This is a genomic window from Marinobacter iranensis, from assembly GCF_029207565.1.
GTDB lineage: Bacteria > Pseudomonadota > Gammaproteobacteria > Pseudomonadales > Oleiphilaceae > Marinobacter > Marinobacter iranensis.
This window is the reverse complement of the sequence record NZ_JANCMW010000001.1, coordinates 1-112,988: the sequence shown is the minus strand read 5'-3', so window position 1 is coordinate 112,988 and position 112,988 is coordinate 1. Positions and strand designations below refer to the sequence as shown.

The window sequence follows — 112,988 nt, the reverse complement described above, 5'->3', positions numbered from 1 at the left end:
ACCGAACCTCATCCGCCATTTCATAGCAACCCAAACCTTACGTTAATGATATTAAAAGACTTTTTAAAAGACAGAAAATTCAGGCACGGGTATTGCGTTAAAACAGGTGACATTGACCAGTGACTGTTGGGTCATCACAGGCCCCACACATTGAACACTACCCGGACAACGGCGTCCCCACAAACCTGACAATCAGGTTTTCGTGTGGGCGCCGTTTTTTTGTGCCCCGGAATAATTCCCCTGTTGAATGAGGTAATAAAGAATGTCCTATCTAGTTCCATCAGAGTTCGTCACCAAGATGGTGGACGCCGGAGAATCCAAGGTTCACATGTCCACCCGCGACACCTTGATCCGTGCCTTCATGGCTGGCGCCATTCTGGCCCTGGCGGCCGTGTTCGCCGTCACTGTTGCGGTACAAACGGGAAGTTTTCTGCTGGGGGCCGTACTCTTCCCTGTCGGCTTTTGCATGCTGTACCTGATGGGCTTTGACCTACTCACCGGTGTGTTCATGCTCACACCGCTTGCCCTCCTGGACAAACGCCCTGGCGTCTCCACAAACACTATCCTCAGAAACTGGGGGCTTGTTTTCGCTGGCAACTTCGCCGGCGCACTGACGGTCGCCTTCATGATGGCCTTTATTTTCACTTACGGGTTCAATACAGAACCAGGCGCGGTCGCCGAGAAAATTGCTGGTGTCGGTGAAGCCCGAACCCTGGGCTATGCCGAGTATGGTGCAGCCGGCTGGTTCACTATCTTCATCCGCGGCATGCTGTGCAACTGGATGGTTTCCCTGGGAGTGGTTGGCGCGATGATTTCCACCACCGTCGGCGGTAAGGTACTGGCCATGTGGATGCCCATCATGCTGTTCTTCTTCATGGGCTTCGAGCACTCCGTTGTGAACATGTTCCTGTTCCCGTTCGGCATAATTGTTGGCGGTGGCTTCTCGGTGATGGATTACCTGGTCTGGAACGAAATCCCCACCGTTCTGGGTAACCTGGTTGGTGGCATCGCCTTCACCGGCCTGACTCTCTACACCACCCACATCCGCACCGGTGCCAAGCGCAATTTCTCCAAGAGCGCCAGTACTGACCGTGTGCCTGCGTAACTGACCAGGATGAAAGCCCGGCACTGTTGCCGTCCCTGGCAGTGCCGGGCCTTCGTATTTCACCATGAGCAAGCGCCTGAAGGTTTCCACCGGACAGTACTCCGACAAGGGCCGAAAACCCTCTAACCAGGACTTCCACGGCTGTGCCATGCCCGCCGAGCCGCGCCTCAGCATGAAGGGCATGGCCTTTGCCATGGCTGACGGAATCAGCAGCAGCAATGTCAGCCAGATTGCCAGTGAAACAGCAGTAAAGAGCTTCCTGGATGACTATTTCTGTACCTCGGAAGCCTGGTCCGTTCGCAAATCCGCCGAGCGGGTACTGACCGCCACCAACTCCTGGCTCCATGCCCAGACACGAAACGGGCCGTACCAGTACGAGAAAGACAAGGGTTATGTCTGTACCCTGAGCGCACTGGTGATCAAGGCCTCAACGGCGTACCTGTTCCACGTGGGCGATACCCGGATTTACCGGCTGCGGGATAACGCCCTGGAACAACTCACCAACGACCATCGGCTATGGGTTTCCCGAGAAGAAAACTACCTCAGCCGCGCCCTGGGGGTGGATTCCCTGTTGGAAATTGATCACCAGTCCCTGCCGCTGCAGGAGGGGGACATTTTCATCCTGGCCACGGACGGCGTTTACGAATACGCCGAGACCCAACAACTGATCAGCACCATCAACCAGTACTCATCGAATCTGGACGAAGCGGCCCAAACCGTGGTCGAAGCCGCTTACAAGAACGGCAGTGACGACAACCTCAGTGTCCAGATCGTCCGCGTTGATCAACTGCCAGAACACAAACCCGCCGAACTTCATCGGCAGGCGGAAGCGTTACCCTTCCTCCCCATCCTGGAAGCACGGCAAGCCTTCGACGGTTACACCATACTCCGGGAGATACACGCCACCAGCCGCAGCCATGTGTACCTGGCCGTGGACATGGAAACCAACACTCAGGTTATCCTGAAAACTCCCTCCATTGATCTGAGGGGCGACCCCGGCTACCTGGAGCGGTTCCTGATGGAGGAGTGGATTGCACGGCGTGTGAACAGCGCCCACGTGCTCAAGGCCGGCCTGCAAAAGCGACAGCGTAACTACCTCTATACGGTGACCGAATACATTGAGGGGCAGACCCTGAAGCAATGGTTGATCGACAACCCGAAGCCGGACCTGGAAACGGTACGCGGCGTCGTTGCCCAGGTTGCCCGGGGGCTCTACGCGCTACACCGGATGGAGATCCTGCACCAGGACATCCGCCCCGACAACATCATGATAGACACCAACGGTACGGTGAAAATCATCGATTTCGGATCAGCACGGGTGGCCGGAATCGCGGAGGCCACCATGCTGGAGCCAAACGAAATCCCCGGAACCGCACTCTACATGGCCCCGGAATACTTCATGGGGGAAACCGGTACCACCTGCTCGGACCTCTATTCATTGGGAGTGCTCACATACCACATGCTGTCCGGAAGGTTTCCCTATGGAACTCAAGTGGCCAAAGCCCGCACCGCTTCCGCCATGCGCAGGCTCAACTATGCTTCGGTGCTGGACGACGACCGGGAAATCCCCGCGTGGATCGATGAAACCATCAGGAAAGCTGTGCATCCGAACCCGGACAAACGTTACCAGGAGTTGTCCGAGTTCACGTTCGATCTGCGGCACCCCAACCAGAATTACCTCAACAAAACCCGCCCGCCACTGCTGGAGCGTAATCCGGTTGCGTTCTGGCAGGGTGTGTCTGTCCTGCTCGCCGGCGTTGTCCTCTATCTTCTTGGCCAATGACGTAACGCTTTCAATACGACCAGATCGGCCCCAAACTGTCTGGAACCGGCCCCCGACCTTGCCAACAGTGTCACGCTTCTAATAGGGTTCAACCATGGAACAGAACATTGCTGCCGCCCGTATAGCGTTTCTTTACCCCGGTCACGCGGCCGAGGACGATTACCCGCGACTGGCACAAATGGTCTCGCCAGCGGCAGAGGTAACGGTCGTGCATACGGCATTCCACGAAGATGCCCACACTGTCAAAGCCCTTACGGAAATGGGAAGCCCGCAACGCCTGACCGAGGGCGCCGGACATCTTGAGGAAGCGAACCTGGAAGCGGTTCTCTGGACCTCTACCAGCGCCAGCTTCGTTCGGGGCATTGACGGTATCGGGGAACAGATTGAAACGCTGGAAAACGCGCTCCATATTCCAGCCTCCACCACCGCCATGGCCTTTGCACGGGCCATTGCAGCGATCAATGCCAAACGCGTTGCCATCGCGGCCACGTATCCTCAGGACATTGCCCTGTTGTTCAAGGCGTTTCTGGAACACTTTGATATCGAGGTGGTGCAGATTGCCAGCCATGGCATTATTACCGCGGCAGAGGTGGGCACGCTGGATAAAGCGGCCGTACTGAGGTTTGCAACGGACAACAACCACCCGGATGCAGATGCACTGCTGGTGCCCGATACGGCCCTGCATTCCGCAGCGTGGCTGGAAGATCTGGAGGTAGCCGCAGGGAAGCCAGTGCTGACCGCCAACCAGGTCAGCTTCTGGGAAGGGTTGCGGTTATGCGGCAAGCTCATCCCGCAACCAGGCCTGGGCACCCTGTTCCGGATGAACCCCTGGAACTAGTGCCCTGCCTGCTTGCGCTGGGTCACCACCAGTGCAACCCCGGTGATGGAGATGGCACCCCCGATCATCGCAAGCACGCCCAGTCTTTCATCGAAGAGCCAGTAGGCTTCCAACGCTGTGACCGGAGGCACCAGGTAGAAAAGACTGGCCACCTGTGAGGCCGCGCCACGGCGAATCAGCCACATCAACAACAGGATGGCGCCGATCGAAACGCCGAAAACCAGCCAGATCATCGATCCTATCAGCGGCATTGCCCATTCCACCTCACGGGTTTCGAAGGCAAATGCGCCAACCGCAAAAAACGTGGCCGCAGCGCTGTACTGAATAAAAGTGCCCGCCACAAGATCTGCCTGGGTGCCATTGCGCTTCTGATATACGGTACCCAGAGATATACCGCCGAGAGAAAGCGCCGCCCATAGGAGCGTCCACAGAGGAAAGCCAGAGGTGGCTGTTCCGGCACCGAACTTCTCCATCAGCACCAGGCTTACCCCTACCAGTCCAAAAGCAAGGCCCAACCATTGGCGAGCCGAAACACTTTCTTTCAGCACCAGGATCGCAACCGCTGAGGTCACCAGCGGCTGCAAACCAACGATAAGCGACACAATCCCCGACGGCATTCCGCCCTGGATGGCGTAGTAAACCCCACCAAGATAACAACCGTGCACCAGCAAACCGGTCACCGCCAGATGCCCGGCACCACGCCATCCAGGCCAACGGGTTTTCATTAACCAGGCGAGCACGCTAAGCAACACGAGTGTGAACAGCATGCGTATCAGCAAGAGTGTAAAAGGCTCGGCAAACGGCAATCCGTACTTGGCGCCGATGAAACCGGTGCTCCACAACCAGACGAACAGGGCGGGCACGAAGAACGAATAGAAGATCTGAGGCATACGGTTAACCGCGAGGCAAACGTGTGTGAGTCTGCCTACTGTAAACAGTGACTGGCAAACAAAACAGATACAGTAAACCGGATTAACGACCAGTACAGTTGGTCATAACCGATTTTTACTGTCCCTGGCAGAGCAGGTCAGATGCTATCCTTCTCTTTGTCGGACTCATCTGTCAGTTTGCGTTCAGTCTCGCTCCACTGCTCGGAGAGTGCCTCATAGGCATTCGAGAAGCCCTGCTTGGCTCGCTCCCAGGCGGAGGATGAACTTGTCTGGAGTTCCTCATACCAGTTCTGCACCCGTTCCCGCTGTTCCCGCAGGGACTCCAGGCTCTTTCTTGAACGTTCGCGGGCCTTGTCACTCATGTCGTCCCAGTTCTGGTCCAATTCCTGCTGAAGCGTATCAATGCGCTTGTCCAGGGCCGAAAGTGTATTTTCAATGGCCGCTTCCGCCTCGGCTTTCTGGTCCGCGCCAAACTCTTCCAGGGCCTGGCCGAGCTCCCGGGTTTCCTTTTTCAAAGACTCAACCGACGAGTCTTCAGACGACTCCGCATACAGGGAACCGGGCATACCAAGGGCCAGAATGAGCGTCAGCGAATAACCAAGCTGTTTGAAAACCATCGGAGTTCTCCCGAGTGTATTTGATGAACGATAGCAATTCTCGCTGACGGGCTTCAACGTGCTTCCCGGGCTCGTGCCAGTGCTGCCAGAACCGCATCGCAAACGCCCTCCTGATTTCTGCCAACACAATCAATGGCTATATCCGCAACATGGGAATAGAGCTCGAAACGTTCGGCAAACAGCTCTTCCAGCGACTGATCCGGACGCCGTGAAATACCCCGCCCGCTGTAATCACCAATGCGCTCAAGCACGACCTCCAGCGGAATATCCAGAAATACCACAACACCACCGGTTTTCAGATGGGCCATCGCAGGCTCGCTGTAGACAGCGCTGCCCCCAGTGGATATCACCTGGCGCTGCACATCCAGCTTGAGCAATACCTGCTCTTCGATTCGTCTCAGCGCCTGGTAGCCATCACCATCAACAATTTCCTGTAAGGTACGGCCGGCTTCCTCCTGGATCAACAGGTCGGTATCAATAAACCCCAGCCCCAGGCGCTTCGCAAGTAACACTCCAACCGTGCTTTTACCACTGCCTGGCATACCGATGAGCACAACGTTGCTCGACATTTTATTTGTACGCACCTTATCTCCAAAACCTGCAAATAGTGAGAACTAGCCAGCTATACTGAGAAAAGTAACACTTTTCCGACAAACCTTGCGCTTTTTTCACCGGCGCAACCCCGTATAATCGCGTGTGTGGCGGCTTGATGACAGGCAGCCGATCCTTGGTTACCCGTTCAAAGAGTGAACAATGACAAGCGGCAAAACCCTTTTCGCTTCATTACTGACAATTCTGCTTCTGGCCTTCTCCGTGCCAGTGATGTCGGATAGCGTCAAACGCATTGTGCACCCGGATGGCACGGTGGAATACACCAATGTTAAGGGGAGCAGCAAAAAACGCGCGTCGACAAAGGATGAGGTGGTTTACCGTTACACCGACGACAACGGCGTGGTTGCCTACAGCGGTATCCAGCCCGCCAGTGCGGATTTCGATGTCATCCGCTTTCACTGCTACGCCTGCGACCCGGACTCCAACGTGAACTGGCGCACCACCCCCCTGTTCCTGAAACCCTACCACGACGAAATCAAGACCGCTGCCAGCGAATTCAATGTCGACCCGGCACTGGTGCGGGCCGTCATCCACGCCGAGTCCGCGTTCAATGACAAGGCCCTGTCACCCAAGGGCGCCCAGGGTCTGATGCAGCTTATGCCCGGCACTGCAAAAGAGCTGGGCGTTCGTGATGCCATGGTCGCCCCGGAAAACATCCGTGGCGGGGTCAATTACCTGGCCCGCATGCTCAAGCGCTTTGACGGTGATATCAAACTGGCCACCGCCGCCTATAATGCCGGCCCGGGCGCCATTGGACGCCATGGCGGCATCCCCCCCTACGCCGAAACCCGTGCCTATGTAGAGCGCGTGGGCATCCTTCACGAGCGATATGCCAGTAACTGACAGGCCTAACCAAACGCCAACCAGGCGCCAACCAGCACCATCAAACTACCCGCTACGCGGTTGACGGTACGGACGCCACCCCCCTGCTTAAGAGCTTTGCGCAAAGTCTTGCCTCCATGGGCATAGAGCTGCAGGCAAAGGAATTCCAGGCCCAGGATAATCAGGATAAGGGCGGTCAGTTGCGGTGCCATCGGCAGTTTGCTGTCGATAAACGGCGGCAGCAGCGCGATGAAAAAGGCCCAGCCTTTGGGGTTGGCAATGGCGGTGACAAAACCCTGGAGTGCCAGTTGCAAGCGTGAGCTTTCAACGGGCCCCGTATCCTCTTCCGGCATTGCCATTTTGCCCCGTGACCGCCACATCTGGATGCCCAGCCAGGCAAGATAGGCACCGCCCGCATACTTGAACATGGCGAACGCTGTCGGGTATTTCAACATAAAGGTCGCCACGCCCACCGCTGCGGCGGTAGCCACCAGGGCCACACCAACCAGCTCCCCTGCCATCATCCACAGCGCCCGTCTTACGCCAATGGTGATACCCAGTGACAATGCCAGGGTCATACACATACCCGGCGTAATGGACACCACGAAGAACGTTGGGATGAAAGCGGACAACAAAGCCAGGTTCAGTGACAACACAGATAAACTCTTACGTTGAAAGGGATCCGTTGTAAGGAAGCAAAGCCCTTAATTATACAATCCGTGAAGATAACGCAATCCGGAAAGTTGCGCCATCTGCCCGCGAATCCACGCAACCCTCTCCCACACATAGGCAGAGGGGTTCGCAGCGCTGAGCACTTTCGGGTTGGGAAGAACGGCCGCAAGCCTTGCAGACTGGCTTTGGGACAACCGGCTGGCTGGAATGCCGAAATAGATCCGGCTGGCGGCCCCAACGCCATAAACCCCGGGACCAAACTCGGCAATATTCAGGTACACCTCGATGATCCGTCGCTTGGGCCAGAACGCATCAATACCCAGTGCCAACCCCGCCTCCAGGGCCTTTCGCACAAAACTGCGCCCGTTCCACAGGAACAGGTTCTTTGCGGTCTGCTGCGTGATGGTGCTGGCGCCCCTTAATCCCTGGCCCGCCTGGTACTCCGCCAATGCCTTGCGAATGGCGCCAAAATCCACCCCCTGGTGGTGAGGAAAGCGCTGGTCCTCGCTGGCCACCACTGCCAGCGGCATCCAAGGTGATATATCATCCAGCCTTACCCACTCCTGCCTCAGCTCGTAGGGTGAGCCCGATAGCAGATGCCCAAGCATAAAGGCGGACGTGGGTGGATTCACGAACCGGAACAGTACAATCAGAGCAATAACGAGCAGCAAAATCCCGGCCAGGGCCCAGGCAAGTGTGCGCATGAATTTTCGGATCAGGGAACGTCTGGCCACAGTGCTATTATCAACCGGTTGTGGGTTTGTCATTGGAACGGAGGAAGTCCGAAGAGACTATAACATTGCCCTTATGAAGCTTTCCCGAATTCTCAGTAATCAAAACGGTGTCAGCCGCAAACAGGCCAACGCACTGATCGCCGCCTGCATGGTGACGGTGGATGGCGTTGTTTGCCAGGAGGCATCGCGGGAAATAGACCGTTTTGCCACTGTGGTCAGCCGCGGAAGGGTCATCCAGCAAGGTGAGCAGGCCCATTATCTGATGCTACATAAACCGGCCGGATACCTCAGCGCCACGGTGGATGATGTTCACAAAACCGTAATGGAACTGATCGATCCCGGCCTGCAAAAAGACCTGCATATCGCCGGGCGGCTTGACCGGGCGAGTACCGGTTTGTTGATACTGACCAATGACGGCGTCTGGTCACGCCAGCTCACGGAACCCAGGGTTAAGATTCCCAAGGTGTATCGGGTCACCACCATGAACGCGATTACAGCCGATACCATTGAACGCTTTGCGGCAGGCATCTGGTTTGAATACGAACAACTGACGACCTCTCCCGCCCACCTCGAACCAATGGGGGCCAACGAGTCCAGAGTGACCATCTATGAGGGCCGCTATCACCAGATCAAGCGGATGTTTCATGCGACGGGAAACCGGGTAACCTCACTGCACCGGGAACGCGTGGGCGAAATCAGCCTGGACAGCCAACTTGCGCCCGGAGAATACCGGACGCTGACCCGGGAAGAGACACTTTCCCTGTATGCCTGATATTCTGATACCAGCCATGCCACCCTTCACGGAGCAACCATGACCACATTAACCATCGACATCGTTTCCGACATCGCCTGCCCTTGGTGTGCCATTGGTTACGCCCGCCTGGAAAAGGCCATGGAGGCGCTGAAAAGCGACCTGGAATTCACCGTTGAGTGGCACGCCTTTGAGCTGAACCCGGACCCGTCCGGCGACGGCGAGCCTATCCTGCCTGCGCTGAGCCGCAAATACGGCCGCAGCGAGGATGAGATGAGAGCCAATCAGGCGCAGATGATGGAAGTTGCCAAGGGACTGGGGCTGAACTTCGAGAAACTCCAGGAACGCCATACCCGCAACACCTTCGATGCACACAGGCTGGTGAAATGGGCCGGTGAACAGGGTAAGCAGACCGAGATGAAAATGGCGTTTTTCGAGGCCTATTTCGGCCGCGCCGAGAATATCTCAAACCCGGATGCGCTGATCCATTGCATCGAAGCCATTGGTCTGGATGGGGACAAAGCACGTGAGGTGCTGGCATCGGACCGATATGCAGATGCCGTGCGGGAGGATGAGGCAAAGTATCAGCAGGCTGGCGTGTCAGCAGTTCCCGCGTACATCGTCAACCAGCAATACCTGATCTCTGGCGCGCAGGAACCGGAGACACTGGTCAAAGCCTTTCGGGAAATAGCCGAATCCGCCTAGGTGGGGGCCGAGACAACCCCCTTGCCTGGGGGTTGCACGGCGGACGGACTTTACTCGGAAGCCGCGATCAGGCTGGCGTTACCGCCTGCGGCGGTGGTGTCCACACACAGGTGGCGCTCAATCACGAACCGCTGGTCGAGCTTGTGCTCGGTAATCAGCGGAAGCAGTGCGCCCTCTCGCTTGGCCAGGGCCAGGCGATATTCCTTCAGCAAGGGTTGCTCGGCGCAGCTCACCACCGCATGGAAACCACGCGCCTGTGCCAGCGCCTCCGGCTCCAACAGCCCTTCAATACCCACGATCGGCAGGCCAGCCTTGGCGGCAAGGTCTACCGTGTCCTGAATACCCGGCGCAACAACGACTACCTTGTTGCCCTGCGCCAACGCCATTGAGGCCTGCTCCAGCGCCGTCTCCCTGTCCGGACCGAGGCAAAGCACCACGCCACGGGCGTGATTGCTCAGGCGGTTCAACTCGCCGGTCGGGCCCGGCAACTCTTCAACATGGGCATCAAGCGGTGCCGGCACTTCGCCAAAGATCGGCTTCATCGCCTCAACCCTCGGCTCCGGCGCAGGCGCTTTCACACCAGCCACTTTGCCGATGAGCCCTTCGAGTTTTTTGATGTCCACCGCTTTGGCACCGGAATCCGCTGGCCGTTGAACGGTTTCACCCTTCAGGAAGCGGCGCACGTACTGGGGACCACCGGCTTTGGGACCGGTACCGGAAAGACCTTCGCCCCCAAACGGCTGTGAACCGACAATGGCGCCGATCTGGTTCCGGTTTACATAAATGTTGCCTACCTTGATGCGGTTGGAAATCCGATCAACCCGGCGGTCGACACGGCTATGGACACCGAAGGTCAGGCCATAGCCCTTGGCGTTGATGTTATCAACCACCTTGTCGATGTCCTTCGCCGCAAACGTGGCCACGTGCAACACCGGGCCGAAGATTTCCTCTTCCAGCTCTTCAATGCCAGTGACACTGATAACGGCCGGGGAGACAAAATTGCCTTTCTCGGGAACCGGCACTTTTTTCATCAGCCGGCCCTTGGCTTCGTACTTGTCACAGTGGTCGGCAATTTTCTTCCTGGCCGTTTCATCAATAACCGGGCCAACATCCGTTGACAGCAACCACGGATCGCCCACGCCCAACTCGTCCATCGCGCCATAAAGCATTTCCAGCAGATTATCGGCGATGTCTTTCTGCACATACAACATGCGTAGCGCAGAACAGCGCTGGCCGGCGCTCTGGAAGGAGGACGCCAGAACATCACGGACCACCTGCTCCGGCAGCGCGGTGGAATCCACGATCATGGCATTCAGGCCGCCGGTTTCCGCCACCAGGGTGGCGTCAGGCACCATGTTCTCGCTCATGTTCTTATCGATGCGCTGTGCCGTTGCGGTAGAACCGGTGAAGCAAACCCCGGCAACCCGCGAATCGGACGTCAGCGCCCCGCCCACGGTGGCACCGGTACCCGGCAGCAACTGGATTACGTCCTTGGGAATGCCTGCCTCGTGCATCAGCTCTACCGCCCGGGCCGCCAGCAGCGAACTTTGTTCAGCGGGCTTGGCCAGTACCGTGTTGCCAGCCACCAGGTTGGCCAGTATCTGGCCGGTGAAGATCGCCAGCGGGAAGTTCCAGGGTGAAATACACACCACGGCCCCGCGCGCCTCGCCACTGTCCTTGTAGCGAATGCCTTCGTTGGCATAAAACTGGGCAAAATCCACCGCTTCGCGGATCTCGGCAACGCCATCGAGCAGCGATTTCCCGGCTTCCCGGGTGGCCAATGCAAACAGTTCGTAGGCGTTTTCCTCGTACAGGTCAGCAACCTTGCGAAGATATTCCGCCCGCTCGTCGACGGACCGGGCCGACCAGGCCTTGAAGCCTTCCTGAGCGGCCGTGATTGCTGTGTTCACATCCTCCTCGGAGGCCTGGGTAACGTGACCCACGGTGTCTTCCGGATCAGCCGGGTTGCGAACCATCTGGACTTCCGCACCGGCCACTTCACCGGCGATGATCGGCCCGCCTTTCCAGCGATAATCACGATAGGCGTCACGGCCCTTGTCGATTTCCGCGATCGTAACCGGATCGGTAATATCCCAACCCTTGGAGTTGCGACGCTGGTCACCGAAGATTTTGTAGGGATGCACGATCGCTTTGCTGGAAATGTTATCACCCATCTCCTCGACCGAGTCTATCGGGTCCCTGGCAATCTCTTCCGGCGTAATTCGCTTGTCCACAATCTGGTTCACGAAGGAGCTGTTGGCGCCGTTCTCCAGCAGGCGGCGAACCAGGTACGCCAGCAAATCCTTATGGGGGCCAACCGGCGCGTATATCCGGCAGGGCACACCACTGGATTTCAGAACTTCGTTATGGAGCGATTCGCCCATGCCATGCAGTCGCTGGAACTCGTAGTTATCCACGCCTTTTGACTTGGCCAACTCAAGCACTGCCGATACCGAATGGGCATTGTGGGTAGCGAACTGCGGGTAGATCCTGTCTGTCATGTTCAGTAGCTTGGTGGCACAGGACAGGAACGAAACGTCGCTGCAGGCCTTACGGGTAAACACCGGGAATCCACTCAGCCCCATAACCTGGGCGCGCTTGATCTCGGCATCCCAATAGGCACCCTTGACCAGGCGAACCATAAAGCGGCGGTCGTATTTTTCGGCCAGGCCGTACAGCCAGTCCAGAGTAAACGACGAACGCTTGCCGTAGGCCTGCACCACCACACCAAAGCCGTCCCAGTTCGCCAGTTCCGGATCAGCCACCAGGGCCTCAATCACGTCCAGGGAGAGGTCGAGCCGGTCCTGCTCCTCGGCATCAATGTTGAAGCCCATGTTGGCGGCAGCGGCTTTCTTCACCAGCTCCCTGGCACGGGGGAGCAGTTCGTTCATCACCCGCTCCTTGTTGCCGTACTCATAGCGGGCCAACAGGGCGGACAACTTGACGGAAATACCCGGATTCTTGCGCACATCGCCCTTGCAGGCCTTGGCAATGCTGTCGATGGCGTTGGAATAGGAGTCGTAGTAACGCTTGGCGTCATCGTCGGTGCGGGCGGCCTCGCCCAGCATGTCGTAGGAGTAGGTGTAGCCCTTGGCCATGTACTCTTTGGCTTCGTCCTGGGCTTCGTCGATATCACGGCCCAGCACAAACTGGCGGCCCATTTCCTTCATGGCCTGACCGGCAACCGTGCGAATCACCGGCTCGCCAAACCGTTTGAGCAGCTTGCGCAGCGTATCGCCCACACTGTGGCGCTCTGAATCCTTGAGCAGGTTGCTGGTCATCAGCAACGCCACGGTCGCCGTATTGATCAGCGGTGACGATGCCCGGCCTACGTGGGTGCCCCAGGCACCAGAGGTGATCTTGTCTTCGATCAGTTCATGGATGGTCATATTGTCCGGCACGCGCAAAAGCGCTTCTGCCAGGCACATCAATGCCACGCCCTCTTTGGTGGTGAGGCCGTATTCCGCCAGGAATTTTTCCATGATGGTGGACTTGGCGTTCTTGCGGACGCTGCGCACCAGGTCAGCGGCGCGGGCGGAGATGGCATCGCGCTCGGCCCGGGTCAACTGGGCGCCAGCAATCATCTCACTAATCACCTTGTGTTCGTCCGCCAGGTAATAGCTGCGGATGGCCTGCCGGCTGTCGACAAGTGTAGGAGTCTCTGACTGCTGCGGTCTCATGGTTGAACCCTCTCAGTTGTTTGTCTTTCCCGCATTCTACCGGGAACGACAAAGACTATTTGACTGTAAAAACCATACAGGCGCGACTTTCAGGCTTTTTTAGTGAACAGAAATTTATATTTTTCCTGACTTGATGTTAATTTTCAGGAAACTTTCCCTCCCCAACTTATTAACCCGCCTTCGCGGCCAGCTCCCGAAGTACGCCGTGAGCCACTGAGAACACGGCACAATCCACTTCATTGGCGGCCTGCATGTCACCCAGCATCCGCTGCCAACGGCCCAGGAGTGCCTGTTTGTCGTCACGCCAGGCTTCCAGCATTTGCTCCGGCGATGCCGTGGCGCGTTCCTCATCCGGCGCTGCGGAGAACACACTTGAAGTGAGATTCCGCAACTGATGGTCGAGCTCATCGCGGTAGTGGAGTGTCGCCAGCACCTGCCAATGGCCACGAGCCTTGAAGCCGCGCATCTGTCTGTCCAGCCAGGTCAGGTTCAGACCCTCACCCAGGCTGAAATACACCCAAGCCACCGACTCCAGGTCCCGCCCCAACTGACGGCCGATCTCGATGATGTCCATCAGCCAGTAACGGCTTTCCGCGGACGCTCCATACGCAGCCAGCCCCGCCGGAACGGTTTGCTCACAGTATTTATCATAGCGTTCCTGCCACCGACTTGCAGGAATCACTGCCTCCAGGCTCTCGGTTGAGGCCAGCACCTCGGCCAGGGGCCGCTGATAGTGGGCAACGCAGGATTCAGGGTCCAGGCCGCTCCGGCGGTTGTAAAGCAACCAACTGGTACTGCGTGTTACCAGGCGAATCACGTCACTGAACAACTCTGCCTGCACGTCGGCGCTGATCTTTCCGTCCAGCGCTTCAATGGCTTCCCACTGAGTCTCTACGTCGTGTATCCGGAGGGAGATCAGGTAGCCTGCGGCAATCCGGCCATAGTCAGCGCCGGTGGCGTTACGAAGTTTGTCCGCCCAGCTGATGCCCATACGATTCACAATATCGTTGGCAATCTGGGTGGCTGAAATTTCAGCGCGCAAAGGATGTGCGTCGATCGCCTCTGGAAAGCGTTTGAGCAACGAGGCCGGGAATGCCGAATAGAGCGACTCGACAAAACGATCATCGTGAACAATGGGCGTAGTGAGCAATGCCTGCTTGAGTTCGATCTTGGCGTAGGAAATCAGCACGGAAAGCTCCGGCCGGGTCAGGCCAGAGGAACGCTCGCGCCGATCCCTGAGCTCCTCATCATCGGGCAGGAATTCGAGGGCCCGGTCAAGTTTGCCTTCCGCCTCCAGGCGCCGCATCAGTCGCTCATATTCATCCATGGTGGCAACCGCACCTCCATGGGCAAGGCTCAACGCCATGGCTTGGCGGTAGTTATTGCGGAGCACCAGCCGGGCCACTTCGGGCGTCATCGCCCTGAGCATATTGTTCCGCTGCCGGAGCGTCATCTGCCCACGCCGCACCTGCTCGTTGAGCAGAATCTTGATGTTCACTTCATGGTCCGAACAATCAACCCCACCGGCGTTATCAATAAAGTCGGTATTGGCAGCACCGCCGGCGCGGGCAAAGCCTATGCGGCCAAGCTGGGTAAAGCCCAGGTTACCGCCTTCACCGAGCACCCGGCACTGAAGCTCGTGGCTGTCGATTCTCACCGCGTCATTGGATTTGTCGCCAACGTCCTCGTGGGATTCGCCGGCCGCTTTTACGTAGGTGCCAATGCCGCCGTTCCAGAGCATGTCCACCGGCGCTTTCAACAGCGCCCTGATCAACTCGTTGGGCGGCAGGCGATCCGCGTCAACGCCCAGGCAGGCCTGCATTTGTGGTGATACCGGAATCCACTTGGCGCTCCGGGAAAAGACACCGCCGCCTTTGCTGATCCTTCTCTCGTCATAGTCCGCCCAGCTCGACCCCGGCAACTCAAACAGACGCTTGCGCTCGGCAAATGAAGCCGCCGCGTCGGGTTCCGGGTCAACGAAGATATGCAGGTGGTTGAACGCGCCGACCAGGCGAATACGGTCCGACAACAGCATGCCGTTGCCGAACACATCACCACCCATATCACCAACGCCCACCACCGTAAATTCATCGGCCTGGGTATCAACGCCTTTCTCCAGAAAATGACGCTTGACCGATTCCCAGGCGCCTCTTGCGGTAATCCCCATTTTCTTGTGGTCGTACCCTTCGCTGCCGCCAGAGGCGAACGCATCGCCGAGCCAGAATCCATACTCCTGGGCCAGCCGGTTGGCGATATCAGAAAAGGTAGCGGTACCTTTGTCGGCAGCAACAACCAGGTAGGGATCATCGCTATCATGGCGAACCACATTCTCTGGCGGCACCACCACTCCTTCATCCAGGTTGTCCGTCAGGTCCAGCAGCCCGCGGATGAACATCTGGTAGCAGGCGACACCTTCCGCCTGCAATGCCTCACGGGAGCCATCTTGCGGTGGCCGTTTAACGATAAAGCCGCCCTTGGCACCCACCGGTACAATCACTGAGTTCTTCACCTGTTGGGCCTTTACCAGCCCCAGTATCTCAGTACGGTAGTCCTCGCTACGGTCAGACCAACGCAACCCACCACGGGCAACCGGGCCCGCCCGGAGGTGAACCCCTTCCACGCGGGGGGAACACACAAACACCTCGAAACGCGGGCAGGGTTTGGGAATATCGGGGATGGAAGATGGATCAAGCTTGAGTGAGAGGTACCCCTTGAACCCACCGGTATCCTGATGCTGAAAATAGTTGGTTCTCAAGGTTGCCTTGATCAGCACATAAAACCGCCTGAGGATGCGGTCATCGTCCAGGCTTTTGACGGCTTCGAGGGCATTGAGAATATCCGCCTCAATCTGTTCAGCCGCAGATTCCCGACTTTCCGCCATGGCGGCATCCGGATTGAATCTGGCATTAAAGAAAGCGACCAGCAGCGCGGCAATATTCAGGTGCCGGGCCAGGGTGTCGGCGATAAACGGCTGACTGAAGCCGAAACGCAGTTGCTTGATGTAGCGGGAGTAAGCCCGCAACACGCTGACTTCACGCCAGCCCAGGCTGGCGGCCATCATCAGTTGGTTTAAGTCATCGTTCTCCGCGAAGCCATTCCAGATTTCGCGGAACCCTTCCTGCAATAGCGGCTTGGCCTTTTCAATATCGGCGCCACGGCAACGGGAATGAAACTCCACGGTAAAATCGCTGACCCCGAACTGCTCGCCATCGCGCCGCTGAATGCGATACGGATGCTCTCCCAATACCCTCATGCCAAGGTTTTCCAGGATAGGAATCACGTCTGAGAGGATCACCGGTTTGCCCTGGCTATAGAGCTTGAAGTTCAGTTCCTGCTCCCCCTGCTCAGACGGCTGGTAGAAGCGCATGGGTACATCGGAACTCAGGGCAATGGATTGAATTTGCAGAAGATCACCAACGGCCTCATCCACAGGGAATTTCGACCGGTAACTCGAAGGGAACCCGCCCCTGAACATGTTTGCGCATTGAGTGCCGGGGCCGTCCCCCAGAACCTCCACCAACCGTCGCAACAACGCATCGTCCCAGGAACGGGACTCCTCCATCATCGTTGCTACGATGTCCCGCAGATGCTTCGAATCGTCGGGGTCGTAATCCTCCCCCTCCAGAGCCTCTGAAAGCTGCTCCAGGAGGGTTTGTGTTTGCGGGGAGTCGGAATGGGTCATCGGAAGTCTCCGGGAGTATCAACTGGCGCATGTATGACTGAACATCCCCAGTATAGCCAACTCATGGAAGACTCTTTGCCCATATAGTTTTAATGTACAGGTATTTTGATTATATTCACGGCCATAAATAGCCGTTAATCCAGCCTGGAAACGAAATTATGGTCGAACTGGACAGAATCGATCACTCCATCATCCGTGAACTCCAGAAGCATGCACGGATTACAGTGACAGAACTTGCCTCGAGGGTGGGGTTGTCAAAAACACCCTGTCAGGTCCGTATGCGGCGCCTTGAAGAGCAAGGCTACATCACCGGCTACACGGCTCTGGTCAACCAGACCAAACTCGGGCAAAGCCACATCGCATTCGCACAGGTCACCCTGAACGACACCAGCAGCAGCGCCCTGGCAGCGTTCAATAATGCGGTAAAGCAGATCTCGGCGGTGGAGCAATGCCACATGATCGCTGGTAACTTCGATTACTTGCTGAAGGTTCGCACGGGCAATATGGCGGAGTATCGGCAGGTACTGGGAGAACAGATATCCGCCCTGCCCCATGTGTTGCAGACCAGTACCTTTGTGGTGATGGAAAATGTCAGGGATGCGGGACTGTAATGAATATCCGAACCCTGGAAACGTTTGTCTGGATAGCCAGGCTGGGTAGTTTCCGAGCCGCCGCCAGTCGGGTCTATGCGTCACAACCCTCGGTGTCAGCTCGCATTGCAGGCCTTGAAGATCAACTTGGCGTCGATCTGTTTGACCGTTCCGGCAAGAAGATCACCTTGACAGCCAAAGGCCGGGAATTTCTTGTCTATGCCGAAAAAATGCTGAGCTTGCACGGCGAGATGCTGCAAGCTGTTGCCAAGCCATCCTCCATCCAGGGCACCATTCGCCTTGCGGTCTCGGAAACCATCGCTCACACGTGGCTACCTCAGCTACTGGAACGGGTCAGCGAAGCCTATCCAGCCATCAACCTTGAACTGGACGTGGACATCTCCGTCAACCTTGCTGAGAAGCTCAAGAATCACGAGATCGATATCGCCTTCCTCATGGGCGGCGTCAACCAGCCCGGCATTATTAACCGGGATCTTTGCCGCTACTCACTGATCTGGGTTGCAAGCCCCCAGCTCAATATTCCCGACCAAGCCATGTCACTTGCCGAGCTCGCCACATGGCCCATCGTTACCTACCCACGACAGAGTGAACCTTATATTGCTATTCGCTCGCTGGTAGACCCCATGAATCATTCCACGCGCGTTCATTCCTGCTCTTCACTTTCAACCATCATTCATATGACCGTGGACGGCCTGGGCGTCAGTGCTCTCCCCCGGGAAATTCTTCAGCGCGAACTGGACACCGGCGTTCTGCGGCAATTCAGGGTTGACGCCACTGTGCCGGACCTTGCATTTATCGCAGCCTACCGGGCCGCACCAAGCAGCAGTGTCGTGCATGCCATAGCAGAACTCGCACTGATAACCGCAAAAGAACGCGCTGGATTGGTCAACCAGTCCATGCAGAGCGTTGAAAAACCTGAGTGATCCATTTTTTCTATCAAAACTGATCCCAAATTTCGATTTGTGTTAATCAGCACTTCTGCCTTAAATGCAAGAAACTCATCTATTAGGCAGAAACATGACAAGCATCGCTCAGCTGGACGCGCATTCAACACCTTCGGCTGTTCGTAGAGCCGCGAGAGAAGGCAACCTGACCGGCCCCACATCCGGGCTTGCCAGCGGTTACGTCCAGGTCAACCTTGTCATCCTGCCAGAATCCCAGGCAGCGGGCTTTCTGCGCTTCTGCCAGGCCAACCCTAAGCCCTGTCCTCTGTTGGCAGTCAGTGAGCCCGGTGCCCGCACCTGCACCCTTTTAGGCCGTGATCTGGACATTGCCCGCGATGTGCCGGCTTACCGCATTTACCGCCATGGCCAGGTCAGTGACACCCGTACTGATGTGGCGGAAGACTGGCGGGAGGACCTGGTGACCTTTGCCCTTGGCTGCTCCTTTACCTTCGAGCACGCTCTGATCACCGCCGGCCTTCAGGTACGCCACATAAACGAAGCCAGAAACGTGCCTATGTATAACACCTCGGTACCACTGACCTCTGCCGGAGGTTTTGGCGGCAAGCTGGTTGTCTCCATGCGGCCATTCATAGCTGCTGACGCTATCCGCGCCATCCAGATCACCACCCGGTACCCACAGGTTCATGGTTCCCCCGTGCACCTCGGCAATCCATCACTGATCGGCATTTCCAACCTGAGCGCGCCGGATTATGGCGACTCCGTTTCCGTGGGTGAGAATGAAATTCCGGTCTTCTGGGCCTGTGGCGTTACACCGCAGCAGGTCCTGATCGATTCCGGTATCGAATTCGCAATCACCCACAGCCCGGGGCACATGCTGGTCACGGATATTCCTGACAACAGCCTGGCCCTGTTTTAATCAGAACCGACCAAAACCATGAGGTAACTACCATGAATACAAGAAAGACCCTCGTTGCCGCCTCCCTGATGGGCCTGGCATTTGCCAGCTCGCCTGCGTTGGCGCAGGACCTGGACAAGACCAGCTTTAACTATGTGGGAAGCTGGAGCAGTTTGTCCCTTTACCAGAATTTCGAACGTCCGTTCTGGGAGAAACACGTTCCCGAAGCCTCCGATGGCCAGATTTCTACCAAGGTCACCACCTTTGACCAGATGGGCCTGGGTGGTGGTGAAGTCTTTCGTTTGATGGACCGTAACGTCATTGAGGTCACTTCCACAGTAGCCGATTATGCAGTTGAGGATGCCCCGGAACTGGAAGCCCTGGACATGCCCATGATCGCTCCCGACGTGGACACCGCCCGCAAAGTGGCGGAAGCCTATCGTCCGGTTCTCGCCGATGCATTCAAACAACGGTACGACGGCGCTCAACTGCTGGCCGTTGTGCCTTATCCTTCGCAAATGGTGTTCTGCAACGCGGAGATTGACGGACTGAGTGATCTCAAGGGTATGAAAGTTCGCGCCAGCGGTCGTACCACTGCCGAATTCCTTCAGGCCCTGGGCGCCGAAGGCATCACTTTGAACTTCAGCGAAGTACCCGGCGCGTTGCAGCGAGGCGTTATCGACTGCGCAGTAACTGGCTCCCTGTCCGGTTACAGCTCTGGCTGGCACGAAGTGTCCACGCATCTGTACCCCCTGCCAGTAGGTGGCTGGGACCACGTCGTTACCGCTATGAATGGCAAAAAATGGAAGTCGCTTTCCCAGGAAACCCAGGAATGGCTGACCGCTGAAATCAAGGAAAATTATGAAGACCCGGTCTGGGCCGCTGCGACAGGGGAAACGAAAGAGGGCATTGCTTGCCTGACCGGCAACGGTAAATGCTCGCGCGGTGACGCAGGAGACATGGTCCTGGTGGAGGCCACCGATAATGACTTCACCGAGGCTAGTCGCCACCTGGAAGAAACCCTGCTGCCTAACTGGGCAAAGCGCGTAGACCAGGAATGGGTTGAGCGCTGGAATGACACGGTTGGTGAAGTAACCGGATTAAGCGCGACCAAGTAACACGCCGCTCGCCCACAACGGCGACCGGGGCGGTCAAACTGCCCCGGTCGGTCTGGAGAACAATATGTTGCAACAGGTGAACTCGTTTCTCGACCGCGTGCTCGCTGGCGTTAAAGTCGGCTCGCTCTGGTTTGCCCGGGCAGGCGGCGTGATGATCCTCCTCACCGTCGCCCTGGTCACCATCGAAGTGGCCTCACGGGTTTTTGTGGGTCGTTCAGCGGTCCATGCCACCGAACTGACCGGTTACATCATGGCAATCAGCGCCAGCTGGTCCTTCGCCTACACCCTGATGTGCAAGGCCCATATTCGCATTGATGCTCTGTACCTGACCTTTCCCATGAAAGTTCGAGGCGTGCTTGACCTGGTCGCGCTACTGGCATTGGCCATGTTCTCCATCCTGGTAGTCGACGCGGTTTTCTCAGTCCTCAGCCACTCGTACAGCGGCGGCTCCACCGCCAACACGCCACTGGGCACCCCTTTGTGGATACCACAGGCGCTGTGGTTTGTGGGATTGATCTGGTTTGGTTTTGCCGTGTGTGTGGTTTCCCTGAGAGCCTTTTTCGGCTTGCTCAGCGGCGACACCGAAGGTGTGCAGATACTGGCGGGAAGTCCGACGCTGGGCGAACAGATTAGCGATGAAGACAGGGAAGCACGCTCATGATCATTACCGCACTGGTTATTCTGATGGTTCTGCTTCTCCTGAGCGTTCCTGTCGCGGCCACGCTGATTGCACTGGCCCTTGTGCTGTCGGAGCTGTTCTCGCCCTTTCCTCTGCTCAACGCAATGGGGGATGTGCTCTGGTCGGCGTCTGACAAATACCTGCTGATCGCCATTCCGTTGTTTATCCTGCTGGGCGAGATTCTGGTGCGCACCGGCATTGCCCGTGGCACCTACCGTTCCCTGGAGAGCTGGATGTCCTGGCTGCCAGGGGGGCTGCTGCACGCCAACATCGGCACCGCCACCCTGTTTTCGGCCACCTCCGGTTCCAGTGTCGCCACGGCTGCCACCATCGGCACGGTCGCATTGCCGCAGGGGAAGGAAATGGGTTATGACCCCAAACTTTTCACCGGTTCGATTGCCGCAGGCGGCACCCTGGGCATCATGATTCCGCCGTCGATCAACCTGATTGTTTATGGATTCCTTACCGAAACCTCGATTCCGCAGCTGTTTGCCGCCGGTCTGATACCGGGCCTGCTGCTTGCTCTCATGTTCATTGTTGGCACAGCCCTGATCTGTATCTGGAAGCCGAGCCTGGGCGGACCCAGCGTGTCCCACAGCTGGGGAGACCGATTTTCCGGCCTCAAACACCTGGTACCGGTATTGACGCTGTTCGGGATCGTGGTTGGATCCATCTACGCTGGTGTGGCAACACCTACCGAAGCGGCCTCCCTGGGCGTTCTGGGCGCCATGATAATCGCCCTATCCATGGGCAAACTGTCCGTGAACGTGATTGTCCAGGCCCTGGACGGCACCATGAAGACCACCGGCATGATCATGTTGATCATCATCGCCTCCTATTTTCTCAATTTCGTGCTTGCCTCCGCCGGCGTAACACGGGAACTGACCGGATTTCTCGAAACCGCCGGTCTTGGCCCCTACTCAACGCTGGTTCTGGTCATCCTGCTTTACATCGTTCTCGGTTTCTTCATCGAGACACTGTCGCTGATGGTCATCACCATTCCCCTCGTCGCCCCCATCATCATCGCCCTGGGATTCGATCCGGTGTGGCTGGGCATCCTGATCATTCTGCTTATTGAGATGGCGCTGATCACTCCGCCCGTGGGACTCAACCTCTACGTAGTTCAGGGTGTGCGTGAAAGCGGACCCTTTAGCGACGTGATGAAAGGTGCCATGCCCTACGTCGGCATCATGTTCCTGATGGCGATTGTGCTGGTGCTGTTCCCTCAGGTGGCCACGTTCCTCCCCGACCTGATGAAGTAACTATCCATGAACCCAAATTATCGGAGCGACTCAATGACAAACTTCCAACTTCCAGACAGCCAGGAAACCATTCATGTTGATGTCCGCCAGCTCATCATCGCCGGCTGGGCCGGACGGGTGCAGTCTGCCATCGACGAACACATCGAAGAACTGAAGGAGATTGGCGTAACACCACCGTCCGATACCCCGCTTTTCTATCGCGTTGCAGCCAACCAGCTCTCCACTGCTCCGGACATCCAGGTACTGGGAGAGGCCTCCAGCGGCGAGGTGGAAGTGGTCCTGATTGGCAGCGACCAGGGCACCCTGGTAGGTATTGGTTCAGATCATACCGACCGCGAAGCCGAAGCCTGGTCTGTGGCCCATTCCAAACAGGTCTGTGCCAAGCCTGTAAGCTCTCAGGTGTGGCGGCTGGACAGCGTGATCGACCACTGGGACGAACTGCAGATGGCGTCCTACGTGACCATCGATGGCAAGGAAGAGTTGTACCAGGATGGGCCGGTTACTGGCCTGCTGCATCCCGCGGAGCTGTTGCACCGTTTCGGGCTGGACAAAGCCGAGCTGGCTCCGGGCCAGGCCATGCTATGCGGCACGCTACCGGTGATCGGTGAGCTGCGCCCGGGACAGGCTTTTCGAATGGTGCTGAAAGACCCGGTCTCTGGCCGCGAACTTCAGCACCGGTATAACATTCACACCCTGCAGGTGGTCGCATGAACCAGTCAGCCTCACTCGCCCAACTGCTCGACGACATGAATAGCGGCCAGAAGCGGGCCACGGAGCTACTGGACAGTTGCCTGGCCCAAATCAACGCCTACGACGATGCCAAAGCCCAGGTTTACACCAAGCGCTTTGACAAAGCCGCGCGCTCCGAGGCCGACGCCACTGACCGCCTTCGTCATGCCAGCGTGTCCGCGGGACAACTTGCAGGACTACCTATTGCCCTCAAAGCGCTGTTCGATGTGGCCGGCGAAATCACAAACGCGGGGTCCCAAGGCTGGCAAGCGCCGGCACAATCCGATGCGGTTATTGTTTCCCGCCTACGGCGTGAAGGCGCGGTGATTACCGGCCACACCAACATGACCGAGTTTGCGTACTCCGGCGTGGGACTGAACCCCCACTACGGCACACCGGATAACCCTCTGGCGCCCGGTCGCATTCCGGGCGGCTCGTCGTGCGGCGCTGCCGTGGCGGTAGCAAGAGGAATGGCAACGGCGGCCATTGGCACCGATACCGGTGGCTCCGTTCGCATTCCGGCGGCGTTCTGTGGTCTGACGGGATTCAAGCCGTCTCAGGCCAGGGTACCCCGTGACGGCACCTACCCGCTGTCAGACAGCCTCGACTCCATCGGCCCCATTGCCCACACAGTGGATTGCTGTGCCCGGCTGGATGCGGTTCTATCAGGCCACCGATACCGGCCGCTTACACCTTTCTCGCCGAAAGGTCTGCGTTTTGTCGTCCCGACCGATTACATGCTGAGCGACCTGGACGACACCGTTGCACGAGCGTTTACCCGCAGCCTGAAGACTCTGCGCGAGGCTGGAGCCAGTATTGTGGAGGCACCCGCTCCAGTACTCGCCGCTCTCCCCGAGCTCATGGAGGGCGGTGGCTTCACCGCTGCGGAGAGCTACTTTGTGCACCGTCAGTCGCTGGCGGAACACGGTGATCTCTATGACCCCCGTGTAAGCAGCCGGATCGAACGTGGCGCGGCCATCTCCGCCGCCGATTATCTGGAGCTGTGCCGCCGCCGGAAGCATCGCAAACAGCAGGCGGACCAGTGGCTGAGGGATTACGATGGTCTGCTCGCACCCACCGTGCCGGTGGTTCCGCCGCGCTTCGACGAACTGGAGAACGATGATGACTACGCCCGCCTCAACCTGCTGATCCTGCGGAACCCGACGGTGGCCAACTTGCTGGACCTGTGCGCCATCAGCCTTCCCAACCACAAACCTGACGACCTGCCAAGCGGGCTAATGCTGATCGGCCGCAACGGCACGGATGACACGCTGTTACGGTTGGCTCAGGCCATCGAACGGGTATTGTAACGGCCATGCTGACCATTCTGCTGACCAAACTCGTTGCCACTGCACTGGTGGTTATCGGTGTTTCAGTGTCGGTGGCCAAACTGGGGCCAAGGCTGGGCGGCATCCTTGCCGGAACGCCCATTATTCTTGGCCCGGGATATTTCTTCATGCTGCAGGAGCGGCCTACGGAATTTATCGAGGCGGCGGCGTTGGCCACTCTCCACGCACTGATTGCCACCCTGCTGTTCAGTATCAGCTTCGTATTAACCGCCGAGCGGCTGGGCGCGCTGGCAACGCTGGGCGTGGCAACCCTGGCCTGGATCCCGGGGGCCTACCTGTTTTCGTTCATGCCCGGTGGCGTAGCCGTTGCCGTGTTGGTCTATGGGGTGGTACTACTGGCGGCAGAGTTCATCAAACGCACGCGCGCCCTGAAACAGCCAGAGATTGTCGCGGTATCTGGCTGGTTTGACGTGGTGCTGCGGGGGCTTCTTGCCGGTGTGCTAGTGGCCGTTGCGACCACTCTGGCCGCAAGGTCCAGCCCCATGCTATCAGGCATACTGGTCGGCTTTCCCGTGGGTCTGTTTACCATCGGCTGGACACTCCACGACCGATATGGAGCCGGCGTGGCCCGGGCCACGGTCGCCGCCGCGCAGCAAGGCATGCTCAGCCTGGTCGCCTTTGCGGTAGTGACGGCGGTAATGGTTAGCCATACGTCACCCATGGTGACTTTTCTGTTTTCCTTGCTGGCGTCCATTGCCGTCAGCGTCACCCTGTTCCTGGTAAGTCAGTGGCGGGTTCGCCGAGCTTACGGTCACCTGCTGGCCTCTCAATCTACAATAAAAGAACATCGCGCCCATGAGTGACAGATTTTCTGAGCCAACAGGCTGTTTCAAACCAAAGACAGAGAGGACACCATGAAACCTTTACTGCTGAACGCCGACATGGGTGAGAGTTTTGGCCCCTGGGTAATGGGCCTGGATCATGAGGTGATGCCTCACGTGGATCTGGCCAACATCGCCTGCGGCTTTCACGCCTCCGATCCGGACGTCATGAGGAGCACGGTGCGTATGGCAACAGAACACTCCGTCGGCATCGGTGCCCACCCGGCCTACCCGGATCTGGTCGGTTTTGGCCGCCGATCCATGGCCTGCTCACCGGCGGAAATCGAAAACCTGGTGCTTTACCAAGTGGGCGCCCTGACAGCTATGTGTCGTGCCGAGGGCACCGAAATCCGCTACGTGAAGCCCCACGGCGCGCTCTACAATGACATGGCCCGCAAGCCGGAAATTTTCAGTGCCGTTGCCCGGGCGACCAAGGCATACGATCCAGGGCTGCCACTGCTGACCCTGGCAACCCGCGACACCAGCGCGATTCGAGAGCTGGCTGAGGAACAGGGCATTACCCTGTGGTTTGAAGCCTTTGCAGATCGCGCCTACGACGCCGATGGCCGGCTGGTGTCGAGGGCGCAGCCCGGTGCGGTACATCACAATCCGGATGTCATTATCGATCAGGCCCGTCGCATTGCCAACGGCCACCCCCTGATCGCCAGCGATGGCAGCGAGCTCACCCTGAGCGCGGATACCCTGTGTGTGCACGGCGACAACGAGGAATCGGTGGCCTCAGTGCGCGCGATCCGCCAAATGCTCAACGCGCTGCAAACAAGCCCATGAAACCGGCACGCTTACCCTGCCTGGAGCGGGCCGGCCTGGATGGCTGGATGGTGAGGCTGTTCGACGACATTGAGGAACATAACCTGTTGTGGCTGACTGCCCTGGCCGAGGCATGCGAAGCGGTCTTCGGCGACGATCTGTTGGATCTGGTGCCCTCTTACACCACGCTGCTGGTGGTGTTTGATCCGTTTCGAATCAGTCCCTGCGAAGCCAGACAACAACTGATCGAGATACTGGATCACCTAAAGCCGGCCGACGCCGCTGCCAGCGGGGCACTGCACGAACTACCCACCTGGTACGATCCACAAACAGGCCCGGATCTACAACGGGTAGCTGAGCTGTCAGGCTTGTCGGTGGCGTCGGTCATCGAAGCCCACAGCAGCCGTGAATACCGGGTGTTTGCTTTGGGTTTTGCCCCCGGTTTTGCGTTTATGGGTCTGCTTGACCCGGCACTGAACTGCCCACGCCTGGACACCCCACGCCAGAAAGTACCCGCCGGCAGTGTCGCCATCGCCGGCCAGCAAACCGCTGCCTACCCGATGGTCACCCCCGGCGGCTGGAACCTGATCGGTCGCACACCTGCGCGGCTGTTTGACCGTAATCGCGACGGCTTCAGCCTGCTTCGTGTTGGCGACCGGGTAAGCTTCGTGCCCGTGGACCGGGCCACCTTTGAAGCGCAGGGCGGCAACACCACACCTGCAACCGGTGAGGTGACCAAATGAGAGCAACCAACCTGATCGGATTTCGTGTGTCCCGCGCCGGCCCCTTGGCGCTTTTGCAGGACGCGGGGCGTTTTGGCGTCCGGCATTTGGGGGTCACCCAGGGAGGCCCTGCCGACCTGCACGCCTGGGCCTGGGCCAACCGTCTGGCGGGTAACCCCTGGGGTACAGCGGTGCTGGAGGTTACCTTCGGCGGCCTGGAACTGGTGGCCGAACGGGATATGACCATTGCGCTGACCGGCGCGGACCTGGGCATCCACCACAACCTGCAAACTGCGCCCCGGTGGCGCACGCTGGCCATCAGCGCCGGTGACACCCTGAGCTTTGGCACACCAGTTAATGGCTTGCGCGCTTATCTGGCCGTTGCTGGAGGATTCCGTGGCGATTCGGTGCTGGGTAGCGTGGCCTGCGTGGTGCGGGAACAGCTCGGGGGATTCGATGGGCAGGGAAACACTCTGCGGGAAGGAGAGATGCTAACTGTAAACCAGCCCGAGGCGACTCCGGCGAATCAGACTGCGCCGGAATCGGAACAGCGGGATTATCGCCATCCAACCACACTGGACCTGCTTCCGGGTGCCCAGATAGCAGCCTTCAATGGTAGGAGCCTGTTCGAAGCGTTCAATGCCGAATGGCGGGTTGACCAGCGCGCGGACCGCATGGGAGTGCGCCTTACCGGCCCCAGGCTCCAATGCGCCATTAGCACGCTGGTATCGGAAGGGATTTCACTGGGTGCGGTGCAGGTGCCGCCGGACGGCCAGCCCATTGCGCTGCTGAACGACCGGCAGACCATTGGCGGCTACCCGCGCCTGGGCAACCTGACACCCCTGGCCGCCAGTCGCCTGGCCCAATGCCTGCCGGGGCAGACGCTACGGTTCAGAGCCGTTGGCATTGATCGCGCACTGAGACATCACCGGCGATTTCTGCAAATTTTCCGTTGAACCATACCTTCAGGCTCGCCCCAGAAACCGCCGTTCTTCCACATTGATTTTTATCCGGTCACCGGTGGAAATGTGCTCGGGCACCTGCACCACCAGGCCGGTGGTGAGTCTGGCCGGCTTGGTCCGGGCGGTTGCAGAACCGCCTTTTACAGAAGGGTCTGTTTCTTCAATCAACAGGTCCACCGTCGGAGGCAGATCCAGCGCCACCGGTGCGTCGCTGACGAGAACCACCATCAACCCCTGGGTATCTTCGTTGATGAACAACAGTTCCTCGGCAATCGCCTCACCGTTCAGGCTGTACTGCGTATAATCCTCGCTATCCATGAAGACGTACTCTTCGCCATCTGAATAGGAAAACGTCGCCGGCCGGCGAACCAGGTCGGCGAGGTTTAACATATCGGAGTCTTTGAAGGTCTGGTCAATCTTGTAGCCTGTCACTACGTCGTACAGGCGCATGCGATACAGACTGCCACCGGCTCGCCCCTGCGGGACCGAACGCTCGATATCCTTGACAAAGTACACACCGCCTTCGTACTCAATCGCCGAGTTCTTCTTGATTTCACCTGCTTTTGGCATTGCTCGAAATTCCATAACTGAAGTGGACCAACAGGCCTGACGATATACCACGAAGAGGCTCTACAAGCGATATAGCAACCGTAATTTTTAGGGTGTCGGTGAACAACTGGCTTCCGGCAGGCGATTGATCCAGGTTTCAATCAGTGCAGCACCTTCCTGATGGACAACGGCGCGACCCAGCTCTGGCATCCGGTGTCGATTGTCGTTGGTAGACATCCGGAACAACAGGTAGGAATCGCCGGCATCCTGCGGAACAACGTCCGCCGAGTAATCGGGGTGCCCGCCTGCAACGGCCGTTTTACAGGTACCAAACTTACTTGGATCATCAACGTAAGGGCGATTGTATTCGAGTTGCAGGCCACTACCACCGGCCGGTCCCGCGTAGTCATCCGGAAGCGTCAACCGGGAACGATGGCAATGGGCGCAGTTAACATCCAGATAGCCCTTGGCTGTCGCCATCAGCTCATTGTCATCCAGGGCATCGGGGGTAGTGAGTTCATCGAACAATGGTGCTTTTTCGACGGCCGCCATGTCCGCGGGAAGACCTTGCAGGATTTCGCCTTCAGCCCAGTAGAGAAGCTGGTTATACACCGTTCCGTTTGCGTACTGGTGGTCCTTGTTAAGGAAACGGGCCTTCGGTCCGATCGGCAGGAAAATGGGTTCGCGTTTATCGTTCGGCCCCTGAAGCAGCGGCACAATTGAATGACAGGATGTGCAATCAGACGCCTTCGGCACCGAATAGGTGAACGTGAGGTCCATACCGTTATGATTCGTCGTCATATCCGGAAGGCTTTTGCCCGTAATCGCAAGGGTTGCATCCTCGGCACTTGCCCAATAGTAGGGAATGGCCACCCAGCCATGCTCCCGGTGAATTAACAGCCGGGTTTCAATAACCTGCTCGTTGCCGTCCCGGAATGCTGTGTTCTCCGGGAGCGCAAAGGTTTTGGTAATCACGGTTCCAAGCGGAAAACTGAGTGCTTCCGAAGCTCGATAAACCGCCTTTTCCCCCTCAGGGATGAATACGAAGCGGTACTTGGTGGTGTAGTCCGAGAACAGGGCTACAGAGAGATCATAGGCCACGCCACCCTTGGCAGGGTTGGCTGTCGGATCTGTCGGGTCCTGAAACAAACCGTAATCCGACAGGTTACGGCAGGTTTTCGTCATCAATGCGTCCCAATTCACGCCCCCAGCATCCGCGGCGCAGTCACCAACAGCCCCCGTCGGGCCACCTGCGCCGGCATTCAACGCAGAACCGGAGCTCACCGGGCCGCCGTCATCATCGCTACCGGAACCGCTTCCACCACAGGCCGTTAACAGCAGGGATGCAAAGGTAACCATTACAATTACCGAGTATTTGTGATTGTTTTTATGAGATTTCATCGGTCGCTCTCGCTCATCAGTATTTCTCCGGGGGCCGAATCATCAAACCCCCGGTTATCTCAAGTATCAGTCTTTGCTAACGGCGCTCCTCGCCTACAGTGAACAGGCTGGCTCAGCCAGATCGTCGCCCGCACATCCGTATAGATTGTTCTTGAAGTTCACGACGGCAGGCGGGAGTCGGTTCTGGACACAGTTGAGGTAAGTGTTGTTGACCATCTGGTCGATAAGCAGGCTTGGAACCGGATTGCCGTCGCCATCAAAACTGGCGGTTGCCATTGTTGTGCCATAAACCAGTCCGGTATTGACGTTGGCGTAGTCTGGAGCGGGGTTGCCATTGATATTGCTGTTGGCACAGATCTGGTCGCCAGCATCATAGGCATCGTAATCAACGCCGTCGTTGGCAGCGTCGGCGCCTACCAGCGCATTGAATCCCGAGAGCTGATCGAGATTGGACAGCAGTTCGCCAATACCTCCATAGAGGATGGCAGGCATTGTCTGAGGCATACCACTGGCGTTGCCCGCAGAGGTATAGCCGGCAACGATATCTGTGATCAATGCACCTCGCGGGTCACCGCCGTTGCGTGAGATAACATTGTCATGCAGGTAGATATTTTTAACCAGCGGGCTCCAGCCCTGGTTCATCGAGGCGCCATAGTTTGCAGGGTAGTTGGCGACGTCATTGTCGCTCAGGAAGTAACTGGCAATGGAGATGGCTGTGGTTTCATTTTCGGTAATGTCGTTGTTGTAAACTTCAACATCGCTGGCTGCAAAAACCAGCACACCGGTGCCCGGTGGAATAATACCAACCGCGCCGCTGCCAACGTTCTCGGCATTGTTGGCATAGACATCGTTGTTGAAGATGCGAACATTCCCGCCATACGCCTGTTCCAGCCCTGGCAGATCAAATGCCAGAATGCCGCCGGTATTGCCAACCACAAGGTTGTTGTAGACGTCCGCCATGGTGGAGTTTTCAATTTCGATGCCGGCGACGTTATTTTTCGCGATGTTGTTGCGCACCACGATGTTGTTGGACTGCCCAACGTAGATACCGGCATCCGCCGAACCATAGGCATAATTGTTTTCCACCAGAATGTTCTGACTTTGCAGCGGATAAAGGCCGTAGGCACCGTTGTCGGATTCCAGCTCACCTTCCCAAACGGTGGCGGTATAGGCCATATGAACACCGTTCGCGCTTACAGTCTTGATACCGTTTTTCTTCGCTTCGTAGACACCCAGGTCGCGAATGGTGACGTCGATGCCACCTTCAAAGCGAATAGCGTCATCGCCATCGGCCGTTGAAAAGTCCAGTAACGTTTCGTTGATGCCGTAACCAGTCAGCGTAAGCCCGTTTGCACTGTTAACGGTGATGGTCTCACTGACGGTAAAGCGCCCTTTTGGAAGCACAACCACTGAATCGTCGGGTACGTCAAACAGCGCAAGCAACATCTCTTCGGTAATGTCGTCACCACTGACTGCGTCCGGTGCCACAAAGACGGCATCACCCGGAATTGCAAACCCCGAGGTTGTTGTCACGCTCTGTTCGAGTGCAGCGGTGCCCGCAGGACCCCGGGCGCCATCATCGCCATCCTCACCACAGCCGGATATCAGGATGCCGACGGACACGGCTATCACTGCAGGCCAACGCCTCCAACTCGATTCGCGAACCATATTGAACTCCTGTTTATTGTTGTATTGGTATCCCTTTAACCGCAGTACAGCGGTTCGCTTCTGAAGATAGGAGGTTTGGAAGAGGGGAACGAGAAAATACGACTGTCAGAATCTGACAATCGCTGTGCAATTTCTTTAATCGGTTATTAAATCAGAGGGGTGGGTGCCTGACCGAGGCTATTCAGGAATGCTGGTCGATTCGTTCATTTTCACGTTTTGGTCAATGGCCGATTCGCCAGATGGCCAGCTCTGTTGTCGAAACCGGGTGGGCGTTGTATCCATGATTTCCCTGAACGCCCGGTTAAACGAACTGAGCGAACGGTAGCCAATATCCAGCGCAATATTCTGGATCGGGGTGTCCGGCTCCCGGATGAGGCGCTCGGTCGCTTCAACAATCCGCAGGTGATTAATGTAATCGTTGAAATTACGATACCCCAGGCCATGATTGATGACCGCACGGGTTTTATACTCAGGCAAACCAATCCGCCCTGCCAGGCGTTTTAGAGTCAGATTTTCAGTACGGTAATAGCCTTCTGACATCACCCCGGTCAGCTTCGCAATGCCGTGATGTAACTGCCTGGCCTGTTCCGTATTCAGCGGCGGTTCGGCATCGGGTCGCTGGCAGGATTCCGCTGGCGAAAGCGCCACCACATTGTCATGCCCCTTAAGTAGAAAATAGGCGGTTATCAGCGAAGGGATAACCACTAGTAACGGACGGGTGTAATCTCCTGCCAAGCCAAAATTCAGGGATACTGCGGCCCAGGAAACAGAGACGCCAACCACCAGTAAAACAACGCCACGTAAATGACGTCGCGAGGAAACCAGGTCATCAGACCAGTTGGAAAGTACAGTCCACAGACCGTGCCCAATAACCAGATATTCGAAATACGCCCCCAGGGTCCAGCCAAAAAAATGGGCCGACGCCGTAGCCGACGCTGGATCCAGAACAATACGCGCCAGATTTGGCGCAAGAACAGCATACAGCGCCAAGACCGACCATACGGAGACCAACCTCGGCCTGTAAGCAAACGCCAACTGACACAACAGCCAAAACAACGACGGAACCAGGCTCTGGAGGCAGTAAGTCAACCATCTCCACTCTGGCCCCACTAGCGGATGCAACAAGAAAGCGCAGGATGCCGCTATCAACATCAGAAATACGCGGGCAACCCAAAGGTTGCCATACTCACGGGCAACCATCATAAACAGAATGGTTAAACAGCCCGTGCCCACGCCGGTCAGAAATAACACATCACGCTCCTCATTCTGTCAGGCATTTACCCTGACACCAGGGACCTGACATCCGCCAGAAACCGGTCCACCTGCTCCGGTGTGGTCGACCAGGAGCACATCAGGCGGGCACTACCACCGATGAAGTTGTAGAACTTCCAACCCTTGTCCCGTAGCGCAGCCTGCACTGGGTCAGGCATCTCCACAAACACACCGTTAACCTGCCTCGGATATCGAAGCCCGATACCCGGCAGCCCTTCCAGTCCCTTTGCAAGTTGCTCTGCGCAGGCATTGGCGTGCCGGGCATTCTCCAGCCACACATCCCCTTCAAGCAGACCGCACCAGGGCGCGGAAATGTAGCGCATCTTCGAGGCCAGTTGCCCGGCCTGCTTGCAGCGCCATTCGAAATCTTCCGCCAACTCGTGATTAAAGAACACCACCGCCTCACCCAGCGCAAGACCATTCTTGGTGCCCGAGAAACACAGCACGTCCACGCCCACTTTCCAGGTGATCTCGGACGGATGCACCTCAAGTGCCGCCACTGCATTGGCAAAGCGTGCCCCATCCATATGAACGTTCAGCTTGTAGTGATTGGCCGTTTCCCGGATAGCGCGCAGCTCGTCGGGTGTGTAGACCGTGCCCACTTCCGTCGCCTGGGTAAGGCTCAGGGCCTTGGGTTTGGGGTAGTGAATATCACTACGCTTGGTGACCAGATGTTCGATACTGTCTGGCGTCAGCTTGCCGTCGGGGCCCTGCCCCAACAGTAACTTGGCGCCGTTGGAAGCATACTCCGGCCCACCACACTCGTCCGTTTCGATATGCGCCAACTCATGGCAAATAACGCTGTGAAATGACTGACCAATGGAGGCCAATGCAAGCGAGTTGGCGGCGGTGCCATTGAACACAAAGTAGACGTCGCAATCCGTATCAAAAAGCGCCCGAAGGCCATCCGCCGCTCGCTGTGTCCAGCTGTCCTCACCGTAGGCCGGCTCATCGGAACCATTCGCCTCGGCCATCGCCTTCCAGGCTTGTGGGCAAATACCGCTGTAGTTGTCACTGGCGAATTGTTCGGACTCTGACACAGGCATGCTCCTGAAGGAGATATCAATGGTATTGGTAAGACCCTAACTCTATTTGTATATAGGGTAATTTGCTACTCCGACACCGCCTTTATCAACGCGTGGACAGCGGCCCGACAAAACATAATACCAATGAGATTCATTTGCATTATATTGCGCGACTGATATTATTGCGGCCACCCAATATGAACATTCGTTCACTCCTCGCCCCTATGCATTCCCCGGAGGTTTTCGATGGCCCAGTCTCATAAGCCGCATCAGCTCGCGCTGGCGATTAAGCGTTCATTCACCGCCCTGGCCCTATGCCTGCCTGCAGTCTCGATGGCTCAAGGCGACTCTTCAGAGCCGACGAACCTGGGGGAACTGGTTGTTTCTGCCACCGCACTTAAAGTAGAGGCCCCTCTGGTGGAGACACCCAGGCCCGGCTCAGTGGTAGAACGGGAAGAGCTGGAAGAACGCAACGTGCAGGCCCTGGATGAAACCTTCCGCTATCGCGCCGGGGTACTGTCGGGACAGTATGGCGAGGACAACGACACCGATTGGTTGAAGGTTCGTGGTTTCGACCAGTCCACCTACCAGGACGGTCTACGAATCTATCGCGAGGGGTTTTACCAGTGGCTGCCGGAACCCTTTGGCCTTGAGCGTGTGGAACTGCTCAAGGGACCGGCATCCATTCTTTACGGTGAAGCGCCTCCGGGGGGTGTGATCAATGCCATCAGTAAGCGCCCAACTGATACGGCACAGGGCGAGGTCAACATTCAGGCTGGTACCGATGAACACCGCCAAGTCGGGGTGGACACTTCAGGACCTGTCGCAGGTAGGAGCGATGTAAGTTATCGCCTTGTAGGCCTGCATCGTTACGGTGAAGGGGACCAGGATTTTACCGAAAACGAGCGTTACTATCTGGCCCCAAGCCTGAGCTGGGATATTTCCGACAACACAGAACTGACCGTCCTGGCAAGCATACAGAAGGACGACGCATTCCCCTACAACGGCTTTAAGTTGGCCTATGGGACCGTTGAGGACACGCCATTCGGAAAAGTGGACCCATCCGTCAACTACGGCGAACCAGGCTACGACACCAACGAACGTACCCAGACAGCTATAGGCTATGCACTGAGTCATCGTTTTAATGAAACCTGGCGTTTCGAGCAGGACTTCCGCTACAGCAATGTCGACCTGTTGCTGCGTAGTACTTATATTTCGTTCCAGACCGGTCCGCGTGAGGGCCAGCGCCAAATCATCTACCGCGATGGAGACATCAGCAGTTGGACGGTGGATAACCGGGTGGTGGGCAACTGGTTCACCGACCGTGCCGAACACACCTTTTTGGCGGGCATTGACTATCAGGACCTTAATAACCGCGGCAAACAAAACGGCAGTCTGGGCTTCACCGACATCGGAGGCCCCATTGATCTGTTTGATCCACAGTACGGCAGTTTTACACCGATTACACCGACCGACCTGATCGTACAGGAGATTGAGAAGCAACAGACCGGCCTTTACCTCCAGCACCAGTTGCGTCTGGATAATCGCTGGGTTTTTCTTGCCGGCGCGCGCTATGACCAAGCCGACCTGGACAACATCAACAGGACAGCCAGCACTCGTCAGGAAGCCGATGCTGACGAGATCTCCTTGTCCGGTGGCGTGATGTATCTAGCTGAAAACGGCTTCTCGCCCTACCTGTCTTATAGCGAATCATTTCAGCCCATCGCTGGCACTGATGGCACCGGTGACCTGTATGACCCCAGGAAAGGCAAGCAACTGGAAGCAGGCGTCAAGATTGCGCCGGACAATCTGGACGGTTACGTCACCGCCGCGGTGTATCGGATCGAAGAGGAAAATTCACTGGGCACCAGCCAAAGCGGTTTCCAGATACAGGACCAGGAGCGTACTACCGCCGGTTTCGAAGTTGAGAGTGTCAGCTACCTGACGGACCAGCTTGAGTTGACAGCGGCGTACACCTACAGCGATGCAACCATCAAGGAAACCGAAACCGACAACAGCGAACGTGCGGCCCCACTGATCCCAAGGCACATGGCATCGGCCTGGCTTGATTACAGCTTTGCTAACCTCGTGCCCGGCCTCAAAATTGGCGGCGGCGCCCGTTACGTAGGTTCCACCACCGACAATAGTGTCGATGTTCCCTCCTACACCGTCCTGGACCTGATGGCACAGTACAACGTAACCCAAAACTGGCAAGCCCAGGTGAACGTCACCAACCTTGCAGACAGGGAATACGTCGCCAGCTGTGACTACTGGTGCTACTACGGCGAAGCCCGCAGCGTAGTTGCCAGCGTCCGCTACCGCTGGTGAGGTATGCGGAAGGGGCAAACGCCTTAACGTAACGAATCCGATCGCGGCGACCTGCGTATACAAGAGTAGTATTTCCCGATAACCGCGTTGGCGCCCCCTGCATGCCTGAACCATTCAGTTCATCTACCACGCACCGGGCCGGTTCAGGCCCGGATTTGCCTCCCCTGCCTGCCTCGGCAACTGAACTCGGCCACCTGCTGCAACGCGTTGCCACCGGGGATCGTTCCGCATTTGCCAAGGTCTATGAAGCAACGGTCCCGAAACTTCTTGGTACCGTACTCCGTATCTTGAACAATAGAGGTTGGGCCGAAGAGGTTGTCCACGACGTCTACATCAAGATCTGGCAGAAAGCGGGGCAGTTCGATGCCGGCAAAGCCTCTCCCATTACCTGGATGGTGACCATTGCCCGCAACAGTGCCATCGACGAGTTGCGAAAGCAGCCCGCACGCGGCAGGGCTCCCGAGGAGGAACTGGAGCAGGTTCTCAGCACCGAACCCAATGCCCAGTCTCGACTGGAAGACCAGCAAACCGTGAATCGGCTAAACCTCTGCCTGGAGGAACTGGAGAAAGACCGCCGCGACATGGTAAGGATGGCTTACCTCAATGGCTGGTCCAGGGTGGACCTGGCAACCCATTTTGACCAACCGGTGAATACCATCAAAACCTGGCTTCATCGTGCACTGAAACAGCTGAAAGGGTGCCTGTCACCATGACCGACCGCGATGATCTCGACATGCTGGCTGCAGAGTTCGTCCTGGGCACACTGGATGCCCGGGAGCGGGCGTCGGTGGCCATGCGTCGGCATAGTGAGCCGGACCTGGAAGCGTTGATTGTTGCGTGGGAACAACGCCTTGGACCACTGGCTGAGGAGGTAGTTCCGGTAGCACCCACCCCCGGTCTGTACAAACGGATTGAGCAAAAGATCAATGCCCTGGAGGAGAAACAGGCACGCAGTACTCACGACGATAACGACAGAGTAATATCCCTGCACAAGCGACTCAGGCGTTGGCAGTGGAGCACCGCACTGGCATCGGCATCCGCCATGATGCTGATGGCGGTACTGATATTCCAGCCTACGCAGGAGCAAGGCCCGCAATCATTTGTGGCCGTATTCCAGGAAAACGACCAGCAACCGGCCTTCATGCTTTCCGTCGACCTGACCAACCGCCAGATGCACATTCGCCCGGTCACCGCGGAGCCGATGCAGGGAAAATCCTATCAGTTGTGGATCAAGGCCGACTCTCTCGGCCCCAATCCCCGTTCCGTAGGTGTGTTGAACGAAAACCTGAAACTCGACCGCACCGCCCTTCGTTCCTACGACCCGGAACTCCTGAAGGAAGCCACCTTCGGCATCAGCGTGGAACCTGAAGGCGGCTCACCCACCGGCCAGCCCACTGGCCCGGCCATACATGGCTACCTCTACCCCACCCTTGACGGGGAGTCAGGGCAACAACTTTAAGATTCTTCCGCCTTGCTGAAACTTTCCGAAACCACCCCCGTAGCTGTGGTTACACCCATCGACAATCCATCTTGATGGGCTTAAACCGAAAGCAAGGAGAACACAATGAAGAAGCACCTGATGACAAGCGCATTTCTGGCCGCAACTCTGGCTTCTGGCACTGCATTGGCTATGGACGACATGAAGGTTGGGGTTTGGGGTAACGATCAGTCAGTTATGGGCGGCACCGTGACGGCCAAAAAAGTGGTCGCCGAGAGCAACGGCTGGCTTGTGGTACACCGTACCAATGAGGGCGGCAAACCCGGCCCTGTCGTCGCACACGCACCACTTCGCAAGGGTGAGAACACCGACGTCGCCGCAATCCTCACCGAAGAGGTCAAATCCGGCGACATGTTGATGCTGATGCTTCACAGTGAAAGTGGCGGCATGAAAGCCGGCATCTTCGAATACACCCTGGGCGCAAAGGAAGACGGTCCGATCAAGAAAGATGGCAAACTGGTGATGAAAACCATTACCGCGAAGTAACCGAATAGGCGGGGCCGCCCTACGCAGCCCCGCCTGCATCACTCCGCGTCTTCCGGTACATCCACGCAAGCCCCAGTAACGCCAGCCCAAGCCCCATAAACGCAGCCACCCGCCAGAGGCCCTGAAGGCCGGCCATATCAATGAGGAATATCTTGCCAATCACGATACCCAGCAACGCCATGCCCGCTTTGTGAAGCACCGCATTGTCACGGCTGGTGGAATAGAGGATGGCGGCAATGGCATAGAGCATACCCACCACCGAGTAGCTGTACAGCTCTCCCTCGGCAACACCGAACGACAACGCCATATCACTACCCTGCCATAGCTGCCGGATTTCCAGTGCGGTGAACAGCAGAAAACTTCCAGCCGCCACGCACAGTGACCAGAATCTTGGCGCAAGCATCGGGAACCGGCTGACAGCGACAGCCAGCAAGACAGGACCGCCAAAGGCGGGCAGCAGCATGTTGAATATCGCCGTCTCGCCGATGGCGCTTCCTCCCCACCAGGGATTGTGTACGGTAACGAGGGTGAGATAACTCAGGGCAGACAGTCCAAGCAGAATCCACGAGAACAGGCGATACAGCCAGGCCAGTGACTGGCTTGCCCTTGAGCGCACCATGTAGGTCAGGCTCAACCCGCCCCAGAGCAGTGTATTAATGGTTGCCTCGGTAAGACTGTACTCATGGGCGAAAATGTCGCCATCATAGAGCCAGTAACGCATCTCTGCCCCCAGGAACAGCACCAGCAGATGCAGCGTCGCCCCCTCAAGCCAGGGGCGAATGGCATGGTCACGACCTGCCAGCCGGGTAGCAATACCCGCGAACAGGACAGCCCCACCGTACGTCCACAGAGACCAATGCAGGGTGGCATCATACCCCTGCAACCATGGGTTGAACGTCAGCCGTGCAACCACCAGCGCCAGTGCCAGTTTCAGCAACAGATACAGTTCTGGCATTTCATAGCGGCGCGCCAGCCAGGTCAGACTGACGAACTGAACGGAAAGCGCCAGGGTCAGCGATGCTTCGCGGAACACCATCACGACTGCCAGGGAATAACTGATGTGCGCCGCCAAAACGGCCCAGACAACGCCACTGCGATAGCGCGCCAGCCCTTCCATTTTCCAGGCCAACACCCCATACAGACCACCGATCACCAACATTGCAACCAACCAGAGGGCGGCGGGCTCAAACCCGTGAATCAGCAACCAGCCAAGGACAATCCACACCAGCGGCGACAGCAGCGTCAAGGATGCCCAACGCCTGCGGTCACTCTGGCGCACCCAGTGCCACAACCCCAAACCGAGGGTGAGTATGGCGGCGGCAAACAGGTAGGAAAGAAAACCGCCCTGTTGCTCAAGGGGCATCTGCGTGAGGTAAAGCCGGTCCACGCCATCGCGGACACTGTAACCCAACCAGCCTGCGGCACTGACCAGCACCGCGCCCCAGGGAAGGAACCACAGCGCTCCCCGACTCTGGGGCACCAGCGCCGCCACCGGCAGGATCACCAGCCAACTCCAGAAAACAGGGCCAGCTGCGGGCTGGTCAACCATCGACAGTCCCAGGACGATCAGCAGCGATAGCAACGTTTCCCGAAGGTACGGTGCCGCTGCTCGTGTTTTTCCGGGAATGATCGCAAAGATCAAAAACAACCCGGCAATATACCAGGCCGTGACTGCGACGATATCGTCCGACATTACAGTAGCCATCCACCACAACAGCGCACCGGCTACCGTGGCGTACCATAGCCAGTCGCGATACACATAGCGCATTAACATCAAGGAACTGAGGGTGATCAGGAAACTGTACGACAGCACAAATGCCACACTGCCGTCGTCACCACCGATCAGCAGGGGCACCAGGTAGGCGCCACTCAGCCCCATGATGGCCAGCAACGGGCCGTGAACCAGCGCCAGCACCATCGTGCCCAGAGACACAGCCGCCAGCCCGACAAGGCCCATCGTCGGGCTGATCAACCCATAGTGATGAACGCCTGCCAGCAACGCCGCATAGAGGGTAATACTGCCGCCACCCGCCAATGCGGCAAATACCTGGTCGGCACCCCGGTTCCGGCGACGCAGGTATTCCGCGCCGGCATGCAGTGCGAGTCCGCTAAGGAGGGCAAACAACAACTGCTGTGCAGGGCCTATCAGCCCCGCATTTATGGAGTGACTGACCATGAAAATACCGGCCAGGCCAACACTCAGCCCGCCAAGCCAGACCATCCAGTTGTCTTTCAGGGCCCGGGTTATGCGTGACGCCTTATTGGGTTCCGGCCGACCACTGGCCGGCGCCTGGCTCTGCGCCGTCCAATCGTCCGTTGATGAAGCAGCAGGCCTGGCACTTTGATCAAGCGGAGCCTGAGCAGTTACAACGGGCTCATCAGATTCATCCGGGTCCAGCGTCAGCGGTTGGTCACCCCGTACCACCCGGCGTTCAAGATCGGCCATTTCATCACGCAACACCGATAATTCTCGCCTCAGCGACTCAATACGCTCCGACTGATCACCACGTCGAAAGGCGAGAAAGCCAAGGAAGGAGCCAACAGGAATGAGCAGTGCAACGCCGACAATCAGGATAATGACTAATGCTTCCATGCTCTTCTCTCCTGTTTCAGAAACTCGACATCTCGTCCTGGAGGTCGCGCTTCAACTCCTCAGGGTCCGTTATCCACAGAGTGTCATCCCGGCCCGGAAACACACCCACTTCCAGACCATCTTTGGTCAGGCCGGGCACCCACTTACGGAAAAAATCAGGTAGCGAAATACTTTTCGGAGAGAGATCACCGGAGCCCTCTGCGTACTTGGCGGCAAATGCCGAAGTGGGCCACACGGGTACGTGGGCAAAATCACCGTCTTCCGACTCGATTTTCAGGAAACGGTTCTCCGCATTCACCAGAATCCAGATCTCCCGCTCTTCGCCAACCAGGCTCAGGAAGTAGTCGTATCGCTCCTCGCCGTCCAATTCCAGGATCTGGCCTAATTCGTCATTGTTCATCGTATTCATCAAACGTCATGCTCCGGTAAGGTCACTCGCCCTTTTCACCTGCTACACTCGCCTGTTAAAGGCTACTCTGGGTCTTGAAACAGGGTTCCACAAGCACACTATAAGGAAATTGGAATGGGAAGCACGAAACTCGTTGATATCGTTCTGCAGCGGCAGTTGGTGCGTTTCTCACGTTCTTCAAAAAATAATCAGCCCGGGAGGCTATTCTCATGACACTTCACCTCGAACTGGCACCCCTGATCAGCCTTGGTGCAGGTATTGGCATATTGGTATTCCCCAGGCTGCTTAACTACATCGTGGCGGGCTACCTGATTATTCTGGGGGTCCTGGGATTGCTGGGGCATTCCCTGTAGATCTTGTCCCATATCAAGCTTGCACTACTGCTCGGCATTACTGTCGCTCTCGGCCCCCTGGCACTGGACGCTTACCTACCAGCATTCCCCAGCATCGCAGATGGCCTGGGGATTCCCCACAGCGATGTCGGGTTGACCCTGAGCGCCTATGTGGCCGCGCTCGGGCTGGCTCAACTGGTCGGAGGTCCGCTGTCTGACCGGTACGGCCGGCAGCCTATTCTACTGGGAGGCCTGGCCATTTTTGCAGCAGCCGCCGTGATGGTTTCCCTGGCTAACACGCTTTCGGATATGGTCATCTGGCGGGTGGTACAGGGTATTGGCGGGGCCTTCTGTGCCGTTTCAGTCCCTGCGATTGTCCGGGACCAGGTGAGTGGCCAGGACGCCGCCCGTCTATTCGGGTTGATCGGCCTGATCATGTTTGTCGCGCCGGCTGCGGCCCCCTCATTGGGCGCCCTGATGCTGGTGGCTGGCGACTGGCACGCTATCTTCCTCCTGCTGGCCGGATATGCCGTCTTCCTGGCAATGGCCCTTAAATTCGCCCTGTTTCCCGCATTGCAACCACGGCCACCGGCAACAACCCCCGTCCGTACTCTGGTGACCAATTATATGCTGGTGCTCAAGCACAGCACCACCATGCGCTTTGTAGGCATTCAGGTGCTGTGTTTCAGCACAATGCTGTTGTTCATTACCCATTCCTCGTTCATTTACCAGGAATGGTTCGGCCTATCCAATGGCATGTTTTCAATCCTGTTCGCTGCCAACATCGTCCTCATGGCGGTACTGAACCTGATCAATCGGCCACTGCTACGCCGGTTTTCCTCGGTGGTGCTGTTGCGGACACAGGTCATTATGCAGTGCGTGGCGCTTATCGCCCTGGTAACAGTGGTTCTGCTGAAAGGGCCGTTCTGGCTGATTACAGCCTGCATTGTCGCTGCGATTGGTTGCCAGGGCGGCATCATACCCAACAACATGGCCAACGCCCTGGAGTTTTTCCCCCACCTCGGTGGTACCGCCGCTGCCATGCTTGGTGCCTCCCAGTTCACCATTGCCGGCGGCATCAGCGCCCTTTCCTCAATATTCGCTGGCCACGCCCTGCTACCGATTGTGGTCAGCATGCTGGCGTGTTCGGTGGGTGCGGTCATTCTGGCAATGGGTGCTCCACGGGCAGTGGCGAGGGAAACGGCTTCCCCCGCCTGAATGCCTTCCTGGTCAAACCACAGCCAGACGTGAATAGCAGACGACAATCAGTGGTGTTGCAGAGGTAGATAAATATACTCGTAACCTATTGCCACCGCCACATAGATCAGCAGGCAGGCCATGATTCGGTTAAACCATCGGAAGAACGACGGATTGCGGATGCGCCTGCCCACCAGGCTACCCGCCAGCGAATAGCTGCCAGGTGCGCCAATGGCGAGCAGCGACAGCACGCCAGACCAGAGCACCAGGCCAGCGCCGTGGATACCGACCCCGGGAAACTGGATGGTGGCGATGGGCAGCGTGGCCACAATGCCCTTGGGATTAAGCAACTGCATCACCAGCCCATCGCGGAACCGCAACGGTCGTGCGCTGGGGCCAGTGTCTTCAACCTCAACACTGGCCCGCAGAATCCTGCCCGCCAGATAAAGGATGTAGCCACAGCCGAGCACACTGACAACGACCAGCCCATCCCCAGCAACAAAGGACGAACCAAACCACCCAAATAGCAGGAACAGCACTAGCATTGCGCAGCCAACACCGATATAGAACCCGGTGGAAGCGCGAAAATGGCCGTTGATCCCTGAATTCAGGCCGAGCAGGTTCACGGGCCCAGGCGTGTACATCACGCCTATGGCATAGGCAAAGATCTCAATCATGTTGGAACCCCTTGGGGTCAGGTGGTCGGATGGTGCGGAGGTATCAGCCGACGACGTTGTCCCGGTACTGCTTCGGTGTCATCCCATAGATTCGTTTGAAACGCCGGTTGAAATGACTCAGGTCCGAGAAGCCATAGCGATAGACCACGTCATTCAGGGACATGCCCGAATCCAGCGCCGAGCGCGCGGCGTTGATCCGGCAGTTGATCACATACTGGTGAGGTGTAATGCCATACTGGCGACGGAACAGCCTCAGGAAATGGAACTTGGAGAGGTTGGCGGCTTCGCTAAGGTCGTCCAGAGACAGGTCGGCGTCCACATTTTCGTGGATGAACTCCTTGGCCTGGCGCAGCAGCATATCAGCCCGCCGGACAACGTCGTCAGCCTCGAACCGGCCACAGCGTTGCACCACCCTTGCGGCCATCTTGTAGAGCAGGTGCTCCTGGTCTATCCGGCTGCCGACATGACTGGCGATGAGCCGGACCAGTTCCACAATATGTGCCCGCAGGACCGGATCCGCCATCAGTGTTTCGTTCATCCGGATATCCGTCACCGATTTAACGCCCGCAGCGTCAGCGAACAGGGGCTCAATCTGGCGGGGGTGGATATACAGCATGACATAGCTGAGCGGTTCCTCGACGCCGGAGTTTCCGTCATGCACTTCATCAGGGTTAAGCTGGATGACGTTACCCGGCGGACTGCGGTGATAGGTGCCGCTGCTGAAGAAATCCTGGCGCCCACTAAGGGTTACACCGAACGCATATTCCTCGTGCGCGTGCTTGTCGTAGGTAAAACGATCCATCGCCGCCTGCAGGGCCGTCACCTCTGGCAAGTGGTCACTCTTGATAAACTGAAACCGGCTGTCCTGTTCCACTTTCATCTCTCCGGGGGCGCGTTATGGCCGATCTATCGACACTGTAACTCTGACGGCTCCGGCGTGCTTGAACAAAATTGCTCAGTGTGTCCTCCACTGAACCGCGCAACCACCTTGCAGCAGTCAGGTCGCTTTCCCACCTAACCCTGCTAAAGTTATAGAAAATATCATTCCTTTCATGAAGCCTGTTGTTTATCGATTCACTGTCACCAGCGAAGAGTGCCGCTCAACATGCGGGGAACAGGACAAAAAACCAATCTTCAGAGAAAACTGACAGCACTCATCGCAGGACTGTGCCTCACCATCATCCTGACCGTTGGATTCATGGTGGCCGTCGTACAACTGCAGTCCGCAATTACCGCCTACACATGGGGAGAGAGTGTCTGGTCCAGAGCGCAGGTCGACACGGTTCATCACCTTGACCGCTTTGCCCAGACCGGTCGCTTTCCCGAATTGGCAATGGCCCGGCAATCACTGTCGATACCCATTGGTGATCTTCATGCACGGATAGCCATGACCTCTCCGGAACTGCATTGGCAGCGTGCACAGAATGGGCTTATCCAGGGCGGCAACCACCCGCGGGACGTCAATCGTATGATTTTGCTGGTTCGCTATTTTTCATGGCTTGACCAGTTGGACAGTGCATTAACCGCCTGGGAAAACACCGATGGGTTGTTATTGGAACTGGATCAGATCGGCAATGCCCTGGAACGGGAATGGCTGACCGGCACCCCTGATCGAGAGCGACTGCAAGCCCTGAGGGAGCGGCTATCGCTGCTGGACCAGCGGTTACAGCAGAATGCCCGGAAGTTCCGCCTTGCCATGGGGGATGCAGCGCGATGGGCGGCGAGCTTCCTGTCCATTGTCAGCGCTTCATTTCTGATCTTTGTGGCGCTGCTGTCCTGGTTCCTGGGTTTCCGCCTGGTCAGACTGTTGCAGCGGGCCGAGCAGAATTTCCGCTCCATCTTCGAACAATCCGCCATCGGTATCATTCAAATCGATACCTCCGGGCGAATCGTCAACGCCAACCAGGCGACCTGTGACATTCTTGGCTATCAACCCAACGAACTGGTGCCCTACCCTTACCGCGAGCTGGTCCACCCTGAAGACTGGGATATAGCCAGTGAAGAGCGGCGCGCCATTAATCGTGGCGACATCGACAGTTACACCACAGAACATCGGCTGGTACGTAAAGACAACGAATTCCTGTGGGCAAGGCTGACCGTCTCCCGGGTGTGGGATGCTCCCAGCGCTTCTGCCTACTTCACAACCGTGCTGGAAGATATTTCCGAATCCCATCGCCTGTCGACAGAACTGAGCTTCATGGCCACCCATGACAGCCTGACCGGCCTGATTAACCGCCGTGCCTTCGAGCATCAACTTGCCAGCCGTCTTGGGCGTGTTCGCAAGGAAGGCTCCCAGCACGCCCTTTGCTTTATCGATCTGGACCAGTTCAAGGTGGCAAACGACACCTCCGGCCACGACGCGGGCGACCACCTGCTACGCCAGGTAGCCGATATCATCGGAAACAACCTGCGGGAGGCCGATACCCTCGCCCGGCTTGGCGGCGACGAGTTCGGCATTATCCTCGAAAACTGTAACCTCAACACCGCCCGCCACGTGGCGGAGAAAGTGAGAGCTGCCCTGGATCACCTGGTATTCACCTGGCAGGAAACCAGCCATACCATCAGTTGCAGTATCGGGGTGGTTCCAATCACCGCTGAGAGTTCCGGAATCAACGCCCTGATGAAAGCCGCTGACATTGCGTGCTACACCGCCAAGGACAGTGGCAGGAACCGGGTGTGCGTCATGTCGATGGATGACGAACACATGGCGTCCCAACGGGGCCAGATGGAATGGCTGAACCGCATTCAAGCCGCACTCCAGGGCAACCTGTTCTTCCTGGAATGCCAGATCATCGCTCCGCCCTCCAAACCTCGCGGTGGATTACGGTACGAAGTGCTGATTCGCCTGCGTTCGCCAGACGGCTCGGTGGTGCCGCCGAGCGCCTTTCTGCCACCTGCAGAACGGTATGGCGTGGCCGCAAAAATTGATCGCTGGGTTATTAACCATGTGTTATCGAAGCTGTCCGAGGCGCCACAGCACCTGGCTGCCCTGGAGGCCTGCCACATAAACCTGTCGGGGCGTTCGTTCGACAAAGCCGACTTCGCGGATTTCGTAGTGGAACAGTTCGACCATTACGGGGTGCCCCCGGGCAAGATTTGCTTCGAAATCACGGAAACCGCTGCCGTCCACAACCTGCTGGAGGTGCAGGCCTTCATGAAACGCCTGAGCGACATGGGTTGCAGCTTTGCCCTGGATGACTTCGGCTCGGGGCTCTCATCGTTCGGTTACCTGCGCCGCTTGCCGGTTACCTGCCTGAAGATCGACGGGATGTTTGTCCGTGATATTGTTACCAACAAGACAGATCTGGCCATGGTCAGGGCGATTCACGATATTGGCCGGACCATGAACATGACCACCGTGGCCGAATACGTTGAATCGAAAGAGGCGGCGTCGTTGCTGACCGAAATAGGCGTCAATCTTATCCAGGGTTTTTGGGTCCACCGGCCCTGCCCTCTGGATGACATCCTGGCCAGGGAACCGGCGCAGATCTATTCTCTACTGGGACCAAACAAAACGTAATTTCCCAGAATCGCCAACATGGCCCCCAGCACTGCCGTAATGGTCCACTCGAAACCCTCCAGCCATGTGGACACACTCAGGGCCACCACCGGAAACAACACTGTGGCATAACCTGCCTTGTCTGCGCCCAGCGTCTGAATCACGGTGATGTAGCAGTAGAACGCAACGATGGAGCCCGGGACCGCCAGGAACACCGTAGCGCCCCAAAAGGTTGCTGTTGTGGGCACCACCCATTCCACGCCCTGAATCAGGCACCAGACACCGAGTATCACCGCTCCGTAAACCATGGCCCAGGCATTGGCTACCAGCAACGGAATCTGGGCCAGGCGTACCTTGATGCTCACCAGGTTGCCCATGGAAAACCAGAAGGTGCCCGCAGCGGCAAACAGGATGCTGGCCCCGGTTGCGTTGCCCAGTTGCAAATCGTGCCAGAACAGCAGTGCCACGCCGCTGATGCCCAGGGCTACCGCAGGATACAATCGGGAGGCCGGCGTCAACCTTAGCCATAGCCAGCCATTGAGCGCATTGAACAGTGCCGCCAGCGAAAACACCACCGCCAGCAGGCCACTGGTCATCGACTCAGCAGCGCGATAAATCAGCAGGAAATTCACGCTGTACAGTGTCAGCCCCTGAAGCACCAGCCAACCGTGTTGCTTCAGGCTCAACCTCCGCAAGCGCCGCAGCAACGCCAGCACAACCAGGGCCACCACAGACGCCATCAGGAAACGATAAAACACTGAAACATCCACCGGGGCGGATTCGACCTGCAAACGGATAGCTGTCCAGGTCAACCCCCAGATCAATACCGTCAGGCCGTAATGTACAGAAACAGGCATGGTTGTTATTCCCTCAGAATAAAGTTCAAGCACGGAGCCTGCCTTTCACTTTATTGCCAAAATGTAAAGAAGAGGATTCCAGCATGTCATGTTGGATCCACATTCAATACTATCCCGCGCTCCCTAAATACCGTAACCAGACACGTGGAGTGGGTTCATGAAAGGAAAATTCGGGCTGCTACTGGCCCTGCTGCTTATGGCAGGTTGTGCGACCGCCACAGAAGAACTGCGAATCTACACTGAGCAATACCCTCCCTACAACATGACCACCAACGGTCAGCCGTTTGCCCACTCGGAAAAGGACATCACCGGCCTGTGCACGGACGTCATGAAGGCACTGGTCCGCCAGGCAAACCTGGAATACAGCATCAAGCTCCGGGATCTCAGTTACGGCCTTAACCGTGCCGAACAACACCCTGACCACGCCATCTATTGCGTATCCAAAACAGAGGATCGGGAGCCGTTTTTTGACTGGGTGGGACCGCTGTCGTCCATCAAGTGGACACTGTTTGCCAAGCCTGGCTCGTCCATTGAGCTGAAAAGCCTGGAAGACGCCCGTGACTACCGGATCGGTGGTTACAAAGGCGACGTCATGACGAACTACCTGGCAGAGCGCGGCTTCAATGTATCGGCCATCAGCAACAATGGCCTGAACGCCCGCCGCCTGGTTCAGGACCAGATTGACCTGTGGGTGGCGGACGGACTGGCTGGCCCGTACCTGGCTGCCGATGCCTCGGATGTGACCGACATCGAGCGCGTTCTGGTGTTCCGTGAAACCCCGATGTACCTCGCGGTTCACAAGGATACCGATCCGAAAATTTTGCGCGCCCTGAATGAGAGCTATCAGCAACTGGTTGAGTCCGGCGAAAAGGAGACCATCTCCCGGTCTTACGGATTCTGACGATAGCGGCGTTACTCGACGGCGCGCAATCTCAATCTCGGCATGATGCAAAGTCATGCCGATGATTACGGCTTACACACTGACTCCCGCAACATTGCCGGCCTCACCAATTAACTAACTTTTTGTAATGTTTTTCATCTGGCTGGACAAAATATCCACGACTAGTCTTGCTAGAGGTATCGAAGGAAGTAGTGATACCCGGAAGCCTGTTTGACATCCATTCAGGTACCCCTCCGTTGAACATCCGCCACAAGCGGATCTAACAACAAACTCCCAGGACTGGAGAACACAAATGGATATCACCACCGCAAGCCGTTCCCTGGCTTTAGGATCTCTTTTTTTCGCAATAACCGCACACGCCGCACCAGGCAATAATAAATCCACCGGCGATTTACTCAATGAATTCTGGAGCCCAGATCGCATCAGCCCATTCGAGTGTCGGTTCGGCATCCTTAACAGCACGCCATTTGGCCTGCCTCGTTGTATGCAGGCGAGCAACATCCAATACCATCTGGACATGTTTTACGGTATTGCCGAGGCCAATGATGGCAATCGCGCTGCCGGTTTGTCCGGTTACCAGGCGTCGGTTGATTACGTTAAAACCACGCTAGAGAGTGCAGGATACGACGTCACTATCCAGCCCTTCCCTTTTAATGCCTTCTATCCAGCCGGGGACGGCATTATGCAAGCCATCGCGCCAACCCCGACCGACTATGTATGGGAGGAAGATTTCACCTATCTGTCGCAGACCGAGCCGGGAGACGTGTCAGGCATGGCCGTCGCCGTTGATGTCCAGCTTGGCCCGGATAACACCTCCACCAGTGGCTGCGAACCGGAGGACTTTACCGACTTCCCGGCCGGTTCTGTCGCAGTCATCCAGCGAGGTGCCTGCGCCTTCGGGCAGAAAGCGACCAATGCTGCCAATGCTGGCGCTGTCGGTGTGGTCATCTTTAACCAGGGCAACACTGAAGACCGTAAGGGCCTGATCAATGCCACACTGGGCGATGACTACGCTGGCGGTATTCCCGCTGTGTTCACCACCTACGACATTGGCGCGGGCTGGGTAGAGCAGCCAGACCTCCAGCTCAGGGTGGTGACCAATGTGGTGAGAGAACAAACCGAAACCGTCAATGTCATCGCGCAGACCAGCCGGGGCAACCCGGACAATGTGGTGATGACCGGTGCCCACCTGGATTCCGTGTTTGAAGGTGCCGGTATCAATGACAATGGGTCCGGTAGCGCTGCGTTGCTTGAACTGGCCCTGCAAATGGAACGGGCACACCCCCGCAACCAGGTCCGCTTTGCCTGGTGGGGCGCGGAAGAGGCCGGCCTTGTTGGTTCAACCTTCTACGTCAACAGCCTGTCGCAGGAGGAGAAGGACAAGATCAAGGTATACCTGAACTATGACATGATTGGTTCGCCCAACTTTGGCAACTTTATCTACGATGGCGATGGTTCCGATTTTGATCTTGCCGGCCCCCCGGGATCGGCGGCTACGGAGGCGCTGTTCGAGAAATACTTCAATCTGCGTGAAATCGCCTCAGAGGGCACGGAAATCAGCTTCCGCTCGGATTATGCGCAGTTCTTTGAAGACGGTATCGCGTTTGGTGGGCTGTTTACCGGTGCCGAAGTGGTGAAAACCGAAGAGCAGGCCGCCAAGTTTGGTGGGGAAGCCGGGATCGCCTTTGACCCCTGTTATCACTCCGCCTGTGACGACATCACCAACGTCGACGAGCTGGCACTTGAGATCAACGGCGACGCTGCAGCCTTCGTCACAAGCTGGCTGTCACTTTCAACCAGAGTGATTGACGAGGAAATTGCAGACGCGGAAGAAGCGGAACCGGCAGCCGGTGCACGCACGCTGCAAGTGGAGCAACAGCGTGACATTACCCACTGGGGTGATAAGTGGATCAAGTAAGGTATATCGTCGCCTAAAAGCGCGAACGACCCCGCAGTAACACCTGCACCTGGTCAATGCTGTCGTCTCCGTCCAATGGGAAGGCAAAGTCCAGGTGCAGCATTCTCTGAACCTCAATCCGGCTCGATGCCAGCCTCAGGCCAAAACCCACGTCCGTCAGCACACCATCATCCGGGCCATTATTACGGCCATCGTCGAACCAGGCCCGCCCCACGTCGGTGAATAAAACGCCACCCACCCTGAACAGCTTGAAGGGGTGCCAGTCCGGGAAGTAACGCCGCTCCAGTGTCCAGAGTGCCCGCCGGTTGCCCTGTTGATAGTCGCTCGGGTAACCACGAAGGCCGTTGTCACCACCGATGAGTAGCTGTTGGTCTACAGTCAGGTTGTGGGCTGCGGTGAAAGACAGGTTGGTGTACCAGCTGTTCCAGTCCACCGATCCGCCATGGAAATACTCCAGATTGAGCGTACCCATCAGGTTCTCGAAACGGTCCTGATCAAATCGCCAGGTGCCGCTCTGGCTGAATCCGTAGCTGGCGTAGTTGGTGTCGGTGGCCAGAAGCGCATCCCGGAATTCCATGTTCAATACGGCGCGGTCTTCAGTGGCTCCGAGCCCGGAGGAGGAGTAACCCAGTTCCGTGCGCCACACGAATCCATCCCGAACATCTTCAACCCTCTGAAGGCGGGTCAGGTTTGTCATCTCCCGGAACTTGTTCTCACGGTAATCAAAACCGATCCACGGGTAACTCAGGGTCCTGTCTGCCGGAAGCAGGTCCAGCTCAGGTTCGTCCGGCAATCGCTCGAACTCGCTGGCGTCGTATCGATAACCGACAAGCAGCCGCAGTTGCCGACTATTGCGCTCCGCCAACCGCCATCCCACATCAACACTGGCGAATTCGCTGCTGCGACGATAATCCGCGATGGCCTCGGCGCCCACGTAACGGGATTGCTCCCGCACATCGTCCTCGCCGCTTAGGCCAAATCGCCAATCCGCAAGTTCGCTGTAGAACGGCCGCTCGAGGTAGGCGCTGCGGCCGCGGCCGTCGCTGCGTTTGTCATAGGAAAACCCGGTCTGCCAGTGGGAACCGAGAACGTTCGGGTCATCGAAATCCACACTGGTTTCGCTGCGATCAGCATCTTTTGTGTAGGAAACTCCCACGCTCTTGCCAGACCCCAGAAAATTCGGGTCTGACAGGCCGGTGTTGGTGGTGTTCTCGCCACCGGACCGTGAAGCTCCGACACTGGGCAGCAGCGTCCAGGTGTCGCGCACCAGTACACTGACCTCTAACTCATTCCCGCAGACGCGGGTCACGCCAACCCAGGCAGCAGTCAGGTACTCGCGCTGACGAAGAATTCGTTCGGACTCTTCCAGCATACCCGCTTGGTAGACATCCCCCTCGTCGAACACCAACTGGGCACGCAGGGCGGACTCCCAGGTCGGGGTATTGAGGGCATTCAGTGTGCGGTAAAGAAAGTTGTCCTGCTCGGGATCACTGGTATCAAAGATCGGACGGCGAACAATTCGGACCCGGCCAATACGGGCGCCCTCTGGAACCACCAGGTCAGACTGGCGCGCCAGCTGGTCACGGGGCTGGTCAAGGTCGATTGCCTCTGGCTGGACCTTGCTGGCGATACATTGGTAAGCCGAGGGCTGCGCATCCACACCCGTACTGAAAAGGGATAGTCCCAATGTGATCAGTACACGTCGCTTGACCGTTCCGACGGTGTCGGTCCGGGCAGTCGTCTTGGCAACGGGCATAGTGAAGTTCCAGAACGCCGGGCTTATGCAAGGTCTAGACATAATCCAACTATAGCGCCCGTTTTGTCACGCGTCAGTGGGAATACTACAGATGTGGTAGGGTTAACATACTGATTTCCTGAGCGTCAGGCCGATGCGTATTCACATAACCCATCAAAAAATCACCATTGCGTTGCAACTTATTCTGTTGTCGGAGGCGGTATTTGCTGTCTGGGGCCAGCGTTGGTTTACCGCATTCCTGACCGCCATGATCATTGCCATCACATTCTTTCCGGTGCTGTTTGAACGCCGGTTCCGGATTCACATCCCACCGGAACTGCAACTTGCGGCCATTGGTTTTGTATTCGCATCCCTTTTCCTGGGCGAGATCCGCGATTATTACACCCGGTTCTGGTGGTGGGACATGGCCTTGCACACCCTATCCGGCTTTTTGCTTGGTATCCTCGGTTTCTTGCTGGTTCACATCATGAACGAGACCGAGAAAATTCAAGTTCACATGAAGCCAGGTTTTGTTGCCTTTTTCGCGTTCATGTTTGCTCTGGGTGTTGGTGCGTTGTGGGAAATTTTCGAGTTCACGATGGATTCCGCATTCGGTATGAGCATGCAAAAGCCCATGATGGGCGACCCTTCCGGGCTAACAGACACCATGTGGGACCTGATCGTTGATGCCCTGGGTGCGTTAGTGATTTCGGTACTGGGCTGGCGTTATCTGAAAAACCCCGAAGAACAATCTTTCCTGGAACGCTGGATTGACTCGTTTATCGAGCGCAATCCCAGGTTCTTCAAGCAGTGAAGAGCCTGTCATTCAGCCAAAATAATCCTCAATCCAGTTATACAGCGTCCCGGTGTCTACCTCGGACAAGGCCATCTGCTTGAAGTCGTCTCCGACCTCATCCTCAATGGTCACAAATTGATAGAGCAGAACGCCCGGCTGTTCATCGTGCAGGATCAGGGTAATACGCCTGCGGGTGCGCAGGCAGTCGATGGTCATCACATCTGCGGGAATGCCGGCATCACGCATGCCACGGCGCACCTCCACCACCGGATTGATGTGCTCATAGGCCGCCTGGATGCGGGCATGGGCATCGCTGGCCATATCGGACAGGGCTTTCAGGGGATCTTCAGACATTCTATTCAACCACTCCAGATCTGGGAACAAGGCAATTCATCGCCGTAATGGACAGATCCCGGAACACGTCTTCCGAGGCAATCACACTCGGGAACCGGTCATAGATCGCACGCCGGCAGGCCGATGTTCGCGTCTCGCTTTCAATAACACATTCCGAATGCACGTCTGCCCCACGGCGCTGGCCGGTTGAGTCCTCACACAATGTCGGTATTTGGGTAACCACCCAGTCCATGGCAACGCTACGCTCCACCGGACGGGAAGCCAAGTCAGCAAAACGGGTGGCTTCTACGGGCGTTGGCTTGTCCCGGGTCTGTTCCCAAAGAACAAACAAGAGGGCTGCGGATACCAATAAAACAGTGACCTTGGGAAACTTCATGAGTGCCTTTTATCCAGTGGAACAGGCAGTGGATGATAAACACTCTGGAATGTTCTGTCCCGGTTTGGGCACTATACTGACTGAGTTTTCCGTTTCCGGGCCACGAAGCGGCAACGGCACTACCAAACAAACAACAAGGAGCTTTGGCAAATGACCACACTGATCGTCGGTCTGGTTCTGTTTCTCGGCGTGCACTCGCTGTCCATCATGAACGAACCGCTGCGCAATCACCTGCGGGCCTCCCTCGGCGAAGGCCCCTTCAAGGGCCTCTACTCGCTGGCCGCCCTGGTTGGCCTGGTATTAATCATCTGGGGCTACGGTACCGCCCGGCTGGACCCGACCGTGATCTACACGCCGCCGGGTTGGCTCAGGCATCTGGCCCTGTTGCTCCTGATCCCCGTCTTTCCACTGCTGTTTGCCGCCTATTTCCCGGGCAGAATAAAGGCGAAGCTTGGGCATCCGATGCTGGCAGCAGTCAAACTCTGGGCCCTGGCTCACTTGCTGGCCAACGGCATGCTGCATGACCTGCTGCTGTTCGGCTCATTCCTGGCGTGGGCCGTAGCCGATCGCATTTCCATGAAGCGCAGAACCCAGCGGCCGATTGCCACGCTCCCAACCAACAAGGCTAATGATGCCATAGCGGTTGTGGGTGGCGTGGCGGTGTATGTGGTCACCGTATTCTGGGCTCACCAGTGGCTCTTTGGTGTGGCTCCGATTTGATGTGGCGGAGCACCGGTCACATATGGATCACTACATCCTCATAGTCAAAACGCACCTTCGGCAGCCCTGCGCTTTTATCGGTGGGGCTTCGGTATCCCAAAGCCACAATGGCTGAGGCCTCGAGCCCCTGCTCTGTCAGCCCCAGAACCTGGTCGTAGGCCCCATGATCAAAACCCGTCATGGGGCAGCTATCGATTTTCAAGGCGGCCGCCGCAGTCAGCAATGTCCCCAGCGCAATACAGGCTTGCTGGTGCGCCCACTCCCTTTTCTGCGCCGGTGATTTGGAAGCCAGGGCCTGTTTCATGTGCCCGGCATATCCCGAGACGTCGTCGTAGGACACACCTCTGACCTCCATCAATTGCTTTACATAACGATCCACGGTCTGGTCGCCGACGCCTGTATGAGCGGCAAATACGATCAGATGTGAGCAGTCCAGAATCTTTTGTTGCCCAAACGAATACGGCAAAAGGTCTTTCCGCACGGCCCGGGATTCAATCACGAGCATTTTGTAGGGCTGCAAACCATAGGAGGAAGCGCTTTTACGCGCCGCATCAACCAGCGATTCAACAGCCTGATCACTCAGTTTCTCGGAAGAAAATTCACGGACGGCATAACGCCAATCCAGAGCTGCGTGTATATCCATTTGGCCATCTCCTGAAGAAATTTTCGAAAGGCGTGTTAACACCTGTTGGAGTGGCCACTCTATGAAATCGTATACAACCATTAAACGGACAGAATAGAATTATATTATTTCTCCCAAGGAAACAATGAATGTGCCCCCTACTCCCAATACGGTTTGTCCCCCAGATGCTGGTCGATATGATCCAGCAACATCCTGACTTTCATCGGCTGTTTGCGGCCCGGCGGAAACAGCGCAAAAACGGTATAACCCTTTGGCGGGAAGCCCTGAAGCAGCGGTGTCAGCGAGTCATTCTCTATATCCTGTTGCACCAGGAAGCGCGGTAGCAAACCCACCCCCAAACCCCGCAACAGGCTCTGGCGGATCGCCAGGCTGCTATCCGTTCGCAGGCTTCCATCCACGACAACTTCCTCCTCACCCAGTTCCCAAATCCTGGGCCGGTCGTGGAGGTTAAACACCAGGCAGTTGTGACGGGCGAGATCAGCGGGCGACTGTATCTCTGGCCCACGCTTCAGATACTGCGGCGAGGCACATACGACATTCCTGGATTTCCTGAGCGGCCTGGCCAGCAGGCTCGAATCCGAGAGTGCGCTGCGTACCCGAATGGCAATATCCACGCCGTGCTCTACCAGATCTACCATGCGATCGCTTAGTTGCAGATCAATGTTGATTTCAGGATAGCGGACCAGAAAGCTGTCGATAGCCTCAGTGATGTGAGTCAGGCCAAACGACATGGGCACATTGATTCGAATCGTTCCCCGGGGCTCCGCCTGAAACCCCCTGGCTTCCAGCTCGGCATCCTCCAGCTCATCCAGCAGGGCCTGGGTTCGTTTCAGAAAGGCCAGGCCGGCATCGGTGAGGTTCATTCGCCGCGTGGTCCGGTTGATCAACCGGGTGTCGATGTCCTGCTCAAGAAACGCAATGTGTTTGCTGACCGTCGCGGCGGTAATGTCCAGGTCATCCGCTGCCCTGGTGAAACTGCCCAGTTCCGCGACCCGCCGAAAAATCCTCATGGCTACCAGCTTGTCAGTGGCCACCTTACTCCCCTTCATTTTTTCCGATTTGGAATGAGTATTGTTCGGATTGCTCCAATTATCAATGGAGTTGATTCCGGCAAACTGGTGTTCAGGAATCACACTCTCATATTTCGGAGCATGACGATGATGATGGCCTTGAAACAGCGCCTGATATTCCCACCCCAAACCGTGGTCTGGGGCCTGTTGGTGGCTAATGGATTTCTCATTGCCTTGATGCTGGCCCTCGCCAAAGCAGCAACGGCACAAGGTGTACCAGCCATCACCTATGCCTTCTGGCAAACGCTCATCGCCGGCACAGTTCTCCTTTTGTGCTCCGTGAAGGTCAGGGCCATCTTTGAAAGGCGGTTGACGACCTACTTCCTGATCAGTGGCCTGACCGGCATCGCTATCCCCAACGCGACCGCCTTCTATCTGGTCACCAAGCTGGGTTCCGGTTTCACCGGCATCATGTATGCCCTGCCACCGATATTCACCTTCCTTATCGCCACATCCATGGGTCTGGAGAAACGCAACTGGGCAAAGCTCACTGGCTTGACCGTCGCGGTCCTCGCCTGCACCTGGATTGTTCTGCAGCGTCACTCTGAGATGCCACAGGCGGATATAATGTGGTTCGCCCTGGGCCTGCTCATCCCGGCCATGCTGTCGATCGGTAATGTCTATCGTTCGGTTGCCTGGCCCGGGGAGACAAAACCCATGACACTGGCGGCAGGCACCCTGCTTGCCTCCGCGGCCTCACTTGGCCTGTTCGCCCAGTTAACAGGAACACCGCTGATTTCTGGCGACTTCGGGCATCAGTTCATCGGGGTCATCATCTTGCAGGGCCTGTTAACCGCGCTGACCTACTTCTGCGCCTTCGAACTCCAGAAACGCTCCAACCCGGTTTTCTTCAGCCAGCTAGGCGCCGTGGCAGCCGTGTTCGGGTTGATCATCGGCGTGGTGTGGTTTAACGAACAATACTCGTTAGGCATCTGGCTTGGGGCATTGATGGTGATCATTGGGTTGAAGATGAGCAATCGTGGATCGGGCGGCTAATAGCGGCTTTAAGGAAGAACTCCCGGCAGACTCCGTATTCCTAGACAGGTTGCTCAGGCAGACAATCAGACAGGTGTCGCAATTTGTCCGGATTACGCACGACATACACCGCCTGGATTCGACCATCCGCCACATCCAGCGTCAAGACCTGGGGCAGCCCATCCTTTTCGATGGTTAACCACCCCGGTAGGCCATTCACAATAACGGGGCTGGCCCAACGCGGGGTAGGCGAGGTGGACTTGCGGGCCAGCCCTTCAAAGAACCGGCTGATCTTATCGGCGCCGAAGATCACGCGCCGCGCTGCAACTCTCTTACCACCGCCATCGGTATGCAGCGTGGCGCTCTCGCTCAGCAACGCCTTCAACGTTGTAACGTCACCACTGCGGGCTGCGTCAAAGAATCGGTTAGTCAGTTGGCCGTGCTCGCCAGCCGTTACCTGATAGCGCGGGCGCGCGGCCTGCACCCTCTTTCGGGCTCGACTGGCAAGCTGACGGCAACTGGCTTCACTGCGCTCCAGGCTCACGGCGACCTGGCTAAAGTCCAGTCCGAACACATCGTGCAGCAGGAACGCAGCACGTTCCAATGGCGACAGGCGCTCCAGCGCCAGCATCAGGGCGAAGGACACATCACTGGCCAGGGTTTCTGCGTCCGCCGAAGTATCCGGAGCCTCCAGGAGAGGCTCCGGTAACCAGGGGCCAACATAAATCTCCCGCTGCCGGTGAGCGGCCCGGAGGCGATCAAGGCACAACCGACTGGTGACTGTGGTCAGGTAAGCCCGCACGTCAGCTACTGACAGGTGATCGGCATCGTGCCAGCGCAGGTAGGCGTCCTGCACCACATCCTCCGCCTCGCTTACCGAACCCAGCATGCGGTACGCGATCCCTGTCAGATAACGGCGCCAGTGATTAAACTGATGCACGGGCTGTTCCGTCATGATAATTGGTTCCTGGCAAAGTGAGTTATGGATTGCGGTCGTTCGGATGAACCGCCCGAAACCCCACACTGATCCGATTCCAGACATTGATTGCACCGATCAGTAACGTCAGGTCGACAAACTCCTTTTCGGTGAAGTGCGCAAGTCCGTGCTCGTAATCCTGGGCTGGGGCTCCGGTGTCAGCCAGGTTGGTCAACGCCTCGGTCCAGGCCAACGCAGCCCGTTCACGTGGCGTATAGAGCCGAGACTCGCGCCACGCAGACAACAGGTAGAACCGCACCTCGCTTTCACCCCCTTCACGGGCATCGCTGGTGTGCATGTGCAGGCAATAGGCGCAACCATTGATCTGGGAAGCCCGTGTTTTTACCAGGTGGATCAGGCTGTGTTCCAGCCCGCAATTCTGGACGTATTCCTCCAGCCTGGTCATCGCGGCGATGGCGTCCGGGGAGGCCTTGTAGGCATTCAAGCGTGTTTCCATTATCTTACTCCTCTGCATTGGGTGGAATCATGTCCACGAATAGTTCTACAGAGGTAGACGGAACAGCCGCGGTGTTTGTGACATGCGGAGACGATTATTTGGGAAATTTCCCAGTCAACTTTGGTGAAACCGGACCATGACGCAATCCTACTTTCTCGGCTGCCCGCAGTGGCAACACTCCGACTGGAATACCCGGCTTCCTCCGGCTCAGAGCCCACTGGAGCGCTACAGCAAGGTCCTTAACTGCGTTGAGGGCAACACCACCTTTTACGCCACGCCCAGCCAGGAACAATGCCGACAGTGGCGGTCACAGGTACCTGAAGACTTCCGTTTCCTGTTCAAGTTTCCTCGCCTGATCACCCATGACCGGCTATTGAGCGGGGCAGGCCTTGAGGTATCGGACTTTCTCGAGATTCTTGCGCCCCTTGAGGATGTACTTGGTCCCTTCCTCCTGCAGCTTCCCGCAGCGTTTGGTCCGGAACGTCTGGAGCACCTGTGGCGATTTGTCGATGCCTTGCCCGCACCCCTGACCTGCACCGTCGAAGTCCGTCACAGCGCCTTTTTCGGTAAGGGTGAAGCGGAGAAAGCCCTGAACCGCGGCCTGCGTGAGCGAAACATCGCACGCGTGTGCATGGACAGCCGCGCACTCTTCACGGCTGCTCCGGACAGCGAGACCACTCGTGACGCCCAGAGCAAAAAGCCGAGGGTTCCGGTGCACCTGCTTCCCGTGGAGGCACCGCCGGTGATCCGCTATGTCGGCCACCCCGACCTGGAAGCCAACCGCCCCTTCCTGACGCCCTGGATTGAGCGCGCAGCCGCGTGGATTGAGGAAGGGAAACGTCCCTATATTTTCATGCATATGCCGAATAAGGGCGACGCGCTATCCCTGGCCATACTCTGGAACGAGCTACTGAGGGAGCGTGTTCCAACGGTGGACGCCCTGTGCGTTAACGACACCCAGCCCCAGATGGGACTGTTCTGAGTCAGAGCAACTGCTGGTCATAGGCGTACTTCGTCAGCTCTGCCGTGGTATTCAAATGCAGCTTGGTTTTAATGTTCTGCCGATGAGTCTCCACCGTTCTTACACTGATATTCAGCTCATTGGAGATGGCTTTGCTGCTGAGCCCTTTGGCCACCCTGGAAAGAATGGCCTCCTCACGACGGGTAAGCTTGCTCTCCACGGGATCCATTGTTTCGCCATGGCGAAACAGCGTCTCGGTCGCCGCCCGGCATATGTAGGTGGCGCCGTCGGCCACGGTACGAATGGCCCGCACCATTTCCTCAACGGATACGTCCTTCAGGATGTAACCCTTGGCACCATGAAACATCAGTTGAGAAATATACTCCCGGTTGTCGTGCATGCTGAGGATAAGCACTTTCAGATCGGGATGGCGCTCCTGAAAAATCTTTGTCGTCTCAATACCGTTCATGTTGGGCATGCTGACGTCCATCATGACAACGTCCGGCTTCAGGTCTTTCACCAGCGCAAGGGCTTCCACCCCATCGGTGGCCTGGCCCACGACTTCGATCCCCTTTTCCTGCTCCAGCCGCGCCCTGATACCCTCCAGAACCAGGATATGGTCATCGACCAGCATGACTTTCACTACAGATTCTGATGTGCTCATATGACTGCTACCGTCAGGTTTACAACAGCCCCAGGCTTATCCTTATTATTCCGGCTATGCCTGAAATTGTTTGAACGAGGCCATAATCCGAGTTCCGTTACCTGGCCGGGGAGATACCTCAAACTCCCCACCCAAAAACTCCACACGCTCGCGCATATTACGCAATCCTATGCCTCGCCTCGCGTATGCATCTTTTTCTACGATCCCCACACCGTTGTCGGAAATACACAAAAACAGCCCTTCCGCATCCTCTTCCAGACTCAATGCCAATCGGGTGGCCTGGGCGTGTTTTTCGATGTTGGACAGTGCTTCCTGAACGATGCGATACAGAGTCGTGGCCACTTCCTCAGAAATATCACCCTGTGGTGGCTGAATATCAACATCCATGACGATGCCGCTACGTTCGCGGAAGTCATCCAACAGCTGGTTGAGCGCTGCCAGCAATCCCAGGTCATCCAGCACACTGGGGCGCAGGTCATGGGAGATACGACGCACCTCCTGTATCGCCCGGTTCAGTACTTCTCCGCCTTTCACCAGTGATTCGAGGGCTTCGGACTCATTAACAGGAATACGGGTCATGGCCGTTTCCACCCGGTACTTTACCGAAACCAGCAGTTGGTTGATGCCGTCATGCAACTCCCTGGATACGCGGCGCCGCTCCTCCTCCTGGTGTTGTACCGTCTTGTGGCTTAACTCTTTCAGGTTCTGGTCCGCCAGGCGATGTTCCCGCACGTTGAACAGAACCGCCACAGACACCACTACGCCTATTGATACAACCAGGGCCACCAGGATAGCCAACAGAGTCTGCCTGACGTTTGCGTCCACCCCGGCTTCGATCAAACGCATCTCCGTGGCAATGTCGTCGATATACAATCCCGTGCCAAACATCCATTCCCAGTCCGCGATCTGTTCGACATAGCCGACTTTATCCACTTCCTTGCCTGTAGAAGGTTGTTGCCACAAATACTGGTAATAGCCACCGCCATTTTCAGCGATCCGTATCAGGTTCTGGATCAGATAATTACCGCTGCTGTCCTGAAAATCGTACATATCCTGCCCGACCAGGGCCGGTTGCGCTGCGTGGACCAGGTTTAATCCATCATTGGTGTAAGCGTAAAAATAACCGTCATCACTGAAAGAGGCCTCCTGCATCAAGGCCATAACCTTTTCGCGGGCCTCATCATCGTTGGCAGCATTCTCCCGGATAAAGTCGATAGCGGTACGCATGATGGAGACGTAGTCTTTCAACGCCGTTTCTTTGGACCGCCGCAGGTTTTGCTCAAAAATATGCAGTTCCCGCTCGGTCAGTATGTCGCCCTGATGCAGGGTCACTGCGGAAAAAATACCAGTGACAACCAACAACGGAACCAGGGCGAGCAGTATCAGTTTTGTTCTTAGCGACATGACCGTTTCTTTTTCCTTTATCAGCGCATACTGTCCGGGTACCTGCGGCAAAACCACATCAGTCTAGCCCAAACCGGGAAAAAAGAGCGGGCGTGAAGAGCATGCTCCCCAGGCCCGCTAAACCTCCAATCCCGGGAGTGCCTCAGGACGCCGACATACCAAAGAACGCTGGAAAGATCAGGATAGCGATCAGCACCATAAGCTGCAGCAGTATGAACGGCGTGACACCGCGATAAATGTCGATGGTTTTCACTTCGGGCGGTGATACCCCTTTCAGATAGAAAAGACTGAAGCCGAATGGCGGCGTCAGGAAGCTGGTTTGCAGGTTCATCGCAATCAGGATGGCAAACCAGAGCATGTTGATGCCCATCAGTTCAGCGATGGGGGCCAGGATCGGTACGATAATGAAGGAGATTTCGACAAAATCGATGAAGAAACCAAGCACCAGAATGATGATCATGGTCAGAATCAGGAAGCCCCACTTCTCGCCCGGCAGTTGCAGCATCCACTCTTCCAGCAGGTAGTCGCCACCGGTGTAGCTGAACACCATGGAGAAGGCGGTCGCCCCAACCAGAATGGCAAAGACCATGGCCGTCACTTTGACCGTATCCCGGGAGCTCTCCCACATCATCCTCCAGGAGAACTGGCGATAGGCCACAGCCAGAACCAGCGCGCCTACGGCACCCAGTGCGGAAGATTCGGTAGGCGTCGCAATACCGGTAAAGATCGAGCCGAGTACAACAACAATCAATGCCAGTGGCGGGATAATCGCCATCAGGGCCTTGCGGACTTCCTGCGCCCGGGTGTGGTCGCTATTCCTCGGCATGGACGGCGCGGATTCGGGCGACCTCCAACTGACGAACAGGATATAGCCGATGTATAACCCGACCAGGACGACTCCAGGAATTACCGCTGCCTTGAACAGGTCACCGACAGGCAGGCCGAGCACATCACCAAGGATAATAAGGATGATGGACGGCGGCACAATCTGCCCCAAAGTGCCTGATGCGCAGATGGTGCCGCAGGCAAGCTTTTTGTCATAGCCGTTCGCCAGCATGACCGGTAGCGAAATCAGCCCCATGGCCACAACACTGGCGCCCACAACACCGGTGGAGGCTGCCAATAGCGCGCCAACCACGATCGTGGATATTGCCAGGCCCCCGGGCAGTCCGCCAAAAAGGCGACCCATGGATTCCAGCAACTGCTCGGCCAACCGGGTACGTTGCAACACAATGCCCATGTAAATGAACAATGGTATCGCCATCAATACCGTGTTCTGCATGATGCTCATGATGCGGAACGGCATGAAGGCAAACAGTTCCGGCCCCTCTGCAATCAGGCCGAAAATCAACGCAACGCCACCAAAAGTAAACGCCACAGGAAAGCCCCAGAGCAGCATGAAGAGGCAAACCACAAACATCACCATGCCGATCATGCCAGACCTCCCGCACCGGTTTGCTCATCGTAGGCGGATTCTTTCGCAAGCACCCTGAGGGCGAAGGTCGCCATACCAAGACTGGCGACGGCCAGCCAGAACGAGGAAAACGGAATCAATCCTTTGACAACAAAACGGTAGGGCAAGCCACCCGGGTCCCCGCTGCCTTCACCCATACGATAGGCGTCGAGCATATAATCCCACCCCAGCCAGGCGATCAGAACGGCGATAGGAAGCGCAAAAAAGAGCGCACCGACAAGATTGACCCAGGCCTTGAAGCTTTCACTACAGCCGGCATACAGGACGTCCACCCGTACGTGGCCATCCGTTCTCATGGCATAGGGAATGCCCATCAGGAAGACGAAGGCATATAGATGCCACTCCATCTCCTGCATGCCAATGGACACTTCGTCAAAGGCATAACGGGCTACCACATCCCAGAAGACATTCAGCATCATCAGGATAAAGGCCACGCTTGCAGCCCAGCCACAAGCTTTTGATACGGCTCCCAGTCCGTTATCCACATTAATCAACCAACGCATTACAGTTCCTCTTGCCGGAGCAGAGCTCCGGCCTGTCAGGATTGAATAAGGGCTAATGGCGGGGAACTTACTCTTCCAGTTCAGCCATGGTGTTCAGGTAGGCGCGCTCGGAGATGTTGATGTAAGCACGTGTTTTATCCAGGTACTCCTGCTGCGACTTGATAATGCGCTGGCCCTGCTCGTTGTCCCTGGAATAGTCTTTCAGGACTTTGTCGTTAGCGGCGACCATGGCTGCGAAGATTTCGTCCGGGAAGGTTTTGACCTTGACGTTCGGGTATTCGTCCCGGATGGACGCCCAGGCTTCCGCGTTGGCATGCACAGATTGGGTCAACATGTCATAGGACGCGGTGCGCATTGAGACTCGAAGGACTTCCTGCAGATCGGCAGGCAGGTTTTCCCAGACATCCTTGTTGATGAGGAACTGTAACTCGGTGGCGGGTTCGTGCCAGCCGGTGTAGTAGTATTCAGCAATCTGCTGGAAGCCCAGACGCAGGTCCAGGGCCGGTCCAACCCATTCAACCGCATCGATGGTGTTCCGCTCGAGTGCCGTGTAAAGCTCGCCCGGCGGGATATTGGTGGGGTTAACACCCACCTCAGCAAAGACTTCGCCCGCAAACCCGGGGATCCGCATTTTCAACCCCTTGAGGTCTTCCAGGGTTTTGATTTCTTCACGGAACCACCCGCCCATCTGGTTGCCGGTGTTGCCACCCGGAAACGACAGCATGTTGTGGGGCTCGTACACTTCCTGCATCAGTTCCATACCACCACCATGATAGAACCATGCCCACTGCTCCTGAGCGTTCATGCCAAACGGCATACTGGTGAAATACAGGGTATTGGGGACCTTGCCTTTCCAGTAGTAGGAGGCCGAATGGCCCATGTCGTACTGGCCCGCTTTAACCATATCGAACACGCCAAAAGGGGCCTTGTGACGGTTGGCGGAATCGATTCGGATTTTAAGACGGCCATTGGACATTTTTTCGGCCATTTCGGCCATATTCCTGGTGGCATCACCAAAAATCGGGAAGTTCGGGCCCCAGGTCTCAGCGAGTTTGAGCGTATAGGTCTTCTCAGAAGCATGAGAAAAGGACGCGAAGAATACGGAGAACACCACTGCAGCAATCGCGACAGCTTTCAAAACTTTTTTCATTGCATTATTCCTGTTGTGTTTGTTTTGGGAACGACACCCCTGTCAGGCATGACCAACAGAGTGACAGCCCGGGAGAGGTATTTTTATCCGCTGAATTAACCAATTTCGGGAGCGAGACTACGCAAGCGACCTACGGCATGTACTTACGTAGCCCTCCCCTCGGCTGGCTATTGAGATAGGCCTGGTCAGATATGCTTGTCCAACGACGTACTTTCCACAGAAACCGGGATTGGGAATCCAGAACTTCTTTGGCAAGCGGATCCTGGCTGGCCCGGGTTTCCAGCAGATCTTTGGTAACGTCGTACATGGCCTCAATGACTTGCGGGGGGAACGTACGGATTTTTACTCCCGGGTATTCCACCTGGATGGTGGACCAGTTCTGCGCACTTTCGTAGGTCGACTGCACATACATATCGAAAGCCGCAGTCCTCATGGCAATCTCAAGCACTTGCTGAAGATGCTCCGGTAAACGCTTCCAACTGTCCTGATTGATCAGGAACTGCAGTTCGGTAGCGGGTTCATGCCAGCCGGTGTAGTAGTAGCGGGCAATTTCATGGAATCTCATCCCCAGATCCAGCGAAGGACCAACCCATTCCAGGGCATCGATCTGCCCCTCACTCATGGCATTGTAGAGGTCACCGGGAGCCAGGTTGACGGGCTCCACGCCAAGTTCCTTCAGCACTTCTCCGGCAAACCCCGGAACCCGCATCTTGACGCCCTGGAGGTCCTCCAGTGTATTGATCTCCTTGCGAAACCAGCCCCCCATCTGATTACCGGTATTGCCCCCGGGGAACGACAGCATATGGTGCTTGCTATACACCTTCTGCATCAGCTCCAGCCCACCACCACGGTAGAACCATGCGTATTGCTCCTGGGCCAACATCCCGAAAGGAAGCGTGGTGAAAAAGAGCGTATTGGGATCAATGTCCTTCCAGTAATAAGAGGCCGAATGCCCCATATCGTATTCACCGGATTTCACCAAATCGAAGACGCCAAAAGGCCGATGGTGCTCTCCAGCGGACACCACCTCAATCACCAACTGGCCATCTGAAAGCGCCTCTACCATTTGCGCCAGGTTGGCTGTGGTGTCCGCGAAAACGGGAGCGCCCTCAGTCCAGGACTGGGCAAGGCTCAACGTGTAGACGGTTGGTTCAGGAGCGGGTTCAGGAACGGAAGGTTCGGAATCAGCGGCTCGGGGGCCAGAGTCATTGCAGCCTGCGAAGAGGCCTGTCATCAACAGAAAAAGAACAAGCGCACTCAGTTTGCCAACTTGCATGAGATACATACACGACCTGCCTGTTTATATTTATTGTTTAGTTTCAGTCGAATCACGCGTTGTCATTCGTAATTTATGGTCACGATTTGAGCAATGATTAACAATCCGTAGGACTGACCAAAATAATTCGCAGTAATTACTTAGATTCCTGCAGGCGCGCCTAAGTATTAATACTGAGTGTTGGCTCTTGGGTAAGACTGGTTGGGTTGGGTGGACAGGTATGGGGGTAGTTTGAATTTTTGCTGGAAAAGAACTCGCTTTGCTCAAACACCTTTTCCTGCAAAAATTCAAACTACCCCCATACCCTTATGAACACCCAGTTGTCGTGACGCTGTTCAGCGGTCTTGCTTGGGTTTGCCTACAAGTTTGTTTATAAATCCGGCTTTCCAGACAAAGCAAAGCCAGACCCTGCATCGCCTAAGAGAAACCCGCTTGGTCCCTAAGAGTGGGGTGGTGGGGGTTATTTCCCGCCAGGAAAAGGTGTCTGAGCGCAGCGAGTTCTTTTCCCAAGGGAAATAACCCCCACCACCCCACTCCTACTCCAAGCCGCCAGTCTTACAGAAGGTCCCACCGCGCCGGCAAAGTCCCATGCCAGACCGGCAAGTCCATATCTTCAGGGTCGTCGTTCGGGCCGCCTGTGCGGCTCTTGAAAGCGCCCTCCTCGATCGGCACCCGGAACAAAGCGGTTGCCTTCCGCTCCTTTGCGTTAGGGGCACGTACCTGCTCCCAACGGCCCGGCTCAAGCTGGTTGATGACGGCCCTGAACGCGGCATCGAATTCGTCCTCCTCGATTACCCGCTCAGCCCTGCCGAACAGCACCAGCGACTCATAGTTGGCGCTGTGGTGAAAAGCAGACTTGGTCATGACCCACTCGTTAGTCACCGCAAACGAGATGCAAAGTTGTACCCCCGACCCCAGCCGCTGAGACAGCCGTCCACCGTTTAACGTGTGCAGGTACAGATCGTCGCCCAGCCGCCACACCGTCAACGGAATAATGCGGGGCTCACCGTCTTCCACGAACGCCACATGGGCGGTCTTCAGGCGATCAATCAGGGCATAGGCCGGCTCACGCTCGTAGCTGGCCCTTTGGGGCGCCCGCTTCACATGGCTACGGGGGCAGCAGGTCAGGGGCGATGAGCTGCTCTGGGGTTTATCTTCTGGTGTCATCCGGTGCTCCTTCAATAATCCGTGGTTCTCAAAAACACAGTTCCATTGAAAAGCACTTCTGATACCATCAGAAGATCCAGATCATGACTTTTTATAGGACCAGTTGAAGTGATCAACGATATCCGGCTGGAAGGCACAACGCCCCTTCAGCAACAGCTTTACCAACAACTGTCCCAGCGAATTATCAAGCAGCGGTACACGCCGGGCAGGCGCCTGCCTTCCAGCCGCCAGATGGCCCAGGACCTGGGCATCAGCCGGAATACCGTCAACGCTGTTTACGATCAGCTCAAAGCCGAGGGCTTCCTGCAAAGCCGGGCCGGTAAAGGCGTATTCGTGCATGAAGACATCACAGCCGTAGCAAAGCCTGCCTGGCGCGGACCCAAGCGCCCCATCCGCACTGCCACCGCCTTGCCACCCTTGCCAGTACCTCCCGTCAATAAACTGCGAACAGTCGAAGACGCCAACCTGCCCTTTCAGCCCGGCCTGCCCGATATTGATGCGTTTCCCATCCGAAGCTGGAACCGGATCCTCCACCACCAGGAAAGTCGGCGAGCGCTCAGGGGCTATGACAGTATCCAGGGGTATCAGCCCCTGCGGCGGGCCATCGCCAACTACCTGAGGACGTCCCGGGGCGTGCGTTGCGGGGAGCACCAAGTGATCATCACCAACGGCGCCCAGCAGGCCCTGTCGCTCATTGGCGATGTATTCCTGCAACCGGGCGACCGGGTGTTCTGTGAAAACCCCGGATACCGTGGTGCCCGCTATGCCTTGGGCCGCTACAAGAATCCGCTGGTGCCTGTACCCCTGAAAAACCAGGTGCTGGATGTGGAGGCACTGGCAGACCTTGGCCCGGCGAGATTGCTGTCCTGCACACCCACGCACCAGTACCCCATGGGCGGGGTGCTTGACCTGTCCCAGCGCATGGCATTGGTGCAATGGGCCCAACGCAATGGGTGCTGGATTGTCGAGGACGACTACGACAGCGAGTTCCACTTCTACCACAAACCCTTTGCCGCCATTCAGGGTATGTTCGACAACGCCCCCGTGCTTTACGTGGGCAGTTTCAGCAAAACCCTGATGCCAGCGTTGCGGGTGGGTTATCTGGTTGTCCCGGAGCCCGTCGTGGAGCCAATACTTTGGGCGAAGCAGGTCAGCGGGGGAGAAACACCCCTGCTCACCCAGGCAACCATTGCCGAGTTTATTGAAAGCGGCCAGTTCAGCCGACACCTGCGCCGCATGCGTCAGCTCTATCGCGACAAATGGAAGCTCTTTCAGGAGCGGGTAACAGAACACCTGGAGGGATTGGTGCGGCCGGTGTCAGAAAGCGCCGGCATGCACCTGGTGCTGGAAGGAGACTTCGACGACCTGGGTCTCAGCCAGTGGCTGAAAACCCAGGGGTTTGGCAGCACGCCGCTCAGTGCGCACTATATCGGGGAAGAGGCTCAGACCGGCCTGGTGATGGGATTCGCCAGTGCCAGCGAGCGACAGATTGAAGATTGCGTGATTGCATTGAGGTCAGGGCTGACGGGCACTCAGCGATAATCACCGTTTGCCCAGAAACCTCGGCGGATCTATCGCCTGCTGTTGCGTTCAGGGGCTTCGGCCAGTCTTACCAAGCTGCCCCTGTCAAAGCCCTCCCAGACAGGCATATTTCAGTTCCGTAAACTCGTCAAGGCCATGGTGTGATCCTTCCCGTCCCAACCCTGACTCCTTGATGCCTCCGAACGGAGCCAATTCGGTCGAAATCAGACCTTCATTAACGCCGACCATGCCATACTCAAGTGCTTCGAGCGTTCGGAAAACGCGACCATAGTCCCTGGTGTAAAAATAGGCAGCCAACCCAGACGGCGTATCATTGGCCAATTCGAGAGCCTCAGCTTCGGTCTCGAAACGGAAGACGGCGGCCAAAGGACCAAAGGTTTCCTCCGACGCCACAAGCATATCTGCCGTCACGTCTGCCATGACAGTTGGAGCAAAGAAGTTCCCACCAAGTTCGTGAGCCTGACCGCCAACTAAAAGGCGGGCCCCTTTGAACAGACCGTCATTGACGTGGCTCTGTACCTTTTCCACGGCTGCTGCGTTAATGAGCGGACCAACAGTGACGTCATTATCCAGTCCGCTGCCGACAGTAAGGCCCCTAACCCGGTCAACAAGTTTCTCCAGAAAGGCGTCATAGACATCCGCCTGCACCAGGAACCGGTTAGTACAGACGCAGGTTTGCCCAGCATTGCGGAACTTGGAGGCTATGGCGCCATCCACTGCGGCGTCCAGGTCGGCATCGTTGAAAACGATAAAAGGTGCGTTTCCACCCAACTCCATGGCTGTTTTCTTGACAGTGCCTGCGCACTGGGACAACAGATACTTGCCCACTTCGGTTGAGCCTGTAAACGACACCTTCCGTACCCGGCTATCCGTCGTGAGGACATCACCCACCCCGGCTGGGCTGGAGCAGGTCACCACGCTAATCAAGCCTTCCGGGATGCCTGCCTGCAAAGCCAGGCGCGCTAGAGCCAGCGCAGTCAGCGGGGTTGCCTCAGCTGGCTTGATCACAACGCTGCAGCCAGCAGCCAGGGCCGGCGCGCATTTCCGGGTAATCATCGCCAGCGGGAAATTCCAGGGTGTGATCGCAGCAACAACCCCAACCGGCTCCCGCGTCACCAACAGGCGCTTGCTGGTGTCAGGGGCCGGCAAAACTTCCCCTGCCATTCTCTTGCTTTCCTCGCCGAAGAACTCAATGAACGAAGCCCCATAGGCCACTTCACCGCGCGCTTCTGCAAGGGGCTTCCCCTGCTCGAGTGTCATAATCCGGGCGAGGGCCTCAGTTTCAACCACGACCAGGTCAAACCAGCGCTTCAGCAGTCGGGCGCGCTCTTTCGCTGACACTTTGCGCCACGCTTTCCCCGCACGTTCGGCCGCAACTATGGCCTCACGCGCGTCCTCCGCACCCATATCCGCCACCTGGGCAACCGTTTCACCATTGGCGGGATTGACCACGTCGAAATTCTTAACGCTCAGGCGCCATTCACTGCCAATTAGCGCCGCAACTTTTCCGCCGCTAACGAGATCCAATAGATTCATGGTACGTCCTCATTGATCAGCCGAAGTGCGGCATCACCTCTTTGATGAACAGCTCCAGTGACCGCTTCTTCTCCTCGAAAGGCAAGGTGTTGTCGGTCCAGTAGCTGTATTCGGTAATGCCCAGCTCTTCGTAGCCCTTGAGCCGTTCGACCAGTTCCGAGGGCGTACCAATCATCATGTTGCGGTGCAGGCTGTCGAGAGAAAACTCCGGATTGTCGGCCACGGCTTCTTCCGATACCGGCTCAAAAAAGCCATCCACCGCCTGCTGGTCATTCTTGAACCACGCCATGAAGTAGCGGTAGAAGCGATTGAGAGCTTCAGCACCGGGCTGCCAGCCTTCCGGATCGCTCTCCTCGTGCACGTAGGTGTGGCGCAGAAACATCAGTTCCGGGCGATCCACTTGAGGATGGTCGGCGCACGCGGTGTTGAACTTGCGCGCCAGGTCGGCCACTTCCTCGTCGCCTTTCATCAGAGCCGTAACCATCACGTTGCAGCCGTTCTTGACCGCAAAATCATGGGAAGCCGGATCCCGCGCGGCGATCCAGATTGGCGGCAGCGGCTGCTGTAGCGGTTTGGGTACGCTGGTGGTGGTGGGGAAGTTATAGACGTTGCCCTCGTGAGCATAGTCGCCCTGCCACAGGCCCCGGATGGCCGGGACCATCTCGCGCAGAGCCTCGCCGCCTTCTGAAGCCTGGAGACCATCGGTCAGGCGATCGAATTCGAACTGATAGGCACCGCGGGCGATGCCGAACTCTAGCCGGCCGCCGCTGATGACATCCAGCAGCGCCGCTTCGCCCGCCAGGCGGATCGGATCCCAGAAGGGCGCGACAAACGTCCCCGCGCCCAAACGGATCCGCTCGGTTTTGGCCGCCAGATAGGACAGCTGGGCAATCGGGCTGGGCGACGAGGTGAACTGCATCCCGTGATGCTCACCGATCCATGCTGCACGGAAACCGCCATCTTCGGCAATCTTCACCAGTTCGCAGAGTTCCTCGAACAGCTGCTGGTGGCTCTTGTCGCCTGGATAGCGCTCCATATGAAGGAATAACGAAAACTGCATTGTAGAATCTCCTCGGTATTCGTCGTTAGGACGCTTCAGATTGTTCAACTGCAACTACCTCACCAACCTGTTCACTGGCCAGCGCCTTGAACATGCAATAGCACATCACCAGCAGAACCGCAGAGAAAGGTAAGGCGGCCGCAATTGCAGCGGTTTGCAGGGCCTGTAACCCGCCGGCCAGCAATAGCACAGCAGACGTCGCGCCCAGACCCAGCCCCCAGATCACTCTATACAGCTGGGGCGGATGCGGGTTGCCCTGGGACAGGATGGTGCAGATAACCAGAGTTCCAGAATCGGCTGAGGTCACGAACCAGGTCACGATCATTAATGTGGCCATACCAATCATGAAACTGGACGCCCAAGGCACATCGAGAGCCTCGATAGTCCGGAACAACACCTGCGTCACGTTGTCGTTGGCTACCGTTGCCAGGTCGACACCGCCGAACAGTTGGAGGTGAAGAGCAGTGCCACCAAAGATCACAATCCAGGACATCGCACCCAGTGTGGCCGCCAGCATGCCACCAAACAGCACTTCGCGAATCGTGCGACCACGCGAAATACGCGCGATGAACATGCCAACGTACGGGCCCCAGGACAACCACCAGCCCCAGTAGAACAGCGTCCACCAACCCTGCCACTGGCTTTCGGGATCTGGATTGGTCCAGAACCCCATCGGCAACAGATGGCCCAGGTAGTCACCTACGCTGGTGGTGAAAATGGTCAACAGGAACACAGTGGGACCCGCCAGGATAAAGAACGCAAACAGGATCATGCTGAGGTGGATATTCCATTCACTGAGGAACCGGATGCCCTTCTTCAAACCCGACACTGCAGACAACGTAGCCGCCACAGTCACACCCATCACCAGTAACACCTGATTGGTGCTGGAAATCTCCATACCGAACAGATTGTTTAGCCCCGCGTTCATCTGTGAGACCCCCAGACCCAGCGTGGTGGCCGTCCCGAACAGGGTGGCAAAGATCGCCAGCAGATCGATGGCATGGCCAATCGGGCCGTAGATGCGTTCACCGAGCAGCGGATAGAAGGCTGAGCGAATCGTCAGCGGCAGTCCACGCCGATAGGCGAAATACGCCAGGATGGTGCCAACCAGGATATAGATCGCCCAGCCGTGGAAACCCCAATGGAAAATGGTGACGCGAAGGGCGGTTTGTGCCGCATCCAGGGTATTGGGCGCAATCCCCTCCGTCGCGATGAACGGATTCCCCTGCAAATGACTTAAAGGTTCCGCAATACTCCAGAACAGGAGCCCCGTGCCGACCGCCGCGCTGAACAGCATGGCAAACCAGGTGAAGTTGGAAAATTCCGGGCGCTCGTCGTCTTTCCCCAGGCGCAGTTTGCCGTAGGGGCTGACGATGATCGCAATGGAAACAAAGAGCACCACATTCACCGTCAGAATGTAGTACCAGCCAAGTTCACTCTCGATGTACTGCTTGACCCCGGTGTAGATGGTGTTGGCCAGTTGCGGCTGCAATACCGTGAACAGCACGAAAGCCACCACCATGGTAATGGAGGCGATAGCCATCGTTTTATTCACCCCAGCGAAAAAGCCTTGCCCGGGCATACTTGATTGAGGATTGTGCATTCAAGCTCTCCTGAGTTCCGTTGTTGGCGTTGTTGTTGATTTTCAGCGGCCTGCCGAGCGCTAACGCTCATTCTTCATACACAGGCCATCCGAGGACCTCTAAATTATATTGGTATACCATAATACAGAATGCAAATATTTTCTAAGCAAGAAAAATTAAAGAGTCAAAAAATAAAACTAATAATATATTTTTCAGTACCTTAAAATTTACAAACCAATCCAATCTAAGTGCGAAACCAGATCCTGATTGCTTAATCGTTGTCGGAATTCATTTTATGTATTATGGTATACCAAAACTAGGTACCGCCCGAAAAATCGGCCAGGTCCGCGCCAATAAGCACGAGGAGAGCGTATATGAGCTTCGAGATTCGCAAGATCGCCACCTTTCGAGAGACCACCTACATCGAAGGTGGTAAAGCAGGAGACAAGCCCGTGACCATGGTCGGTGTGGCGGCTGTGGTGACCAATCCATGGAGCGGTCGGGGCTTTGTAGAAGACCTGTCACCGGAAATCCGCAGTGGCTGTTCGGAACTGGGCGAACTGATCGTCAAGCACATCCTGGACGAGATCGGCAGCGAGCAGATCGAAGCCTACGGCAAGGCCGCCGTCGTTGGTGCCGAGGGTGAGATCGAGCATGCCTCGGCCATCATTCACACCCTGCGCTTTGGCAATCACTACCGGGAAGCCGTCGGCGCGAAGAGCTACCTGAGCTTTACCAACAAGCGCGGCGCGCCGGGATCTTCCATCCAAATCCCGATGATGCACAAGGACGATGAGGGCTTCCGCTCCCACTACATTACCCTGGAGATGCGTATCGAGGACGCTCCGCGCGCCAACGAGATTGTCGTAGCCCTGGGTGCCTCGGATGGCGGCCGCCTGCACCCACGCATCGGCAACCGCTACCAGGATCTGAAGGAACTGGCCGAAGAAGCGGAACAGGCCGGCAACCAGTGAGCTTCACGGGAGGTCAGATGAAACTCACTGACGCACGAAAGAGCCTCTCCGGAACCCGCTACTGGCGATCCGGCCGGGGCGCGCCGGTCGTCCTGATCCACGGCGTTGGGCTGGATGCCACCCTATGGCAGGCCCAGGTGGAGGTGCTGTCCAAGCATTATGACGTGATTGCTTACGATATGCTGGGCCATGGCGAGAGCGCCCTGCCAACAGAAGACGCCACACTGGATGACTATGCCGACCAGCTGCTGGCCCTGCTCGACGAACTGGACCTGCCCTCCGCGACGGTGGTGGGATTCTCAATGGGCGGATTGGTAGCGAGGGCGTTTGCCTTGCGCCACCCTGGCCGGATAAATGGGATGGTGGTGCTGTCCAGTGTGTTTGATCGCAATGAGCGACAACGCGCCGGTGCCCTCCGTCGCCTGGACGAGACCCGTAAACAGGGGCCGACAGCGAACGTGGATGACGCCCTGGAACGCTGGTTCAGTCCGTCGTTCCGCGACGCTCACCCCGAGTGCATCGCTGCCGTTCGCGACCGGGTAACCAGCAACCACCCGGAAGGGTATTATCGGAGTTACGCACTGTTCGTGACCCAGGACAGCTTCGGACTGGATAAGCTCGTGTCGATCCGAGTGCCCGTGCTGATCGCCACCGGCGAGCTGGACCCGGGATCGACGCCGAAAATGGCAAGCGCACTGGCAGAACACCTGCCTAACGCCAGCGTGCATATTTTACGCGGCCAGCGGCACATGGCCCCGGTGGAAGCAGCCAGTGAGGTCAACACCCTGCTGATCCACTTTCTCGACAACGTCCACAACCATTCCCTCCAAGAGGAGACTCTACGATGAACCTGGATTCGCTGACGATGTTCATTGATGGCGAGTGGCGGGGCGCCCGCTCCGGCGCCACCTTCGACAGTTACAACCCGGCCACCGGTGAGGTTTGGTGTCACGTGCCCAATGCCGATGAGGCCGACGTCAACGACGCGGTCCAGGCAGCGCACCGCGCCTTCGAAGGTCCGGAATGGGCGGGTCTGACCGCCACCGCGCGGGGAAAATTACTGTACCGTCTCGGCCAGTTGATTGCCGACAACGCCGAGACGTTGGCCCAGTTGGAAAGCCGGGACAACGGCAAACTCATTCGCGAGACCCGCGGCCAGGTCGGTTACCTGCCTGAATTTTTCTATTACAACGCGGGCCTGGCGGACAAGGTGGTGGGCGAAACCCTGCCGCTGGACAAGCCGGATATGTTTGGTGCCACGGTGCGGGTACCCCTGGGCGTGGTGGCTGCCATCATCCCGTGGAACAGCCCGCTGTACCTGACCGCCATTAAGCTGGCCCCGGCCCTGGCGGCAGGCAACACCATCGTGATCAAACCCTCCGAGCACGCCTCTGCGAGCCTGATAGAACTGATGCGTCTGGTGGAAATGGCGGGCTTCCCCGAGGGCGTGGTCAATCTGGTCACCGGCTTTGGTCCGTCCACCGGTGCCGCACTGACGGCCCATCCGCTGGTGCGAAAGATCGCCTTTACCGGCGGTGCCACGGCTGCCCGCCACGTGGTGCGTAACAGTGCCGAGAACTTCGCCAAACTGTCCCTCGAACTGGGCGGCAAGTCCCCCAACATTCTGTTCGAAGATGCGGACCTGGAAAGCGCCATTAACGGCGTGGTCGCCGGCGTCTTCGCGGCATCCGGTCAGAGCTGCGTAGCCGGCTCGCGCCTTTTGGTGCAACGCAGTATTTACGACGAAGTGGTGCAGCAACTGCGCGATCGCGCTGCCAGCATCCGCATTGGCGACCCGGCGGAGACCAACACCGAGATGGGCCCCATCGCCACCGAAGCACAGCTGGAAACCATCGATCGCATGGTCACCCAGGCCAAAACCGATGGCGCCAAACTGATCCATGGCGGCGAACGCATCACAGACAGGGCCGGCTGGTACTACTCGCCCACTATCCTGGCTTGTGATTCCCACCAGATGCCCATCGTCCAGGAAGAAGTCTTCGGCCCAGTCGTGGCCGTCATACCCTTCGATGACGAAGCGGAAGCCCTGCGCCTCGCCAACGATACCGAATTTGGCCTGGCTGCCGGCATCTGGACACAAAACGTGGGCCGCGCCCACCGCCTGGCCCGCGACGTACGCTCCGGCATCCTCTGGGTAAACACCTACCGGGCGGTATCGGCGATGGCCCCGATCGGTGGCTTCGGCGCCAGTGGTTACGGCCGCGAGTGCGGTATCGACGCGGTGCGCGACTACACCGACCTCAAGACCCTGTGGATCAACCTGTCCACAGATCCTATGCCCGACCCTTTCATTATGCGTTAATGTGGGAGAGAACCATGATCGAAACACAAGACTACAAGCAGGTCCTGGGTGCCTTTCCAAGCGGGGTTACCGTGGTCACTGCCATTGATGACGACGGTCGGCTGGTGGGATTTACCGCCAGCGCCTTTTCCGCGGTTTCCATGGAGCCGCCGCTGGTATTGATCTGCCCGAGCCTGAATTCGGATTCCTATCCGGTTATCAAACGCATTGGCCGCTTTGCAATCCACATCCTCGGCCAGGATCAGCAGGCCATCGCTTACCGATTCGCCGGCAAGGGTCGCGATAAAGGCGAAGGCATCGACTGGCACCGTTCCGAACTGGAAAATGCCCTGATCAACGGGTCGGCGGCCTGTCTTGAGTGTCACATTTGGGAAGATTACCCGGGCGGCGATCACGCTATTCTGGTTGGAGAAGTACAGAAGCTGTGGTGCGGCGGTAGCGAGGTCGACCCTCTCCTGTACTGCCGCGGCAAGATGGATCAACTGCCGGAGAACCTGCGCGCCCTGGCGCGCGCCTCCTGATTCACCTGAACGAGGACATTCTTATGTCAGAAGAACGTTTTGAACGCGGCCTGGCCAAACGCCGCCGGGTCCTGGGTGCAGAGTACGTTGACCAATCCATGCGCAACGCCGATGCTTTCAACCAGCCGCTCCAGGAACTGGTGACCGAGTACTGCTGGGGAAACGTGTGGCAGCGGGAAGGCCTCAGCGACCGTGATCGCAGCATGATAAACTTGGCGATGATTACCGCTCTCAATCGCCCGCACGAGCTGCGCCTTCATGTAAGGGGCGCCATCAATAACGGCATGAGCGTTGACGAAATCCGTGAGGTGCTGATGCAGACGGCGGTGTATTGTGGCATCCCGGCCGCCATCGACGCCTTCCGTCAGGCCCGCGACGTGCTCAGCGAAATGGGCGAAATTTAGCCATTGCCTGTACCCAGGAGAAGAAATGCAACGGACCCCATTGGACGACAGCCTCAAAGTCACGCGCAATCAACCGACATTGCGGGAGATGGTGCTCGACAAGCTGCGCCAGGCCATCATGAGCTTCCAGCTTCTGCCCGGCGACCGCCTGGTAGAACGGGATCTCTGCGACAAACTGGGGGTCAGCCGGACCTCCGTGCGCGAAGCCCTGCGCCACCTCGAAGCCGAGGGGCTGGTCGAAAGCGAAAGCAGCCGTGGGCCCCGGGTTGCCGTCATTACCCTGGAAGACGCACGCGATATCTACGAGTTGCGTTGCGTACTGGAAAGTATGGTGGTCCAGCTATTCACCCAGAAAGCCACCCGGCAACAGATGGCAGAGTTCGATCACGCCTGGGAGATCCTCAAGGCAGCCCTGCGCAGCGGTGACACGGTCGCCATCGTCAATGCCGTGAGTGACTTCTACGGCGTTTTGTACGAAGGTGCGGGCAACCGCATCGCCGGACAGTTTCTGAGCCAACTGCAGGCCCGCGTCAACTACCTTCGCGCCACGTCGGTGTCGCAGAAGGAGCGCTACGTGGACAGCTTCAAGGAAATGACGAAAATCGTCGACGCCATTCAGGCACGAAATCCCGAAGCCGCCCACGAGGCCTGCGTTGAGCACATCAAGGCGGCCTCCAAGGTTGCCCTGGCAGCGCTCGCGGAAAAGCAGGGCAAAGCCGTCGACCCAATCACGCCACCCCTTAATCCGGCCCAAAGCCTGCGGTGAGGCAACCTATGCCCAGGTACTGCACACAATGCGGCAGCGGCCCCCTTTCCCGGGGAGTTCCTGCCGGAGACACCCACGAGCGGGACTATTGCACCGCCTGTGGCGGCATTGTCTACGACAATCCCCGGGTTATTGCCGGCGCCATCATTGAACAGGACGGTCGCCTGCTCCTTTGCCAGCGGGGCATCCCGCCTCGCGTAGATACCTGGACGCTACCTGCAGGCTTCATGGAGCGGGGGGAATGCGTTGAAGAAGCGGCTCGACGCGAAGTCTGGGAAGAAACCGGCATTGACGCTGAAGTGACTACCCCCTACTCCATTTTCAGTGTGCCGCCCACCAATGAGCTGTACATCATCTACCGGGCCAATGTGCTCGCCTGGGATGATCCCCCCGGTCACGAGACCCAGGCCGTTGACTGGTTTGCCCCCGAGCAGATTCCCTGGGAGCTGATCTTCTATCCGGCCATTCGCCAGATTCTGGAACGCTATATCGCCGAGCGTGCTGGCGGCACTTATGGCATCTATACCGGCAGCATGGAAACCGGCAACATTCATTTTATGCGCTGACCGGTGCATTACAGCTCAACGATCTCAACCACTTCCAGATCGAACCCGGACAGCCCCTTGTAGTTGAGCGGCGCACCCATCAATCGCAGCTTGCGAATACCCAGATCGGACAGAATCTGGGAGCCCGTTCCCACACTCGAATAGCGGATCGACGACGCATCCGGTGGTGGAGTGTTTTGCCGTGTCGCGCGCGACAGCAGGCTTTGGGAGGACTCATGGCTGGCCAGAATCACTACCGCGCCGTGCCCGGCCCGCGCCACGTTTTCCAATGCCGACCACAGGGACCAGGCCCTCGGCCCCTGGTAATCCGCCCCCACCAGGTCTCGCAGCGGGTCCACCGAGTGCACCCGGACCAGTGTAGGCTCCGGCCCGTTGACATCGCCCATGGTCAAGGCCAGGTGCGCATCGCCGGTGATCAGATCCTCATAAGTGTGCAGGACGAAATCCCCGTGCGCGGTGGACAACGGTTGCTGCCCGGTATGTTCGACGGTTTTCTCTCTCGCCAGCCGATACTGGATCAGGTCCGCAATGGTGCCGATCCTGATGCCGTGGCGCTGGGCAAAGGCCTCCAGATCCGGACGTCGCGCCATACTGCCGTCGTCGTTCATAACCTCGACAATCACCGCCGCCGGCTCCAGACCCGCCAGGCGCGTAAGATCGCAGCCCGCCTCGGTGTGGCCGGCGCGGCTCAGCACGCCGCCGTCGCGGGCCCGCAGCGGGAAAATGTGGCCCGGCTGGACCAGATCCCGGGGGTGAGCATCCGGGGCTACGGCGGCCTTCACCGTCGTCGCCCGGTCCGCCGCCGAGATGCCAGTTGTCACCCCTTCACGGGCTTCTATGGACACGGTAAACGCCGTCGCGAAGCTGGCCCCGTTATTGGCCACCATCGGCCACAGGTCCAGTTGTTCACAGCGTTCCCCGCTCAGAGTCAGACAGATCAGCCCCCGGGCATGGGTGGCCATAAAATTGATGGCATCCGGTGTGACGAACTCCGCGGCCATCACCAGGTCGCCTTCGTTCTCACGGTCCTCATCGTCCAGCAGGACCACCATGCGTCCGTTGCGGATGTCTTCAATCAGGCTCTCGGTCGGGTCGAAATTCATCATGTTCATCACTCTATGGAATCGATTGACACCGTCTTTGGTTCCCTGCAATCTTGGCATACCATAATACCAAATACCAAGGAAAATAAGGAAACCGAGGATGGCAAAAGCCTATTGGATCGCGAACGTCACCGTGACCGACCCCGACAACTATGCCGCCTACCAGTCACTGGCTCCGGAAGCTTTTCGGGCGTACGGGGCCCGATTCATCGCCCGGGGCGGCCGTAACGACGCCCTTGAAGGCCGACAAACGCCGCAGCGAACGGTGGTTATCGAATTTCCCAGCTACCAGCATGCCTACCACTGCTATCACTCGGAAGCCTACCGCCAAGCAAGGAATGCGCGCCTGAATGCGGCGGAAGTGGACATTGTTATTGTTGAGGGGCTGTGACTCGATCTGCCCCAACTAACCCGGGAAGGTGGCGCGCCGGCTCTTCATCCCCGCTCAAACCGCCCTTCAGACAGGATCATTCGTTTTCGTCCCGCACCTTTTGCAATTTTTGCAGCTTCTCGTGCAGTAGCGCCTCAAGCTTGATCAATTCCAGACGATTTTTTTCGTTAGGTCTGTTGGTGTAGAGCTCAACGTAAGTTTGGGTGACCTCGCTGAGGATTGGGTGCAATTTCTTGTAGGCGTCATCAACCATGAGCAACCCCCTACGTTAATGATCAACGTGATTCCTGATACTTAAAGCATAAGCAAGCCATTAAATCTGTGCAATGTTTGAACGGCCGGAGCGGACCGCTGGTCCTGGCCAATAATCGCGGTTTTCAATCGCCACAGCGCCCACCTTGATCACTATCGCTGGCCGGTCTCACCCCCGAAAACACGTTCAGAAGAAACCAGTCGGGCAGGCTTTCCTTCAGGGCCGTATCGCCGGCCAGCCGAATGGTATGTGACTTGAGTTCTTCATGCAGGGCCCGGTCGCCCATCCATACGCCAGTCATGACGTTGAGCGGGCTGTGGATGAGCAGGTCGATGTCGTAGCCCGGATCCTTTAGACAGACGTCGAACTCGAAGCGAATGACGGTACGCCCAGCGGGCAGGTGTTTTATATCCAGCCGGCGGTGGATGTCCCACATCAGCAACGTTGGGTCCAGATCTTCCCGGGCCAGGTTCGAGCGGGCCCAGCGCTGGCCCCATACTCCCATTTCGGTGATCACGGTCCGCAGTTCTTCGCCAGCATCGGTTACGCAATAGGCAACGCCCTTCTCTGAGCACTCGCGCCGTAAGACACCCCGGTGCTCCAGGGTTTTAAGGCGGTTGGAGAGCAAGGTGGGCGAGATCAACGGCAAACCGTTGCGCAGCTCATTGAAGCTCTGCGGATGACATAAAAGCTCCCGGATGATTAACGGTGTCCAACGCTCACCGAGAATTTCCGCTGCCTTGGCAACGGGGCAGAACTGACCATAGCTTTGCATCAAGCACCTCCCGCCCCGTAAATGTGTGAGGAACGAACTTATTCGTAGTACAAATATTGTACTAGTTCTCCCTCCTCCGTGGTGAAAAACTGATCACATCAAACGTCGACCGGGCTTCAGGCGCAGCCTGACAACCAGAGACCGCGGCGTTTGTAAGTAACAGAAACCACAACAGGATTAGGAGAATACAGAAATGGAACGACTCAAGGCAGATGCCATTCACCTGGCCAATTGGAAGGACACCGCGTCTGCACTCGCAGCGCGATTTGGCGAGCTAGCGAGTGATTACGATCGTAGCGGCGAGTTTGTGTTTGCCAATTACGAGGCCCTGCGCGAAGCCCGCTTCTTCTCCATTGGCGTACCAGCGGAGCTCGGTGGCGGTGGCGCCAGCCACGAAGAAGTTTGCGACAGCACACGGCTGCTTGCTCAAGGCTGTGGCTCGACGGCGCTGGCCTTTGCCATGCACTCCCACCCGGTGGGTCTGAACGTGTTCAAGTACAAGCGTGGCGATAGCAAGGCTGAACAGACCCTACGCCGTATCGCCGAAAAAGAACTGGTTATTGCCGGTACTGGTGCCAACGACTGGCTTGAATCCAGTGGCCACGCCGAAAAAGTGGAAGGCGGCTACCGCGTTACGGCCACCAAGCATTTTGTCAGTGGGGCGCCCGGTGCCAATGTGCTCGTTACAAGCTCAGTGACTGAAAGCGATCAGGGGCCCGAGATCATTCACTTCTCGGTCCCGTTCAACTCCGACGGCATTCGTATCGAAAACAACTGGGACACACTGGGCATGCGGGCGACCGGCTCCAACGATGTAATCCTGGACAACGTTTTCGTGCCGGACGCAGCCGTTGTCGCGCGCCGGCCCCGCGGCGTCTGGCACCCGGTATGGGACGCTATCCTGCCAATTGCCATGCCGATCATCGTCGCCGCTTATACGGGGCTGGCAGAGCAGGCTTACGGACTGATCGTTCATCAGGCCCAGAAAGCCAAGGACCAGGAATCGCTTGTCGGTGAGGCGACTAACGCTCTGACCAGCGCCCAGATCGCACTCAAAGATATGATCCGGCTATGCAACAACTACCAGTTCCAGCCTGACAAGGGCCTGACCAACAGCATTCTTGTTCGCAAGACGCTCGCCACCAAGGCGGTCCAGCAGGTGATCGAACTGGGGGCATCGATGATCGGCGGGCCGGGCTTCTTCAAAGGCCATGCCATGGAGCGACTGATCCGCGACAGTAGGGCAATGCATTTCCACCCACTGCCAGAGCGGCGTCAAGTAGCTTTCACCGGGCAATACGTCACTGAGCACGCCAGCCTGTACTCCTGAAACATAGCGATGGGCCGATGGATCAACGCAAAGGCGTCTGGTCTGTCGGCCTGGGCACTAAATTTGAATAAACACTCAAAGCCGTCACCGTGATCAAAATGAGCCCCATACCGACTAATTGAATGCCTTCCAGGCTCTCATTCAGGAACGCAATACCGAACAGGGATGCAGTCACAGGCTCGACCATCGCCACGATCGAAGCCACGGTGGGTACGGTATGATTGAGGCCAACGATATAGAAAATGAAGGACAGCCCGGCACCCAGTACACCCAGTGCGAGGAATATCGGCCAATCCGCTATTACCCGGAGGCAAGATCAACCAGACGAGCACGAACAGCAGGCCGATAATGCCCCGGTAAAACGAAACCAGAAAGGAGCCCCACCCCTCGGCAAGAAGAATTCCGCCTATGCCGCCTGAAAGGCCCCAACAGAATGCCGCGAGCGCTACGAGCATTGCGCCTTTCAGCGCGTGGTCATCGGTATGCCCTCGCCCCATTAAAAGGATCCTCTGAGTAAAACGCACCAAAGCAATGCAAAACAGACTCAATCATTACCCTCAGCCTGTCAGTATTGTGCAGATTGCACAAACACACCCTCAATATCAGGCCCCTATCACCCACTCCACCCATTGATGGCACAAAGGTTGCCAACTCCCAGGGTGTTTACTCACGATACGGAGAGATCGTCATGACCGACCAGGTAACCCCGAAAGAACAGGACTATCCCCTAAGCCCGGTCCCCATGGATCAACGCAAAAGCTTCTGGTCGATGGGGCTGGTGCTTCTTGGCTTCACCTTCTTCACCGCCACCATGTGGGCCGGTGGCAGTGTGGGTGTCGCGTTCGACTTCCCGACCATGCTGATGGTTCTGGCCATCGGTAATTTACTGTTGGGCACCTACGCCGCCGTGCTGGGTTACATCGCCGCGAAATCCGGCCTGAATACAGCGCTGATGAGCCGTTTCACCTTTGGTGAGGTAGGCAGCAAACTCTCGGACTTCATCCTCGGCTTCACCCAGATTGGCTGGTACGCCTGGGGCACGGCCACCATGGCGATCCTGCTGGTAAAACTGACCGGCATGCCAGAAAGTCTGACCACGCCCTTGATGGTGCTATTCGGGTTCGGCTTCTGCATCACCGCCTTTATCGGCTACCGGGGCCTGGAGTGGCTGTCACGTTTTGCGGTACCGGCAATGATTATCCTGGTGGCAGTCAGCATGACCATCGCCACCTCCGACGCCGGTGGCCTGTCCGGGTTGCTTGCCATATCCCCAACGGATGACATGACCGTCGCCGCCGCCATCACGCTGGTGTTCGGCACCTTTGTCAGCGGCGGTACCCAGGCCACCAACTGGACCCGTTTCGCCAGGTCCGGCAAGACCGCAGTTATCGCGACGCTACTGGCCTTCTTCCTGGGCAACGGTCTGATGACACTGATTGGCGCCTTCGGAGCCCTGGTTTACCAGCAGGCCGATATCGTCGACATCATGGTCGCTCAGGGACTGGCAACGCTCGGTATCCTGATGCTGTTCCTCAACCTCTGGACCACGCAGGACAACACCGTCTACAACTTTGCCGTGGCTGGTTGTAACCTGATCCGCACCCGCCGGCGCAGAACAGTAACTATTGGTGGCGCAGCAATCGGTACCGTGCTTGCTGTGATGGGCATGTACGAGTGGCTGATTCCGTTCCTGGTGTTGCTGGGCACGTTCATTCCGCCCATCGGTGGGGTGATCATGGCCAGCTATTTCATTGGCTACAAGCGCCAATACCCGGACCTGACCACCATAACACTGCCGGCCTTCAATGTGCCCGGCCTCGCCGCCTACGCGATTGGCTCCGCAGCGGCCTATACTTCACCCTGGATTGCGCCGATTGTGGGCGTGCTTGTCGCCGCCCTGAGTTACAGTGTGATTCTGGTGGTCAGCCAGGCCGTTCGCGAGCGCAGAGCACAGGCGCTGGGAGCCGTTTAGTGCCACTGCGATGCCATGATATTCCCAAACTGCCGGGGCTCGAAGCCATCCGCATTCGGGGTGGGAGTGCTGCGGCAGCCAACGTCGTACGCTGGCCCTATGTTGCGGAGAACCGCTCGTTCAAGAGTTGGGTCAAGGGCGGCGAACTGGTCTTCGTAACGGGCATCAGCCGGCATCGCAGCCCCCAAAACCTGGCAGAATGCCTCTACGAGGGCAAGGAATGCGATGTCTCCGGGCTGGTGGTGCTTACCGGGGATGCGTACATTGGGCAATTACCAAACACCCTTTGCCGGGTGGCGGACGACCTGTCGATACCGTTGTTCGAGCAGCCCTATTCCCTGCCGATGGTTGAGGTCACCGAGGCCATCAGCAGGGCCATTATCTGGTCCGAACACACTGCGGGGCAGGAACTCGGTACCGATAACCTGGCGGGCTCGGCAGACCTGCTGGACGCCTGGATCGCCTGCCTGGGCAACCACAGTGCCATGGCTGAAGCCTTGGGCTGCCATCGAAACACTATTCGCAATCGAATGAACCAACTGACCGAAAATCTGCCTAATCAAATCGACCCGGCAGACTTCAAAAGTCGGCTACTGGCTCACCTGCTGCTAAAACACTGACCGCCCGTGAGCCACCAGGAGACAGAATGACAGAACAGCTGAACGCCATAGTAAACGCCCGCTTACAGGGCCGCGAAGGGCTACACAGGCTTGGTATAAGCAATGGCCGCTTCGACGACATCACCGCCCAGAGCGAGCCGGTCGCTGTAAAAGAAAATGAACTGGACGCCGCCAGCAACCTGGTCACCCCCGCCTTTGTGGAACCCCACATCCACCTGGACGCCGCCATGACGGCCGGCGAGCCCCGCTGGAACCAGAGCGGCACGCTTTTCGAGGGCATTGAGTGCTGGTCCGAACGCAAAGCCACCCTCACCCACGAGGACGTCATCAACCGGGCCACCCAGACGCTGAAACTGTTCGCCGCCCATGGCATTCAGTATGTCCGCACCCATGTCGACGTAACGGACCCCAGCCTGACAGCCCTCAAAGCCATGTTGGAAGTGCGCGAGCAAACCGCCGGCTTTGTGGACCTTCAGATCGTTGCTTTTCCCCAGGAGGGCATCTGGTCCTTCAGGAACGGCCGCGAACTGATGGAAGAAGCCATCCGTCTGGGCGCCGATGTGGTCGGCGGCATCCCCCACTTCGAATTCACCCGCGATTACGGCGCAGAATCCGTTCGCTGGCTGATGGAACTGGCCCACAAGAACGACCGGCTGGTGGACGTGCATTGCGACGAAATCGACGACCCCGAATCGCGATTCCTGGAAGTACTTGCCGCCGAAGCCCTGAGGCTGGATTACGGCTCCCGGGTTTCAGCCAGCCACACCTGCGCCATGGGCTCCTATGACGACGCCTACTGCAGCCGCCTGTTCCGACTGCTGAAAAAATCCGGCCTGCGGTTCCTCTCCATGCCCACAGAAAGCCTGCACCTGCAGGGCCGCTTTGACAGCTACCCGAAACGCCGGGGTATTACCCGCGTGCCGGAATTGCTGGACGCCGGTCTGAAAGTCGCCTTCGGCCAGGACTCCATCCGTGACCCCTGGTACCCCATGGGCAACGGCAACATGCTGCGCACCCTGGATGTGGGCTTGCACGCCTGCCACATGCTGGGCATGAGCCAGATCGAGCGGTCTCTGGAGCTTATTACCGACAACGGAGCGGCTGCACTGGATCTGAAGGGATATGGGATTGCCGAAGGGTTGCCGGCGCGCTGCCTAGTGCTTCAGGGGCAAACCCCTTATGAAGTTTTGCTGGGCCAGAGGCCGGTGTTGGCGTCCGTTCGGGATGGAAAGATGTTGGTGCGCAGGGACAGGGTGGACGCCGAGTCAGGCCTGATGCTTTCGTAATACGCCTCAACGCACCCACATCTACCAAAACAGGGCGAAAGCCACAGCCACCCCCAAAGAAACCACCAGGGACAGGGGGATGGTAAGCGCTATCTCCTGCGACGGTCCCTGGTATCGAACGGCCAGCACATAGCTCATAACCGCTACCGGCATGGCGCACTGGATCAGAAACACCTGCGCCTCCAGGTCGGTCAACGGCCAGACCAGCAACAACAGCCATGCCAGGGCAAGGCCTGCCAGCGGCCGATAAAAGCTGAACACCAGCGGCCTGAGCATATCCCTGGCACCGGACAGCTTCAGGCTGGCAATGGAGCTGCCAAGAAGCATCAGCATGACCGGGATGGTGATGGAACCAAGCATATCCAGGGTAGTCATTACCGGGCCTGGCAGACGAATATCGGCCGCGAGCAGAAGTGCCCCGGCAATCAACGCCAGAACCGGACCGTTTCTAAGCATGGCGCGTACCGATAGGCGCCCGGACAGGCATCCGATCCCCAGCGTAAAGTGGCTGACCTGAATCACCGACGAAATCACCACCGCCAGCCCCAGCGACTGAGGCCCGAACAACGCAAAGCACACCGGTATCCCCATGTTGCCGGTGTTCGGGTGCACCAGCGCCGGCAGATAGGACCTCACCGGCAAGCCGGCCAACGCTAGTAACAACCCGGTGACCACCACCATGACCAACAGCCAGACCACGGTAATACCGACGAGGGCCCCCATCCCGAATATGTCCATATTCATGCTCAACACCGAGTGGAGCAACAGCGCGGGAATGCCCACGGCGGTCACCAGCCCGGACAGCGCCTTGCCATCGAAAAAATCCGTTTTACGGCCAAGAACCGCGCCGAGGGCGATCAGTGACAGCAGGGGGAACAGGGCTTCTGAGAGATGCTGGATCATAGGCAAAGCAAGAGAAACGTTTTCCGGCTGAGAGTGCGCGGAATTTAACACATTTATCCGTTGGCCCGGCAGCAGATCTGTTCTGTATATTACGATTGTGCGGAAAAGATCTTTCCTGAATCTGTAGAGCGAAATGGAGACAACATGCCCTACCAGTTCAAAGACCTCGAAAACAGCTGCCATAACGAATGGCGTGCCTACATCGAACATAGCTTCGTAAAGCAACTGGGCGACGCAACGCTGGCCCCGGAGGCTTTCCAGCACTACCTCAAGCAGGATTACCTGTTCCTGATCCAGTTTGCCCGGGCATACGCCCTGGCCGCCTATAAAAGCCCGACCCTGTCAGATCTCCGGCATGCCAAAGAAGGGTTACAGGCCATCGTGGATGTAGAACTGGACCTCCACATCAGCTACTGCAAGGAATGGGGCATATCAGAGCAAGAGCTTGCCAACCTCCCGGAAGCCCGGGCCACTCTCGCCTACACACGTTACGTGCTCGACACCGGCAACCGGGGCGATCTGTTGGACCTGCACGTTGCGCTCTCACCCTGCATGGTGGGTTATGGCGAAATCGCCAACTGGCTAAACGGCCGGCCGGACACCATTCGGGGCGACGGCAACCCCTACGATGCCTGGATCGCCATGTACGAAAGCGACGAGTTCCAGGACGCCATGCAGGCGGAAATCCGCTGGCTGGATGAGAGGCTGGCCGACGTATCGCCTTCCCGGTTCGAACAGCTCACCCGGATATTCAGCGATGCTACCCGGCTTGAGATCGATTTCTGGGAGATGGGGCTAAAGGGGAGCGACTGAGCAAGTGGAATTCACCTTCCTGGGCACATCCGCCGGCACACCCACACGGTCACGTAATGTGAGCGCCCTGGCCCTGTGCCATTCCGGCCCCAAGCCCTGGTACCTGGTGGACTGTGGTGAAGGCACCCAGCACCAGTTGCTGCGCACCCGTTACTCGGTCATGCAGTTACGGGCCCTATTCATCACCCATATCCACGGCGACCACACCTTCGGCCTGCCGGGGCTGCTCACCAGTGCCTCCATGAATGGCCGCACGGAACCACTGGATGTCATTGCTCCGGGCCAGGTGCAACGTTTCGTCGAAACAGTGCTCGAAAACAGCGACTCCAGCCTCAGCTATCCCCTGAACTTTATCGATTCCGAGGCACCGGACTTCCACTGGGAGGATGAGCACTTCGCAGTGACCAATGTTGCCCTGTCCCATCGCGTGGCCTGCCGTGCCTACCTGTTCACCGAGCGCAACCTGGAGCGACAACTGCTACAGGACAAGCTTCGGGAGGACGGCGTAGAACCTGGACCCCACTGGGGCGAACTGCAAAAAGGAAAGGACATAACGCTGGAGGACGGCCGACTGCTCAGGAGTGAAGAGTACACACACATACCCCGCGTAGCCCGACGCCTGATCGTCGCCGGCGACAACGACACCCCGGATCTGCTGGCCAATGCCTGCGACGGCGCCCATGTGCTTATCCACGAGGCCACCTACACCCAGGACGTGTCCGACCGTGTCGGCCCCTGGCCACAACACAGCTCCGCTGAACAGGTGGCACGGTTTGCCCAACAGGCCCAATTGCCCAACCTGGTGCTTACCCACTTCAGCTCCCGCTATCAGTCCGGACCAGGCGGAGTGCCCCATATCAACCAACTGGCGGCCGAAGCCATGCAGCACTACCAGGGCCAGCTGTTCCTGGCCCGGGATTTCGATACCTATCGGCTGGAGAAGGACTTGTCGCTGAGTTGTCTGGCCAGCATGTCGTGATCAGAGGCCCCGATTATCAGCTTTGTCCTGGATCGCAGCCGGGCATCGCCGAGAGTGCCGTGCTACCGAACTAGCCGTTGGCCAGGTGGCTAATCTCCGTGGCGCTCAGCGCCCGGTTATAGATCCTGAAATCCTGCAAGCGTCCCCTGAACAGAGGATCCCACCCGTTGGTGGCCCGTCCCAGCCAGTTCTGAGGAGTGTCGTCCAACTGGAAGGGAGCCATCGGCATGTCCTCGCCGGAATTGGTCGCCTCGCCATTGATGTATAGAAGGCCAAGCCGCCCCTTGAGCGTCATTGCAATATGCACCCATTGACCGACCTTGGAGGCCCCTGAATCGAACGTTCCGTCGGGGTTTCCCAGCCACTGCTGCGGATGAAAACGATGTGAATGGATTATCCCGGACGTATAGTCGCTCGTATTCTTGGTGATTTCACAGCGCATACTATCCGCCCAGGTATCATGCCTCTGATTCGCACGACAGCCGAAATAACTGACGTCGTTGTGACCGAAGGAAAAAAGCCAGCTGTTACGGGGTGGCGTTGACGGAACACGAACCCACACGGCAATCGTAACGTCCGATACGTCCTTCAGAAGGTTGGGCGGTAACTTCACACAGGCATCGTCGGCACCAGGCAGGTCCAGGCAGGGAAGGCCATCGTGCCCGGCGCCCCAACTGGCACTGCCCTTGAGTGTAGCGCCACCGGTGCGCCCGGTGGCATCCGCCGCATGCGTGCCGCTACCCTCATCCAGCGGCAAGTGGAAAATGAGTTCGCCGGGCATGGTTACCATGGCGACCTCATGGCTTACGAGTGTTTCCTGCGCTGTACTGGCGGTAATCCGGTAGTACCAGGTGCCGTCACCGGGATTATCGGTGTACGTGCGTGTTTCATCTGCCCCCAGGGTGGCGACGGTACGATAGCCTTCACAGGTCGAAACAGAACGCTGGACGTCATAGTGCTCGGCGAAGGCACTACCCCACCAGTCCAGCCGCACGGCTCCATCGATAATCCGGGCGGTCAAACCGCTAGGCGGCGTATCGCCAGACGGTGAGCCAGACGAAAACGTCAGTGTCCCGAAAGCAGGTTGATCGCCGCCCCCACGGCTTATTCCCTCGGGGCGATGCCGTTCCACCATCCGCGACACCCAGGGAGCGGAAAGCCCAAGGCGGTTAACATAGTGGTTATAGATAACCTCCCAGAAAGCACGGCCGTGGGGGCGCCCGATACCGGAAATCTCCCCGGAGGTGCCGTGCACATTGCGGAAAGGGGCAAAGGGCAATTCGGGGAACTCCCCGGAAGGGAGCCGGTGGTTCATCGCGGCGACATATTCCGCAGCTGCCAGCACCCGGTTGTTGCGGTGGCTGTAGAGGTCGTCGCCCTGATTCCAGGCCATCTCACAGAAACATCCGATGAGCGCGATCCCGAGCGTGGTATGCCCCTGATCCCGCGCACTTTCCTGCCACTGGCCAAGGTGCCCCGGATGGACAAACTGTACCGCGTGGTCGATGGCACCGTTGCCACGTCCGCTTGTGAAGTACTCGATCGCTTCATTGTAGGCCTCCGCATCATCGCAGAAAACGCCAATAGCGAGCATCCCGCACATGTTGGCGAGATCCCAGTTTGCCCAGTAATTCGTGATTTTCGTCCATTCAGTACCGTTATGCTCTCGAAGAAACTGGCGGCACATCGGCAGGAAGATGTCGCTCAACATACCCTGGAAGCGGGCCAGGCCTTCCGGGCTCCAGCCATCGTAGGTACGCATTATTTCGCCGGCACAGGCCCACTGGCAACCATAAAGCCCGGACGCAAGGAAGCGGTCCGCATTGCCTGTCAGCGAGGTCATGGTCGATGACCAGGCGTCGAGATATTCAACCGCCTTGTCCCCGTAACGGGTATCCCCGGTTATCTTCCAGACCAATGCATACGCGTAGGTCTGCTGCATATCGATAATCATGCTCGCGACGTTGCCCGGACGAGTAACCTCCTCGGTTGGCCGAAGCGGCTGTGACAGGGAGTATGCGTAACTCGATGTTAACGCAGCCCAACCGCTGGCCCAGGGTTCGGCGCCTTCATCAATCTTCTGTCGCATCCGCTCGAAGTCAGCCGCCGTGTTGAGGAGCCCGGGATGGAGGAAGCTGGTGCGCGCCTCAATGTCTGGCGATATGCTATCCGCTATTCTGCAACCTGATGATCCTGAATTCAGCGAGTTAGAGCCATCTGCACTGGCCCCATCTGGTGAGGTTATCTCAATAAGATCCCGGCAACCGACCATCGTCAGCGACATAAACGCCACAGCGTGAGCCATGAATTGGCGTCGATTCAAGCGAAGTCTTTCGGTCTCGAGGTCTTCAGACGGCAACTTGCTGGTGTCAGAATGGTTCATCCCTGCTTCCTTTTGAGTTATGTTCCCGCGGCTCGGCTGCGATTTTGCTAATAGTTGCATTTGCGACCATATTTCGATTTGCAGGATATCTTCGCAGAATGGAAAATTTTGTTAAATTTCGACCAAAATTTGTATCAAAAGGTAACCAGAATCCCCAAAGGACTGAGACAAGGAAGAACATCATATGGAAGCCCATGGCAACACCCGATTGGACACCGTCAGCCGCTATGGCCTGATCATACTGGCAGTGGTGCAGGGCTTTACCCTGTATCTGTTACACCTCTCCATCGACCACGAGGTATGGCCTGCCAGCGATCCACGCTGGCTGATGGCCTTCTACGCACTGGCGGGCGGATTGCCGGTGTTCTTCTATCTTGGTCTGGAACGGGTGACGGAAAGGCGCAACGCCTGGGCGGCTGCGACGGTTGGGCCGCTCCTGTTCGGACTGGGCTGGCACTTGGGATGGCTCAGGTGGGGTGCCGGCCTGGAGCTTCCGGACCGATCCTATTTCACATTCATCTTCTTCGTCAGCGTCGGGGTATCGCTGTTTATCCTGGCGTTATACTTCCGCATCTGGTGCATCAACCGCACGCCACGGTTTGACTACCGCCAGTTGCTGGAACATTCCTGGCAACATGCCCTGACCCTCGCCCTGCTCGGACTTTTCCTTGGAACGTTCTGGTTATTGCTGGTCCTGTGGGGCGAACTTTTTGACATCATCGGCGTCTCTTTCTTCGAGGAATTGTTCGAGGAACCCGTCTTCCTCTACCCCGCCAGCGCGTTTGTCGGCGGTTGGGGGCTGGTGCTGATTCGCGAACGCATCCGACTGGTTGCCACCGTACAATCCATGTGCGAAGTGCTGATCAAGGCCCTGCTACCCCTGGCCGCACTGATTGGCATACTGTTCCTGGGCGCCCTGCCATTCACCGGCGTGACCAATATCTGGGAGACAGGTCATGCAGCGGTACTGATGATGTCCCTCGCGATCGTACTGTTGTTCTTCTTCAACTCAGTGCTGAGCGAAAACCCCGAACATCCCCCTTACCCGACATGGATACAGGCGCTGGTAATATTCGGCGTGTTCCTGCTCCCTCTCAATTCGCTGTTGGCTGCGTGGGCGCTTGGGCTGCGTATCGAGCAATACGGCCTGACCGTCGATCGCCTATGGGCAGCCACCATCCAACTGCTGATCGCCGGTTTCACACTCAGCTATTCAGTGTTGATTCTGCTGAGGCGCACCCGCGCCCTGGGGGCAATCCAGAGTGCTAACAAGGTCCTGGCCTTTGTGGTCGCCGGGGTACTGATGCTGGTGAATACCCCTGCCGCAGACATGCGGGCCTGGGCTGCCGAAAGCCAGGTCAATCGATTGTTGAACGGTGACGTCGAGGCGGACACGTTTGACTACAACTACCTGCGTTTCAACTTGGGAGCCTATGGGGTCATGGAGTTGAGAAAGCTGCAGGGCTCGGAGTTTGCAAAGCAGAATCCGCTGGTCGCCGATCGCGTAGACGCCGTGCTCAAGCAGGACACGCGCTGGAAACACAAACCGGTGGTGGACAAGAATGATCGCCAGGCGGTGGCGGACATGTTTATGGTCATACCCCAGGGTACGATCATACCGGAACCACTGCTCGACATACTGGCAAAGAACAACGAATACTGCCTGAGCACACCCAAACAATGCCAACTGGTCAAGACACAACCCCACAGCGGCATTGCCTACTGGTTACTGGTCACGAACCGGCACGGCTCTTACATATCGGGGAATGCTTACAGCAGTGAATCGGGAAGCATGAAAGCCATCGGAGGACTATCCAGCCCTGGCTGTCATGAGTCCGGCGAAGCCGGCTTTACTGAAGATACGAAACTGGTTCCGGTGGAAAGCCCGTTTGTTGCATTTACCGACGGCCAGTGTTTCTACCTCATTCAGCCGAATATCCACTATTTCAGAGAGTCTAGACAATCCGCCGCCCCTTCTTGATGACCTTCTTCGCCAGCGACTTACCGTCGCCGGACTTACAGACTACGAAGAAGTTGCCCTCCACATCCAACTGCTCGGCCACCTGGGCCTGCAGTTTGTCGATGGAGAAGACCCAGCCCCTGGCCTTGAAAGCCAGGATATACACCGGGTGCTCCGGCAGGTGTCGGACCGGCTTCTGTGCCAGCCAAACCCTCCCAACCTTGGGCTGGTGCCTGAGGTTGGCCACCAACTGCTCCAGTAATTCGGCCGGAATCTCCGGTTGCACCAGCGTATCCTTGGGGCCAACACTCTGGCGTTCCTGCTGGGCGGCAATAAAGATATCCTGCTGGTCCAATGACGCCTGCCACCAGGCGTCGGCTTCAGCCTCCTTACCCTTATCCTGGAGGAACTGGTAGCCGAGGTGGGCGCAGTCGCCAATGAGATTGGGACTGGTGCGGGCCAGCGCCAGGTGCTCCAGCCCCGCTTCATCGCCGCGCTGCAACAGGATGCAGCCGATGTAAAAAGCACACCCCAACGCTTCGGGATCGCGTCCCTGAAAGGTCTGAAACAGTGGCAAGGCCTGGTCATCAGATACAAACTCCCGCGACCAGCAGGCATAGTTCCACAACTCATCATCGGAAAGCTCGGCAGGTGCCCTGCCCTCAAGTTTTTGCAACTGTTCCCTGGCATTGGCTACGTACTCGAACCGTTCCCGCCAGGCGTCGCTGTTCATGGCCAGCCACTGCTGGTCGAAATCCAGCATCACCTGACGACCAGAGTCTCCCAGCCAGGCATCTGCAGCACTCACTTCAGGAGTCGCCACCTCCGGCGGTTGCTGCCCCAGGTTCTGGAGACGATCCCGCAGGCTTGGGTGGGTATTGGCGTAATGGGTCTCCACCTGCATTTCCGCATCAATGCGCCCCTTCATTTCCTCCCTCGTCAACGGGTTGCGATCCAGAAAACTCGCCAACCCCGCGAAAGGGGCAAATGGCGGCTCCGCCACTTTGTCCGCATGCTGGAAGTAGCTCTTCCAGTAGTGATCATCGATATAGGGGGCCGTTGCATAAACATTCACCAGGGCGCTCGCCGCGGTCCGCGACGAGGTCAGTTCCGCGGCTATGGCATCCGCCTCGTATTCGTTGCTACGGGCAAGGGCGAAGGAGTAAGCCTCGAACTTCGGCGAGTACCAGTTAAAGAACTTACGCATCAGCGAAGCGCCCCAGGATTGGCCATCCTCAAACGCCGACATCACCTGAAGCCAGCTCAGCCGCACCCGATAGATCCAGCCATGGAACCGGCCATGGTTACCGGACAGGTGGCCAAACTCGTGGGCCAGGACCGAACGCATCTCTTCGGGGGATAAAGTCAGCATCAGGGGGTAACCGACAACCAGGTAATTCTGGTGCCAACCAAATACCCCAAGCCGCGGGTGCTGGATCACAGCTGCATTAAGCTGGTTATCCAGAATAACCCGATGAATTTTCAGCGCCTTCAGCTGTTTACCAAGCTGGTCGATTTCCTCGAACAGCCGCGGGAACTCCTTGCGGGTAAGCGTATAGCCTTCCGGCTCTTCAAACCGGACCCACAACGCCCGCAACAGCACCCAAATCGCCAACAGGATGACAAAAATCAGCTTTTTCTTTAGTAGAAAGAAAATCAGGGCGGTACTGAAAAACGCAGCGGCCACCAGGCCACCGGCAAAGCCAAGCAGGGCAAGCAGCACACCGAAGATTACGATGTAACCCAACATGGCAAACAACGCCAGTTTGATCAGATAGCGGCGGGGGTTGGTGATCGTTTCCTGCTCGGCCTTACGCACCAACTGAATGAACTCTTCCTCTGAGATACTGCTCATACACCTTCCTTGTGGGCCGGACGCTCATCATCTTCCAACACCTGTCGGTGAAAACCTTATGAAAGCATAGATGTTGGCAGTAATACCCCCAATCTTAGGACATCTGTCTGGTTTCGACACTGATCCAGGTCGCATATTGAGATAGCTGTAAAAGAGTCGCTACCGCGAAACAAAAGCCGACAGGCTATTTCGCCATCTGCCCCACATACGCGGCGGTAAAGGCGGTTTCCTGAAAGACCTTCAATCCGGTCTCCGCAAAAGGAATCGGCAACGGCTTGGCTGCCAGCGTGGACTTGATCAATGCTGGCGGGAGCAGCCTCACCTCCAGACCATCGTCGGCAATCAGTTGAATGGCGGCCTCCAGTTTGAAGCTGATGGCGCCGCCGGCGAATTTGCCTTTGGGCATCCGCTCTTTGATCACCACGTTCGTCACCCCGTACTCCGCCATCAATTCAGCAAAAGCCGCCTGGAACTGCTTCAGGTCTTCCCGGGTGTGGTTCTTGTTCAGCGACAGCTTGCGCACCTTGCACTCCGGCAGGCTGAACTGCCCCCGGTCCAGATCCAGCAAACACACCACCGCATCGCTGCCGGTCAGTTCCACTCCGCATATAATCATGACATTCCTCTCAATAGCCTATTCGCGCTCAGCCACAGCACTTCTTGAATTTAAGGCCACTGCCACAGCTGCACGGGTCATTGCGGGAAGGGACTTTCGCCGTGGTAACCGTCGCCCCTTTGTTCAGAAGCACGGTCAGTTCGGTGATGGATTCAACAGCGCCTTCGCTGGTATCAACCGTAATATTTGCATGTAGTCTGGCTTCGGCCACCTTGGCCTCGATTTCCTGCTTGCGCGCCTCACTGGTCACCACCAACGTTAACGGGTACTTCTTGCTGCCACTCTTCTGACTGGCATTGGTCTGGAAACCACCGTAAGCGGTGTGATGCTGGCGTGCGTCCTGTCGGCCTTTGAAGAAAAATTTGTCTGACATGCTGAAATCTCGATGAATGGAAGAGTACCCGGGCGCTCAAAGAAAGGCTGGCGGCCACTGTGCGAGACGTTTTAGCATGCCTGCGGAATTGGTTATATAGGCAGAAGTGGATATATTTTGCTCCAGGCTTCTATAACTCCAACCGATAACGTACATCGAAATTAACGATTGGATAAATGTCAGGGAGTCACATAGCGTTACGCCCCTTTTTGGTGCAAGGGCAAACCATGAGTCTCCGAAACGAAAAGCTGCGATGGCAACTGGTCAGCGGGGTGCTGCAGGCGCTTCACCTTGAGCGATTGCAGTCACGATACAGTCCAAAGGTCGTGATGGCCGTGTTCAACCTGATCAACAGCGGTGTAAGTATCGCGTTGGTAGCCATGCTGGCTCTGGTGACCCAGGCGCCATTTATCTTCCCTTCGTTGGGAGCTACCGCCTTTATCCTGTTCCATGTACCTCTGGCGCAACCGGCCTCTCCCCGCAATGTCCTTTTCGGACATTTTATCGGTGCCCTCGCGGGACTGGTTGGTCTTTACCTGTTCGGACTACAAGACGCTCCCTCCGCCTTCCTGACCGGCGTGGATCTCAGCCGGGTAGGAGCCGCTGCAATAGCCATGGGGATCACAGGCTGCCTGATGGTCGCGTTTGACATGGTGCACCCTCCCGCAGGAGCCACGGCATTGATCGTCTCCCTGGGCCTTATGACCAACCCGGAACAACTGGCCGTGCTGATGGGAGGTGTGCTGATATTGCTGATGCAGGCATTCTTCATGAACCGGCTGGCAGGTATCCCTTACCCTCTGTGGTCGTCCCAGGCCACTTCACGCCGCCAGCCCAAACACCTTGTTCACAAACCAGATGCGCGAGGAACGTGATCCAGGGGCTCCGAAGATTGTCGTTGGACGATGCCATTGCGGCGCTCCAGGTGTTCTATACGAGGAATCAACTCAGCAGGTACTCTTTGGCTTCGTTGATACGAGCAGCCAGATAGTTGCTTCCGCCACGGTCCGGATGCACTTTCTGCATCATCCGGCGGTGAGCCTGGATGATCTCTTCCTGGCTGGCGCCGGGCTCCAGCCCGAGGATGTCCAGGGCTTCGCTCTCGGTGAGGGGGCCGCCAGCACTGGCGCCATCCCCGGACTCCTCGCCGTCAGCGCCAGTTGGATCGTCAGCCCGCCAGGAATCTCCGAACCGACGGTCCAGATAGGTTTCCAGCAACCGGGCTGAGTCCTCGTCTTGTTCCCGGCAGTATCGTAACAACTCGATAAATTCGCTTTCGCCCAGATCCGCCAGTTTCCGCCCGGCCATGGGGCCTTTCAGGATCTTGCCACTCATGGTTTCGGTGTCGTGGTCCAGGGTCATATCAAGGATATCGCTGGAAACATGGGACTGGTTGCCCGAGCTGGCTTTTGCATTCCCCATTCCTGCCCCTGCCATGCGTCCCATCAATAGTGATGGCAGCACCCGGCGCAGCAACGGGTAAAGAAACGCCAACAATGCAAACAGGAAGTGCAAACGGCCGGTAGCGGCCAGCAGAACCACCATTGCGATACCGGCAGCCAACACCAGCTTGACAATGGCCGGCTTGCGCTGGCTGGGTGGCTGGCTGCGCAGCCAGACCCACGCAACAACCGCGAGCAGGATAACCAGTAACGTCAGCGGCACTCAGATCCCCCGGGGCGCATCGGCCCATTGATGGATTGCTACAAGCGCTATTTGATCTGCTGGGTCAGGCGCTTGACCTCCGGGGAGCTGCGGCTTGAAAAGTCCTGCAGGGCCTTGGCTCCCCCGGAAGCATAGACCGCAACCGCCGCCATAAGATCCTTGAGAACCTGCGGGCTGTTGCGATCAAAGGGGGCGTAGGCGCCACCGGACAACTTGCTCACCTGCTGGAACACCGCCCTGGCATGGGTATCCGCACCCTCATGGAACATGAACACCGGAGTTCGCAGCATACCCAGCTCCCCGGCGGTATGGCACAGCTCGTCCACCGGCTCCTCACAACAATCCCCAATAAACACCACGGCTTTGACGGACTCTTCGCGGGTTTCCTTCACAGCATGTGCCAACACCCGGCTGATCTGGGTGCGGCCACCCAGGCAGGAAACGCCGTTCATCAGGTTCAGCAACTGGCCGGTCTCGCTGACAAACCCCGTGGCCTTGAACTCGCCAAAACCACGGTAGTAACAAAGCTGAATAGCCAGGCCGCCCAAATCCCGGGTCGCCATGAACAGCTCACTCTGCAAGTGGCAAGCCTGATCCCAGGTCGCTTCCCGGCTCGCGGTAGCGTCCAGGGCGAAAATCAGCCGGCCCTGCCCTCCACCATGCTTGGGCAGTTTGCGGACCTCGTTGATAAACTGGTCAATGGACTGCTTATCGGATTTGGTGCGTAGCTCTTTATCGGACATAAGCTTCTCAAAGCCGCCTGGGCTGGCCAAACTATCATTACAATCGTAGGACAAAGACATCGCAATTCACAGGCCCGAAAAATGGAGGGCAGCACTGTGTCCAAGGGGCGTTGTTCTATAACCATAAGGCATGGAACACCGTGGTTTCTCCCTCTGCTGGTTTTTCTGGCAGTCGCCCAGGGTTTGCCGCGCGCCGTTCAGGCCTCAAATGACTTCTACCTGCTGTACCGCCAGTGGCAACCCTACGAATGGCCGGAAGATGTGCCGGCGGACACCGAAGTAAGCCGTTCCCAACGTGGGCTGGGCTGGCGTCGCCAGGTTGGTGCGGGCGAACTCGGCGTGAATTACGATTATCAGCCTCTGCGCATACGCACCGGCGACCCGGCGCACAACGGCCACTTGCACCGGTTAACCTTCGGCGGCCTATGGCAGCACCAGCTTTACCGCATAGAGGCCCGCGCTGGCTTCGCCGGCACCTCCAACATGTTCAAGCATCAAGCATTTCACGGTGATGTGCTGAATGGCCGTGTGGCGATATTCCGGGCAGTGAGGGAGGGCTCGTCCCTGAGCCTGGGGATCGGCGGCGATCATCGCTTCGGTTCTTTCCGCTGGCTTCCCAGGGTGCGCTGGGAGTACGCAGGTGATAACGGCCACTGGCTGATGGATCTACCTGTCCTACTGCGTTGGCAAAGCCCTGTTAAACGCTGGGAGCTGCAACTGGAACGCAAAGGGGATCGTTGGGCCACGCTTGATGCGGCTCGGGAGGTGGAAGGCGCTCTCTATCTCCGCGAGTGGCGAGCAGAGCTGACATACAGAATCAACACCCGTGAAAGGTTGTGGCCAGAAGTGGTGCTGGGAATTGGCATGAGTGTGGGTACCCGTGTCCGGTATCGGGATCTCGAGGCGGGAACCCAGGATCTACGCCTGGGTGACGCCCTTCTGGGGAGTGTACGGCTCAACTGGTAGCTCGGAAAAACGGAACAGAGTTGTTTTCTGCGGGTTATCGACCATCCGCAGCCTTATGCCAACTATAAACCCGCATCGGAGGGATGTTCCTCAGTTCCATCGTACAGTTGGCGGGCGCTCCCATTATCGGGTCGGTGATCGCGGCTACATCCCGGCGGAACTGATAGGCAATGAACCGCCCGCCTTCGACAAGGTTGTCCTTTACCGCCTGCGCTACAAGGGTGGCAACAGGTTCCGGCATTTTCGAGAAGGGAATGCCGGAGATAACCACATCCGGTTGCCCCATATTGTGCAACGCCAGAATCTCCGCGAGATCCTCAGCGCTGCCCAAGTGGTTGGTGAAACGCGGGTCCGCAATCTCACCAAGCAGATCATGGAAATAAGGGCTTAGTTCGATCGAGAGCAGTTGTGCATCCTGAGCAAGGTGCCGCAGAAACGTTCGCGTGGTGCCGCCGGTACCGGGGCCCAGCTCAACCACTCGCCTGGCAGCAGACAGGTTTGACGCCTCTACGATCCGTTGCTCCAGAAATCGCGAACTGGGGATAACCGAGCCCACCTGACGCGGCTCCCGTAAGAAGCCACGCAAGAAAGCCGCTGGACTTGTTCTCCGGGTCGAATCGTATTTCGGGCCGCTACTTTCCCCGTCCATAGCGTTCTCTGACCTCGCCGTTTGGATTGTTAATCGATTATAGCAGTGAGATCTGTACAGAAGGCGGGGCCCGGTGAACTTTACAATTTTGCCAGCGCCTCCGGCACCGGCGTATCGCCGGACACCACATCAAAGACGCGGTTAGTGGTGGTATCCGAATCCAGCACCGCCAGCAACACGCGGGCAACATCCTGCCGGGGAATCTTCCCGAAATCCTCCATTTTCGCACTCACCGCAACCTTGCCCGTGCCTTCCTCGTTGGTCAACTGGCCCGGACGCACAATGGTGTAGTTCAGGCCGCTGTTCTTCAGGTGCTCATCGGCGTTGTGTTTGGCCCAAAGGTAATGACGGAGCTTTTCCGGCCCCTTTTCCGGCTCCTCGGCACGCATACTGCTCACCACGATAAAACGCTTGATACCCATCGCCTTGGCCGTATCCATCAGCCGGACAGCACCGTCCTGGTCCACATCAATGGTTTTATCCGGCCCGGTATGAGGGCCTGAGCCAGCGGTGAAGATGACTGCATCGCAGCCCCTCATAGCCTCGCTGCAGTCGTGCTCCAGATCGCCCTGCACGGTTTCCGTAGCGCCCAGTTGCTGTAATTCCGGCCCCTGATCCGGGTGCCGAATGAGAGCCCTTACTTCGTGATCGCTGTCTGCCATTTCCCGCAACAGGTGTTGCCCGATTTGCCCGTTGGCTCCTGCAATGAACACATGCATGGCGAATCTCCTGGTTTACTGATTGGCGTAGGTATCCTTTACAGTTGAGTGCCCCGCTGGATTTTAGCCCGCCAGCGCGTCCCGCACCTTCTTGCTCAGATGGCCCATATCGACCCGGCCAAGTACCTGTGGGCGCAGCTCGTTCATAACACGTCCCATGTCCTGCATACCCTCGGCACCGGTTGAGCTGATGGTCAAACGGATCAGGCCGTCCAGGTCATCCTCAGACAGGGCGGAAGGCATGAACTCCTCGATGATCACCATTTCCGCCCGTTCCTTGTCGCCCAGCTCCTCACGACCAGCATCATCATACTGGCTGGCGGCATCGCGGCGTTGCTTGAGCATTTTGTCCAGCACCTTCAGAACGTCCTCGTCATTCAGGTCTCGGCGCTCATCAATCTCGATCTGTTTGACCGCGGACTGGGCCATACGCAGGGTGACAAGCCGCGTTTTGTCCTTCTCCCGCATCGCGTTTTTCACTGCGGTGTTCAGTTGTTCCTTGAGTGATGTTTCCGCCATTGCCGGCCTCCTGTTCGATGGGTTAAGGGGACTGACTTCGTACTAAGCCTGTGGGTAGGTGTAACGGAAAATCGAGGCAGGTTCAATCGTGATAAATAGCTCACCCCAGTCCAAAGAGACCGTCTTTAGGCCGCAAAGGATGGATTACACACCCTTTGCGGCAGGTCTCGCAGAAATTACTCCACCTCGCCTGCTTCTTCATTAGGTGCGCCGATTCCCGGGCCTCTGGGAGGAAGGTTTTCCGCAATCGTAATGTCCGCATCGAACAATGCTCCGTTGGCCATGGCTGCCACGACCGCTTTGGCCGCATTGTACGCTGTCTTGGTGATATACCCATTGCTCTTGGTTCCGATACCACCACGCATCTCAAATAACACCGACCCGGCACCCAACAGTCCATAGGCGTTACGGGCGATTCCAGGCGTAGTCGTACCGGGATAGAGCGTGAGGTTGGCATAGCCGTACTGATCGAGTTCCGTGGCCATAACAGCGACCACCCTTTTTGCCAGTTCAACTCCAGCCTCAAACTGATCCACCACCCCAAGCGCCTCAGCCGCCGAGGTGGCATTGGGCCACAACGTCGATCCGGTGATTAAGTTGCCGTCGGCATCAACGTAAGAGCCCTGGTGGTGAAAATCGATAACCACCGAAGGCTGAAACTCGTCAAACAGCAAGCGCATGGCAACCGACTCAGGAACAGGATTAGGTCCTCCAACGTATGGATCGACCTCTGGGCTATCCGCAATAAACGAATGGTAACGGTTGATGTCATAACCGCGCCCGCGCTGATAAAAGGCAGGACAAGGGCCAGCAACACAGAAGGGGTCGTAATTCTGACGCCACGGTGGCGTATTCCCGAAAGCATCTTCGACACTCGCGTCAAACCCGTCGACATTGACTCTGGGTACAATGGTGAGCGTCAAGGCATCCCGTATGGCTCTGGATTCTTTCGAGTTGTTGGAAAGATCTCTGGCCAACTCAATCATTGCCTCACTCACGACGTACTCATTGCCGTGCTGCTGCGCGATGATCATTATCCGCTGAGGCCCATTTCCTATGGTAACCACGGGGATTTCCCGGCCTGTATTACTGACGCGCGGTGCGCTCGAAAGAACAAATTCCCCTTTGGCTGACCGATCCAGTTGCTCAAGCGTATGCCAAAGCTGACCATAACTGCGTAATGCAGCCAAAGACACATTCTGTTCGTCCGTGAGCCAGGGGCCGTTGGGTTTACTCTGAGGAGCGGCAGACACCAACCCTGTCAAAACTAAACTACTGATGGCGATAATCGATAAACATGTCTTCATGAGAAATCCTTCCTCTATCAATGTTTAGTTGAATGATTATCTAGCTATCAGGACACCAACATGCATCCACTGCAGATGCGCCTCGCAATATTATTGTTAATCCATTATCTAGTTCGAAAACCTGCCATGCGCAAGGGTACCCTCGAAAAACAGCGCAGTGCATTCAACCGGTCCAGACCATTACCAAGCAGGCCGCTACCGGGGTCAAAGAAGGTCGCACGTGAGAAAAGCGACTCAAAGCACGTTGGTGGTGAACCAAAAAGCCATTTGCAGCCTACACTGCTAACCTGCTCATTCTTTTGATACGAACGGAGTGCCTGCATGATAACAGTTCACCACCTCAACAATTCCCGCTCACAACGCGTTCTCTGGATGCTCGAAGAGCTGGGAGTACCCTACGAGATCCAGCGTTACGAGCGTGATCCAAAAACCATGCTGGCGCCTGCAAGCCTAAAGAAAATACACCCGCTGGGTAAATCACCGGTGATCACCGATGGTGACCTGGTAGTGGCAGAGTCTGGCGCCATCATCGAATACCTTGCCCACACCTATGGCAAAGACACCCTGCTACCGGAGGGCGGCGGCCAGGCGTGGCTTGATTACACCTACTGGCTGCATTACGCCGAAGGCTCTTTGATGCCTCCGCTGGTTATGCGCCTGGTGTTCCAGAAGGTGAAAACCAGCCCGATGCCGTTTTTTATCAAGCCCGTGGCAAAAGGCATTGCCGACAAAACCAATGAAACGTTCGTCGGCCCGATGATCAAAACACACCTGGATTTTGTCGAAGCCCACCTGGCGAAAAATACCTGGTTTCTGGGGGACAAACTCAGTGCGGCGGATATCCAGATGAGCTTCCCGCTGGAAGCTTCAGTGGCAAGGGGTATCGTCGGTAAGAACCGCCCGCACATCACTGCCTGGGTGGAGCGAGTGCATGCCAGACCGGCTTACCAGAAGGCGCTTGAAAAGGGCGGGAAATACGATTTTGCCTGAGTAACCAACACCGGGCGGGCAGCGGGGCGACCTTATCGCCCCGCTGAACTACTTATTCAATCGGCGGCGTCGGCCGCACAAGTATTTCATTCACATCCACATGGGCAGGCTGTGCCAGGGCATAAGCCACCGCATTGGCAATGTCATCCGGCTTCAGTGCTGTTTCCGGGGGTTCGTCAAAGAACGGTGTGTCCACCATTCCAGGCTCAATCAGCGTGACCCGAACGCCGCTGCCCCTTAACTCCTCCCGGACACCGTAACCAATCGCCGTTACCGCCCATTTCGTAGCACTGTACATGGAACCGGGAATGGTCGCCCGGCCAGCGGCAGAGCCGGTGATCAGCAGGTGGCCCCGGCTTTCCTTCAGGGCCGGAAGGCAGTGTTGCAGGGTAAGCCCAACGCCATAGATATTGGTCAGAATCATATCTTTCCACGCGTCGGTATCGGCACCGCTGAAGCCACCCGGCGAACCACCACGGCCGGCATTGGCAAACACCGCATCAATACGCCCAAAAGCTTTCAGGGCCTGATCGACCATCGCCTTCTGGTCATCGCTGCTCTGAACATCACACCGAACACTGATCGCGCGGTCGCTGCCGAGTTCTGCCTTCAGGCTTTGAAGACTGTCTTCCGAGCGAGCCGCCAGCACCACACGATACCCGTTTTTCGCGGCAGCGCGCGCCGTAGCGGCCCCAATGCCAGAAGATGCGCCGGTGATCAAAAGAACTGGGTCTGCCATGGCAATCTCCTTTTCCGATTGGATTGATGGGATTGTGTACAGGGCCCTTCCAACACCATAACATTGAACACCGGCTTTTCTCTCTTCAGCCGTTGTCGGGAATCTCCGGCTCAACGAGCCTGGCAAGCTGCTCAAGTGACTCCTGCCACCCCAGGTAGCACATTTCCACCGGAATGAGAGCAGGAATCCCTTCCTGAACAATACGAATATCCGTTCCACAGGACACCGACTCAAGATCAATCGAAACCATCATTTCCCCGGCCAGATTTTCGTCATTGAAACGGTCTTTGTGCCGAATACGCTGATTCGGCAGCAACTCAACGTATTCAACCGTGAAGGAATGATGATTGCCGGTACCGAAGTTCGTGAACGACATCCGGTAGCCACCACCAACGCGGGCATCCACCGTGTCGTGGATCTTTCCTGTGAACCCGTACGGAGGAAGCCAGCGCTCCAGGGCGCTTTGATCCGTAAACGCCTTATAAACCCGCTCGGCCGGGGCCCTCAGTACCCGGTGTAAGTGAACCGTGCCTGTTTCATTCGACATGTGAATCTCCTTGACCATCCCATTCGTTCAGTCAACTGACTGTTGCGCATGAACCCGGCTTCCGCCGGAACGTTCCGGAACACATTTGTTCCTATCCGAGTAGTCGGATGAGGCTTCCCGAAATCGACACTGAAAAATCAATCGCAACTCACCATTGTTGACACTACCCGGGCAGTCTCACAATGACTTTGATCTCAAAATCAAAGCCCGCCAGCCATGTCACGCCGACCGCCGTCCAGTTCGGGTAGGGCTTTTCCGGAAACGCCCGTGCCTTGGCTTCCATCACAATGGGGAACTGGGCTTCGGGATCGGTATGGAAGCTCGTCAAGTCGACGATATCCTCGAAGCTTGCACCCGCCGCTGCCAGGACACTCCGCAGGTTGTCGAAGGCGAGCTGCACCTGGGCGGCGAAGTCCGGCTCGGGCGAGCCGTCTTCACGGCTGCCGACCTGGCCCGAAACAAACAGAAAATCGCCCGAGCGGACGGCAGCGGAATAGGCATTTTGTTCATAAAGATCCTGGCGACCCTGGGGGAAAACTACGTCACGCTTAGCCATATGTGCCTCCATCAGCAGGTCGAGATTGACCTGTTGTTTACGATGGAATCACTTTAGATCGGCATTCATGGCGGATAAACCGTGAATCCTGGTCAACACTGTTCGTATAATCCAAACAATCATTTGATAGTTGGACCTAAAATGGACCGTTTCAACGCGATGCAGGCATTTGCCCGGGTGGTGGAAACCGGCAGCTTCACCAAGGCAGCCGAGACACTTCACATGAGCAAAACCAGCGTGACGCAACTCGTGCAGCAACTGGAGGCGCGGCTGCGTGTCAGGTTGCTCAACCGAACCACACGCAAGGTTAACGTAACGGCTGACGGCGCAGCCTACTACGAGCGCGTCATAAAGCTTCTGGCCGATATGGATGATGCCGAAACCAGCTTGTCCAGCGTCTCCGTTCTACCCCGCGGCCGCCTGAGAGTGGATGTCCCCAGCCCTTTGGCTCGAATGATCCTGATACCAGCATTGCCCGCGTTTCATGCCGAGTATCCCGATATTCAACTCGACATGGGCGTGAGTGACCGCATGGTGGATTTGATTGATGAAAGCGTGGACTGCGTGGTGCGCGGCGGCGAGCTTACCGACTTATCGTTGGTGGCACGCCGCGTAGGCGACCTGAGCCTTGGCGTTTACGCAGCGCCGAGCTATCTGGAAAGTGCAGGTTTACCTTCACATCCGCAAGAACTATCAGCTCCCCCTCACTACATTGTAGGCTTCAGATGGGCACGTGCCGGCCTGGGCGCTTCCTACGCCATGCACCGCAACGGAGAGACTGTCGAAGTACAGGGGCGCTACAAGATTGCCGTCGACGACGGCAATGCCTGTCTTGCGGCGGGCCTGGCTGGTCTCGGAGTACTTTGGCTTCCTGACTACATGGCCAGGGAGCACGTATCTCGCGGCGAACTGGTTCGCTTGTTTGATGATTGGCACCTAGACCCGATGCCGATGTACGTAGCCTTTCCACCGAATCGGCACGTAAGCGCCAAGCTGCGCGTGTTCATTGATTGGATCGCCGATTTGATGGCGCTGAATGCCCCTGTGGTTGCCGGCCGCAGAAAGTAATGTTTCTGGAGTTGCCCGCTCTCTGAAGAAGTCCGGGTTCCAGAAAATAAATCCGTCACTACTTCATAAGCGCCCGATACTCCCCTTGCCGCTCCAGCATCCAGCCCGGATACTCCGCCGGCAGGACGCTGACCTCATTCAGGGCTGCCAGTTCGTCGTCCGAGAGCTGGATCTGTGCCGCCCGGATATTGTCCTGTAACTGGTCCACAACGGCTTTCATCACCTGCCAGGCGGCCCAGTTCGACAGGCCGACGTAACGGACATGGCCGTGTTGCACCAGGGTGTTCAGCGCCTCCAAAGTTTCCTCTATCGGCGTGGCCGGGTCGAAGCCGTGGATCTGGTACAGGTCGATGTAATCGGTTTGTAGTCGCTGCAGGCTGGCCTTGCACTCGCTCATGATGTGGCCACGGGAAGCACCACGGGCGTTGGGGCCTTCGCCCATCGGGCCGAGCACCTTGGTGGCCAGTACGACATCTTCGCGGCGGACGTCCAGATTCTTCAGGGACTGGCCCACGATGCGCTCACTGGCACCACCACCGTACACATTGGCGGTATCGATAAAGTTGATACCCGCCTCCAGGGCCGTCTTCACCAGCTCATCGGCCTGTTCCTGCTGCAACTGGCCGATCAGCCCCCACATGTCGTCCCCGCCGCCGAAGGTCATGGTGCCCAGGCACAGTTCCGATACAAACAGCCCCGAGTTGCCCAGCGTCCGCAGGCGCAGGGGTGCGTCATGGGTGGATTGGGGTAAGTTGGGCGTTGTCATAGCCGATCACCTCTTCGTTGTGGAAGAACCTGCGGATGCAGGGCCGTGTATCCATAACGGCCTGGATGCAGGCAAATTATCAACAGCCGTTCCGGGTGGCAGAACTGGCGGCGATGGCGAGTATGAGCCCTGCGTCTTTCCATCCGCATTTCAAGAGCATCACCCGGTTAACGCCGGTGCAGTTTCAGAAGCTGGTACGCCTGCAGGAAGCCCGGCGGCTGCTGTTAAGCGATCAGGAAGTCGCGAGTGTTGGCTACCAGGTCGGTTATGAAAGCCCCTCCCAGTTCAGTCGCGACTATCGGAAACTGTTCGGAGCACCACCGGGCAAGGACAAAGCTATGATGCGATCCAGCGTGGTGGCCCGGTGTCCCTGATCAGTTCTCCTCTAGGGCCTGACCGACACTCTGCTCTGCGTTCTGCCAGGCCTCGGAGAGCTTGTCGAAGGCCTCGTTGAAGCCTTCCTTCATGGACTCCCAGGTAAAATCGGCGCTGTCCTGCATACGCTGGTGCCATTCCGTCACCCGTACCCGCTCCCGGTGCAGGGACGCCAACGCCGTCTGCGCCTGGGCCCGGGCTAGCTTGTCGGCCTCATCCCAGTTCCCCTGCAGGCGATTCTCCAGGGTAGTGACACGGGCATCGATGGCGCCGAGCACGTCCCCGATGTCCGTCATCAACCGTTCCCGCCGCTCGGCGGTGAAATCCGTCAGTTCCTGATCGAGTCTCTGTACCTCCTGCCGCAATGACTCTACGGTCGCCTCGCTGTCATCCTCCGCGGCCTGTGCCAGTGGCATCACCATGGCCAGCAGCAGGGCGCTGGCCTGTAATCGCAATGGGAATCGCACTATCTGATACCTCGTCTGAATTAAAATTGAAAACCCCAGTTCTCTTAGTTCAGCTAATACCTTCTAATCGGGACCTGCGGATCGTTACGGCCGGTGAAGGATTTACAAGTACCGCCCACCGGCACCGATCACCACCACAATCAGCCCAAGGATCAGGTTGGTGCCCACCAGCTTGCGGATCTGCCCCACCTGACGCCCGCCTTCCTGGGGATCCTGGTTGGCAACGGCCTGCTTCAGCCTCCGGAAGGGGGCAAAATAGACGTGCAAATAGAGCAGGATCATCACAATCCCCAGCCCCTGCATGACATGGATATGCCAACCGGCACCAGCCATGCCCCCGAACACACTGAAGACCATCCAGTAACCGGTCACCAGCAACAGGATCACAGCCGCCCATACCCACCGGAAAAACCGGGACAGGGTGTGGCACCAGAGTACGCCCCGCTGTGACGCATCAATCACCTCAACCACCGCCGGCCGCATGGCCATGTAGGCGAAAAACATGCCGCCAACCCAGATCACAGCTGAAAGAACATGTAGTGCGATAGCCAGACCCATAAAGCGACTCCCGGATAAGAAATGTGTGTGATGAGCATAAGCTTCACTCGCCTCAAAGCCAACTCCGTCGACTGGATTGGGACAGCCGGGGCAGATTGAACCGGCTGACCGGGTTGATTCCGCGTGCGAACGCAGCCGGTCGCCCTGTTGACGAGGTGTAGATGCCATGTTTAAGTCAAAGAGGGTCCATATCGCGTAGGCTTCAAAAGCTACTCCGATGACCCGGGAAAATAATGTATCAACCAGAAACGGAAAGGAGGCACCATGAAACGCAACGCGAGTGCGCACTGGGAAGGCAGCCTGAAGGAAGGCAAGGGTACGGTTTCCACGGAGAGTGGCGTACTTTCAGATCAGCAGTATTCCTTCAGGACCCGTTTCGAGGATGGCAATGGAACCAACCCGGAGGAACTGCTCGGGGCCGCCCACGCAGGCTGTTTTTCCATGGCATTGTCCATGATACTGGGTGAATCCGATTATGTGCCTGACAGCATTGATACCAAGGCCGGTGTCACCCTGAGCGAGGGGAGTGACGGTTTTGAAATATCGGCCATCCATTTTGACGTGACTGCGAAAATACCCGGAATTGAACAGGCAAAATTCCTCGAAGCAGCCAATACCGCCAAGATGAATTGCCCGGCATCAAAAGCCCTGAAATCAGACATCACCATGGACATTCACCTGGAAAACTAGCGCACGCTTTACCGGGAAACACTGCTTTTTCCTCAGAAAAAGGTGGCTGTTTTCCCGGTTTTCAGCCAGCTCTCACGTTAATCTGCTTTGAACCCTGAGAGGCAAACTGCCCACTTTTACCCTTGCCCACATACTCAACAGCCCCGCCGGACTTTAAGAAAGCAGCAGTCTGCTCCTCAATCGTGGCAGAGTTTAATGTTGCTTTTTCGGGTTTCTTGCTCATTGTATTCTCCAGGCTGACTGTTGGCTTTTTCACCAACTTCAATCGCCCATAGTATCTGAAATAGTAAATAGTTGCTTGGAGTGTTCATGCTGAATTGACTTTAAGGGTTTGCGCAGAGATCACCTGCTCAGAAGTATCCCAATAGCCTGCCAAGGACCAGCGCACTCACCCAGACCACCAGAGACGACAAGGCCCCTGCCCTCAAGGCTAAAGGCATGCGAGCATCCATCGGGAGGCTCCGTATATCCTGGCGCTTCAGCACCCGCCCCAGAATCAACGCGTTCGACACACCCAACAAGACAAACACCATCTTCACCTGGAATAACACCGATCCGGCGTAGTCCGCTGCCGCTGTGGCAAATAAAAGCGCACCACAGACAACCGCCAACCCCAAACCAAGCGCCGATGTGACTCGAAGCACGTCGACAAACATCATAACGGGGTAGTGGCGCCAAAAGCCCAGCAAACGCAAATCCAGCGGCACAATGCCGCCGACCAGCAGGGCAACCCCAAAAATATGCCCGGCGTTGACCAGCGGGTATACCAGCGTGGAATTGCGCAGCGCTGAGATAAAGGCCAGGTCTTCGACGAAGACCAGTGCCTGCTCAATCATTCCCGGGCTCAGGAATCACGATCGGGGTACAAATCGTAGTTCTGCCCATTGATCACAATCCGCTCAGCCTTGACCAGCCGTTCGCCTTCTTTGGCGGAACGGTGACCGTGCACGGTCATTTCCCGGCCGACGCTCAAAATCTCTTTGCTGAGCCCGACACGGTCGTTACGCCAGGGCTGACCGACTTCCACAACCCATGCCTCGCCATCAACGTCTATCGTGACCTCGCCATGGGGATTACCAAGGCGCATCGACTGGATGGTACCGGTGATCTCAAATTCCTCGTCCGTTGCCCAAGCCCAACCGTGATGAGCCTGAGCCGTAGAGGCAGCGAGAATAGCAACAAGAACCGCAAAACCGAGCAGGTGGGTAAAACGAACATGAGGCATATCGAATCCTCTTATCGCGGGTTTGTCAGGGTAATCAAACCAAATTCCATAACTAAGTATATTCGACAGTAGGAATATGGCGGAATTCCCGAGTCAGACTATCTGTCCCGTTTTCGCATTGCTCATACGGAAAACAGCCCCGTGTGGGACTGTTTTCCGAACTATCCAGCCTGGGTTGCAATACTACTGTGCGGCGTTCAACCCCTTATAATATTGCTCGTGCGTCGGGCTATAAGGCCCTGGCGGCAGACCGTTCACGCCGTAAAATACAGCCGCATTCGCCTGCCGCGTTAAGGGAAGATAATTCGGTGCCGCCCTCTCAGCCGCTGCAGTGACAGCCATGACGATAAGATCAGCCAACGGGTTACCCGTGCTGTTGTTATCAGGGGTGTACGTCATTCTCTGCCGGGCAGCCCAGAGCTCAGCTCCATCTGCATTGACAATCCTGTATTCGAAGTCCACCTCAGTTGTGGTCGTCAGCAACATATACTTGGACGTCCACTCGTGAATGGTCACATAAAGTATCGAATCTGCCTTAAAAAGGTTGGCCAACTGTTCGGGCGGGGCGGCATGGGCTTCGGCGGGCTCGTAATAACCCTCGTACTCCAGCAAAGTTTTTACTGTGTTTACGGGGAAAACGTAATAGCCCTTCTCCGCAAGATAGAAAGGTAGTGTTGCCAACAGCGAGGTTGTGCCTTGCACATCGGTCGACATATTGACGGGAGGCACCACTAGAATCGACTTGGGAGCCGCATTGTGGAATGCATCAAGACGGTTGGGATTGCCTGTCGTGGCGCAGCCAGTGGCTAACGCGACCATGACAAACACGAGGCACAGCTTCAACGTTTTCATTGCCGAGCCTCCAGGTTTTTGATGAGCATGCTGAGCATCGGCCGGCTCTCAGGCCACGCTTCGTATTCCATTTTGTAGAACTTGAGTGCGGAATCCACGTCACCCTGCTCCAGCATAAAGGTACCCGCCTCTGCGAAAAGGCCCGGTGCAATGGGATGCTGAGGCGTGCCCCCAGTTTCGACAAACGCCACGTAATTCTTCAGGGCTTCCTCTTTCAGCGCTGGTTCCTGATAAACGACGAACAGCGTTTCCTGGTACTGCCCCCATTCGTACAGCCCCTGATTGCTGGCGCATCCCGCCAGCAAACCAAACATCGACAATGTGAGAAGAAAACGTTTAGTCATGCGGTCCTACCTTGAGAATTCTGTTAACTCCGGCACCGAGGTAAATCTCCTCGCGATAAACCACCTCACCGTCGGAAAGAAGTTCAACTTGATGAGTGCCATCAATAATCTTCAGCAGGTTTTCACCGACCTGATATTCACCAACATAACCATAGGACACCCCGTCAATCCGGAGCTCATAGTATTCCGATGCCACCGATGGCAACTCGAATGCAATCCCCGGACGATCATCGACAACCTGGGTATTGCGAGTGGGCGTCTGGACACAAGCCACCAGGGTGAAACAGATGAGTAACGCGAACAGAATCTTCATTCCTTCTTCTCCTTGACGCGCAGTTCGCTCAGATCATGACTTTTTAAAGAGCCTTGAGAGATTTCGCCGATTGCCCCCTGATCCAGAGCATCATCGCCAAACAGCCCGACAACTGTCAGCTCGGCAACTTCCTTACCTGGCAGGGAGATCACCGTACCGGTCGTTTGAGATTTCACTTTCTTACCTCGTGTCTCAACGGCAAAAACCATCCCTTCGCGGACACCCTGACTCTCGCCACCGCTGATATAAACGAGGCCGTCTTCCTGAGCCAGAACATCGGCCGTCCATGGTTTTTCAAGGAATAGCCCTGTCATCTTGTCCACGGCAGCTGTGACAGCCGCGGCAATAGCCTGATCATTCAGACTGCCGTCGTATCCTGCCTTAGAACCAAACCCCATCGTACGAGCCTGTTCAGTCGATGAAGAACCGGACCCTGTCACAGAGGCAAATACCCGACCAGTCGTCACGTCCACCAATCGAAGATCCACGGTAGCTGTAGCTTCTTGCCTCTTAGAAGAGGACAAAAACCCGCGCTCGCCTGTCGTAGCACGACCAAACTGGGTCAGCGAACCAATCACAAGAGTGTCGACACCGGTGATTGAAATTTCCTGACCGGAAAGTTCTGCCTCCTTACTCAACAACTCAATATCCGGTCTCTCAAAAACCAGATAGCTTTCGCTGTTGGCCAAAGCCTGCAGGAACATGTCCGTTACCTTTGAACCCAACTGATCTTCAGCATTGGAACGAAGCAAGCTACGACCATAATTCGTTTCATTGGAAATTCGGCCAACCGCAATCTTTCGCTTTAGAACTAGACGGTTGGACCTGCTTTCCTCTAATACGGATTGCTGCGCAGCTCGCTGCTGCTCCGCAGAGACGGCCGGTTCGACTTCCTTCATTTGAGGCGTTTGTGTCGCACAGCCTGAAAGAACCCCTAACATCAGTAAGCGTCCGGCAATCACACCTTGTCAGGTATAGCCGGCTTCCAGTTGTGGGGCAATAGCTCGTCGATGGCGTTGT

The 112,988-nt window shown here is 57.2% G+C and carries 115 protein-coding genes; 53 read left to right on the top strand and 62 right to left on the bottom strand.

The features are described from left to right. Window positions 1-262: 262 nt before the first annotated feature. The 3 genes from NLU14_RS00575 (at window position 263) to NLU14_RS00565 (ending at window position 3,726) form a co-directional block, all read left to right on the top strand. A complete protein-coding gene (locus tag NLU14_RS00575; protein WP_275704208.1) occupies window positions 263-1,105 on the top strand; it encodes a formate/nitrite transporter family protein in 843 nt (280 codons plus the stop codon). 64 nt (window positions 1,106-1,169) lie between these two features. Continuing rightward, complete coding sequence (locus NLU14_RS00570) at window positions 1,170-2,888, top strand: bifunctional protein-serine/threonine kinase/phosphatase (RefSeq protein WP_275704207.1); 1,719 nt, start codon at window positions 1,170-1,172, stop codon at window positions 2,886-2,888. 94 nt (window positions 2,889-2,982) lie between these two features. Next, complete coding sequence (locus tag NLU14_RS00565; protein ID WP_275704206.1) at window positions 2,983-3,726, top strand: maleate cis-trans isomerase family protein; 744 nt, start codon at window positions 2,983-2,985, stop codon at window positions 3,724-3,726. Here NLU14_RS00565 and NLU14_RS00560 read toward each other — a convergent pair. From NLU14_RS00560 to NLU14_RS00550, 3 genes are all read right to left on the bottom strand, one after another. Then, a complete protein-coding gene (locus NLU14_RS00560; protein ID WP_275704205.1) occupies window positions 3,723-4,616 on the bottom strand; it encodes a DMT family transporter in 894 nt (297 codons plus the stop codon). The genes NLU14_RS00565 and NLU14_RS00560 overlap by 4 nt on opposite strands. A gap of 137 nt (window positions 4,617-4,753) precedes the next feature. After that, the gene (locus NLU14_RS00555; RefSeq protein ID WP_275704204.1) at window positions 4,754-5,233 is read right to left on the bottom strand and encodes a sll1863 family stress response protein; all 480 of its coding nucleotides are present in this window, start codon (window positions 5,231-5,233) and stop codon (window positions 4,754-4,756) included. Window positions 5,234-5,286: 53 nt separating this feature from the next. Further along, window positions 5,287-5,802: a shikimate kinase gene (locus NLU14_RS00550; RefSeq protein WP_275704203.1), complete on the bottom strand. Its 516-nt coding sequence runs from the start codon at window positions 5,800-5,802 to the stop codon at window positions 5,287-5,289. Window positions 5,803-5,986: 184 nt separating this feature from the next. Here NLU14_RS00550 and NLU14_RS00545 point away from each other — a divergent pair, with 184 nt between their 5' ends. Next, window positions 5,987-6,688, top strand: a complete 702-nt coding sequence (locus tag NLU14_RS00545) for a lytic transglycosylase domain-containing protein (RefSeq protein ID WP_275704202.1) — start codon at window positions 5,987-5,989, stop codon at window positions 6,686-6,688. Window positions 6,689-6,693: 5 nt separating this feature from the next. Here NLU14_RS00545 and NLU14_RS00540 read toward each other — a convergent pair whose 3' ends face one another. Continuing rightward, window positions 6,694-7,323 (bottom strand): LysE family translocator, encoded by a 630-nt coding sequence (locus NLU14_RS00540; protein WP_275704201.1) that lies wholly within the window; start codon window positions 7,321-7,323, stop codon window positions 6,694-6,696. A 48-nt stretch (window positions 7,324-7,371) separates the two neighbouring features. Next, on the bottom strand, window positions 7,372-8,073 hold the full coding sequence (mtgA, locus tag NLU14_RS00535; RefSeq protein ID WP_420845020.1) for a monofunctional biosynthetic peptidoglycan transglycosylase: 702 nt from the start codon (window positions 8,071-8,073) through the stop codon (window positions 7,372-7,374). A gap of 73 nt (window positions 8,074-8,146) precedes the next feature. On the opposite strand from mtgA, the gene NLU14_RS00530 reads away from it, so the two are divergent. Both NLU14_RS00530 and NLU14_RS00525 read left to right on the top strand, forming a co-directional pair. Next, window positions 8,147-8,845: a pseudouridine synthase gene (locus NLU14_RS00530; RefSeq protein WP_275704199.1), complete on the top strand. Its 699-nt coding sequence runs from the start codon at window positions 8,147-8,149 to the stop codon at window positions 8,843-8,845. 39 nt (window positions 8,846-8,884) lie between these two features. Then, the gene (locus NLU14_RS00525; protein WP_275704198.1) at window positions 8,885-9,529 is read left to right on the top strand and encodes a DsbA family oxidoreductase; all 645 of its coding nucleotides are present in this window, start codon (window positions 8,885-8,887) and stop codon (window positions 9,527-9,529) included. Window positions 9,530-9,579: 50 nt separating this feature from the next. Here the strand turns inward: NLU14_RS00525 and putA are convergent, their stop codons facing one another. Together putA and NLU14_RS00515 are read right to left on the bottom strand one after the other, a co-directional pair. After that, a complete protein-coding gene (gene putA / locus NLU14_RS00520) occupies window positions 9,580-13,209 on the bottom strand; it encodes a bifunctional proline dehydrogenase/L-glutamate gamma-semialdehyde dehydrogenase PutA (RefSeq protein ID WP_275704197.1) in 3,630 nt (1,209 codons plus the stop codon). Window positions 13,210-13,378: 169 nt separating this feature from the next. Continuing rightward, complete coding sequence (locus NLU14_RS00515) at window positions 13,379-16,891, bottom strand: NAD-glutamate dehydrogenase (protein ID WP_275704196.1); 3,513 nt, start codon at window positions 16,889-16,891, stop codon at window positions 13,379-13,381. A 158-nt stretch (window positions 16,892-17,049) separates the two neighbouring features. Here NLU14_RS00515 and NLU14_RS00510 point away from each other — a divergent pair, with 158 nt between their 5' ends. The 12 genes from NLU14_RS00510 (at window position 17,050) to NLU14_RS00455 (ending at window position 27,706) form a co-directional block, all read left to right on the top strand. Beyond that, entirely contained in the window at window positions 17,050-17,502 is a 453-nt protein-coding gene (locus NLU14_RS00510; protein ID WP_275704195.1) for an Lrp/AsnC ligand binding domain-containing protein, read from the top strand. After that, window positions 17,502-18,425: a LysR family transcriptional regulator gene (locus tag NLU14_RS00505; protein WP_275704194.1), complete on the top strand. Its 924-nt coding sequence runs from the start codon at window positions 17,502-17,504 to the stop codon at window positions 18,423-18,425. Before NLU14_RS00510 ends, NLU14_RS00505 begins: the two co-directional genes overlap by 1 nt. Before the next feature lie 94 nt (window positions 18,426-18,519). Then, window positions 18,520-19,323 (top strand): putative hydro-lyase, encoded by an 804-nt coding sequence (locus NLU14_RS00500; protein WP_275704193.1) that lies wholly within the window; start codon window positions 18,520-18,522, stop codon window positions 19,321-19,323. 32 nt (window positions 19,324-19,355) lie between these two features. Next, complete coding sequence (locus NLU14_RS00495; protein WP_275704192.1) at window positions 19,356-20,420, top strand: TRAP transporter substrate-binding protein; 1,065 nt, start codon at window positions 19,356-19,358, stop codon at window positions 20,418-20,420. 64 nt (window positions 20,421-20,484) lie between these two features. After that, window positions 20,485-21,081 (top strand): TRAP transporter small permease subunit, encoded by a 597-nt coding sequence (locus tag NLU14_RS00490; RefSeq protein WP_275704191.1) that lies wholly within the window; start codon window positions 20,485-20,487, stop codon window positions 21,079-21,081. After that, window positions 21,078-22,361, top strand: a complete 1,284-nt coding sequence (locus NLU14_RS00485) for a TRAP transporter large permease (RefSeq protein WP_275704190.1) — start codon at window positions 21,078-21,080, stop codon at window positions 22,359-22,361. Before NLU14_RS00490 ends, NLU14_RS00485 begins: the two co-directional genes overlap by 4 nt. Window positions 22,362-22,394: 33 nt before the next feature. After that, window positions 22,395-23,072 carry a DUF2848 domain-containing protein gene (locus NLU14_RS00480; protein WP_275704189.1) on the top strand — a complete coding sequence of 226 codons (678 nt, stop codon included), beginning with the start codon at window positions 22,395-22,397 and terminating at the stop codon, window positions 23,070-23,072. After that, on the top strand, window positions 23,069-24,400 hold the full coding sequence (locus tag NLU14_RS00475) for an amidase (RefSeq protein ID WP_275704188.1): 1,332 nt from the start codon (window positions 23,069-23,071) through the stop codon (window positions 24,398-24,400). The genes NLU14_RS00480 and NLU14_RS00475 overlap by 4 nt, the downstream gene beginning before the upstream one ends. A 5-nt stretch (window positions 24,401-24,405) precedes the next feature. After that, window positions 24,406-25,242: a hypothetical protein gene (locus tag NLU14_RS00470; RefSeq protein WP_275704187.1), complete on the top strand. Its 837-nt coding sequence runs from the start codon at window positions 24,406-24,408 to the stop codon at window positions 25,240-25,242. 51 nt (window positions 25,243-25,293) lie between these two features. Next, the gene (locus NLU14_RS00465; protein ID WP_275704186.1) at window positions 25,294-26,049 is read left to right on the top strand and encodes a 5-oxoprolinase subunit PxpA; all 756 of its coding nucleotides are present in this window, start codon (window positions 25,294-25,296) and stop codon (window positions 26,047-26,049) included. Next, window positions 26,046-26,771: a 5-oxoprolinase subunit PxpB gene (pxpB, locus tag NLU14_RS00460; RefSeq protein ID WP_275704185.1), complete on the top strand. Its 726-nt coding sequence runs from the start codon at window positions 26,046-26,048 to the stop codon at window positions 26,769-26,771. The genes NLU14_RS00465 and pxpB overlap by 4 nt, the downstream gene beginning before the upstream one ends. Then, the gene (locus tag NLU14_RS00455) at window positions 26,768-27,706 is read left to right on the top strand and encodes a 5-oxoprolinase subunit C family protein (protein ID WP_275704184.1); all 939 of its coding nucleotides are present in this window, start codon (window positions 26,768-26,770) and stop codon (window positions 27,704-27,706) included. Before pxpB ends, NLU14_RS00455 begins: the two co-directional genes overlap by 4 nt. Window positions 27,707-27,715: 9 nt before the next feature. Here the strand turns inward: NLU14_RS00455 and efpL are convergent, their stop codons facing one another. The 5 genes from efpL to NLU14_RS00430 form a co-directional block, all read right to left on the bottom strand. Beyond that, the gene (gene efpL / locus NLU14_RS00450) at window positions 27,716-28,282 is read right to left on the bottom strand and encodes an elongation factor P-like protein EfpL (protein ID WP_275704183.1); all 567 of its coding nucleotides are present in this window, start codon (window positions 28,280-28,282) and stop codon (window positions 27,716-27,718) included. A gap of 87 nt (window positions 28,283-28,369) precedes the next feature. Further along, a complete protein-coding gene (locus tag NLU14_RS00445; RefSeq protein ID WP_275704182.1) occupies window positions 28,370-29,620 on the bottom strand; it encodes an SO2930 family diheme c-type cytochrome in 1,251 nt (416 codons plus the stop codon). 135 nt (window positions 29,621-29,755) lie between these two features. Then, on the bottom strand, window positions 29,756-31,330 hold the full coding sequence (locus NLU14_RS00440) for a parallel beta-helix domain-containing protein (RefSeq protein ID WP_275704181.1): 1,575 nt from the start codon (window positions 31,328-31,330) through the stop codon (window positions 29,756-29,758). Between the two features lie 177 nt (window positions 31,331-31,507). Then, complete coding sequence (locus NLU14_RS00435; RefSeq protein WP_275704180.1) at window positions 31,508-32,581, bottom strand: helix-turn-helix domain-containing protein; 1,074 nt, start codon at window positions 32,579-32,581, stop codon at window positions 31,508-31,510. Window positions 32,582-32,607: 26 nt separating this feature from the next. Beyond that, window positions 32,608-33,648, bottom strand: a complete 1,041-nt coding sequence (locus NLU14_RS00430; RefSeq protein ID WP_420845011.1) for a threonine aldolase family protein — start codon at window positions 33,646-33,648, stop codon at window positions 32,608-32,610. A gap of 225 nt (window positions 33,649-33,873) precedes the next feature. Between NLU14_RS00430 and NLU14_RS00425 the strand changes: the two genes are divergently transcribed. The 4 genes from NLU14_RS00425 to NLU14_RS00410 all read left to right on the top strand — a co-directional run bounded on the left by NLU14_RS00425 (window position 33,874) and on the right by NLU14_RS00410 (window position 37,939). Then, window positions 33,874-35,955 carry a TonB-dependent siderophore receptor gene (locus tag NLU14_RS00425; protein ID WP_275704178.1) on the top strand — a complete coding sequence of 694 codons (2,082 nt, stop codon included), beginning with the start codon at window positions 33,874-33,876 and terminating at the stop codon, window positions 35,953-35,955. 101 nt (window positions 35,956-36,056) lie between these two features. After that, a complete protein-coding gene (locus NLU14_RS00420; RefSeq protein ID WP_275704177.1) occupies window positions 36,057-36,668 on the top strand; it encodes a sigma-70 family RNA polymerase sigma factor in 612 nt (203 codons plus the stop codon). Further along, window positions 36,665-37,414, top strand: coding sequence for an anti-sigma factor (locus tag NLU14_RS00415; RefSeq protein WP_275704176.1), 750 nt, complete (start codon window positions 36,665-36,667; stop codon window positions 37,412-37,414). Before NLU14_RS00420 ends, NLU14_RS00415 begins: the two co-directional genes overlap by 4 nt. Before the next feature lie 105 nt (window positions 37,415-37,519). Then, window positions 37,520-37,939 (top strand): DUF7282 domain-containing protein, encoded by a 420-nt coding sequence (locus NLU14_RS00410; RefSeq protein WP_275704175.1) that lies wholly within the window; start codon window positions 37,520-37,522, stop codon window positions 37,937-37,939. Window positions 37,940-37,958: 19 nt separating this feature from the next. On the opposite strand, the gene NLU14_RS00405 is transcribed toward NLU14_RS00410, so the two are convergent. Then, the gene (locus NLU14_RS00405; protein ID WP_275704174.1) at window positions 37,959-40,532 is read right to left on the bottom strand and encodes a DUF2339 domain-containing protein; all 2,574 of its coding nucleotides are present in this window, start codon (window positions 40,530-40,532) and stop codon (window positions 37,959-37,961) included. 16 nt (window positions 40,533-40,548) lie between these two features. Then, on the bottom strand, window positions 40,549-40,932 hold the full coding sequence (locus NLU14_RS00400; protein WP_275704719.1) for a DUF2750 domain-containing protein: 384 nt from the start codon (window positions 40,930-40,932) through the stop codon (window positions 40,549-40,551). A gap of 218 nt (window positions 40,933-41,150) precedes the next feature. On the opposite strand from NLU14_RS00400, the gene NLU14_RS00395 reads away from it, so the two are divergent. Beyond that, complete coding sequence (locus tag NLU14_RS00395) at window positions 41,151-41,294, top strand: DUF3096 domain-containing protein (protein ID WP_275704173.1); 144 nt, start codon at window positions 41,151-41,153, stop codon at window positions 41,292-41,294. 3 nt (window positions 41,295-41,297) lie between these two features. Continuing rightward, entirely contained in the window at window positions 41,298-42,491 is a 1,194-nt protein-coding gene (locus NLU14_RS00390; protein ID WP_275704172.1) for a multidrug effflux MFS transporter, read from the top strand. Between the two features lie 47 nt (window positions 42,492-42,538). Here the strand turns inward: NLU14_RS00390 and NLU14_RS00385 are convergent, their stop codons facing one another. Both NLU14_RS00385 and NLU14_RS00380 read right to left on the bottom strand, forming a co-directional pair. Then, window positions 42,539-43,147, bottom strand: coding sequence for a LysE family translocator (locus NLU14_RS00385; RefSeq protein WP_275704171.1), 609 nt, complete (start codon window positions 43,145-43,147; stop codon window positions 42,539-42,541). Between the two features lie 43 nt (window positions 43,148-43,190). Further along, window positions 43,191-44,027 carry an AraC family transcriptional regulator gene (locus tag NLU14_RS00380; RefSeq protein ID WP_275704170.1) on the bottom strand — a complete coding sequence of 279 codons (837 nt, stop codon included), beginning with the start codon at window positions 44,025-44,027 and terminating at the stop codon, window positions 43,191-43,193. 225 nt (window positions 44,028-44,252) lie between these two features. Between NLU14_RS00380 and NLU14_RS00375 the strand changes: the two genes are divergently transcribed. After that, window positions 44,253-46,667: a putative bifunctional diguanylate cyclase/phosphodiesterase gene (locus tag NLU14_RS00375; protein WP_275704169.1), complete on the top strand. Its 2,415-nt coding sequence runs from the start codon at window positions 44,253-44,255 to the stop codon at window positions 46,665-46,667. On the opposite strand, the gene NLU14_RS00370 is transcribed toward NLU14_RS00375, so the two are convergent. Further along, window positions 46,637-47,503, bottom strand: a complete 867-nt coding sequence (locus NLU14_RS00370; RefSeq protein ID WP_275704168.1) for a DMT family transporter — start codon at window positions 47,501-47,503, stop codon at window positions 46,637-46,639. The genes NLU14_RS00375 and NLU14_RS00370 overlap by 31 nt on opposite strands. 157 nt (window positions 47,504-47,660) lie before the next feature. Between NLU14_RS00370 and NLU14_RS00365 the strand changes: the two genes are divergently transcribed. Both NLU14_RS00365 and NLU14_RS00360 read left to right on the top strand, forming a co-directional pair. Beyond that, window positions 47,661-48,404, top strand: a complete 744-nt coding sequence (locus NLU14_RS00365) for a substrate-binding periplasmic protein (protein ID WP_275704167.1) — start codon at window positions 47,661-47,663, stop codon at window positions 48,402-48,404. Between the two features lie 292 nt (window positions 48,405-48,696). Beyond that, a complete protein-coding gene (locus NLU14_RS00360; RefSeq protein WP_275704166.1) occupies window positions 48,697-50,322 on the top strand; it encodes a M28 family metallopeptidase in 1,626 nt (541 codons plus the stop codon). Window positions 50,323-50,335: 13 nt separating this feature from the next. On the opposite strand, the gene NLU14_RS00355 is transcribed toward NLU14_RS00360, so the two are convergent. Next, window positions 50,336-52,078, bottom strand: a complete 1,743-nt coding sequence (locus NLU14_RS00355; protein ID WP_275704165.1) for a BamA/TamA family outer membrane protein — start codon at window positions 52,076-52,078, stop codon at window positions 50,336-50,338. A gap of 133 nt (window positions 52,079-52,211) precedes the next feature. On the opposite strand from NLU14_RS00355, the gene NLU14_RS00350 reads away from it, so the two are divergent. Further along, window positions 52,212-52,871, top strand: coding sequence for a DUF2238 domain-containing protein (locus NLU14_RS00350; RefSeq protein ID WP_275704164.1), 660 nt, complete (start codon window positions 52,212-52,214; stop codon window positions 52,869-52,871). Window positions 52,872-52,883: 12 nt separating this feature from the next. On the opposite strand, the gene NLU14_RS00345 is transcribed toward NLU14_RS00350, so the two are convergent. Next, window positions 52,884-53,207: a hypothetical protein gene (locus NLU14_RS00345; RefSeq protein ID WP_275704163.1), complete on the bottom strand. Its 324-nt coding sequence runs from the start codon at window positions 53,205-53,207 to the stop codon at window positions 52,884-52,886. Window position 53,208: 1 nt separating this feature from the next. Further along, the gene (locus NLU14_RS00340; RefSeq protein WP_275704162.1) at window positions 53,209-53,583 is read right to left on the bottom strand and encodes a hypothetical protein; all 375 of its coding nucleotides are present in this window, start codon (window positions 53,581-53,583) and stop codon (window positions 53,209-53,211) included. Between the two features lie 150 nt (window positions 53,584-53,733). Here NLU14_RS00340 and NLU14_RS00335 point away from each other — a divergent pair, with 150 nt between their 5' ends. Then, complete coding sequence (locus NLU14_RS00335) at window positions 53,734-54,303, top strand: NnrU family protein (protein ID WP_275704161.1); 570 nt, start codon at window positions 53,734-53,736, stop codon at window positions 54,301-54,303. Window positions 54,304-54,319: 16 nt separating this feature from the next. Here the strand turns inward: NLU14_RS00335 and NLU14_RS00330 are convergent, their stop codons facing one another. Then, window positions 54,320-54,946, bottom strand: a complete 627-nt coding sequence (locus tag NLU14_RS00330; RefSeq protein WP_275704160.1) for an NAD(P)H-dependent oxidoreductase — start codon at window positions 54,944-54,946, stop codon at window positions 54,320-54,322. 137 nt (window positions 54,947-55,083) lie between these two features. Then, complete coding sequence (locus tag NLU14_RS00325) at window positions 55,084-55,980, bottom strand: LysR family transcriptional regulator (RefSeq protein WP_275704159.1); 897 nt, start codon at window positions 55,978-55,980, stop codon at window positions 55,084-55,086. 123 nt (window positions 55,981-56,103) lie between these two features. On the opposite strand from NLU14_RS00325, the gene NLU14_RS00320 reads away from it, so the two are divergent. Beyond that, window positions 56,104-57,012 (top strand): DMT family transporter, encoded by a 909-nt coding sequence (locus NLU14_RS00320; RefSeq protein WP_275704158.1) that lies wholly within the window; start codon window positions 56,104-56,106, stop codon window positions 57,010-57,012. Window positions 57,013-57,052: 40 nt separating this feature from the next. On the opposite strand, the gene NLU14_RS00315 is transcribed toward NLU14_RS00320, so the two are convergent. Beyond that, entirely contained in the window at window positions 57,053-57,946 is an 894-nt protein-coding gene (locus tag NLU14_RS00315) for a sigma-70 family RNA polymerase sigma factor (protein ID WP_275704157.1), read from the bottom strand. A gap of 25 nt (window positions 57,947-57,971) precedes the next feature. Beyond that, window positions 57,972-58,424, bottom strand: coding sequence for a carboxymuconolactone decarboxylase family protein (locus NLU14_RS00310; protein WP_275704156.1), 453 nt, complete (start codon window positions 58,422-58,424; stop codon window positions 57,972-57,974). A gap of 136 nt (window positions 58,425-58,560) precedes the next feature. Here NLU14_RS00310 and NLU14_RS00305 point away from each other — a divergent pair, with 136 nt between their 5' ends. Beyond that, a complete protein-coding gene (locus tag NLU14_RS00305) occupies window positions 58,561-59,406 on the top strand; it encodes a DUF72 domain-containing protein (RefSeq protein WP_275704155.1) in 846 nt (281 codons plus the stop codon). A gap of 1 nt (window position 59,407) precedes the next feature. Here NLU14_RS00305 and NLU14_RS00300 read toward each other — a convergent pair whose 3' ends face one another. From NLU14_RS00300 to NLU14_RS00270, 7 genes are all read right to left on the bottom strand, one after another. Then, a complete protein-coding gene (locus tag NLU14_RS00300; RefSeq protein ID WP_275704154.1) occupies window positions 59,408-60,049 on the bottom strand; it encodes a response regulator transcription factor in 642 nt (213 codons plus the stop codon). 54 nt (window positions 60,050-60,103) lie between these two features. Then, window positions 60,104-61,453 (bottom strand): cache domain-containing protein, encoded by a 1,350-nt coding sequence (locus NLU14_RS00295; RefSeq protein ID WP_275704153.1) that lies wholly within the window; start codon window positions 61,451-61,453, stop codon window positions 60,104-60,106. 142 nt (window positions 61,454-61,595) lie between these two features. Beyond that, window positions 61,596-62,888, bottom strand: a complete 1,293-nt coding sequence (locus tag NLU14_RS00290; RefSeq protein WP_275704152.1) for a TRAP transporter large permease — start codon at window positions 62,886-62,888, stop codon at window positions 61,596-61,598. Continuing rightward, window positions 62,885-63,430 (bottom strand): TRAP transporter small permease subunit, encoded by a 546-nt coding sequence (locus NLU14_RS00285; RefSeq protein WP_275704151.1) that lies wholly within the window; start codon window positions 63,428-63,430, stop codon window positions 62,885-62,887. Before NLU14_RS00285 ends, NLU14_RS00290 begins: the two co-directional genes overlap by 4 nt. A 67-nt stretch (window positions 63,431-63,497) precedes the next feature. Further along, window positions 63,498-64,580 carry a TRAP transporter substrate-binding protein gene (locus tag NLU14_RS00280; RefSeq protein ID WP_275704150.1) on the bottom strand — a complete coding sequence of 361 codons (1,083 nt, stop codon included), beginning with the start codon at window positions 64,578-64,580 and terminating at the stop codon, window positions 63,498-63,500. A 130-nt stretch (window positions 64,581-64,710) separates the two neighbouring features. Continuing rightward, window positions 64,711-65,865 carry a TRAP transporter substrate-binding protein gene (locus NLU14_RS00275; protein ID WP_275704149.1) on the bottom strand — a complete coding sequence of 385 codons (1,155 nt, stop codon included), beginning with the start codon at window positions 65,863-65,865 and terminating at the stop codon, window positions 64,711-64,713. A 546-nt stretch (window positions 65,866-66,411) separates the two neighbouring features. Continuing rightward, window positions 66,412-67,023, bottom strand: coding sequence for a pyridoxamine 5'-phosphate oxidase family protein (locus tag NLU14_RS00270; RefSeq protein ID WP_275704148.1), 612 nt, complete (start codon window positions 67,021-67,023; stop codon window positions 66,412-66,414). Between the two features lie 108 nt (window positions 67,024-67,131). Between NLU14_RS00270 and pdxR the strand changes: the two genes are divergently transcribed. Next, a complete protein-coding gene (gene pdxR, locus NLU14_RS00265) occupies window positions 67,132-68,565 on the top strand; it encodes a MocR-like pyridoxine biosynthesis transcription factor PdxR (RefSeq protein ID WP_275704147.1) in 1,434 nt (477 codons plus the stop codon). An 84-nt stretch (window positions 68,566-68,649) separates the two neighbouring features. Here pdxR and NLU14_RS00260 read toward each other — a convergent pair whose 3' ends face one another. The 3 genes from NLU14_RS00260 to NLU14_RS00250 are packed head-to-tail and all read right to left on the bottom strand — an operon-like array spanning window position 68,650 to window position 72,704. Further along, complete coding sequence (locus NLU14_RS00260; RefSeq protein ID WP_275704146.1) at window positions 68,650-70,101, bottom strand: NAD-dependent succinate-semialdehyde dehydrogenase; 1,452 nt, start codon at window positions 70,099-70,101, stop codon at window positions 68,650-68,652. Window positions 70,102-70,117: 16 nt separating this feature from the next. Next, complete coding sequence (locus tag NLU14_RS00255) at window positions 70,118-71,161, bottom strand: LLM class flavin-dependent oxidoreductase (protein ID WP_275704145.1); 1,044 nt, start codon at window positions 71,159-71,161, stop codon at window positions 70,118-70,120. A 25-nt stretch (window positions 71,162-71,186) separates the two neighbouring features. Further along, on the bottom strand, window positions 71,187-72,704 hold the full coding sequence (locus NLU14_RS00250; protein WP_275704144.1) for a BCCT family transporter: 1,518 nt from the start codon (window positions 72,702-72,704) through the stop codon (window positions 71,187-71,189). Between the two features lie 414 nt (window positions 72,705-73,118). Between NLU14_RS00250 and NLU14_RS00245 the strand changes: the two genes are divergently transcribed. From NLU14_RS00245 to NLU14_RS00215, 7 genes are read left to right on the top strand one after another with little or no spacing between them, the layout of a single operon-like run. Further along, the gene (locus NLU14_RS00245; RefSeq protein WP_275704143.1) at window positions 73,119-73,718 is read left to right on the top strand and encodes an amino acid synthesis family protein; all 600 of its coding nucleotides are present in this window, start codon (window positions 73,119-73,121) and stop codon (window positions 73,716-73,718) included. Window positions 73,719-73,735: 17 nt separating this feature from the next. After that, window positions 73,736-74,566, top strand: a complete 831-nt coding sequence (locus NLU14_RS00240) for an alpha/beta fold hydrolase (RefSeq protein ID WP_275704142.1) — start codon at window positions 73,736-73,738, stop codon at window positions 74,564-74,566. Next, window positions 74,563-76,041 carry an aldehyde dehydrogenase gene (locus tag NLU14_RS00235; protein ID WP_275704141.1) on the top strand — a complete coding sequence of 493 codons (1,479 nt, stop codon included), beginning with the start codon at window positions 74,563-74,565 and terminating at the stop codon, window positions 76,039-76,041. The genes NLU14_RS00240 and NLU14_RS00235 overlap by 4 nt, the downstream gene beginning before the upstream one ends. Before the next feature lie 14 nt (window positions 76,042-76,055). Continuing rightward, entirely contained in the window at window positions 76,056-76,562 is a 507-nt protein-coding gene (locus NLU14_RS00230; protein ID WP_275704140.1) for a flavin reductase family protein, read from the top strand. A 23-nt stretch (window positions 76,563-76,585) separates the two neighbouring features. Continuing rightward, a complete protein-coding gene (pcaC, locus tag NLU14_RS00225; RefSeq protein WP_275704139.1) occupies window positions 76,586-76,966 on the top strand; it encodes a 4-carboxymuconolactone decarboxylase in 381 nt (126 codons plus the stop codon). A 25-nt stretch (window positions 76,967-76,991) separates the two neighbouring features. Further along, window positions 76,992-77,732, top strand: coding sequence for a GntR family transcriptional regulator (locus NLU14_RS00220; protein ID WP_275704138.1), 741 nt, complete (start codon window positions 76,992-76,994; stop codon window positions 77,730-77,732). 8 nt (window positions 77,733-77,740) lie between these two features. Beyond that, window positions 77,741-78,298 carry an NUDIX hydrolase gene (locus tag NLU14_RS00215; RefSeq protein WP_275704137.1) on the top strand — a complete coding sequence of 186 codons (558 nt, stop codon included), beginning with the start codon at window positions 77,741-77,743 and terminating at the stop codon, window positions 78,296-78,298. Between the two features lie 8 nt (window positions 78,299-78,306). Here the strand turns inward: NLU14_RS00215 and ribBA are convergent, their stop codons facing one another. Beyond that, complete coding sequence (gene ribBA / locus NLU14_RS00210) at window positions 78,307-79,401, bottom strand: bifunctional 3,4-dihydroxy-2-butanone-4-phosphate synthase/GTP cyclohydrolase II (protein ID WP_275704718.1); 1,095 nt, start codon at window positions 79,399-79,401, stop codon at window positions 78,307-78,309. Between the two features lie 100 nt (window positions 79,402-79,501). Here ribBA and NLU14_RS00205 point away from each other — a divergent pair, with 100 nt between their 5' ends. Beyond that, window positions 79,502-79,792: a DUF1330 domain-containing protein gene (locus tag NLU14_RS00205; protein WP_275704136.1), complete on the top strand. Its 291-nt coding sequence runs from the start codon at window positions 79,502-79,504 to the stop codon at window positions 79,790-79,792. A 76-nt stretch (window positions 79,793-79,868) separates the two neighbouring features. On the opposite strand, the gene NLU14_RS00200 is transcribed toward NLU14_RS00205, so the two are convergent. Together NLU14_RS00200 and NLU14_RS00195 are read right to left on the bottom strand one after the other, a co-directional pair. Further along, complete coding sequence (locus NLU14_RS00200; RefSeq protein WP_275704135.1) at window positions 79,869-80,045, bottom strand: hypothetical protein; 177 nt, start codon at window positions 80,043-80,045, stop codon at window positions 79,869-79,871. Window positions 80,046-80,169: 124 nt separating this feature from the next. Then, on the bottom strand, window positions 80,170-80,820 hold the full coding sequence (locus NLU14_RS00195) for a winged helix-turn-helix transcriptional regulator (protein WP_275704134.1): 651 nt from the start codon (window positions 80,818-80,820) through the stop codon (window positions 80,170-80,172). 193 nt (window positions 80,821-81,013) lie between these two features. Between NLU14_RS00195 and NLU14_RS00190 the strand changes: the two genes are divergently transcribed. Next, window positions 81,014-82,150 carry an acyl-CoA dehydrogenase family protein gene (locus NLU14_RS00190; RefSeq protein WP_275704133.1) on the top strand — a complete coding sequence of 379 codons (1,137 nt, stop codon included), beginning with the start codon at window positions 81,014-81,016 and terminating at the stop codon, window positions 82,148-82,150. A gap of 22 nt (window positions 82,151-82,172) precedes the next feature. Here NLU14_RS00190 and NLU14_RS00185 read toward each other — a convergent pair whose 3' ends face one another. Then, window positions 82,173-82,394: an EamA family transporter gene (locus tag NLU14_RS00185; protein ID WP_275704717.1), complete on the bottom strand. Its 222-nt coding sequence runs from the start codon at window positions 82,392-82,394 to the stop codon at window positions 82,173-82,175. A 444-nt stretch (window positions 82,395-82,838) separates the two neighbouring features. Between NLU14_RS00185 and codB the strand changes: the two genes are divergently transcribed. From codB to codA, 3 genes are read left to right on the top strand one after another with little or no spacing between them, the layout of a single operon-like run. Next, window positions 82,839-84,122, top strand: a complete 1,284-nt coding sequence (codB, locus tag NLU14_RS00180) for a cytosine permease (protein ID WP_275704132.1) — start codon at window positions 82,839-82,841, stop codon at window positions 84,120-84,122. Continuing rightward, window positions 84,122-84,742, top strand: a complete 621-nt coding sequence (locus NLU14_RS00175) for a PucR family transcriptional regulator (protein ID WP_275704131.1) — start codon at window positions 84,122-84,124, stop codon at window positions 84,740-84,742. The genes codB and NLU14_RS00175 overlap by 1 nt, the downstream gene beginning before the upstream one ends. A 26-nt stretch (window positions 84,743-84,768) precedes the next feature. Next, the gene (codA, locus tag NLU14_RS00170; RefSeq protein ID WP_275704130.1) at window positions 84,769-86,028 is read left to right on the top strand and encodes a cytosine deaminase; all 1,260 of its coding nucleotides are present in this window, start codon (window positions 84,769-84,771) and stop codon (window positions 86,026-86,028) included. A 21-nt stretch (window positions 86,029-86,049) separates the two neighbouring features. Here codA and NLU14_RS00165 read toward each other — a convergent pair whose 3' ends face one another. Next, window positions 86,050-86,931, bottom strand: a complete 882-nt coding sequence (locus NLU14_RS00165) for an AEC family transporter (protein WP_275704129.1) — start codon at window positions 86,929-86,931, stop codon at window positions 86,050-86,052. Between the two features lie 144 nt (window positions 86,932-87,075). On the opposite strand from NLU14_RS00165, the gene tenA reads away from it, so the two are divergent. After that, on the top strand, window positions 87,076-87,744 hold the full coding sequence (gene tenA / locus NLU14_RS00160) for a thiaminase II (RefSeq protein WP_275704128.1): 669 nt from the start codon (window positions 87,076-87,078) through the stop codon (window positions 87,742-87,744). Between the two features lie 4 nt (window positions 87,745-87,748). Further along, complete coding sequence (locus NLU14_RS00155; RefSeq protein WP_275704127.1) at window positions 87,749-88,723, top strand: ribonuclease Z; 975 nt, start codon at window positions 87,749-87,751, stop codon at window positions 88,721-88,723. Between the two features lie 70 nt (window positions 88,724-88,793). Here NLU14_RS00155 and NLU14_RS00150 read toward each other — a convergent pair whose 3' ends face one another. After that, window positions 88,794-91,106: a LamG-like jellyroll fold domain-containing protein gene (locus NLU14_RS00150; RefSeq protein WP_275704126.1), complete on the bottom strand. Its 2,313-nt coding sequence runs from the start codon at window positions 91,104-91,106 to the stop codon at window positions 88,794-88,796. A 184-nt stretch (window positions 91,107-91,290) separates the two neighbouring features. Between NLU14_RS00150 and NLU14_RS00145 the strand changes: the two genes are divergently transcribed. Beyond that, window positions 91,291-93,087, top strand: coding sequence for a DUF4153 domain-containing protein (locus NLU14_RS00145; protein ID WP_275704125.1), 1,797 nt, complete (start codon window positions 91,291-91,293; stop codon window positions 93,085-93,087). Here NLU14_RS00145 and NLU14_RS00140 read toward each other — a convergent pair. From NLU14_RS00140 to NLU14_RS00130, 3 genes are all read right to left on the bottom strand, one after another. Continuing rightward, window positions 93,062-94,921, bottom strand: coding sequence for a M48 family metallopeptidase (locus NLU14_RS00140; protein ID WP_275704124.1), 1,860 nt, complete (start codon window positions 94,919-94,921; stop codon window positions 93,062-93,064). The two genes, NLU14_RS00145 and NLU14_RS00140, sit on opposite strands and share 26 nt — an antisense overlap. Window positions 94,922-95,105: 184 nt before the next feature. Further along, the gene (locus tag NLU14_RS00135) at window positions 95,106-95,537 is read right to left on the bottom strand and encodes a DUF3010 family protein (RefSeq protein ID WP_275704123.1); all 432 of its coding nucleotides are present in this window, start codon (window positions 95,535-95,537) and stop codon (window positions 95,106-95,108) included. Window positions 95,538-95,565: 28 nt separating this feature from the next. Then, window positions 95,566-95,910, bottom strand: a complete 345-nt coding sequence (locus tag NLU14_RS00130) for a PBPRA1643 family SWIM/SEC-C metal-binding motif protein (protein WP_275704122.1) — start codon at window positions 95,908-95,910, stop codon at window positions 95,566-95,568. 227 nt (window positions 95,911-96,137) lie between these two features. Between NLU14_RS00130 and NLU14_RS00125 the strand changes: the two genes are divergently transcribed. After that, complete coding sequence (locus tag NLU14_RS00125; RefSeq protein ID WP_275704121.1) at window positions 96,138-96,785, top strand: HPP family protein; 648 nt, start codon at window positions 96,138-96,140, stop codon at window positions 96,783-96,785. Window positions 96,786-96,852: 67 nt separating this feature from the next. Here the strand turns inward: NLU14_RS00125 and NLU14_RS00120 are convergent, their stop codons facing one another. Then, a complete protein-coding gene (locus tag NLU14_RS00120) occupies window positions 96,853-97,575 on the bottom strand; it encodes a DnaJ domain-containing protein (RefSeq protein WP_275704120.1) in 723 nt (240 codons plus the stop codon). Between the two features lie 47 nt (window positions 97,576-97,622). Beyond that, window positions 97,623-98,318 carry a VWA domain-containing protein gene (locus NLU14_RS00115; protein WP_275704119.1) on the bottom strand — a complete coding sequence of 232 codons (696 nt, stop codon included), beginning with the start codon at window positions 98,316-98,318 and terminating at the stop codon, window positions 97,623-97,625. Between the two features lie 183 nt (window positions 98,319-98,501). Between NLU14_RS00115 and NLU14_RS00110 the strand changes: the two genes are divergently transcribed. Next, on the top strand, window positions 98,502-99,284 hold the full coding sequence (locus NLU14_RS00110; protein ID WP_275704118.1) for a hypothetical protein: 783 nt from the start codon (window positions 98,502-98,504) through the stop codon (window positions 99,282-99,284). Window positions 99,285-99,318: 34 nt separating this feature from the next. Here NLU14_RS00110 and NLU14_RS00105 read toward each other — a convergent pair whose 3' ends face one another. The 4 genes from NLU14_RS00105 to NLU14_RS00090 form a co-directional block, all read right to left on the bottom strand. Then, a complete protein-coding gene (locus NLU14_RS00105; protein WP_275704117.1) occupies window positions 99,319-99,840 on the bottom strand; it encodes a class I SAM-dependent methyltransferase in 522 nt (173 codons plus the stop codon). A gap of 173 nt (window positions 99,841-100,013) precedes the next feature. Further along, complete coding sequence (locus NLU14_RS00100) at window positions 100,014-100,652, bottom strand: SDR family oxidoreductase (protein ID WP_275704116.1); 639 nt, start codon at window positions 100,650-100,652, stop codon at window positions 100,014-100,016. Window positions 100,653-100,715: 63 nt separating this feature from the next. Next, window positions 100,716-101,171 (bottom strand): GatB/YqeY domain-containing protein, encoded by a 456-nt coding sequence (locus tag NLU14_RS00095; RefSeq protein WP_275704115.1) that lies wholly within the window; start codon window positions 101,169-101,171, stop codon window positions 100,716-100,718. Between the two features lie 176 nt (window positions 101,172-101,347). Beyond that, window positions 101,348-102,478 carry a M14 family zinc carboxypeptidase gene (locus NLU14_RS00090; protein WP_275704114.1) on the bottom strand — a complete coding sequence of 377 codons (1,131 nt, stop codon included), beginning with the start codon at window positions 102,476-102,478 and terminating at the stop codon, window positions 101,348-101,350. 321 nt (window positions 102,479-102,799) lie between these two features. Between NLU14_RS00090 and NLU14_RS00085 the strand changes: the two genes are divergently transcribed. Continuing rightward, window positions 102,800-103,468 carry a glutathione S-transferase family protein gene (locus NLU14_RS00085; protein ID WP_275704113.1) on the top strand — a complete coding sequence of 223 codons (669 nt, stop codon included), beginning with the start codon at window positions 102,800-102,802 and terminating at the stop codon, window positions 103,466-103,468. Window positions 103,469-103,520: 52 nt separating this feature from the next. Here the strand turns inward: NLU14_RS00085 and NLU14_RS00080 are convergent, their stop codons facing one another. The 3 genes from NLU14_RS00080 to NLU14_RS00070 form a co-directional block, all read right to left on the bottom strand. After that, window positions 103,521-104,207 carry an SDR family oxidoreductase gene (locus NLU14_RS00080; RefSeq protein ID WP_275704112.1) on the bottom strand — a complete coding sequence of 229 codons (687 nt, stop codon included), beginning with the start codon at window positions 104,205-104,207 and terminating at the stop codon, window positions 103,521-103,523. 85 nt (window positions 104,208-104,292) lie between these two features. After that, window positions 104,293-104,754, bottom strand: a complete 462-nt coding sequence (locus NLU14_RS00075) for an SRPBCC family protein (RefSeq protein ID WP_275704111.1) — start codon at window positions 104,752-104,754, stop codon at window positions 104,293-104,295. Window positions 104,755-104,917: 163 nt separating this feature from the next. Beyond that, window positions 104,918-105,310 carry a RidA family protein gene (locus tag NLU14_RS00070; RefSeq protein ID WP_275704110.1) on the bottom strand — a complete coding sequence of 131 codons (393 nt, stop codon included), beginning with the start codon at window positions 105,308-105,310 and terminating at the stop codon, window positions 104,918-104,920. A gap of 141 nt (window positions 105,311-105,451) precedes the next feature. Between NLU14_RS00070 and NLU14_RS00065 the strand changes: the two genes are divergently transcribed. Beyond that, window positions 105,452-106,378 (top strand): LysR family transcriptional regulator, encoded by a 927-nt coding sequence (locus NLU14_RS00065; RefSeq protein WP_275704109.1) that lies wholly within the window; start codon window positions 105,452-105,454, stop codon window positions 106,376-106,378. A 58-nt stretch (window positions 106,379-106,436) separates the two neighbouring features. Here NLU14_RS00065 and NLU14_RS00060 read toward each other — a convergent pair whose 3' ends face one another. Beyond that, a complete protein-coding gene (locus NLU14_RS00060; protein ID WP_275704108.1) occupies window positions 106,437-107,144 on the bottom strand; it encodes an aldo/keto reductase in 708 nt (235 codons plus the stop codon). 35 nt (window positions 107,145-107,179) lie between these two features. On the opposite strand from NLU14_RS00060, the gene NLU14_RS00055 reads away from it, so the two are divergent. After that, the gene (locus NLU14_RS00055; protein WP_275704107.1) at window positions 107,180-107,518 is read left to right on the top strand and encodes a helix-turn-helix domain-containing protein; all 339 of its coding nucleotides are present in this window, start codon (window positions 107,180-107,182) and stop codon (window positions 107,516-107,518) included. Here the strand turns inward: NLU14_RS00055 and NLU14_RS00050 are convergent, their stop codons facing one another. After that, window positions 107,519-107,986, bottom strand: a complete 468-nt coding sequence (locus NLU14_RS00050) for a hypothetical protein (protein WP_275704106.1) — start codon at window positions 107,984-107,986, stop codon at window positions 107,519-107,521. A gap of 102 nt (window positions 107,987-108,088) precedes the next feature. After that, a complete protein-coding gene (locus tag NLU14_RS00045; protein WP_275704105.1) occupies window positions 108,089-108,544 on the bottom strand; it encodes a CopD family protein in 456 nt (151 codons plus the stop codon). A gap of 264 nt (window positions 108,545-108,808) precedes the next feature. Here NLU14_RS00045 and NLU14_RS00040 point away from each other — a divergent pair, with 264 nt between their 5' ends. Then, complete coding sequence (locus NLU14_RS00040; RefSeq protein WP_275704104.1) at window positions 108,809-109,234, top strand: OsmC family protein; 426 nt, start codon at window positions 108,809-108,811, stop codon at window positions 109,232-109,234. Window positions 109,235-109,295: 61 nt separating this feature from the next. On the opposite strand, the gene NLU14_RS00035 is transcribed toward NLU14_RS00040, so the two are convergent. The 7 genes from NLU14_RS00035 to NLU14_RS00005 form a co-directional block, all read right to left on the bottom strand. After that, window positions 109,296-109,457 carry a hypothetical protein gene (locus tag NLU14_RS00035; RefSeq protein WP_275704103.1) on the bottom strand — a complete coding sequence of 54 codons (162 nt, stop codon included), beginning with the start codon at window positions 109,455-109,457 and terminating at the stop codon, window positions 109,296-109,298. Window positions 109,458-109,584: 127 nt separating this feature from the next. Then, window positions 109,585-110,070 (bottom strand): hypothetical protein, encoded by a 486-nt coding sequence (locus NLU14_RS00030; protein ID WP_275704102.1) that lies wholly within the window; start codon window positions 110,068-110,070, stop codon window positions 109,585-109,587. A gap of 8 nt (window positions 110,071-110,078) precedes the next feature. Then, window positions 110,079-110,459, bottom strand: coding sequence for a DUF6152 family protein (locus tag NLU14_RS00025; RefSeq protein ID WP_275704101.1), 381 nt, complete (start codon window positions 110,457-110,459; stop codon window positions 110,079-110,081). 183 nt (window positions 110,460-110,642) lie between these two features. After that, a complete protein-coding gene (locus NLU14_RS00020) occupies window positions 110,643-111,311 on the bottom strand; it encodes a DUF799 domain-containing protein (protein ID WP_275704100.1) in 669 nt (222 codons plus the stop codon). Further along, window positions 111,308-111,655, bottom strand: coding sequence for a DUF4810 domain-containing protein (locus tag NLU14_RS00015; RefSeq protein ID WP_275704099.1), 348 nt, complete (start codon window positions 111,653-111,655; stop codon window positions 111,308-111,310). The genes NLU14_RS00020 and NLU14_RS00015 overlap by 4 nt, the downstream gene beginning before the upstream one ends. After that, complete coding sequence (locus NLU14_RS00010; protein WP_275704098.1) at window positions 111,648-111,968, bottom strand: hypothetical protein; 321 nt, start codon at window positions 111,966-111,968, stop codon at window positions 111,648-111,650. The genes NLU14_RS00015 and NLU14_RS00010 overlap by 8 nt, the downstream gene beginning before the upstream one ends. Next, a complete protein-coding gene (locus NLU14_RS00005) occupies window positions 111,965-112,909 on the bottom strand; it encodes a CsgG/HfaB family protein (RefSeq protein ID WP_275704097.1) in 945 nt (314 codons plus the stop codon). Before NLU14_RS00005 ends, NLU14_RS00010 begins: the two co-directional genes overlap by 4 nt. Between the last annotated feature and the right edge of the window lie 79 nt (window positions 112,910-112,988).

Bases quoted from the DNA above. Each gene is read 5' to 3' on its own strand.
- NLU14_RS00575 (WP_275704208.1), top strand. From the start codon at position 263: ATGTCCTATCTAGTTCCATCAGAGTTCGTCACCAAGATGGTGGACGCC.
- NLU14_RS00570 (WP_275704207.1), top strand. From the start codon at position 1,170: ATGAGCAAGCGCCTGAAGGTTTCCACCGGACAGTACTCCGACAAGGGC.
- NLU14_RS00565 (WP_275704206.1), top strand. From the start codon at position 2,983: ATGGAACAGAACATTGCTGCCGCCCGTATAGCGTTTCTTTACCCCGGT.
- NLU14_RS00560 (WP_275704205.1), bottom strand. From the start codon at position 4,616: ATGCCTCAGATCTTCTATTCGTTCTTCGTGCCCGCCCTGTTCGTCTGG.
- NLU14_RS00555 (WP_275704204.1), bottom strand. From the start codon at position 5,233: ATGGTTTTCAAACAGCTTGGTTATTCGCTGACGCTCATTCTGGCCCTT.
- NLU14_RS00550 (WP_275704203.1), bottom strand. From the start codon at position 5,802: ATGTCGAGCAACGTTGTGCTCATCGGTATGCCAGGCAGTGGTAAAAGC.
- NLU14_RS00545 (WP_275704202.1), top strand. From the start codon at position 5,987: ATGACAAGCGGCAAAACCCTTTTCGCTTCATTACTGACAATTCTGCTT.
- NLU14_RS00530 (WP_275704199.1), top strand. From the start codon at position 8,147: ATGAAGCTTTCCCGAATTCTCAGTAATCAAAACGGTGTCAGCCGCAAA.
- NLU14_RS00525 (WP_275704198.1), top strand. From the start codon at position 8,885: ATGACCACATTAACCATCGACATCGTTTCCGACATCGCCTGCCCTTGG.
- putA (WP_275704197.1), bottom strand. From the start codon at position 13,209: ATGAGACCGCAGCAGTCAGAGACTCCTACACTTGTCGACAGCCGGCAG.
- NLU14_RS00515 (WP_275704196.1), bottom strand. From the start codon at position 16,891: ATGACCCATTCCGACTCCCCGCAAACACAAACCCTCCTGGAGCAGCTT.
- NLU14_RS00510 (WP_275704195.1), top strand. From the start codon at position 17,050: ATGGTCGAACTGGACAGAATCGATCACTCCATCATCCGTGAACTCCAG.
- NLU14_RS00505 (WP_275704194.1), top strand. From the start codon at position 17,502: ATGAATATCCGAACCCTGGAAACGTTTGTCTGGATAGCCAGGCTGGGT.
- NLU14_RS00500 (WP_275704193.1), top strand. From the start codon at position 18,520: ATGACAAGCATCGCTCAGCTGGACGCGCATTCAACACCTTCGGCTGTT.
- NLU14_RS00495 (WP_275704192.1), top strand. From the start codon at position 19,356: ATGAATACAAGAAAGACCCTCGTTGCCGCCTCCCTGATGGGCCTGGCA.
- NLU14_RS00490 (WP_275704191.1), top strand. From the start codon at position 20,485: ATGTTGCAACAGGTGAACTCGTTTCTCGACCGCGTGCTCGCTGGCGTT.
- NLU14_RS00485 (WP_275704190.1), top strand. From the start codon at position 21,078: ATGATCATTACCGCACTGGTTATTCTGATGGTTCTGCTTCTCCTGAGC.
- NLU14_RS00480 (WP_275704189.1), top strand. From the start codon at position 22,395: ATGACAAACTTCCAACTTCCAGACAGCCAGGAAACCATTCATGTTGAT.
- NLU14_RS00475 (WP_275704188.1), top strand. From the start codon at position 23,069: ATGAACCAGTCAGCCTCACTCGCCCAACTGCTCGACGACATGAATAGC.
- NLU14_RS00470 (WP_275704187.1), top strand. From the start codon at position 24,406: ATGCTGACCATTCTGCTGACCAAACTCGTTGCCACTGCACTGGTGGTT.
- NLU14_RS00465 (WP_275704186.1), top strand. From the start codon at position 25,294: ATGAAACCTTTACTGCTGAACGCCGACATGGGTGAGAGTTTTGGCCCC.
- pxpB (WP_275704185.1), top strand. From the start codon at position 26,046: ATGAAACCGGCACGCTTACCCTGCCTGGAGCGGGCCGGCCTGGATGGC.
- NLU14_RS00455 (WP_275704184.1), top strand. From the start codon at position 26,768: ATGAGAGCAACCAACCTGATCGGATTTCGTGTGTCCCGCGCCGGCCCC.
- efpL (WP_275704183.1), bottom strand. From the start codon at position 28,282: ATGCCAAAAGCAGGTGAAATCAAGAAGAACTCGGCGATTGAGTACGAA.
- NLU14_RS00445 (WP_275704182.1), bottom strand. From the start codon at position 29,620: ATGGTTACCTTTGCATCCCTGCTGTTAACGGCCTGTGGTGGAAGCGGT.
- NLU14_RS00440 (WP_275704181.1), bottom strand. From the start codon at position 31,330: ATGGTTCGCGAATCGAGTTGGAGGCGTTGGCCTGCAGTGATAGCCGTG.
- NLU14_RS00430 (WP_420845011.1), bottom strand. From the start codon at position 33,648: ATGCCTGTGTCAGAGTCCGAACAATTCGCCAGTGACAACTACAGCGGT.
- NLU14_RS00425 (WP_275704178.1), top strand. From the start codon at position 33,874: ATGGCCCAGTCTCATAAGCCGCATCAGCTCGCGCTGGCGATTAAGCGT.
- NLU14_RS00420 (WP_275704177.1), top strand. From the start codon at position 36,057: ATGCCTGAACCATTCAGTTCATCTACCACGCACCGGGCCGGTTCAGGC.
- NLU14_RS00415 (WP_275704176.1), top strand. From the start codon at position 36,665: ATGACCGACCGCGATGATCTCGACATGCTGGCTGCAGAGTTCGTCCTG.
- NLU14_RS00410 (WP_275704175.1), top strand. From the start codon at position 37,520: ATGAAGAAGCACCTGATGACAAGCGCATTTCTGGCCGCAACTCTGGCT.
- NLU14_RS00405 (WP_275704174.1), bottom strand. From the start codon at position 40,532: ATGGAAGCATTAGTCATTATCCTGATTGTCGGCGTTGCACTGCTCATT.
- NLU14_RS00400 (WP_275704719.1), bottom strand. From the start codon at position 40,932: ATGAACAATGACGAATTAGGCCAGATCCTGGAATTGGACGGCGAGGAG.
- NLU14_RS00395 (WP_275704173.1), top strand. From the start codon at position 41,151: ATGACACTTCACCTCGAACTGGCACCCCTGATCAGCCTTGGTGCAGGT.
- NLU14_RS00385 (WP_275704171.1), bottom strand. From the start codon at position 43,147: ATGATTGAGATCTTTGCCTATGCCATAGGCGTGATGTACACGCCTGGG.
- NLU14_RS00380 (WP_275704170.1), bottom strand. From the start codon at position 44,027: ATGAAAGTGGAACAGGACAGCCGGTTTCAGTTTATCAAGAGTGACCAC.
- NLU14_RS00375 (WP_275704169.1), top strand. From the start codon at position 44,253: ATGCGGGGAACAGGACAAAAAACCAATCTTCAGAGAAAACTGACAGCA.
- NLU14_RS00370 (WP_275704168.1), bottom strand. From the start codon at position 47,503: ATGCCTGTTTCTGTACATTACGGCCTGACGGTATTGATCTGGGGGTTG.
- NLU14_RS00365 (WP_275704167.1), top strand. From the start codon at position 47,661: ATGAAAGGAAAATTCGGGCTGCTACTGGCCCTGCTGCTTATGGCAGGT.
- NLU14_RS00360 (WP_275704166.1), top strand. From the start codon at position 48,697: ATGGATATCACCACCGCAAGCCGTTCCCTGGCTTTAGGATCTCTTTTT.
- NLU14_RS00355 (WP_275704165.1), bottom strand. From the start codon at position 52,078: ATGCCCGTTGCCAAGACGACTGCCCGGACCGACACCGTCGGAACGGTC.
- NLU14_RS00350 (WP_275704164.1), top strand. From the start codon at position 52,212: ATGCGTATTCACATAACCCATCAAAAAATCACCATTGCGTTGCAACTT.
- NLU14_RS00345 (WP_275704163.1), bottom strand. From the start codon at position 53,207: ATGTCTGAAGATCCCCTGAAAGCCCTGTCCGATATGGCCAGCGATGCC.
- NLU14_RS00340 (WP_275704162.1), bottom strand. From the start codon at position 53,583: ATGAAGTTTCCCAAGGTCACTGTTTTATTGGTATCCGCAGCCCTCTTG.
- NLU14_RS00335 (WP_275704161.1), top strand. From the start codon at position 53,734: ATGACCACACTGATCGTCGGTCTGGTTCTGTTTCTCGGCGTGCACTCG.
- NLU14_RS00330 (WP_275704160.1), bottom strand. From the start codon at position 54,946: ATGGATATACACGCAGCTCTGGATTGGCGTTATGCCGTCCGTGAATTT.
- NLU14_RS00320 (WP_275704158.1), top strand. From the start codon at position 56,104: ATGATGATGGCCTTGAAACAGCGCCTGATATTCCCACCCCAAACCGTG.
- NLU14_RS00315 (WP_275704157.1), bottom strand. From the start codon at position 57,946: ATGACGGAACAGCCCGTGCATCAGTTTAATCACTGGCGCCGTTATCTG.
- NLU14_RS00310 (WP_275704156.1), bottom strand. From the start codon at position 58,424: ATGGAAACACGCTTGAATGCCTACAAGGCCTCCCCGGACGCCATCGCC.
- NLU14_RS00305 (WP_275704155.1), top strand. From the start codon at position 58,561: ATGACGCAATCCTACTTTCTCGGCTGCCCGCAGTGGCAACACTCCGAC.
- NLU14_RS00300 (WP_275704154.1), bottom strand. From the start codon at position 60,049: ATGAGCACATCAGAATCTGTAGTGAAAGTCATGCTGGTCGATGACCAT.
- NLU14_RS00295 (WP_275704153.1), bottom strand. From the start codon at position 61,453: ATGTCGCTAAGAACAAAACTGATACTGCTCGCCCTGGTTCCGTTGTTG.
- NLU14_RS00290 (WP_275704152.1), bottom strand. From the start codon at position 62,888: ATGATCGGCATGGTGATGTTTGTGGTTTGCCTCTTCATGCTGCTCTGG.
- NLU14_RS00285 (WP_275704151.1), bottom strand. From the start codon at position 63,430: ATGCGTTGGTTGATTAATGTGGATAACGGACTGGGAGCCGTATCAAAA.
- NLU14_RS00280 (WP_275704150.1), bottom strand. From the start codon at position 64,580: ATGAAAAAAGTTTTGAAAGCTGTCGCGATTGCTGCAGTGGTGTTCTCC.
- NLU14_RS00275 (WP_275704149.1), bottom strand. From the start codon at position 65,865: ATGTATCTCATGCAAGTTGGCAAACTGAGTGCGCTTGTTCTTTTTCTG.
- NLU14_RS00270 (WP_275704148.1), bottom strand. From the start codon at position 67,023: ATGACACCAGAAGATAAACCCCAGAGCAGCTCATCGCCCCTGACCTGC.
- NLU14_RS00260 (WP_275704146.1), bottom strand. From the start codon at position 70,101: ATGAATCTATTGGATCTCGTTAGCGGCGGAAAAGTTGCGGCGCTAATT.
- NLU14_RS00255 (WP_275704145.1), bottom strand. From the start codon at position 71,161: ATGCAGTTTTCGTTATTCCTTCATATGGAGCGCTATCCAGGCGACAAG.
- NLU14_RS00250 (WP_275704144.1), bottom strand. From the start codon at position 72,704: ATGGCTATCGCCTCCATTACCATGGTGGTGGCTTTCGTGCTGTTCACG.
- NLU14_RS00245 (WP_275704143.1), top strand. From the start codon at position 73,119: ATGAGCTTCGAGATTCGCAAGATCGCCACCTTTCGAGAGACCACCTAC.
- NLU14_RS00240 (WP_275704142.1), top strand. From the start codon at position 73,736: ATGAAACTCACTGACGCACGAAAGAGCCTCTCCGGAACCCGCTACTGG.
- NLU14_RS00235 (WP_275704141.1), top strand. From the start codon at position 74,563: ATGAACCTGGATTCGCTGACGATGTTCATTGATGGCGAGTGGCGGGGC.
- NLU14_RS00230 (WP_275704140.1), top strand. From the start codon at position 76,056: ATGATCGAAACACAAGACTACAAGCAGGTCCTGGGTGCCTTTCCAAGC.
- pcaC (WP_275704139.1), top strand. From the start codon at position 76,586: ATGTCAGAAGAACGTTTTGAACGCGGCCTGGCCAAACGCCGCCGGGTC.
- NLU14_RS00220 (WP_275704138.1), top strand. From the start codon at position 76,992: ATGCAACGGACCCCATTGGACGACAGCCTCAAAGTCACGCGCAATCAA.
- NLU14_RS00215 (WP_275704137.1), top strand. From the start codon at position 77,741: ATGCCCAGGTACTGCACACAATGCGGCAGCGGCCCCCTTTCCCGGGGA.
- ribBA (WP_275704718.1), bottom strand. From the start codon at position 79,401: ATGAATTTCGACCCGACCGAGAGCCTGATTGAAGACATCCGCAACGGA.
- NLU14_RS00205 (WP_275704136.1), top strand. From the start codon at position 79,502: ATGGCAAAAGCCTATTGGATCGCGAACGTCACCGTGACCGACCCCGAC.
- NLU14_RS00200 (WP_275704135.1), bottom strand. From the start codon at position 80,045: ATGGTTGATGACGCCTACAAGAAATTGCACCCAATCCTCAGCGAGGTC.
- NLU14_RS00195 (WP_275704134.1), bottom strand. From the start codon at position 80,820: ATGCAAAGCTATGGTCAGTTCTGCCCCGTTGCCAAGGCAGCGGAAATT.
- NLU14_RS00190 (WP_275704133.1), top strand. From the start codon at position 81,014: ATGGAACGACTCAAGGCAGATGCCATTCACCTGGCCAATTGGAAGGAC.
- codB (WP_275704132.1), top strand. From the start codon at position 82,839: ATGACCGACCAGGTAACCCCGAAAGAACAGGACTATCCCCTAAGCCCG.
- codA (WP_275704130.1), top strand. From the start codon at position 84,769: ATGACAGAACAGCTGAACGCCATAGTAAACGCCCGCTTACAGGGCCGC.
- NLU14_RS00165 (WP_275704129.1), bottom strand. From the start codon at position 86,931: ATGATCCAGCATCTCTCAGAAGCCCTGTTCCCCCTGCTGTCACTGATC.
- tenA (WP_275704128.1), top strand. From the start codon at position 87,076: ATGCCCTACCAGTTCAAAGACCTCGAAAACAGCTGCCATAACGAATGG.
- NLU14_RS00150 (WP_275704126.1), bottom strand. From the start codon at position 91,106: ATGAACCATTCTGACACCAGCAAGTTGCCGTCTGAAGACCTCGAGACC.
- NLU14_RS00145 (WP_275704125.1), top strand. From the start codon at position 91,291: ATGGAAGCCCATGGCAACACCCGATTGGACACCGTCAGCCGCTATGGC.
- NLU14_RS00140 (WP_275704124.1), bottom strand. From the start codon at position 94,921: ATGAGCAGTATCTCAGAGGAAGAGTTCATTCAGTTGGTGCGTAAGGCC.
- NLU14_RS00135 (WP_275704123.1), bottom strand. From the start codon at position 95,537: ATGATTATATGCGGAGTGGAACTGACCGGCAGCGATGCGGTGGTGTGT.
- NLU14_RS00130 (WP_275704122.1), bottom strand. From the start codon at position 95,910: ATGTCAGACAAATTTTTCTTCAAAGGCCGACAGGACGCACGCCAGCAT.
- NLU14_RS00125 (WP_275704121.1), top strand. From the start codon at position 96,138: ATGAGTCTCCGAAACGAAAAGCTGCGATGGCAACTGGTCAGCGGGGTG.
- NLU14_RS00115 (WP_275704119.1), bottom strand. From the start codon at position 98,318: ATGTCCGATAAAGAGCTACGCACCAAATCCGATAAGCAGTCCATTGAC.
- NLU14_RS00100 (WP_275704116.1), bottom strand. From the start codon at position 100,652: ATGCATGTGTTCATTGCAGGAGCCAACGGGCAAATCGGGCAACACCTG.
- NLU14_RS00095 (WP_275704115.1), bottom strand. From the start codon at position 101,171: ATGGCGGAAACATCACTCAAGGAACAACTGAACACCGCAGTGAAAAAC.
- NLU14_RS00090 (WP_275704114.1), bottom strand. From the start codon at position 102,478: ATGAAGACATGTTTATCGATTATCGCCATCAGTAGTTTAGTTTTGACA.
- NLU14_RS00085 (WP_275704113.1), top strand. From the start codon at position 102,800: ATGATAACAGTTCACCACCTCAACAATTCCCGCTCACAACGCGTTCTC.
- NLU14_RS00080 (WP_275704112.1), bottom strand. From the start codon at position 104,207: ATGGCAGACCCAGTTCTTTTGATCACCGGCGCATCTTCTGGCATTGGG.
- NLU14_RS00075 (WP_275704111.1), bottom strand. From the start codon at position 104,754: ATGTCGAATGAAACAGGCACGGTTCACTTACACCGGGTACTGAGGGCC.
- NLU14_RS00070 (WP_275704110.1), bottom strand. From the start codon at position 105,310: ATGGCTAAGCGTGACGTAGTTTTCCCCCAGGGTCGCCAGGATCTTTAT.
- NLU14_RS00065 (WP_275704109.1), top strand. From the start codon at position 105,452: ATGGACCGTTTCAACGCGATGCAGGCATTTGCCCGGGTGGTGGAAACC.
- NLU14_RS00060 (WP_275704108.1), bottom strand. From the start codon at position 107,144: ATGACAACGCCCAACTTACCCCAATCCACCCATGACGCACCCCTGCGC.
- NLU14_RS00055 (WP_275704107.1), top strand. From the start codon at position 107,180: ATGCAGGGCCGTGTATCCATAACGGCCTGGATGCAGGCAAATTATCAA.
- NLU14_RS00045 (WP_275704105.1), bottom strand. From the start codon at position 108,544: ATGGGTCTGGCTATCGCACTACATGTTCTTTCAGCTGTGATCTGGGTT.
- NLU14_RS00040 (WP_275704104.1), top strand. From the start codon at position 108,809: ATGAAACGCAACGCGAGTGCGCACTGGGAAGGCAGCCTGAAGGAAGGC.
- NLU14_RS00035 (WP_275704103.1), bottom strand. From the start codon at position 109,457: ATGAGCAAGAAACCCGAAAAAGCAACATTAAACTCTGCCACGATTGAG.
- NLU14_RS00030 (WP_275704102.1), bottom strand. From the start codon at position 110,070: ATGATTGAGCAGGCACTGGTCTTCGTCGAAGACCTGGCCTTTATCTCA.
- NLU14_RS00025 (WP_275704101.1), bottom strand. From the start codon at position 110,459: ATGCCTCATGTTCGTTTTACCCACCTGCTCGGTTTTGCGGTTCTTGTT.
- NLU14_RS00020 (WP_275704100.1), bottom strand. From the start codon at position 111,311: ATGAAAACGTTGAAGCTGTGCCTCGTGTTTGTCATGGTCGCGTTAGCC.
- NLU14_RS00015 (WP_275704099.1), bottom strand. From the start codon at position 111,655: ATGACTAAACGTTTTCTTCTCACATTGTCGATGTTTGGTTTGCTGGCG.
- NLU14_RS00010 (WP_275704098.1), bottom strand. From the start codon at position 111,968: ATGAAGATTCTGTTCGCGTTACTCATCTGTTTCACCCTGGTGGCTTGT.
- NLU14_RS00005 (WP_275704097.1), bottom strand. From the start codon at position 112,909: ATGTTAGGGGTTCTTTCAGGCTGTGCGACACAAACGCCTCAAATGAAG.